Source organism: Streptomyces paromomycinus (assembly GCF_003865155.1).
Taxonomy (GTDB): Bacteria; Actinomycetota; Actinomycetes; order Streptomycetales; family Streptomycetaceae; genus Streptomyces; species Streptomyces chrestomyceticus.
In genome coordinates this window covers 9,076,632-9,188,080 of the sequence record NZ_BHZD01000001.1, presented here as the reverse complement: position 1 = coordinate 9,188,080, position 111,449 = coordinate 9,076,632, and the positions used below count along the sequence as shown (strand labels likewise).

Here is a 111,449-nt window from a genome sequence, read left to right as displayed (position 1 = left end):
TCGGCGGCTACCTCGTACGCCGTCCGCGGGGCGGGGCCCTCGCCAGTGGCAGCGGTCATCGTCCCGTCCCCTTTCGAGGTGTGCCGGCCAGTATGGCAGCGCTCTGCGGGGCGCGCTCCGGGTCCGGCTCCCCCGGCCCGGCGGGTACGGAAGTCAGGCCGTCCGACGGCTCACGCGCTCGCCGCGGCCAGCGACGTGACGAGGTCGGAGGCGGCCAGCAGGGTGGCCGTACCCGCGTCCAGGCCCGCCAGGTGCAGTGCGTACACCTCCGCCTGAGCGGGCAGCGGAACGTCCCCGCGCAGCAGGTACGCCAGCCGCGCCCGGCGGAGGTCCGGGGCCGGGCCGGAACCGTCGTCGGTCGCCGGGGTGCCGATCCGGCCGGCGAACGCCGTGGTGTCCTCGCCGCCGCGGCGCCGGTAGGTGCTCCGCGAACCGTCGTGGTGGCGTACGACGACGGTGCTCGCGCGGGCGGCGGCCTGCCAGGTGGCCAGCTCGCCCAGGCCGACCCGCGCACCGGAGGTGAACAGGCCGGTCAGTCCCCGGCCGAGGGCGGCCAGGGCGTCCGCGTGGCGGTGTACGGCGTGGTGGGTCCCGGTGACGCCCTGGGCGATGTCGAGCCAGCGCATCGTACGGCCCGCCACGTCGATCACCATCGGCACCGCCACCCGGGCGCCGCCCGTCAGGTCGAAGCGCTGCTCGACCTGACGCGGGTCGAACACCGGGCCCGCCGTGCCGGGCCGGTCACGGTCCATCAGTCCGGCGAACGCCTCGGCGAGGTCCTCGAAGGGCACGTTGTTGAAGGCGAAGACCACGGCGACGACGTAGCGGACACCCGCCGCGTCCAGCTGCTCCAGGTCGAGGTCGACGAACTCGGCCGCGCCTCGGGGCGCCGGGGCGCTGGTCAGGTCGCCGGAGTGCACGGCGGCGGTCTCGGCGTAGCGCAGGCTGGTGTAGTCGCAGGTGCCGGTGTGCTGCCAGTCCGCGGTGTACATCGCGGCGGACAGGTCCAGGTCGGTACGGCCGGAGGCGGCGCTCTCCATCCAGTGCAGGAAGAGGCGGAGCGTGCGCCCTTCGGGCAGGGGCAGTTCGCTGCCGCGCGGCAGCGTCACGAGGGCGCGCGAAGCGGTCCGCTCCGCGAACGGCGCCATGACACCGTTCAGGTCGGCGTCGACCACCGCCAGCTCGACCGCCGGCCGGGCGGCCGCGCGGCGCAGGACCTCGCCGGTCAGCACGGCCACCGTACGGTCGACGGCGTCCGCGGGCAGCGGGGCGCGTTCGTCCTCGATGATGTGCGCCTCGGCGTTGCCGCCCTTGGGGAAGAACACCCGGTCGTGCCCCGGGGTCGCCCGGGTCCGGATCTCGCCGAGGGCCGAGAGCAGCACGGCCGGGGACACCCGCCGTACGGCCTTCTCCAGCGCGGTGAGGACGGCGTCGGTGGCGTTGTCCGGCTGGTCGGCGCCGGTCACGGCGTCGCCGACCGGGCCGCCGGCCGAAGGGCTGCCGCCGGTCAGGTCGTCGTCCGACGGGCCGTCACCCGGCAGACGGTCGCCCGGCAGTCCGTCGACCGACAGGCGCAACAGGTGGTCCAGGCGGCGCAGCAGTTCGCCAGGGCGCTGGGCGAGCAGGGTGACGGCGGTCGCGACGTCCCGTTCGGCCAGGGCGGCTTCGACCCGGCCGGGCCAGTGCGGGAGGCGGATCCGGTCGCCGGTGGCGTCGGCGTCCGGCAGGTGCCGGGCCGCTTCCCGCAGCCGCCGGGACAGGGCGTCGTCGGTGAGCCGGACCTCGCGCAGGACGGCGGCGGCGAGCGCGGCCCGCGGGTAGCGCCCGGCGTACTCGAAGGGGTGCAGGCGCTCGGCGGCGTGCTTCCACGCGGCCGGGTGGCGGCGCATGTCCTCGACGGCGAGGGCCGGTTCGAGCCGGTCGAGCACGGACAGCAGGGCGCGGCGCAGCGGGCGCGGCACCTGGGTGAAGCGCGGTACGTCGACCAGCCCGGCGTCGCCGCCGGAGCGCACGACGAGCAGCCGCAGCACATCGGTCGCGGTGTCGATCAGGCCGGCCGCCGCCGGGAGCGTCACGGGGTACACGGCCGGGTCGGCGAGCAGCCAGGCCAGGACGCGCGCCTTGGTCTCGCGGCCGGGGACGGTGCGGGGCAGCCAGGACAGGTCGGTGCGGTCGCGGGTTCCGAGGAGTTGGTGGAGGTCGTCGGTGTCCTGAGGGCTCGGCGCACCGGTGCGGGCGAGCAGGGTGCTCAGCTCGCGGACGACGTCGGCCGTACGGGCGGTGAAGTCGCCGCCGTGGGCGAGGACGCGCAGCCGGTCCGGCAGCGCCCGGCGGGCGTCGGCGGCCGGGCGCGGCGCCCGTGGGCGCAGGAACGGCTCCTCGGTGTCGAGGCGCCGGTTGCACACGGGGCAGGCGGAGTAGTCCGTACCGTCGAAGCACACCCGGCACACCAGGTGCGCGCACGGCGAGAGCGCGTGCACCGAGCCCTCGGTGCCGCACAGGACACACGGCTGCCGAGGCGCCTGAAGGAGCACCGACAGGACGCGGTCGACGTAGAGGGCGGACGTGTCGGCGGGCGTGGTCTGCGGGAAACCTCGGAAGAGCGGGGTGTGGTCGCGGTCGGCGCCGAGTGCCTCATCGAGGTCCGCCAGCAGGGCGCGGCCCGCGGCGGTCAGCGCCCCGGCGCTCAGCGTGGCCAGCGCGTGCCGCAGTCCGGCCGACAGCAGGTAACCGCGTTCCAGCAGATCGGCCTCCAGCAGCGCGACCCCGGCGAGGCTGCCGACCACCGGCCGGGCGGTCTCCCCGCCCGAGGCGGCGGGCAGGTAGACCGCGCCGCGACGGGTCAGCAGCACGGCGGCGAGGCTGCGACGGCTGTCGGTACGGGTCGAACTGGTGGTGCTGGTCAAGGCCGTTCCTCCCCCACCCGGCGGATCTGCCGGTGGCCGACGTGACACCGGTCCGTAAAACCGGTGCCACGCGCGTTCTTCGATGACGCGGGCGCGACGGGACCGACCGGTTCTTCCGTCGTCAAGCCCGCACGGCCCCTCGCCTCCGCACGGTGCTGCGGACCACGAGCAGGCGGCGCCGAAAGACATTGCCGCGGGGCGGAAAGGGAGCGCGCTCGATTCGTTTCAGGAAGGAGAAGGAAGCACGCTGCGGAGCCGCCCCGCGTCGCACACGCTATCAAGCGGCGGGACGGCGTCCTAACGGTTTACCGGGGCCCCGAGGGGGCGACCGGCGCAGGTGGCGGCCGGTGCGGACGGCGTCTCCGGTGCTCGTGCTCCCTCCCAGGGCCGCCGCCTAACACAGACACCCACTTGCCTAAAAGCTTTAGGCGTATGCATACTCGGTTAGGCAGGTACTTGCTGGCATTAGCTCATCGCCGGACAGAAGGAAGACCATGGCGCCACGCGTAGGGCTCACCCCGGACCGGCTGACCCGGGCGGGGGCGGAGCTGGCCGACGAGGCCGGGTTCGAGGAGGTGACCGTCTCGGCGCTGGCCAGGAGGTTCGGCGTCAAGGTCGCGAGTCTGTACTCCCACGTGAAGAACTCGCACGACCTCAAGACCCGGATCGCCCTCCTCGCCCTGGAAGAACTCGCCGACCGGGGCGACGCCGCACTGGCCGGACGGGCGGGCAAGGACGCCCTGGCCGCACTGGCCAACGTCTACCGCGACTACGCGCGGGAGCACCCCGGCCGGTACGCGGCGGCGCAGCTACGACTCGACCCGGCGACGGCCGCCGCCAGCGCCGGTGTCCGGCACGCCCGGATGACACGGGCGATCCTGCGCGGATACGACCTGACGGAGCCGGACCAGACGCACGCGGTCCGGCTGCTGGGCAGCGTCTTCCACGGCTACGTCAGCCTGGAGCTGGGAGGCGGGTTCAGCCACAGCGCCCCCGACTCGGACGAGACCTGGTCCCGGGTCCTGGACGCCCTCGACGCCCTGCTGCGGAACTGGCCGGCACCACAGCTGCCCTGAGGCAGCACCAGGGCCGTACGGACCGCCCACCGCACCCGCACCACACGCACCCCTCGCACCACCCGAACACTTCGATCAACAGGTTGAGGCCATGCACACCGACAACAACTGGACCAGCACTCCCGTCACCGCCGGCCTCCTCCGCGGCGCCCTGGACGTGGAGCACACCGAGCAGGGCGTTCTGCCGCACCGGCTGCCCGCCTGGGCCCGCGCCCAGAACACCGACGGACAGCTGGCCATGGCCGAGTCCCAGCCCTCCGGCGTACGGCTGGCCTTCCGCACCCGGGCCACCGCCCTCGAACTGGACACCCGGCCCACCAAGCGGGTCTACACCGGTGTCCCGCCCCGTCCGGACGGCGTGTACGAGCTGGTCGTCGACGGCCGTCCGGCCGGGCGGGCGAGTGTCGCGGGCGGCAACACGCTGACCATCGACATGACCGCCGGAACCGCCGAACACCGGCCCGGCCCGGCCGGCACCCTGCGCTTCGACGGCCTGTCCGGCGAGCTCAAGGACATCGAGATCTGGCTGCCGCACAACGAGACGACCGAACTCCTCGCCCTGCGCACGGACGCCCCCGTCGAGCCCGCGCCGGACCGGGGCCGCAAGGTGTGGCTGCACCACGGCAGTTCGATCAGCCATGGTTCCGACGCCGCCGGCCCGACCACGACCTGGCCCGCGCTGGCCGCCTCCCTGGGCGGCGTGGACCTCGTCAACCTGGGGCTGGCCGGCAGTGCGCTGCTCGACCCGTTCACCGCCCGGACGATGCGGGACACCGCCGCCGACCTGATCAGCGTCAAGATCGGCATCAACGTGGTCAACGCCGACCTGATGCGGCTGCGCGCCTTCGGGCCCGCCGTCCACGGGTTCCTCGACACCGTCCGGGAGGGGCACCCCACCACCCCGCTGCTGGTCGTCTCCCCCATTCTGTGCCCGATCCACGAGGACACCCCGGGGCCCAGCGCCCCGGACTTCTCCGGGATCAGCACCGGGCAGCTGCGCTTCCGGGCCACGGGCGACCCGGCGGAGCGCGCGGCCGGGAAGCTGACCCTGAACGTCATCCGGGAGGAACTGGCCCGGATCGTGGCCCAGCGGGCGGCCGAGGACCCGCATCTGCACCACCTCGACGGCCGTGAGCTGTACGGCGAGACGGACTTCGCCGAGCTGCCGCTGCCCGACGGCCTGCACCCGGACGCCGCCGCCCACCGCCGGATCGGCGAACGCTTCGCCAAGCTGGCCTTCGCCGACGGCGGCGCCTTCGCGGACCGGAACGGCGGCGCCTGACGCCCGGACCTACTGCTGCCCGTGGGCGGCGAACACGCCGAGCAGGCGCTCCAGGCCCCGGTCGCCGAACATCAGGTCCAGGCTGCCGGCGGACTCCGCGGCCGATGCCTCGCTGCGGGGGAACAGGGCCGTCTCGTACGCGGTGAGGGCGGCCTCGGTGTCGCCGGGGTGGGCGGCGATCGCCCGGCCGAGTTCGGCACCGTCGAGCATGGCCAGGTTGGCGCCCTCGCCGGCGAACGGGGACATGAGGTGGGCGGCGTCGCCGAGCAGGGTGACGCCGGGGACCCGGTCCCAGCGGTGGCCGACGGGCAGGGCGTGGATGTGCCGCGGGACGAGGGCGCCGTCGGCGTCGGCGATCAGCGCCCGCAGGCTGTCGGCCCAGCCGTCGAAGGGGGCGAGCACGGCCTTCTTGGCGGTGTCGGTGTCGGTGAAGTCGATGGTGCCGAGCCAGTCCGGTCCGGTCTTGAGCGCCGTGTAGATGTGCAGGCTGCCGTCGGATTCGCGGTGGGCGAGGATGCCTTTCCCGTCCCCGAGGCAGAAGAAGGAGCCGCCGCCGATGAGCGCGGCGCTCTCCGGGTGGCGGGTATCGGCGTCCAGCAGGTCGGATTCGATGAAGGAGATGCCGGTGTAGGCGGGGGTGGCCGGCGAGACCAGTGGCCGGATCCTCGACCAGGCGCCGTCGCCGCCGACGAGCAGGTCGGTGGTGAAGGCGGTGCCGTCCGCGAGGGTCACCTCGTGGCGGCCGCCGCCCAGCGTCCGGGCGCCGGTGACCTTGCTCCCCCAGCGGACGGTGCCCTCGGGCAGAGAGTCCAGCAGCAGGTCGCGCAGCTGTCCGCGCTCCACCTCGGGGCGGGTGCCGTCGCCCGCGTCCGCTTCCCGCAGGCGCACGGTGCCCTGGGGGTCGACGACGCGCGTGGCCTCACCGCCCGGGTGGACGAGGGCACGAAAACGATCGTGCAGGCCCGCGGCGTGCAGGGCCTCCTGGCCGCTGTCCTCGTGGATGTCGAGCATGCCGCCCTGGGTACGGGCGTTGCGGTTGGCTTCGAGCTCGTAGATCACCGCCTCGATGCCGTGTACGTGCAGGACGCGGGCGAGCGTCAGGCCGCCGAGGCCCGCTCCGACGATCGCGACGGCGTGGTGGGTGGGAGTACTGGTCATGGCGGTCTCTCCGTTCCGTGGGGGACGCGGCCGGTGCGGCGGCGTGCGTGAGGCGGCTCAGTGCGTGCGGGCAGTGGTCTCCGTGCCGTTGATGACGACGCGGAAGATCCAGGCCAGCCGCTGTTCGGGGCTGCCGGAGAACAGGTCGTCGCCGAGGGCGGCGATCCGCGGGTGGCCGGTGGACGTGGCCTGCCGCAGTGCTCGTACGAGCGCCTCGTGCTCGTCCTCGGCGGCGGCGTCGCGGTCGCGGGTGGACTGTTCGGCGGCGGTGGCCGTGGCCACCTGGAGCAGGACGTCCACGCCCCAGGCGGCTTGCGCGTCGGGGACCCCACCCTCGTGCAGCAGGGCGAGGACCGACTCGACCAGGGCCAGGTAGTTCGGCCCGGAAGGGCGGGCCACCAGCGCGGAGTGCGCCAGGCCGGGGTACTGGAAGAGGGTGCGCGTACAGGAGCCGAGGAGGGTCACCAGCCGTTCCCGCCAGTCGCCGGGCGCACGGACCGGCGAGAGGTCGACCTCGCCGAGGAGGTCCTCCAGGATCGCGGCGTGCAGTTCGGCCGTGTTGGCCACGTACACGTACAGCGAGGCGGGGCCGGTGTCGAGCTGCTGGGCCAGGCGGCGCATCGTCACCCGCTGCAGCCCTTCGGACCGCATCAGGGCGACGGCGGTCCCGACTATGCCGTCGTAGGTGAGGGCGGGCTTCGCGGGCCGCTCCCGGCGGCTGCGGGAGGCGGGGGTGGCTGCCGGGGGCTGCTCAGGGGGTCGCGGGGTCACCCCGCCACCGTAACGAACATGTTCGTTACGAACAAGTTCGTCACGGTGGCGCGCGTCACGACAGGAGCAGCGGAAGCGGCGGGGTCGGTACGGCACGGCGCGGCCGGCGCCCTCCGACCGCGCCGAACGCTCAGAGAGTCTTCAGGAAGCCGCCGACGGCCTCGTTGAACTCGTCCGGGCGCTCCATGTTGGGATAGTGGGCCGCCCCGTCGACGGAGACCGCACGGCCGCGCTTGACGGTACCGACGAGGCGCTCGGCCATGCCGATGTTGTCGGGTGAGTCGATGCCGCCGTTGACGGCGAGCACGGGGACCTCGATACCGGCGGCCCGCTCCCAGGTGTCACGGACCGGGACGATCGGATCGGCTTCGTCGCTGGTGTGCTTGGACAGGGTGCCGCGCTTCATGTCGCGGAGTTCCTTCACGACCTCGGCGTCGACGTCGCCGAGACCGCGGTGCGGACCCACGGCCAAGAGCATGAACGCCTCCGTGCACGCGTCCAGGTCACCCGACGCCATCGCCGCGTGCCAGGCACCCATGGTGCGGACGGTCCAGGGGTCGGAGTAGTACGGCTCGCTGGTGCCCGCGCCACTGACCACCAGACCGCTGACCAGTTCCGGATACTCCAGCGCGGTGTCGACTGCGGTGGCCGCCCCCATGGAGAGGCCCACCAGGATCGCCGGACCGGCGCCAAGGTGACGCAGCAGCCCGGCGACGTCGTCGGCAGGCCGGAACGGTCCGGTCGCGTTCGCGGAGCGGCCGTGACCGCGGGCGTCCGGTGCGATGACGCGGTACCGCGTGGCGAAGGCGGGGACCTGACGGTCCCACATGCGGTGATCGAGGAAGCCGCCGTGCAGGAGGACGAGCGGGCGGCCACTGCCGGTGTCGAGCCAGAACAGGTCATCCATGACAACCAAGCTGTCACAACCTTGACCCCATGACAACCAAGTTGTCACATTCCGATCCAGGGTGTGCAGCCGGTCAGCCGGGCGGCCGCCTCAGTTCACGTCCACGTCGTCGAGGGAGCGCAGAAGGCGGGAGAGGACCCGGACACAGGCGTCGATCTCGTCGTCCGTGAGATCGGCGCCGGCTTGGCGCAGCGCCGCCCGTTCCCGGTCGAGCACGGCGGTGACGGCGGCCCGGCCCTTACCGGTGAGGGCGATGAGCGAGGACTTCTTGTGCGCCGGGTTGGGGTGGAACTCGACCAGTCCGAGTCCCGCCGCGTCATTGGTCATCCGCTGTACGAACTGACGGCTCAACGCCTGGGCCCGGCCCATCTGCGGCACGGTCATCGGCCCGTCCTCGCGGAGCATGTTGAGGACCGCCCGCACCCCCACCGACAGCCCTTCGAGGGGCGCGTCCTGCTCGACCTTGCGCTGGGCACGCCGGTACAGCGGCCCCACCAGGTTGAAGATTTCCACGAACCGGTCGCCCGTATCCCCGGACGCCCGGGTTCCGTTCTCCTCGCTCACTCCCCCATCATGACACCGTGGTTGCCATGTCGGGAATTGCGGTGCGGCCGACCGGTCCCGCCGGTTAGGTTGACCGATGTGAGCGACGCGTCATCCGCATTCCGTACGCTGCTGCCCTCCGACGGTGGCGGGTGGGAACCCGTCACGGACGGGGAATCCGCGGCCACCGTCTTCCGTTCCGCCGACGGCAAGCGGTACGCCAAGTGCGTCCCCGCCGGTCACACGGCCGCGTTGGAGACGGAACGGGACCGCGCCGACTGGCTCGGCACGCAGGACGTGCCCGGCCCGCGCGTCCTCGACTGGCGCGAGAACGCCACCGGCGCCGCCCTGGTGACCAGCGCCGTCGAAGGCGTTCCCGCCGACCGGGTGACTGCCGCGGCGCTCCGGACGGCATGGGAGCCGATCGCCGACGCCGTACGCCAACTGCACGGCCTGTCCGCACCGCAGTGCCCGTACACGCGCGATCTCACCCTGATGTTCGCGACGGCCCGCGATGTCGTGGCCCGGGGAGCGGTCAACCCGGAGTTCCTCCCCGTCGCACAGCAGCGGACGGCTCCCGGCGAACTGCTCGCGCGCCTCACTCCGCAGCTCACGCAGCGCCTGGCGCAGGAGGCCGCGGAGGCCGTCGTCTGCCACGGGGACCTGTGCCTGCCCAACATCGTGCTCGATCCGGACACCCTGACCGTGTCGGGCTTCATCGACCTCGGCCGCCTCGGCCGGGCCGATCCGTACGCCGATCTCGCGCTGCTCTTCGCCACCGCCCGGGAGACGTGGGACGACGAGGCGCTGGCGGCCGCGGCGGAGGACGCGTTCGCCGTGCGGTACGGGATCGCGCTCGACCGCGCCCGGGAGCGCTTCTACCTGCATCTCGATCCCCTCACCTGGGGATGACGGGCACACCACTGTGATGCACACCCGTAACTGACGGCACGGCACAACCATTTGCCTCACCAGGAGTCACCTAGGCGTACGTGCCTGACACCAACCTCAGGTGACATCTCAGGAAGGTCTCGTTGATGAAGTTCCGCCAGACCCTGACGGCTGCCGCGGCAGCGGCCGTGCTCGCACCCGCCGCCGTACTGGCCACGCCCGCCGCCGCGTTCGCGACCGCCGCGGAGGTTCCGGACCGGCCGGCAGACACCGACACGTCGCAGCAGACAGGAAACCCGGAGGACGGCGGCAAGCCCGGACAGCCGGGCGGGACGACGGAATCGGGCGGGTCGTCCGGGGCCGGGAAGCCGGCCACCGGAAACGACGGAAACCAGAAGCCCGGTACGGGGAACGGCACCGGTGCCGAGACCGGCACCGGTAAGGACACCACGACCCAGCCCGGCAAGGGAACCGGAACGCAGCCGGGTCAGGACCCGAAGACCGAGCCGGGCACCACGACCGGCGGTTCGAAGTCCGAGGACGACGAGCCGAGCGGGGAATGCGACGTCGAGGCGGGGCGCCTGCAGATGTCCATCGAGGGGTGGCAGGGCGACTTCGTCGCCGGCGCCGGCTGGAGCCGTTCCTCCATCAAGGTCTCCAACACCACCGGCAAGGCGATGGAGAAGATCAGGCTGGAGCCGCTCGCCTACTCCTTCGAGCCCGTCGACTACCCGTACTGGGAAGTGCAGGGGGAGATCCAGGATCCCCGTACGGGCAGGTGGGTGAGTTTCGACGACGCCATCAACGACAGTGAGTTCGTCGGGCTCTCCGTCGCTCCGCACAGCTCGGTCAGCCTGCCGCTGCGCCTCCGCGCCATTCCCACGGCCACCCCCGGCCGCGGTTGGGTGATCATGGAGGGAATGTTCTTCGACAAGGACGGTTCCTGTGGCGCCTCCAACCACGGGGAGTACTACTTCAACATCCGCGCGGCGCACGACAAGCCCGGGAAGCCGGGTACGCCCGGGAAGCCGAGCAAGCCGGGCAAACCCGACGAGAGCGCCCAGCCCGGCGCCGGCAGCACGGGCGGCAACACGCCGCAGGTCGGCCTGAAGACCCAGGGCGGCGCCCAGGAGACCGCCGGCACCGGCGAACTGGCCGCCACGGGCTCGTCCTCGGCGCTGCCGACGATCGCCTTGGTGGGCGGCGTGGCCATGGCCGTGGGAGCGGGCGCGGTCATCACCGTACGCCGCCGCAAGGCCGGCGCCGGCTCCGGCGGTGGAGCCGCGGTGTAAGTGCCGGAGGCCGGGCCCGGCATCGGTCCGGGCCCGGCTCACCAACCCCGCCGGGCGGCCGGCGCCATCGGCCGCCCGGTACCGTCAAGCGCCCCGCCCCGTCGGCCCCGTCAGGCGTCCGACGCCCGCACGGCCCGGCGCAGCGCCAGTTCTGCCAGGGCCTCCGGGGCTCCGGCCTGTCCCCTGATGCCGGGAAAGGCGTTGATGTCCACGATGAGCGGCGCGCCGTCGCCCGCGTCGATGACGTCCACGCCGTAGACGTCCAGCGCGAAGACCTCTCCGACCCGGCGCAGCAGGCCCGGCCAGCCGGCCGGCAGGGCGTCGGGGGCGAGCGGCCGGTCGGGACCCCGCCCTTCGGGTGAGAGTTCGGAGCGGCGCAGGGCGGCGAAGAGGCGGCCGTCGACCGCCCAGAGTTTGTGGTCCCACCCGCTGTTCGGGACGAACTTCTGGACCACGACCGGCTCCTGCGGCCGAGTGGCGGCGAGTTCGCGCAGCTGCGTGTCGTCGTCCAGGCGGGCCACCAGGTCCCGCTTACGGCTGTGCCGGCTCTTGACCACGACCGGGCCGGGCAGTCCCGGCCCGTCGGCCAGCTCCGCGAGGGTGGTGAAGGTACGGGTGGGTACGAATGGAAGACCGGCTCGCCGGGCGTGTTCCGCCATCGCCGTACGGTCCTGGCACAGCGTGGTCGCCGCGGCACTGTTGACCACGGGGACACCGCGCCCCTCCAGGGCCCGGGCGAGGGCGAGGGCCCGTGGCGTACGGGACTTCAGCAGGTAGACGTCAGCGGGCCGCTCGGGAGCTGCGTCCACCGCGTCCGGGTCCAGCGTCTCCACCCGGTGCTCGGCGGTGAGCAGGGCGGTGGTGGCGGCCAGCACGGGATGGCCTGGATCGCCCGAAACGAGGCCGATTCTCATGCGCTCTCCCCGGCCGTCGCGGGCACGTGCACCGGGGCCGGGACCGGCGCCCGGCCACCACCGGCCAGCCCGAGTACGGCACGCGCCACCCGCGCCACCGCGTCCGGCACCTGCCGGAAGCTGGGGAAGTCGTTCACGTCGACCACCACCGGGCCGTCGGGCCCCAGCAGGACGTCCACGCCGTACAGGTCGAGACCGTAGACCGCACCGACCTGCCCGGCGATCGCGGCCACCTCCGCGGGCAGCGGCACGCGGCGCTCGCGTACGCCGAGTTCCGGGTGCAGCGGGGAGCAGCGCTCGGTGGCGTAGAACTCGCCGTCGACGCAGTACACCTTCAGGTCGATGCCGGAGTTGGCGACGTACGGCTGGGCGATGAGCAGTCCCTCCCGCGCCAGTTCGGGGGCCATGGCGGCCATCCGGTCCGGGGACGCCACCAGGTGCACGGCCCGCCCCGAGCTGCCGTCGGCGGGCTTGACCACCAGCGGGTACTCCGACGCCGGCAGCTCCGCCAGCAGTTCGGGGCGGGCCGCGGCGTAGGTCGGCGGTACGGGGAGCCCACGGCTGCGGCCGATCGCCGCGGCCAGCGCCTTGTCCCGTACGCGCCGTATCGACCGGGCGTCGTTGACCGTCGTCAGCCCGGCCGAGGCCGCCGCTTCGAGCAGGGTGAGCCCCGGACCGCCGGAGACCGTCTTGAGCACCCAGGCGTCGTGCGAACCCGCCCGTACCGCCTCGGTCATGCGCAGCAAGGAGCCGCCGGGCCGCAGTACGTCCACCTGGTGCCCCCAGGATTGCAGCTGACGGATCACCTCGTTCGGCATTCCGTCGTGCCGGTAGTGTTCCTCCACCAGGAAGCAGAGCTTCATCGATCTTCCTTGTAATCCGCCGCGCCGGCCCGGCGCGCGTAGCGAGATCACAGGATGTCATGGCCGGTCGGCGGCGCTGTCCCCGGCGCCGGACCGGTCCGCTCCGCGGGCTTCGCGGTGGTGGGTGCCCGTAGGGGCCGCGTCACGGGAAGGGACGACGCCTGCGGCCGACCCTGGCAAGTCGGGGGCTGTGGGGGCTACGGGGAGGAAGCCGGGGCGCTGGGTCAGTGCCCGGCGGCGGCGCCTCGCCCGTGCTCCGCGTCGGCGTACTCGGAGCACAGGCAGCTCACCCCTTTCCCGATCCATTCCCGCCCGGACCACTGCGGATACCGCCGGATCATCAGCTCCGCGACCTCGTCGGCGATCGCCTGCCCGCCGACCGCCGCGTCGCGGCGTGTCCACGTCTCGTGCCGGAGCAGTTCGAGGTAGTCGCGCACGTCGGTGAGCAACTGCGGGCCGCCGACCGCGCCGTGGCCGGGCACCACGATCCGCGGGGCGCGGTCCGCCAGCCGCCGCACGACGGCGAGCCAGCGGGTGCCGGAGACGTCGGTGTCGTGCGGCGGAAACCACGGGAAAATGGCGAACTGTCCCGCTTCCACCAGGTCTCCGGTGAACAGCACGCCCGCATCGGGCACCTCGATCACCTGGTCGCCGCGGCTGTGCGCCCGGCCGGTGGCCCGGAGGCGCACCACCCGGCCGCCCAGGTCGAGGTCGTGGGCGTGGCCGTAGACACGGTCGGGCCGTGCCGGGACGACGCCCGCGAGCCGGCGCGCGACCGGCTCGCCCAGCTGCCGGAACATCTCCAGGTAGCCGGGCCCCCGCTCCCGCAGGTCCTCGGCCTGGTCCCGGTTGACCAGGTAGGTCGCCGCGCCGACGAAGACCTGCGCGCCGAAGGCGTGCTCGGGGTGGAAGTGCGTCGTCGTCAGGTACAGCCTGCGCCCCCGCGCGTAGTCGGTCGCGAACTCCCGTACCGCTTCGGCGTTCCGCAGACCCATCCCGGTGTCGACGACCAGGACCGCGTCCCGGCCGCCGATGACCCCGATGTTCGGCACGAGCGGCACCCCCTGGTCGGGGACGACCACCACGTCCCGGGCGATCTCCTGGGCCGCCGCGACGCGCACGGCGGGGTCCGGGAGCGTCTGCCCGGCCATGTCGGCCACCTTGGGCATCTCGGTCATCTCAGCTATTTCGGCCATTTCATCCATGTCAACTCCTCGACACGTGCGGCATATACGTCAAAAAGGGTCGCGTGAAGGCGCAGTACACCCGTACGTACGGCAGTACGCCTGCGCGGCTCCGCCACGACGTCGAGTTCACCGCCCGGCGCCCCACGGCGTCCAACACCGATCCCGTCCTCCCGATACCGCACGGGTATCGTTGCCGGATGGAGCTACGCGTGCTGCGCTACTTCGTCGCCGTCGCCGAAGAACTCCACTTCGGCAGGGCCGCCGTACGGTTGCAGATGACCCAGCCGCCACTGAGCCGGGCGATCCGGCAGTTGGAGGCCGACCTGGGCTGCGTCCTGCTGGACCGCTCCCCCGCCGGAGTCGCCCTGACGCCCGCCGGAGCCGTACTCCTCGACGAAGCCCGTACGCTGCTGGAGCGGGCCGATCAGGCACGCGTCAGAGTGGCCGCCGCGGCGGGGACGGCCACCCTCACCGTCGGCACCCTGGCCGACAGCGCCGGACAGGCCGGAACCCGGCTCGCCGCCGCCTACCGGGCCCGGCACCCCCACGTGGAGGTCCGCATCCGCGAGGCCGGTCTGACCGACCCGACCACCGGGCTGCGCGCCGGCCTGGTCGATGTGGCCCTGACCCGCGCGCCGTTCGACACCACCGGTCTCACCACCCACGTACTGCGGTCGGACCCGGTCGGCGCCGTCCTGCGCACCGACGACCCGCTCGCCGGGCGCGGCAGTCTGCGGCTCGCCGACCTCGCCGGCCGGCCGTGGTTCCGCTTCCCGGACGGCACCGATCCCGTGTGGGCCGCCTTCTGGGGCGGCCGGCACACCGCCCGCCGGAGCGGGCCCGTCGTACGGACCGCCCAGGAATGCCTCCAGTCCGTCCTGTGGAGCGGGACGGTGGGACTGATACCGCTGGGCCACCCCCTTCCCGAAGGGCTCACCGCCGACCCGCTGGCCGACATGCCGCCCAGTCACCTGGTCATCGCCTGGAACGGCGCCGACCCCGGGCCGCTCGTCCGCTCCTTCGTGCGCATCGCGACGGCGGCGTGGAACCACGGTGGCGCCGCCGCGGCCTGACGCCCGGGGCCGTCTGTCCAGGCCCGTCTGTCCAGGTCCGCTGCGCAGGCCCGCCGCCGGGTCCGCCACGCCCCATGGTCCATTTCCGGCCCCGGTGCCCCTTCTGGTACGCCCTCGACTCTTTGACCTCGTAAGATTCCCGCCGTAACGACTCGGTCAAGGGGAGAAGACGCTGATGGACTTCCGGCTGCTCGGGCCGGTGTCGGCCTTCTCGGGGGACGTGCCGGTGCCGATCGGACCTCCCAAGCGCCGGGCCGTACTGGCACTGCTGGTGCTGGCCGAGGGCGCGCCCGTGGGGGCCGAGCACATCATCGAGGCGTTGTGGGACACCCGCCCGCCGACCCACGCGCGGACCATCGTCTACGGCCATGTGTCGGCCCTGCGGGGGCTTCTGCACGCGGATCCCACGGCCTGTGTCGCCACCGAGAACGGCGGCTACGCGCTCCAAGCCGCGCCGGAGGCGGTGGACGTGTGGCGCTTCCGCGAACTGGTGCGCCGGGCCACGGACGGTTCCCCCGGCGAGGAGGCGGCCGCCCTGCTGCGGGAGGCTCTCGGGCTGTGGCGGGGCCGGGTGCTCGGCGGAACCGGCGACACGCGGCTGATGACCGCGGCGGCCGACCGGCTGGTGGAGGAACGGCTCGCCGCGCTGGAGCACTTCGCCGGGGCCCTGCACGCGTGCGGCCGAGGCCCGGAGGCCCTCGTACCGCTCCGGACAGCCCTCGAACGCCACCCGCTGCGCGAGTCGTTGGTCGCGGTCACCGTCCGCGCCCTGCACGACGCGGACCGCCAGGCCGACGCCATCGACCTCTACCACCGTACGCAACGCCTGCTCGCCCAGGAGCTGGGCGTCGACCCGGGGGCCGCGCTGTCCGAGGCGTACCTCGCCATCCTGCGCTCCCGGCCGGCCGTCGACCGGCAGCCGAAGACGCAGCGGGACGTGCCGGCGCCCGCACCCTCGGCGCCTCAGGCTCCACCCCACCAGCCCGCCGCCCCTGCCCCACTCACCGCCCCCGCTCCCTCCCCCGCCCCCGCAGACACTCCCCCGCCCCCTTTCCTGCTCCCCCGCGCCCCGGCCGGCTTCGTGGGCCGTACCGAGGAGTTGGCACGGCTCTCCGAAGCCGCGCAATCGGGCACCCCGGCCCTGTGCGTGGTCACCGGCCCGGCCGGAGTCGGCAAGACCTCGCTGGCGGTCCACTGGGCGTACACGTACGCCGGTGACTTCCCCGGCGGCATCCTCTACGCCGACCTGCACGCCACGGAACCGGACGGCACCGGCCCGCAGCCGGCCGGTGTCCTGCACGACTTCCTCCAGGCGCTGGGCATCCCGGAGGAACGGCTGCCCGCCGACGCCCGTGCCGCGGAGCAGCTGTACCGCTCGCTGCTCACCGGCCGCCACGTCCTCGTCCTGCTCGACAACGCGCGCGACTCGGCGCAGGTACGTCCCCTGCTGCCCGGTACGCCGGGGTCCACCGCTCTGGTCACCAGCCGCAACCGGCTGGAAGGACTGGCCGCCACCGACTGCGCCCGGCTGCTTCCCCTGGAGCGGCTGGCGCCGCCGGACGGTGTACGGGTCCTGCGCACCGTGATCGGCGAGGTCCGGGTGGCCGCCGAGCCGGTCGCCGCGGCGGAACTGTCCGCCCTGTGCGACGGCCTGCCGCTGGCGCTGCGGCTGGCCGCGGCCCGGCTCGCCGCACGGCCCCGCCTGTCCCTGCGCGCGATGGCGGACGATCTGGTCGACGAGCACCGGCGACTGTCGCTGCTGTCCAACGAGGATCTCGGGGTCGAGGCGACGCTGCGCCTGAGCGTGCAGCAACTGCCGCCGGCCGGCGCGCTGCTCTTCCGTCAGCTCGCCCTGCACGTCGGGTCCGAACTCGACAGCGGCGCCGCGGCGGCGCTCAGCGGCCTGCCGCCCGCCGAGGCACGCGCCGCCCTGGACGAGCTGGCCGCCGCCCACCTCGTCGAGGAGTGGACCGGCGACCGGTACCTGATGCACGACCTGACCAGGCTGTACGCGCGTTCCGCCGTGGCGCGGGCCGACACGGCCGGGCTGCACCGGCTGCTGGTGCACTACCTGGCCGCCGCCCAGGCCGCGGCCGCCGCGGCCGAACCCGGCAGCCAGCCCTGCTGCACGCTGCCCCCGGGTGTGACGCCACCCGCCGCAATACCGGTCTTCGCCGGCCGCGCCGACGCGATGGCGTGGTACGTCACCGAGCGCGCCAACCTCACCTCGGCGGTGGCCGCCGCGGCCGACGCCGGGCACCCCGAACTGGCCTGGCGGATCGCCGTCCAACTGTGGCCGCTGGTCGTGCGCCAGGTGCACGACGGCTGGGAACCGGCCCTCGAACGTGCCCTGGCCGCCGCCACCGCGCTCGACGACCCGGACGCCGAGTCACGGCTGTGTTCACTGCTCGGCTGGGTCCTCACCGAGAACGGGCAGCACACCGCGGCGCTGGAACACCTGTGCCGCGCACCGGACCTGGCCGTACGGGCCGGGGACCCGCGCGGTCAGGTGATCGCGCTGATCAACTGGGCGGCCGCGCTGGAGCACGTCGGCGATCTGTCCGGCGCCGGAACCCGGCGGGAGATGGCGGCCCGGATGGCGCACGCCCTCGACCACCCGCACACCGAGTCCCTGTCCCTCTACCACCTGGCGGCCCACTGCCTCGCCGTCGGCCGGCCCGACGAGGCGATCACCCACTGCCGTCAGGCCCTCGCGCTGGCCCCTGAAGAACAGTCGGACGAGCGCCGGGCACTGCTCCTCGACACCTGCGGCAAGGCGCTGCAGGCCCTCGGGCGCGACAGCGAGGCCCGGCGCTGCTTCAGCGAGGCCGCGGCCCTCGCCGGTCCACCGCTGCCGGTGGACGGGGCGGCCGCCGGACAGGGCGGCGTCGCCCTGGGCGGCGGGGGCGCCCCCGGCGGGAACCTCCGCGTCGTCGCGAGCTGACCACCCGGTTCCGGCAGGACCGGTCCCGGCAGGGCCCAGGGAGCACCGGCCACCTCTCCGCACTCACCTGTCCAACCGTCAAAACGGAACCTTGGATTACCACAGGGCGCACCGTAGGTTTCTTGTGCCTTCCGATGCGCGGCGGCTGCTGAAATCACCTGCGGCTTCCGCTTCAGGCCGATGCTTCCGACGGTTCCGTGCCACGGCACGGCAGGGGGAATGCTCATGTCTTCCGGATCGAGACGTCCGGACGTCTGTGTCGTGGGAGCGGGACCGGTCGGTCTCACCACCGCTCTGGGACTGGCGGCCGCGGGGGTCGGCGTCACCGTCCTGGAAAGCGCTCCGGACATCGCCGCGTCCTCCCGCGCTCTGGTCCACCAGAGCCACACGCTGGAGGGTTTTGCGCGCCTCCAGGTGCTCGACGCCGTCCTGCGTGCGGGAACGCCGCTGCGTGCCCGGGATTTCGTGGTACGCCGCACGGGCGAGCGCATCCGTCATCCCACGCCGGATCTCCGTACGGGCTCCGCTCCGGCGTACAACCTGATCCTGCGCCAGGACGGGCTCAGCCGCATCCTCCTCCGGCAGCTGCTCCGCTTTCCGGACGCCGAGGTGAAGTTCGGCTGCGCGGTGGACACGGTGCGCCAGAACGGCGCATCGGTACGCGTCGGCTACACGCACGAAGAGGGCCGCGGACAGCTCGAAGCGCGCTGGGCCGTCGGCGCGGACGGCGCCCGCAGCACCGTACGGAAAGCCCTCGGTGTGGAATTCGAGGGGTTCACCTGGCCGGAACGCTTCGTCGCCACGGACATACGCTATGACTTCGCGGCGCACGATTACGCCGACGCCAATTTCGTCATCGATCCGGACGACGGGGCGATCATCGTCCGTATCGATTCCGGAAATCTGTGGCGGGTGGCCTGGACGGAGTCCGCGGCCCTCCCGGAAAAAACCCTCCCGCGACGGCTGGCGGACTTCTTCGCGCGCAGCCTTCCCGGGCCCCGGCCACGGAATTACGACCTGGTCGCGCACGCCCCGTACCGCGCCCACCAGCGGACCGCCGAACGGTTCCGCGTGGGCCGGGTCCTGCTGGCGGGCGACGCCGCGCACGTCACCAACCCGACCGGCGGCATGGGCCTGACGGCCGGGCTGCACGACGCCTTCCCGCTGGGCGAGGCGCTGGCCGCCGTCCTTCTCGGGCAGTGCGGTGAGGACGTGCTGGACCGTTACGCCGAGGCCGGCCGGGCCGCGTTCCTGACCCGGTTCTCGCCACTGGCGACCGACCTGAAGCGCCTCGTCTTCGACACCCGTGACCCCGCGCGGCTCGCCGAGGCCCTCGCCCCGCTCCGCCGGCTGGCGGCCGACGAGGAGCTACGGCGCTCCCGGGCCACCGCGCTCCGCTCGGTCCTGCCGCTCTCGCTGCTGGACGACGGGCGGGCCGCGGGCCGGCTCCGCCCGGACCTCGGCGCAACAGCCGCAAGCCCCCTTGAGCCGCAGGGACACGCGGGCCACCACTCAGGACCACAGGAGAGGCAGACAGCAGAATGACACCGACGCAACCGGCGTTGTCCCGGAGGTGGAGCGGCTTCGAGGAGCTCCACGCGCTCCAGCGGGAACGTATCGGCACGGCTCTGTGCCAGGCCGCGCACTCCCCCTTCTACCGGGACAGGTTCCGCCTGCGCCAGGGCGGGACGATGCCCGGCAGCCTCGCCGACGTCCCGGTGACCACCAAGGACGACCTGCGCGCCGCCTACCCGTTCGGCATGCTGGCGGTGCCGCGGGAGCGGGTCGCCACCTACCACGAGTCCAGCGGGAGTTCGGGCCGGGCGACCTCCTCGTTCTGCACCGAGGACGACTGGGTGGACATCGGTGAGCGCTTCAACCGGATGCCGGCCGGCATCGGCCCCGCCGACACCCTGCTGGTGCGCATTCCGTACGCGATGGTGCTGGCCGGGCACATCGGGCACTTCGGCGCCCGGGCGAAGGGCGCGACCGTGGTGCCCGCCGACAGCCGCAGCTTCGCCACCCCGTACGGACGCGTCGTCCGGCTGCTGCACGACCTCGGTACCACCCTGACCTGGTCCAATCCGACCGAGCCGCTCATCTGGGCCGCGGCGGCCCGCGCCGCCGGGCTGGACCCCCGCACCGACTTTCCGCACCTGCGCGCGCTCCTGGTCTGCGGCGAGCCGCTGAGCGAGGCGCGCCGCGAGCGGCTGGCCGAGCTGTGGGACGCGGCCGTGATCGAGGACTACGGCGCCACCGAGGTCGGACCGCTCGCCTCCGCCTGCCGCCACGGGCGGCGGCACTTCTACGCCGACCGCGTGGTGCCCGAGGTCCTCGACCCCGCCACCGGCGAGATCACCCCGGACGGTACCGGCGACCTCGTCATCACCCCGCTGTACCGCGAGGCCATGCCGCTGCTCCGGTACAACCTGGAGGACACCGTCCGGCTGAGTCACGAGCCGTGCCCCTGCGGCAGCTGGCTGCCCGTCATCCGGCTGGCCGGCCGCGCGACGCAGGCCTTCGACGTCGCGGGGCGGCAGGTCTCCCAGTTGCAGCTGGAAGAGCTGGTGTTCCGCCTGCCTGCCGCGTACGGCGTGCTGTTCTGGCGGGCGCGGGCCGAGGCGCGACGGCTCGTCGCCGAGGTGGAGGTGGCGGACGCGTACGCCGCTGACGCCTGCGCCGAGCTGGCCGCTGCCGTACGGGCCCGGCTGGGCGTGGACTGCGCGGTGGCGCCCGTGCCGCCGGGCACCTTGATGCCCGACGAGGTGCTGTCCGCGCCCGGCGACGTGCTCAAGTCCCGCAGCCTGTTCGGCCCCGACGAGGACTGGTCCCGTGGTCTCCTCTACTACTGATTCCGCCCCGGCCCCGGCGTACGGCCTGGCCGCGCTCCCCTCGTCCACCCGCATCCTCCTCACCGGGGACGGCGCGACGACGGTCATGCTGGAAGCGCTGCTCGAAGTGCCGCTGCGGGTGCGGGTCGTCGCCCAGCGGGTGGTGGACACGGCGGCGGTGCCGCCCGCGGTCCGCCGGGCCCTCGCGGCCGAGCGGATGCCTTGGCTCCTGGAGCGGCTGTCCGAACTGGTCGACCCCGCCGGACGGCCGGTCAGCCGCAACCGTGTCGTCTCCGCGGTGGCCGCGACCGGCCAGCTGCCGCCGCCGACGGATCCCACACCCCTCGGTGTGCGGCTGCGCGAGGAACGCCGCGCACAGCACCGCGAATTGCTGCGGTGCGGTGTCGGGCACGCGCCCGAGGCGCCGCAATTCGGCCGGTGCGCCTTCAAGGAATACGTGATCAGAAGCCCGGACCGGTATCCGGTCTATGTCGCGGAACGGTTCAATCCGGCCGTGGTGGGCGTGGCCTGACCGGCGGTCGCCTCGGGACGGGGTGTCTCGGCGCGCGTTCCCGGAGCGCCGCGGTGGTGGGCGCGGCAATACGCGTCGCGCACGGCGCGGTATCCGGGTACGTGCACGGTGTTCAGCAGCAGCGCCCAGCGGGCCGCGTTCGCCTCGATCCGCCGTTCGACGGCGCGCCGGGCGGCGGGCGTGGTGGCCGCGGCGAGCTGCTGCGCGTAAATCCACGCCTGCTCCCGCCAGATGCGGAAGAGCCGGCCGGCGGTGTATCCGGCGATGGGATTCCACCGGGCGTCGGCCAGGGCCAGCACCGGGTCGTAACGGCGGGCGATCTCCTGGACCGCGGGCGCGTACGCGCGGTCCAGGACCGTCTGGAAACGCCGGTAGTCGGCCTTGTGTGACGCGCCGCCGGGACGGGTGAGCCCGACAGCGGCCAGCACGTAGGGCATGTCCCGCTGGATGTGCGCGTTGGCGCCGAGCAGGACGTCCTGGCCCGCGTTCACATCACCGGTGCGCGCGGCCTCGAAGGCCGTCTTCCACGCCTGCGGAACCGGTCGTCCCTGCCGGTCCGCGTGGTAGGCGTCCAGATACAGGCTGACGAAGCCGGTGTTGAGGTCTCCGGCCAGCCAGTCCGGGTCGTCGAAGGAGCCCGGCTTCGCCGCGGCCGCTTCCAGGGCGCGTTCGAGCTGGACGTAGATCACGGGGAAGGGCGCCCGGTGGTCGCATCCCAGTCGGTCGCGGAGCCGGGTCAGGGTCCGGCGTGCTTCCTGGACGCATCCGACCACCGGCCCCTCGCAGGAAAGGCGCCGGACGTCGTCGCGCGGTGGTGGTGCGGCGAGGGCCGGGCCGCCGGCCAGGAGCGCGGCCCCCGTCACTGCCGCGGTGGACAGCTTGAAGAATGCGCCACGCTCAGCGGCCATGCTCCCCCGCCTCCTTGTCGCCCGCCCGATACGTCTCTCCCCTCTACCGAACGACCCGGTGCGACAAAGGTCACGGCGAGGGGCTGCCGGGGAGAAGGCCGGCCTGGCGGCCGGAAAGGTGCGGGCGGAACGGTCAGGAGCCGGGGCGGTTCACGAGGCGCCGGCTTCGCCTCCGCGGCGGCGCGCGGCGAGGGCCGCGGCAGCGGTGGGATAGGCCGGCAACAGGGTGTCGAGACCGGTGATGTTCAGCAGGCGGGCGAGCCGGCCGGAGACGGCGGCCAGGCTGAGGGTGCCGTCCGCCTCCTGCGCGCAGCGCCAGATCGCCACCAGGGCGTTGAAGCCGGAGGAGTCGCAGAAGGAGACGGCCTCCAGGTCCAGGACCAGGTGCCGGTGTCCGCGTCCGATCAGGTCCAGGGCCTCGGCGCGCAGGGCGGGCGCGGTGGTCAGGTCGAGATCGCCGGCGAGGGCGGCCAGCGCGAGGTCGCCTTCGGCGCGCCGGGTGGTCAGGCGGAAGATGTCGTTCACGGTCGGTTCTCCGGCTTCCGCCCGGAGGGGCGAGGCGGGGCGGGTCAGGGACGCCGTCCATGGTGACACCGGCCGCGGGAGCGGGCCGGCCGGTGCGGGCGGCGAGGAAGCCGAGCAGCCCCTCGCCGCCGAGCATAACGCCGCCTCCGGTGCCGGCCGTGGCGGGCCGGTCCGCCCGAAGACGCGGTCAGCGGCTCATTTTGGTCATCTCGAATGGCCGGTTCTGCACGAGTTGACCAAAAGTGGCGTGCTGTCGGTGGCGTGAACCGGGGGTCGCAACTCGGCCGCCCCGCCGGTGTCCAGTGGGTGAGACGGCGCCGCCCGGCACCCCTGCGGACGCCCTCACCGCAGTTCCGGCGCCGTCACAGGATCATCACACGTCCTCTACAACCTCTGCATCGAACGAACCCGGCGTACCGCCCCAACCATGTCATGCACGGGCAAATGAGGTCGACCGGCGCCGGCGCGGCGGCTTTTCTTGATGACCGGAACCTTTCGTTGACAGTCCGGAAATGCGGTCTCTACTGTTACGTGCAAATTCCGGCTCTACCCCTCCTTTCAGCTCATAGTGAGCGGACACAATCCGTTCACCGTTTGCACGTGCGCATGTTTTCTGTCGTTTGCCGATCAGGTTCGCGCCTTTTCGCGGCCTGAAGAGACAGCTCGAACGCAGCAATCAAGTACAAGGAGAAACGGTGACCACCGCACTCGCCGAACAGCAGACCTACCGCCTGTCCGAGGCCGAAACACACAAGCTCTGGCGGCTCTCCCAGCTCGCCGCCGGCGCCTCGGAGGCATCTGCGCTGGCGCTTTCCGGTCTACTTCTCGATCTGCCGAAATCCGTGCGCACCGCCCTGCTCGAATTCGCGGAGGCCGGTGCCGACTCGGGATTCCTCCTGCTGCGCGGCGTCACCGTCGGGGACCTTCCCGACACCCCCACCGTCCACCACTCCGGCGCCCTCCAGGGACACCCCACCGACGGCACCCTGACCCTCGTGGCGGACCTGCTCGGCTCGCTCGTCGGCTACCTGGACGAGAAGGACGGCGCGCTCATCCACGACGTGCACGCCGTGCCCGGGGAGGAGACGCGCATCGAGAACAGCGGCTCGGTGGCCTTCGACTTCCACACCGAGAACGTCCACCACCCGCTGCGCCCCGACTACTTGGGCCTGCTGTGCCTGCGCCAGGACCACGAGGGCGTCGCCGCCACCCGCGTCGCCTCGGTGCGCGAGGCCGTCCGGCTCCTGACCGAGGAGCAGGTGGCGATCCTGCGCACGCCGCAGTTCTACAGCTCCTACCCGGCGTCCTTCACCCGGGGCAGGACCGGCCCGGTGCCGCGCTCCGGCCCGCACCCCGCCGTCTTCGGGCCGTACGACCGGCCGTTCATGCGCTTCAACTCGCACACCACGCACGCCGCCGGCGCGGAGGCGACCGCGGCGCTGAAGGCGCTGGCCGAGGCCCTGGAAGCGGTCTGCCACAACGTCGTGCTGGAGCCCGGCGACCTCGTCGTGGTCGACAACCACGTGGCGGCGCACGGCCGCAGCGCGTTCGTCCCGCGGTACGACGGCCGGGACCGCTGGCTGCGCCGCTTCTACTCCGTACGCTCTCTCCCCGGCTGGACGCAGCACATGATGCCCCGTCAGCGCGTCGTCCCGACGCTGGAGGACATCCAGGGCGTGCTCTGAGCCGCGCCCCGGGATGCGTGTGATTCGCCCTGCCCGCGCAGTCGTCGCCCAGGACTGCGCACCCTTGCACTGAGGACCGGAATACCTTGGATTTCATAGACGTCATAGGGCTGCTCACCGCCGCGGTGGCCGCCGGGTGGGTGGACGCGGTGGTCGGCGGGGGCGGGGTACTGCTCATCCCCGTTCTGCTGCTCAGTTTTCCGCACCTGCCGCCGGCCACCGCCCTGGGCACCAACAAGATCGCCGCGATCACCGGCACGGCGACCGCCGCCTACATGTACGCGCGGCGTACGGCCCTGGACCGGAAGATCCTGGTCCCGGCCGCCGCCTGCGCGGTACCGGCCGGCGCGCTCGGCGCGCTGTCGGCGGCCACCGTCCCCACGACGTACTTCCGCCCGGTCATCATGGTCCTGCTGATCTCGGTCGCCCTGTTCGTGGCGTTCAAGCCGAGCTTCGGCACCCAGCCGCTGGCCCGTGAGGTGACCCGGCGGCGGCGCGTCGTCGCGGTGCTCCTCGGCGGCTGTGTGGTCGGTTTCTACGACGGGCTTTTCGGGCCCGGCGTGGGCACCTTCCTCATCATCTCCTTCACCACGCTGCTCGCCACCCAGTTCCTGGAGAGCGCGGCGATGTCGAAGGTCATCAACGCCTCGTCCAACCTCGGTGCCCTGCTGGTCTTCGCGCTCCAGGGCAACGTGCTCTGGGCGCTGGGGCTCGGGATGGCCGTGGGCAATGTGACCGGCGCGCTGATCGGTTCGCGCATGGCCCTGAAGAAGGGGTCCGGATTCGTCCGTACCGTGCTGGTGCTCGTGGTGGTCGGCATGGTGACGAAGATGGCGTTCGACCAGTTCGCCTGAGGCGACGGCGGACCGGCCCGGCTCCGGACGGACCGGCCGGGCCCGGCCGGTCCGTCCGGTTCCGCCAGTACATCCAATTCAGTCAGTACATCCAGTACGGCCAGTACGGCCAGTACGGCCTGCACGTCAGCACGTGAGCACGTCAGCACCGCCTGCACGTCAGCACTTGATGGGAACCACACGAGAACGCATTCATCGACCACGCTACGAGAGCCCGGAGGCCACCATGGACCCCGTACGGAATCTCGCCGAACTACTGACCCTGCCGGACTTCGAGGCCGCCAGTGACGCGGTGCTCGACCAGGGCTGCCGGGCCTACGTCGCCGGCGGCGCCGGTACCGACCGCACCGTACGCGCGAACATCGCGGCGTTCGACGACATCTGGCTGAGACCACGGGTCCTGGCCAGTACGACGACCGAACCCCGCACGGACGTCACGGTCCTCGGCCATCACATGTCCATGCCCGTCCTGCTCGCGCCGACGAGCCCGCAGCGGCTGCTGCACGAGGACGCGGAGATCGCCACCTCGCTCGCCGCCGAGGCGGCCGGCGTCGTCCCCGTCGTCAGCACGGACAGCCACGTCCCGTTCCCGGAGATCGCCAAGGCGTCGGGCCGGGCCGGCTGGTTCCAGCTGTACGCCTACCGGTCGCGCGACGACATCGCCGCGACGATCGACATGGCCGAGACCGCCGGCGCGTCGGCCCTGGTGGTCACCGTGGACGCCAGTCACGCCGCACTGCGGGTGCACGCCCAGCGCGCCGGGTTCTCCACACCCGGGCACGTGGACTTCGGTACGCTGCGCGCGCTCGGCATCCTGGAGGGTGAGGTGCCGGCCGGCGCCCGCATCGACCGGTTGTCGCTGAGCTGGGAGGACCTGCTGTGGATCCGGGCCAGGACCCGGCTCCCCCTCCTGGTCAAGGGCGTTCTGCGGGCCGACGACGCCCGCCGCTGCCTGGACAGCGGCGCGGACGGCGTCATCGTCTCCAACCACGGCGGACGGCAGCTGGACGGGGCGGTGCCCGGTGTGGTCGCGCTGAGCGAGGTCGCGGCCGAGGTCGACGGCCGGTGCGCCGTCCTGATGGACAGCGGCATCCGCTCCGGCGTACACGTCGTCAAGGCCCTCGCGCTCGGCGCCGACGCGGTCTGCCTGGGACGCCCCTACCTGTGGGGCCTGAGCGTCGCCGGGCGCGAAGGGGTCGAAGCGGTGCTGCGGCTGCTGCGCCGGGAGATCGAGGACACCCTCCGGCAGCTCGGCGCGGCCGATGTCAACGAGCTGGGGCCGCACTTCGTGGCCAAGGCCGGCGCCGGGGCGGCAGCCGGGACGGCCTGACGGCCCCGCAGCACCGCTTCCGTACCCGCGCCCAGAGCTCCACCCGTACGAAGAGCTCCACCCGTACCGCACGCCGTACCCGTACGACGTGCCCGCACCACGACTTTCCGAGAACGGAGACCCACGCATGTTCCACTTCTCGCGCGGCATCCCCCCGCAGGAAGCGATCCCCTCGCGGCAGCTCGCCGAGCACACCGCCGCCGTCCTGCGGGACAGCGAGGACCGGGTGTTCCAGTACGCGCCGATCGGCAACCACACGGGGGACGCGGCCCTGCGCGAGCAGCTCGCGGCCTTCCACTCGGTCGGCGCCGAGCAGATCTTCGTGACCAACGGTTCCCTCCAGGCGCTGGACCTGCTCGCCGCGCACCTCCTGGCGGGCGACCGCAAGGACGTGTACGTGGAGGCGCCCACCTACGACCGCGCGGTGCAGATCTTCGAGCGGCACGGCGGCCGGGTCTCCGGCATCACCCTCCAGCACGACGGCCTCGACCTGGACGCCCTCGAAGCCCGGCTGGCGACGCGCGTCCCGGCGCTCGTCTACGTCATCCCGGACTTCCAGAACCCGAGCGGCGTGACGATGAGCGAGGACAAGCGCCGCCGACTGGTGCAGCTCGCCGAGACCCACGACTTCCTCATCCTGGAGGACATCCCCTACCGGGAGCTGCGGTACGGCGGCCAGGCTCCGGCCGGCTTCTTCGAGCTCGCGCCGGCCGGGCGGGTGCTCACGACGGGATCGCTGAGCAAGATCCTCAGCCCCGGTCTGCGCGTCGGGTACGTCATCGGCGCACCCGAGACGCTCGGCGCCCTGGCCGCGCTCGCCGAGGGCACGTACCTCTCCCCCGCCCCGCTGCTCCAGGCGGTCGCCGCGCAGGCCCTGGCAGCGGGCCTGGCCCAGGAGAACGTGGCGGGCATCCGGGAACTGCTCGGGCCCCGGCACGACGGTGCGGTCAAGGCCGTACGCGAACTGCTGGGCGAGGACGCGCTGCTCGCCGTACCGCACGGCGGCTACTACGTGAGCGTGCACCTGCCCGTCGCCACGGACGAGGCCACCTTCCTCAAGGCCGCGGCCGCCGACGGCCTGAAGCTGACCCGGGGTTCGGGCTTCTACCCGGGCGACGCCGCGCCGCCGGAGGGCAAGGTCTTCCTGCGGCTGCCGTTCCAGTCCTTCGAGCCGGACGAGTTCGCCGCCGGCATCGAGCGGCTGGCCGCCGTGGCGTCCAAGGGCTGACCTGCGGACACCGGCCCAGGGCCGTGGACGGGACGATCCCGCCCGCGGCCCTGGCCGGTTCCGGGTCCGGACGCGGCGCCGCGCCTCAAGGCGGAGGACGCCGTCACGGCCACCGAGTACGTGCCCCACCGGCCCGGCGCACGCACTCCATGGCTCCGGTGATCTCCGAGCGCGCACGGCGTTCCGTCGTCTCCGTCCCCTCCGAAGGGGAGCAGCCGGCCGCCCGACTCGTCCTCGCATGCCCCTCCCCCCGCTTTCCTCCCCCCAGAGAGCGCTCTCTCCCCTCCGAGCGTTCGCACCTTGAAGCCCGGACGGGCCGACCGGCCGGCCGGCCGAGATCGAGCGGGCGGGCACCGTGGTCCTCGGCCCCGGGTACGCCACGATCGTCCAGGACCGCCGGCGCTCCCACCTCCGGCACGGACACCGTCCCGTGGAAGGTGGCCCCGTACCCTTGAGCCCGAGTGAGCCGACTGCCGCCGGCTGATTCCGGCCGATCCCGGCCGAAGCCGACTGCCCCTGGTCCGGGAGGTGACGAGAGCTGACGGTGCCCGGTACCGGCGCCGCGCCGGATCCGTACCCGCCGCCGCCCTGGCGCATGAGAGGCCACCTGTGGGGCGGCCTCTTCGCCACGGACGCGGCCCCGCCCGTCCCCCCGGACCTCGCTCCCCTGACGGCCCGTTCGCTGGCCGTGTTCGTGATCCGGTACCGCGAGGGGACCCTCCGCTACGACGAGCTGATCGTGGGGTCGCCCGCTCGCCGCGGCCGACGGGCCGGTCTGTACGTGCACCGGATCTGGGTCGACGACGAGCGGTCGCTGCGGGGCGGACGCCGTATCTGGGGAGTGCCCAAGGAGCTGGCGGAGTTCCGCTGGGAGGGGCCGCGGGTCCGGGTGACCGACGGTCAGGGTCTCGTCGCCGCTCTGCGCCTGTCGGCCAAGGGCCCGTCACTCCCCCGGCTTCCCCTGCCGATGACCGGCTTCGGCACCCTGGACGGGGCGCGGACGGTCCTCACCGCACGGTTCACCGCTCGCCCGGGGGCCGCTTCGGTACGCGTGGAGGAGTGGCCGGCGAGGCTGCCCGCACTCCACCACGCCGGTGCTCGCCCCGGTTTCAGTGCGGCATCTTTCACCATGCTCCTGCCCGTCCCCACATTCCACCCGCTCCGCCCCGCCCCGCCGACCGGCTGAACACCGAATTCACCCGGCGGCCCGGCGGCGGGGGGACGGATCCGGGCAGGACCCGGTAAGGGCTTACAGCTATCGGCAATCAACCTCGGACGGCCGTTCGAAGAATGGGGGAAATCGGCTGCCCGAGGAGAGAAATGGCGGCTCGGCATGCACCGCCCTTTACATAGCCGCACGGGCTATAACGGCGGCATGATGCGTACGACTCCACCGGCCGGGCGCACCCGGAGCGGCCGGGGACCAGCGCCCACAACCGGCCCCCGCGCACCCTTCATCCCTTTTTCGAACACGAGAACGTGTCATTCAGGTATCCCCGCGGCAACCACGGCAAAGCACGGGGAAAATAACTTCCAGACCTGGCCAACTGGCGAAAAAGTGTCCCTGTTTCCGCCGGACGCGGGAGGAATCTGGGGACGTTTCGTGGAGTGGCGTGCCCAGCGAGTCCGCCACACGGCCCCAGGAGGAGCCTTCGTATGTGGCGTGGCAGGGCAAAGGCGGAACGTGCTGCGGCGGACGCGGCCGAACGGCTCATGGCGGCCGGCCGGCTGCTGAGCCGGGCGCCGGTTTCGGAGGACGGGCGGGCGGTTTTCCGTACGGATCAGGGCGTGAATGACGCGCCTTACCGGGAACGGTGGGCCCACGACAAGGTGGTGCGTTCCACCCACGGGGTGAATTGCACGGGCTCCTGTTCCTGGCAGGTGTACGTGAAGGACGGGCTCATCACCTGGGAGACGCAGGCGACGGACTATCCGACGACGGGTCCGGACCGGCCGGAGTACGAGCCCCGGGGCTGCCCGCGCGGCGCGTCCTTCTCCTGGTACACGTACTCCCCCACCCGGGTGCGTCACCCGTACGCGCGCGGCGTGCTGGTGGAGATGTACCGGGAGGCGCGGGACCGGCTCGGCGACCCGGTGGCGGCCTGGGCGGAGATCACCGGCGACCCGGAGCGGCGTCGGCGCTACCAGCGGGCGCGCGGCAAGGGCGGCCTGGTGCGGATCGGCTGGGACGAGGCGCTGGAGATCGCGGCCGCCGCCCATGTGCACACCTTGCGGGAGCACGGGCCCGACCGGATCGCGGGGTTCTCCCCGATCCCGGCGATGTCGATGGCCTCGCACGCGGTCGGCGCCCGGTTCATGGCGCTGATCGGCGCGCCGATGCTCTCGTTCTACGACTGGTACGCGGACCTGCCGATCGCCTCGCCGCAGGTCTTCGGCGACCAGACCGACGTTCCGGAGTCGGGCGACTGGTGGGACGCGGCGTACCTGATGCTGTGGGGTTCCAACGTGCCGGTGACCCGCACGCCGGACGCCCACTGGATGGCCGAGGCCCGCTACCGCGGCCAGAAGGTCGTGGTGGTCTCCCCCGACTACGCGGACGCGACGAAGTTCGCCGACGAGTGGCTGCATCCGCATCCGGGCACGGACGGGGCGCTGGCGATGGCGATGGGCCAGGTGATCCTGCGCGAGTGTTTCGTGGACCGGCAGGTGCCGTACTTCACCGACTATGTGAAGCGGTTCACGGACCTGCCGTTCCTCGTCGCACTGGAGGAACACGGGACGGGCGGGGCGGGTACGGAAGGAGCGACGGGAGAAGCGGGTGCGGCAGGTGAGACGGACGAGTCCGGTTCGGACGGAGCGGCGGACGGCGCCGTCCGGGTGGTTCCGGGCCCGTTCCTGACGGCCCAGGACGCGGGACTGGCCACGGACGCCGGTGCGGAGGCCCGGCGCTGGATGCCCGTCCTCGTCGACGCGGCCACCGGCGGCCCCGTGGTACCGGCCGGAACGCTGGGCGACCGCTGGCGCGCGGGCGGCGAAGGGCGCTGGAACCTGGACCTGGGCGAGGTCGATCCGCAGCTGAGTCTGTACGGGCGGCCGGACGCGACCGTGGCGCGGGTGCTGCTGCCGCGCTTCGACCAGGAGCGGGGCACACTGGAACGGGAGGTTCCGGCCCTGCGGGTCGGCGGGCGGCTGGTGACCACGGTCTTCGATCTGCTGCTGGCGCAGTACGGAGTGGGGCGCCCCGGTCTGGACGGGCAGTGGCCCGCTTCGTACGAGGACGCGGACGTGCCGTGCACTCCGGCGTGGCAGGAGACCCTCACGTCGGTGCCGGCGCGGGCCGCCGTGCGGGCGGCGCGGGAGTTCGCGCGTACGGCGGAGCAGACCCGGGGCCGCTGCATGATCGTGATGGGCGCGGGCACCAACCACTGGTTCCACTCGGACACCATCTACCGGTCGTTCCTGTCCCTGCTGCTGCTCACGGGGTGCCAGGGCGTCAACGGCGGCGGCTGGGCCCACTACGTCGGCCAGGAGAAGGTGCGCCCCTACGCGGGCTGGCAGCAGCTGTCCACGGCCGCCGACTGGGTGCGCCCGTCCCGGCAGATGGCCGGCACGCCGTACTGGTATCTGCACACGGGCCAGTGGCGGCACGACCGGGCCCCGGCCGACGCGCTCACGTCCCCGGCCGGCCGGGGTCTGTTCGCCGGGCAGCACACCGCCGACCTGGTGGCCCGCTCGGCCCGCCGGGGGTGGATGCCGTCGTACCCCACCTTCGACGCCAATCCGCTGGACCTCGGGCGGCGGGTCCGCGAGTCCGGCGCCGATCCCGGCCGGTGGGTCGCGGACGAACTGGACGCCGGCCGGCTCTCCTTCGCCTGCGAGGCCCCGGACGCACCGGCCAACTGGCCGCGCGTGCTGACGGTGTGGCGGGCCAACCTGATCGGTTCCTCGGCGAAGGGCAACGAGTACTTCCTGGGCCATCTGCTGGGCGCCGACGACGACGCGAGCGCGCAGGAGGTGCCGCCGGAGGTCCGCCCCAGGGATGTCACCTGGCGCGAGGAGGCACCGCGCGGCAAGCTCGACCTGCTGCTGGCGCTGGACTTCCGTATGACGTCCACGACCCTGTTCGCCGATCTGGTGCTGCCGGCCGCGACCTGGTACGAGAAGCACGACCTGTCGAGCACGGACATGCACCCGTACGTGCACGCCTTCTCGCCCGCGATCAGCCCGCCCTGGCAGGCCCGTACCGACTTCGAGATCTTCCACGGCCTCGCCCGGGAGGTGAGCCGGCTGGCCGCCGGGCACCTGGACACGGCCTGCGACCTGGTGGCCACGGCGCTCCAGCACGACACGGCGGCCGGTGAGGCGCCGCCCCCGGGGCCGACGGCACCGCGCTACACGCTCGTGGAGCGGGACTACACCGCGCTGGCCGACCAGTTGGCGGCCCTCGGCCCGCTGCCGCGGGAACAGGGCATGACCGTCAAGGGCGTCACCGTGCAGGCCGGTCCGGAGACGGACTGGCTCGCCAAGCGCTGCGGTACGGCGGCCGACGGCACGGCGCGCGGCCGGCCGCTGCTCGACACCGACGTGAAGCTGTGCGAGGCGATCCTCGCCCTGTCCGGCACCACCAACGGCCGGCTGGCCGCCGAGGGCTTCCGCGCGCTGGCCGGGCGCTGCGGCACCGGCCGCGGCCTGGAGGAGCTGGCCGCCTCGGTCGCCGAGCGGCGCGTCGTCTTCGCCGACACCCAGGCCCGTCCGGTGCAGGTGTCGGCGAGCTTCGAGTGGTCGGGCAAGGAGGGCCCGGAGCGCCGGTACGCGCCGTTCACGGTCAACACCGAGCACCGCAAGCCCTGGCACACCCTCACCGGCCGTCAGCACTTCTACCTCGACCACGAGTGGATCGCCGAGTTCGGCGAACAACTGCCCGTCTACCGGCCGCCGCTGGACCTGGCCGCGCTCGGCGAACAGCCGCGCGCCGGCGCGTCCGCCGAGCGGTCGGTGACGGTGCGCTACGTGACGCCGCACTCCAAGTGGTCCATCCACTCCGAGTACCAGGAGAACCTGCTCATGCAGACCCTGGCGCGCGGCGGCCCGGTGATCTGGATGAGCGTGGCGGACGCCGAGGCCGTCGGGGTGGCGGACAACGACTGGATCGAGGCGGTCAACGCCAACGGCGTGGTCGTCGCCCGCGCGGTCGTCTCGCACCGGATGCCGCCCGGCACGGTGTTCATGTACCACGTGCAGGAGCGCCTGGTGAACGTGCCGCTGTCGCAGACCACCGGGCGGCGCGGCGGTGTCCACAACGCGCTGACCCGGCTGCTGATCAAGCCCACCCACCTCATCGGCGGCCACGCCCAACTGGCCTTCGCCCCCAATTACTACGGTCCCACCGGCAACCAGCGCGACGCGGTCACCACCATCCGCCGCCGCTCCCAGGAGGTCAGCTACTGATGCGCGTCATGGCGCAGATCGCGATGGTCATGAACCTCGACAAGTGCATCGGCTGCCACACCTGCTCGGTCACCTGCAAACAGACCTGGACGAACCGTTCCGGCACCGAGTACGTCTGGTTCAACAACGTCGAGACCCGGCCCGGCCAGGGCTATCCGCGCACCTACGAGGACCAGGACGTCTGGCAGGGCGGCTGGCAGCGCAAGCACGGCCGGCTGGTGCCGCGCAGCGGCGGCCGGGCCCGCCGCCTGGCCCGGCTGTTCGCCAACCCCCGGCTGCCCACGCTGGACGCCTACTACCAGCCGTGGACCTACGACTACGGCATCCTGACCGACGCGCCGCTCGGCGACGACGTGCCCACCGCGCCGCCCCGCTCCCTGACCGACGGGCGGCCCACCGCCGTCACCGGCGGCCCCAACTGGGACGACGACCTCGGGGGCGGGCCGGAGCACCTCGCCGGCGACCCCGTGCTGAAGAAGATGAGCGAGCGGGTGCGCCTGGAGTACGAGCAGGCGTTCATGTTCTACCTGCCCCGGATCTGCGAGCACTGCCTCAACCCGTCGTGCGTGGCCGTGTGCCCGTCCGGCGCCCTCTACAAGCGCATCGAGGACGGCATCGTCCTGGTGGACCAGGACCGCTGCCGGGGCTGGCGGATGTGTGTGACCGGCTGCCCGTACAAGAAGGTCTACTTCAACCACCGCACCGGCAAGGCCGAGAAGTGCACCCTGTGCTACCCGCGGCTGGAGGCGGGCGAGCCCACGGTGTGCTCCGAGACGTGTGTGGGGCGGCTGCGCTACCTCGGCGTGGTCCTCTACGACGCCGACCGGGTCGGCGAGGCCGCCGCCACCCCCGACGAACGGGACCTGTACGAGGCCCAGCTCTCCTGCTTCCTCGACCCGTCCGACCCCGAGGTCGCCCGCGCCGCCGAAGCCTCCGGCATCCCGCACGACTGGGTCACCGCGGCCCGCAACTCGCCGGTGTACGCGCTGATCAGCACCTATCGGGTGGCGTTGCCGCTGCACCCGGAGTACCGCACCATGCCCATGGTCTGGTACGTGCCGCCGCTGTCCCCGGTGGTGGAGTCGCTGACCGCCACCGGGCACGACGGTGAGGATCCGGCCAAACTGTTCGCCGCCATCGACGCGCTGCGGATTCCGCAGGAGTACCTGGCCCACCTGTTCACGGCCGGCGACACGGCGCCGGTGGAGGCGGCCCTGTGCCGGCTGGCCGCGATGCGGGCGCACATGCGGCGCGCCAACCTCGGCGAGGAGCAGGACCCGGCGATCGCCGCCTCGGCGGGCCTGACCGCCGCGTCGCTGGAGGCCATGTACCGGCTGCTGGCCGTGGCCAAGTACGAGGAGCGCTACGTGATCCCCACCAGCTACGCCGTCACCGGTCCCGACGCCGCGGACTCCGGGTGCAGCCTGGAGGGCGCGGGGGCGCCGGGCATGTACGACCCGGAAGGCTTCCACGCCCCGCCCGCCACGCCGCCCCGGGCGGAACACGCGGGCACCTCGCTGCGGGACCGGGTGAACCTCCTTAACTGGAACGGCCGCGGACGCCCTGCCGGTCTCTTTCCCCGCCGGCGAGGAGAGTCGTGAACGTCCCACTGGTCCACCAGGCCGCGTCCCTGCTCCTGTCCTACCCCGGGTCCGACTGGCCCGCCCGGCACCAGAGCGTCCGCGCCGCCCTGCGGCCGGAGACGGGCGGACCGGCCGCCCTCCTGCTGCGGTTCTGCGCCCGCGTCCAGGACGTGCCCACGCTGGCCCTCGCCGCGCAGTACGTCGCCGCCTTCGACCGCAGTCCCCGCCGGACCCTGCACCTGACGTACTACACCGACGGCGACACCCGGCGGCGCGGCGCCACCCTCGCCCGGATCAAGGCGCGCTACCGCGCCGAGGGCTGGCAGCCGGCTCCGGACGAACTGCCCGACCACCTTCCCCTGATGCTGGAGTTCGCCGCCCGCGTCCCGGCGGCCGGCCGCGCCCTGCTGCACGAGCACCGGGCCGCACTGGAGCTGCTGCGGCTCGCTCTGGAGGACCACCGCAGCCCTTACGGCCACGTCCTCGACGCCGTCTGCCGCACGCTGCCCGGGCCGCGACCCGCCGACCGGGCCGCCGCCCGCCGCCTGGCCCGTACCGGGCCCCCACCCGTGGAGACCGTGGGCCTGGATCCGTTCCCCGGCTCCGAACCCCGAGGAGCCCGCCGGTGAACCCCTTGCACACCGCGCTGTGGGGCGTGCTGCCCTACGTCGTCACGACCCTGCTCGTCGCGGGCACCGCCTGGCGCTACCGCTACGACCGTTTCGGCTTCACCAGCCGCTCCAGCCAGCTGCACGAGAGCACGCTGCTGCGCATCGGCTCGCCGCTGTTCCACTACGGGCTGCTGTTCGTCGTCGCGGGCCACGTCACCGGCCTGCTCGTCCCCGAGACGTTCACCGAGCGCGTCCACGTCCACGAGTGGCTCTACCACGCCAACGCCCTCGCGGTCGGCGGCGTGGCCGGGCTGGTCACGACGGCCGGCCTGGCCGTGCTGATCTACCGGCGGCTCCGCGTCCCCGCGGTGCGGGCCGCCAGTCTGCGCACCGACCGCGTGGTGCACCCGCTGCTCGTCGCGACCCTGGTCGCCGGGCTGGCCGCCACCGCCACGACCACGAGCGACCATCCGTACGACTACCGGCAGGGCGTCTCCGTATGGTTCCGGTCACTGTTCACCTTCAGCCCCGACGTGCCGGTCATGGCGCACGCGCCGCTGGTCTACCAGCTCCACGCCCTGCTGGGCATGGCGCTGTTCGCGCTGTGGCCGTTCAGCCGCCTCGTGCACGCCTTCACCGCGCCCGTCGGCCATCTGTTCCGCCCGTACGTCGTCTACCGGTCGCGCGGGACACGGGGGCAGGGCGTCGGACGCGTCCGTCGGTGAGGGGGCGGACAGCTGTCCGAAGCGCACCGGGACGAAAACACCGGTTCGGTGCGGACGAAGTGGGTACACCGTTCACAATGAGGCTTTTCACCCCCATTGCGGCGCGACCCACCTGCCGGTACCGCGCTCCGGACGCAGGACGCCGGGCGGCGCCACCGGCCCGCCGGCGTACGGCTACTACTGGTCCAGCATCCCCTTCCGCAGCTGGTCCAGGGTCCGGGAGAGCAGCCGCGAGACGTGCATCTGCGAGATGCCCAGCTCGGCGCCGATCTGAGCCTGCGTCATCTCCTGGACGAAGCGCATCTCGATGATGCGGCGCCGCCGGTCGTCCAACTCGTGCAGGAGCGGGGCGAGCGCGTTCAGGTTCTCGACCAGCTCCATCGCCGGGTCGTCGTCGCCCATGACGTCGGCGATGGCGCGGCTCTCACCGGCCGCGCCGGAGCCGTCGCCGGTGCCGTCCAGCGAGCCCGCCGTGTAGCCGTTGCTGGCGGCGATCGCGTCGACGACCTCGTCCTCACCGATCTTCAGGTGGGCGGCCAGTTCGGCGGCGGTGGGTTCGCGGCCCAGGTCGGCGGCGAGTTTCTCGCCCGCCCTGGACAGCTCGACCCGCAGTTCCTGGACCCGGCGGGGGACGTGCACGGCCCAGGTGGAGTCACGGAAGAAGCGCTTGATCTCACCCACGATGTACGGAACGGCGAAGGTGGAGAACTCGACCTCGCGCGAGAGGTCGAACCGGTCGATCGCCTTGATCAGGCCGATGGTCCCGACCTGGATGATGTCCTCCGCGTGCCCGAGGTCCTGGCGGCCGCGGAAGCGGGCGGCGGCGAAGCGCACCAGTGAGAGATTCATCTCGATGAGGGTGTTGCGCGCGTACTGGTACTCGGCCGTCCCCTCCTCCAGCTCGGCCAGCCGGGTGAGGAAGAGCTTCGACAGGGCCCGGGCGTCCCGGGGCGCGACCTTGGTCGCGTCCGTGACGCGGGGCAGCTCGGGCGCCTGCGGCGGCACACCCGCCGGCTGCACCCGCGTCGGCTGCGCTGCACTGTCCTGCACGGCAAGCATGGTCACGTCTTCACCCTTCACAGTACGTACGGTCAGGTGCACCTGCCCTAGTCTTAGGTGTTCAACCCTTGCCGATGGGAAACAGTTGCTCATGAGGGCGGCGGACGACCCGCCGGGGCGGGGCAGGGGGTGCGGGAGCGGTGGTCCGGCCTTCAGGCCCCGGCCCGCCCTCGGTAACATTTGCCGGACGGCAATCGAAGATCGCGTGCGGTTGAATACGCACCGCACGGGCAGCACACGATGCGCGCTTGTGCTCCCGCCAACCACCGAGAAAGGACCATGGGTTGAGTTTCACCGAGGCCGCGGCACGCGAGCGTGTCATCGGCGCGCTGCGCGCAGAGTCCGACACCGTCTCCGACCGCTGGGTACAGCTGCAGCTGGCGCAGGAAGAGATGCGCGACATCGTCAGCGAGAGCGAACTGCGGGAGGAAGCGGACGCCTTGCTGGGCGCCCTCCTGCAGAGTCTGGAGAGCGACATCCCGGCCAACCGGGTGGTGGCCACCGACCGGCCGCTGCGCCAGGCCGTGATCGATCTCTCCATGCGCAGGGCCCGCAACGGCGCCATGCCGACCGTCACCTCGCTGGCCGTCCTCTCCCTCAAGGAAGCGCTCCTGGAGGCGGTGCAGCGGCAGACCCGGGACACCGAGGAGCTGTTCACCACCGCCGTCCTGATAAACCGGCTGCTGGACAGCGCCGGCGCGCTCTCCTTCGAGACGTACGTGGAAGGCCGCGAAGAGATCATCCGACGGCAGAGCCGCCAGCTCCTGGAGGTGTCCACGCCGGTCGTCCGGCTGTGGCGCCAGGTCCTGGCCGTACCGCTGATCGGCACGCTCGACACGACCCGCACCCAGGTGGTGATGGAGAACCTCCTGGAGGCCATCCAGGAGCACGAGGCGCTGGTCGCCATCATCGACATCACCGGTGTGCCGACCGTGGACACCGCGGTCGCCCAGCACCTGATGCAGACCGTCAACGCGGTACGGCTGATGGGCGCGGACTGTGTGATCAGCGGCATCCGGCCGTCCATCGCGCAGACCATCGCGCAGCTCGGCATCGACCTGTCGACCATCCTGACCCGCACCACCCTCGCCGACGCGCTGGCCGCCGCCGTCAAGCTCACCGACGAGGCGTCCGCCCATACGGCCGCGGGCGTGCGGGAGAACCGGTGAACGCGCGGCCCTCGGCCGGCGTGCCCATCCTCAGACTGGGCGACGTCCTGGTCACCGGGCTGCTCAACGAGCTGGACGACGCCACGGTGGTCGCCTTCACCGAGGAGCTGACCACCCGTATCACGGCCGACCGGGCCCGCGGTGTGCTCATCGACATCTCCCGGCTGGAGATCATCGACTCGTTCGTGGCGCGGACGCTGATGGAACTCACCACCATGGCGCGGCTGCTGGGTGCCCGGGTGATCGTCGCGGGTATGCGTCCCCCGGTGGCCATGACCCTGGCCGAACTGGGACTGCGGCTGACCGGCGTGGAGACCGCCCTGAACACGGAACACGGCATGGCGGCCCTGGGCTGGCATCAGAGTCCCCGTCCCTCAGGAGAGGTTCTGCATGACGGGACCCGGTGAATTCGCCCGTACCGGCGCCGCCGGTACCACGACGCTGACCGGTGACAGTGCCGGGCAGGCCGGTCTTCCGGCCGAGCCCACGGTGCTGCACGTGCGCAGCGAACAGGACCTGCTCGCGATCCGGCACGCGGTGCGCGACGCCACCCTCACGGTGGGCTTCAGCATCGTCGACCAGACGCGGGTGGTCACCGCCGCCAGCGAGCTGGCCCGCAACGCCTACATCCACGGAGGTGGCGGCACGATACGGATCGAGTACCCGACCCGGCCCGGCGCGGTGGGTCTGCGGCTGACCGTCGACGACACCGGACCCGGGATCGCCGACATCGACGCGGCGCTCACCGACGGCTACACCACCGGCGCGGGTCTCGGGCACGGGCTGGGCGGCGCGCAGCGCCTGATGGACGAGTTCGAGATCCGTACCCGGGAGGGTGGCGGTACGACCGTGACCGCGACGCGGTGGGCCGACCGTTGACCCTCTCCCCTGCTGTACACCCGACCGCGTACATCCCGGTCGATCACTACAGCGCCGTGCACCTGGCCGCCCAGGCCGCACGGTCGGTGGCGCAGCGCTGCGGACTCCAGGGGGCGCTGCCCGACCAGGCCGCGGTGATCGCGTCCGAGTTGGGCAGCAACCTCGCCAAGCACGCGGTGGACGGGGCGCTGTACATCCAGGCGCTGCCGCTGGGCAACGGCGTGGAGATCCTCGCCGCCGACCGGGGGCCGGGCATGCGGGAGTTCCAGCGCTGTCTGGCCGACGGGTACACGACGACCGAGACGCTCGGCGCCGGCATAGGCGGCGTCAACCGCATAGCGACCAGTTTCACCGTCCGTACCCACGAGCCCGGCGGCACCGTGGCCTGTGCCCGGCTGACGCCGCCCGAGGACGCGGACGCCGGCCGCCGGGCGGTCGGCGCCGTCTGCCTGCCCGCCGAGCGCGAGGAGGTCAGCGGCGACGCGTGCACGGTCGCCGAGACCGAGCAGGGGCTGACCGCGATCGTGGTCGACGGCCTCGGGCACGGCCCGGAGGCGGCCGAGGCGGCGCAGCTCGCGCTGCGCACCTTCGCCAGGGCGCCGGACCAGCCGCTGCCCGGCCTGATGACCACCGTCCACCGCGCGCTGCGGCGCAGCCGGGGCGCGGCCGTCGGGCTGCTGCGGCTGCACGCCGGGCGCGCCCAGTACTGCGGCGTCGGCAACGTACGGTGCCTGACGCTCTCGCAGCAGGACATCCGCAACCGCCACACCGGGCAGCCCGGCGTCGCGGGGCTGGAGATGCCGCAGCCGCTGGTCCGCGAGATCCCGTGGGAGCCGCGGCTGACCGCCCTGCTGCACACCGACGGCATCGACCACCGCTGGGCGTACAGCCCGGACCCCTTCGTCCTCCGGCTGCCCGCGCCGCTGCTGGCCACGGCCCTCGTGCACGGGCACCGCCGCAGCCGGGACGACGCGACCGTATTCACCGCCAACCTCCACCAGAGACTCTCGTGAGACGCCACACCTTCCATGCGCTGCCGCCGCTGCGCCACGCCGTACGCCGGCTGGGCGCGGCCAACGCCCTGCCCGTCGAGACCCGGGCGCGCCTCGTCCTGTCCGTGAGCGCGCTGGCGGACACGGTGATACAGGCCGGGTACGGGGTCACGCTGGAGTCGTCCCGTACGTGTGCGATGGATCGTTCCTCCTCGGGCGGTTCCCAGGACTCGGGCTCCCGCGGTCCCGGCGGGGCGCCGTCGCCGGGGAGCGCCGCCGGTTCCCAGGACGCCGAGGGGCCGGGGGACGGTTCCCGCTGCGGCGCTTCCCGTCGCCGCGCCTCCGGTGACGGGGCGTCCCGGGACGGACACGGTCCCGTGACCGGGAACGAGGCCGGCTCCGGGGCCGGAGGCGGCACCGGGGCCGAGACCGGACAGCAGGACGGCCCCGAGGCCGCCGCCGGGGTCCCGCAGGCCCGCTCGGGCGACGGGGACACCGCGCCCGCCGCTGCCCGGAGTGCCGCGGACCCCTCGGGCGCCGCCGGGACGGCCGCCGTCCCACCGGCCGCGAACGCCCCGGCCGGCTCCGCCGCCGCAGCCGGGTCCGGTTTCCTCGCCGTCACCCTGCGCACCCCCGCCCCCGTGCTCGCCCCGCCCGCCGGAACCGCCCTGCTGCTCCCCGCCGAGGTGTCACCCGACGCGGCCACCTGGCACGTACCGCTCCCCGCCGGGACACCGGAGGTCCGTATTCCCGCAGGACGCGGGCCGGGCGACGCGACGACGGGCGGCAGCGGCCGGCCGCGCGGCAGCGGTCCCGCTCCGCTGTCCCCCCTTCCGACGAGTGCCCCGGACGGCAACGGGGACGGTGCGGCGACCGATCCGGCCACCGAGAACCGCCTCCTGGAGGAGGAGCTGCGGGTCGCGCTGGCCCGGGTGGACTCCCTCGCCGCCGACCAGCGCCGTCTGACGCACGAGCTGGCCGAGACGAACAGCGGGGTACTGGCCCTCTATGTGCAGCTGGAGGAGCGCGACGAACAGCTGCGCTCGGCCCATGGCCACATCCTGCGCGAGCTGGAGGACGCGCTGCGCCCGCCGCCGATCGCGGTGGACGGGCTGGACCTCGCCGTCCACTACGCGCCGGCCGGTACCGACGCGCCCACCGGCGGGGACTTCTACGACTGGTTCACGCTACCGGACGGGACGGTGCACATCACCGTCGTCGACGCGCTCGGGCACGGCGTACGCAGTACGCGCAGTGCGCTGAACGTCACGCACGCGGTGCGGACGCTCGCGCTGGAGGGGCACCCGCTGAAGTCCGTCGTGGCCCGGACGGACGAGATCCTCGCGCCGCTCGACCCGGAGCTGATGGCCACGGTGCTGCTGGCCCGGATCGACCCGGCCAGCGGGGACCTGCTGCTCGCCAACGGCAGCCATCCGCCGGCGCTGGTCGTGCGGGCCGCCGGCGGGGAGGAGTATCTGGAGGTGCGGGGGCGCGGGGTGGGCTACCCGTTCCCCGGCAGTGAGCGGCTGCTGCACGCGAAGCTGGACGAGGGGGACCTGCTCGTCCTGTACACCGACGGGCTGACCGAGAGCCGCCGGGACCCCAGGGAGGGCGAACAGCGGCTGGCCGAGAGCGCGCGGCGGCACCGCGACCGGCCGGTCCGGGAGATTCCCGGCGCCATCGCCGAGGACATGCACACCGTCATCCTGCACTCCGACGACACGCTCGCCCTGGCCGTCCGGCTGACGCCGCGCTCACGCTGAGCGCCGGCCCTCCCGGGCGACGACGGCGCTGACCGTCTTGCCCTGGGCGGAGATCTCCACCGAGGTGGAGGCGGCGAGGCGGCGGACCATCGGCCATCCGAAGCCGCCGCCCTCGCCGCGTACGTCCGGGTTGCGCTCGCACGGCGGCCGGGGGCTGGCGTCGGCCACGGCCACCGTGACGGTGCCGGGGTCGGCCGTCAGACTCAGCGTGCAGGTGCGGGCGAGGGTGTGCCGGACGGCATTGGTGACCAGCTCGGAGACGATCAGCACGACGGCGTCGGAGGCGTCCCGGCCCGGCGGCGGGCCCAGGCCTTTCAGGAAGTCGCCGGCCACGTCCCGTGCGACGGCTGCCGCCTCGGGGGTGTTCTCCAGCGTCACCATCAGTGAAGGCGCAGCGGAAACCCTGTGCGGGGCCGTGGCGCTGCTCATCGGGCTCACCTCGTTTCGCGTTGGACCGTAAGGCGTACAAGTAGGCAGCTTTCCCGCCGGAGAACGACACAATCCACCCCGATGCACAGGGAACCGTACGTTCCCCTCGGGTGATTCACCGCCCCCGGCGGGCCACTCGTAAGCGCTGCCCCACAGACCGGGTACCCCGTCCGTCCCGGGGTACAAGGGCAACCTCCGGCCGGTTCACGACAGGACCGGCCGGGAGAACCGGACACCCGCGGACACGGCCGTGCGCGGCCCTGCGGCCGGGTGTCCGCCCCTGACCGCTCATGAGATCAAGGAGGAATTCGCCATGTCGTCCTCGCTGCTGGAGAGTGTGGACATCGAGGCTCCCGTCGCGGTGAGCTGGGCGCTGTGGTCGGACGTCACGCACTGGCCGAAGTTCCTGAGCCATGTGCGGACGGTCGAGCGTCTGGACGACACGCATTTCGTCTGGCAGCTCGCGCTGCCGGGCGCGGACAAGAATTTCGTGGCGGAACTCACAGAAGTGAAACCACAGGACCGTATCGCCTGGAAAACGACGGAGGGCGTCCATCACGCGGGCGTCGTCACCTTCCACCGGCTCAGTGACACATCCAGCCGTGTCACGCTGCAAATAGAGTACTCACCGGAAGGTTTTGTGGAGCATCTGGGGGCCCTGACCAACCTGGATTCCGCCCTCGCCAACTACGACCTCGGGGAATTCCGGAAACTCGCGGAGACCGCCGCGGCGGGCTGAGCCGGGCGGGCCCGGCAGCCGCCCGGCGGTGCGTACGGCTACGCCCCCGGGCGGGCCACGCCGTCGGCGGCCGCCGCCTCCCGCACCGTCTCGTACAGCGGCAGCACCCCGTCGAGACCGGTCATCTCGAAGAGGCGGCGCAGCCCGGGCGACGGGGCGGCCAGGCGCAGCCGGGTGCCGAGGGCCGCGTGCTGCTGCAACAGCACGTTGACGGTCGTGGAGTCCGCGAAGTCCACCTGGGACAGATCGACGACGACCGGCCGCGGATCACCTCCGGCCGGCCCGGCCCCGTCCGCGTCGCCACCCGTCGCGCGAAGGGCGTCCTCCAGTGGTGCGACGGTGTCGATGTCGAGCGGTCCGGTGACGGCGACGACCACCGCGTCCTCGGCACGGTGGCCCTCCCGCACCACGACCTGTGTCGGCCGGTCTGGGCTGGACTGTGACTGCACGGTCATCCTCGGCGGTTACGGGATCGGTGGCCGGATCCGGACTGCTGTCCGGCCGGATCGGATGATCAACAATAGAAGCGATTGTTGCCGTTTGACAATATTCCAGAAAGGCAACAATCTTGTCCCCGTCACTGAGCAACACGGCTCTGCCCGGAGTGACTTCGGATCGAGAAGCGGGGCCTGAATGACTTCACGCGGTGTCCGCGCTGTCTGCGCTGTCCGCACCGAACGTGCGGCGCCCGGCGACCGGGCGGCCGTCCTTGGCGTCCTTCGCCTCCTTGGCCGAACGGTGCAAGGCCGCCGCCCTGCGGAACGCGGCCAGCCCCGACGCCAGATCGGCGACCTGCGCCGGATCCATCCGCGCCACGATGGCCGCGACCTCGCCGGTACGCGCCGCCCGGTACTCCTCCAGGAAGGCCCGCCCGCGCAGGCTCAGCCGCAGCTCCACCTCCCGCCGGCTCGTCGCGCTCTGACATCGTTCGGCCAGCCCCATGGCTTCCAGACGGTCGCAGAGACGACTCACCGCGGGCGGTCGCGAGCCAAGTTCGTCGGCGAGCGCCCGCAGGTTAGTACCCTCGTGTTCCTCGATCACCAGAAGAGCCCGCAACTGGGACGGCGAGACCTGCGCCGAGCGTGCCGTCTCCTGACCGCGGCCCCACAAGACCTCCAGCAACTCGGAGGCGGCAAGGGCGGCCTCGGTCACCTGCTCGCGTGGGTACGACTGACCGGGAAAACGGGACACACGACCACTCTGTCACCCTCCGGCCGCCCGCGTCAGCCCGGCCATGTCGAAATCCACCGAAATAAGAATGTTTGAGAGACCGTGACCCTGAGCTGTGATGTCGAAAGAGCGGTTCGCGCGGCGGCGCCGCACGCCTTGGTGGACGCGCTGCGCGCAGCGCTCGCCGCGGCCTACGGAGCCACCGCCGTGCATCTGTTCCTCGCGGACTACGGCGGTACGGTGCTCAGGCCGTTCTCCTCGCTCGGCGAGGACCCCGCGGCCGCGCTGTCCATCTCCAACACACCGGAGGGACGCGCCTTCGGCAGCCAGGAACGGCACGAACGGCAGGCCGGACAGGACGGCGCCGTCGACCACCACCTGCCGGTGACGGTCCGCGGCGAACGCCTCGGCATCCTGACCGTCCGGCTGCCCGCCGACCGCAACCTGCCCGGCGTCGCCGACGACCTGGCGCACGCGGCGGACCTGCTCGGCCACGAGATCTTCGTCGCCGAGCGCGACACCGACGTCTACCAGCGGGCCCGCCGTACGACCCGGCTCACCCTGGCCGCCGAGATGCAGTGGCAGCTGCTGCCCGCACGCGCCTGCGTGGCCGAGGAGTACGCCATCGGCGCCCAGCTGGAGCCGGCCTACGCGATCCACGGCGACAACTACGACTGGGCCGCCGACGCGGACGAGCTGACGCTCGCCGTCACCAACGGCATGGGCACCGGCATCGAGGCGTCCCTGCTCTCCCACCTCGCGGTGAACGCGCTGCGCAACGCCCGCCGCGCGGGCATCGGCATCGCGGACCAGGCGGCCCTCGCCGACCAGGCCCTCTACGCGCAGTACCGCGGCTCCGCCTACGTCTCGACGCTGCTGCTCCGCTTCCGGCTCGCGACCGGCCGGGTGGAGGTCGTGGACGCCGGTTCGCCGCAGCTGTGGCGGCGCCGGGGCCGGACCATCGACCGCGTCCCCCTCGAACCGCAACTGCCGCTCGGCATGTTCGAAGAGACGCAGTACGTGGCACAGGAGTTCGAGGTGCTCCCCGGCGACCGGCTCCTCTTCGTCAGCGACGGCGTGTACGCGGCGGTCTCACCGCCCGGCGAGGAGTACGGCGAGCACGCCCTCGCCCGCGCGATCCACGCCACCAGCCTGCTCCCCGCGGCCGGCGTCCCCCGGGCCGTCCTGCGCGACCTGGCCGAACACCGCGACGCCGAGTCGATGGACGACGCGCTGGTGCTCTGCCTCGACTGGTTCGGCAAGGCGGGGCACCGGGGACGGTGAGACGGGGCCGGCCGTAGGGGCCGACCGCAGGGGCGACGGCCCGCGCCCCTGCCGCCCCGGCCCGGCCCTACTTCTTGATCCAGCCCTTCTTCACCAGGGCGTCACACGTGGCCACCGGGTCCTTCTTCCCCTTGTACTGCCTCTTCACTTCCTTGAGACAGTCGGCGTACGGGAACGGAGGACCGCTCTTCGCCGCCTGCGGGGGAACCGTCGCGGCCGCCTCGACGGCCGTCCCGGCGAACAGCACACCGCTCGTCGCAACCGCCGCGGCCAGGGCGAAGCTCATCCGTCGCATGGTCGTCATCTCTTCTGGTCTCCTCGGGTCTCCTCGCGCCGGAACCCAGCGCTCCGCACGCGCGTGAGCCTTCCGGCAGCTCGGCGGTGACCGGCGGCGCGAAAGGACTCGACCCCACCCAACGAGCCGGCCCGCCACGGGAAACGCCGTCCGGCCCGTGGTCGCACCGTTGCCACGGACACGGAATCCGTACGGGTGCACTTGCGGACGCTGCGGGCTCGGACGCACCGCAGACGCACCGCAGAACGCGGCGGCCCCTGCGCGGCGGGCCGGTTCCGGCCGTTCACGCCCCGGAGGGGTGACGGACACGTTACCCATTGGTAAATGGTCACCCACGGACGCCAGACTCCCCGTGCTTCCCCCGCCCCTTCGACACCGAGGAGTTTCCACGTGGCCACCTCCCGCAGCGCCCGTACGGCAAGACGCTTGCTCGCCACGGCACTTGCGGCGCTCGCCGTCACGGCCGTGCCCTCCCCCGCCGGAGCCGCCCCGTCCGCCGCGCTGCCCGCCGTCACCCCACGGGCCGAGACCGCGGCCCTGCACGACGACGCGGCCGGCGGCGACGCCGACGCGGACGACCCGGCGATCTGGCGCGACTCCGCCGACCCGGGCCGCAGTCTGGTGATCGCCACCGCGAAACAGGGCGGCCTGCGGGTCTACGACCTCGACGCGCGCGAGGTGCAGTCCCTGCCCGCGCCCGCCGCGCCCGGCCCGGGCCACGCGCCGGGCCGCTACAACAACGTCGACCTGATATCCGGCCTGCGGCTGTCCACGGGCCGCGCCGACCTCGCGGTGACCAGCGACCGCGGCAACGACCGGCTGCGCTTCTACCGGATCGACCGTGACCGGGCCGGCGGCCCGCTCACCGACGTGACGGACCCCGCGGCGCCGCCCGTCTTCTCCACCTCGCAGCAGGAGATCGACGGGCAGCGGACCGCCTACGGCCTCGCCACCTGGACCGACAAGGCCAGCGGCCACTCGTACGCGCTGGTCAGCCGCCGCGAGCGGACGACCGTCGCGCTCTTGGAGCTCACTCCCGGTTCCGGCGGCACCGTCGGCTACCGCAAGGTCCGCACCCTGGACCTGCCCGCCGCCTTCCGCCTCCCGAACGGCAAGTCGTGGTCCCCCTGCGCCGAGCCCGGTGAACTGCCGCAGGTCGAGGGCATGGTGGTCGATCCGGACAACGGCACGCTGTACGCGGGCCAGGAGGACGTCGGCATCTGGCGGCTGCGCGCCGACCTGACCGGCACGCCGAAGCTCGTCGACAAGGTCCGCGAGTACGGCGTCCCGGCCACGTACGACGAGGCGAGCGAGGAGTGCGTCGCGGGCGCCGACCCGGGCTACGGCGGCAAGCGGCTGACGGCCGACGTGGAGGGCCTGACGCTGGTCACCGAGCCCGGCGGCGACGGCTACCTGCTGGCGTCCAGCCAGGGTGACAACACCTTCGTGGCCTACGACCGCGAGCTGTCCGACCACAACGAGTACGAGGGCGGCTTCCGCGTCACCGCGGCCTCGGCGGCCCTCGACGGCTCGGAGGAGTGCGACGGCGCCGCCGCGCTGGCGGCGCCGCTGGGCGCCAAGTACCCGAAGGGCCTGCTCGTCGTGCAGGACGGCCACGACACTCCCGAGGACGCCGAACGCCCCTCGACCGGCTTCAAGTTCGTCGACCTCGGTGACGTGCTGAAGGCCGTGGACGACTGATCCGCAACGCAGCCGGGCGACGGCCTTCGGGGCGGCTCCGGCGGTAGGGGTCACCCGCGGCGGATGAAGCGGAGCCCGTCGTACGGCGTTGCCATGCGGCCATGGGTGCACACCACGGCGCCGGCAGCGCGCCGGGAGCTGTCCTGTTGCTCGGCCCACGGCTGGCCCTGGGGGCGGTGGTCGCCGTGGGTACGGCGGTGGGCACGGCGGCCGTCCGGATCGGTGACGGGATCGACCGCGCCCGGCGGGCCGCGCTGCGGCGGGCCGTCGCCGCGGTCGTCGCCCAGCTCGACCTGGACGCCCTGGTGGCGCGGGTGGACGTGAACAAGGTGGCCGACCGGGTGAAGGTGAACCGCGTCGCCGACCGGGTCGACGTCGACCGGATCGCGCGCCGGGTCGACATCGACGCCCTGCTGGTGCGGGCCGATCCGGTCGGTCTGACCCGGCAGGTGCTCGAAGAGATCGACATCGGCCGGATCGTCCGGGAGACGGGCGGCAGCATGACCGGCGACGCGCTGGACGCCGTACGGCTGCGGAGTGCGCGGGCCGACCGGTTGGTGGATGCCTTCACCGACCGGCTGCTGCGACGGAACGGTAGCGTTCCGTCGTCGTCACCGCATCCGTCGTCGTCACCGCACCCGTCGTCGCATCCGTCGTCGCCCCCCTCACCGCCGTCGCCCCGGAACGGCGGAACTGTCGAGGGGCCCGAGGGCTCCGCGGACTCCGCGTCCGGCGCGCCGGCCCGCCGGACCGCCCCGTGACGCCTTTCTCGCCCGCCATCAGCCCCTCCCACCTGCAAGGCCGCACCGCGGGGCCGGTCTCCCGCACCCTGGCGGCGCTCGCGGACGCCCTGGTCGTGCTGGGCATCGCCGTGCTGACGGGACTGGTCCTCGGAGCCGTCCGGTTCCTCGTGTCCGGGCCGCCGTTCGCGGTACCGAGGCCGTCGGACCAGGTCACCGGCATCTTCGGGTGCTGTTTGGCCGTCGGGTACCTGGCCGCGGGCTGGTCGGTGACGGGCCGGACCGTGGGCGGCCGGGTGATGGGGCTGCGGGTGGTGCACCACTCGGGCCGGCGGCTCCGGCCGGGCCGCGCCCTGCTCCGGGCCGTCCTGTGTGTCGCACTGCCGCTGGGGCTGCTCTGGGCGTTGCCGAGCAGGCGGAACGCGTCCGTGGCCGATCTCGTCGTACGCAGCGCGGTCGTGCACGACTGGCACGGCCGGTACGGCGGGCGGGCCGTCCGGGGCACGGGCCGCGCCGCGTCAGCGCGGCGCCCGCTGTCGCGGGAGCAGCGTGGCGGCGACGAATCCGGCGCAGCCGACGGCGGCCAGCACGATCAGCGCGGCGGCGTAGGAGCCGAAAGCCAGGTCGGCGACGAGGACGGTGCCGGCGACCGCGGTGCCGAGTGAGGAGCCGAGGTTGGACACGCTGCGGGACAGGCCGGAGATCTCGCCCTGCTGGTCCTCGGGGAAGCTGGACTGCACGACGTTCACCGACGGGGTCAGCATCACCCCGAGTCCCAGGCCGATCATGAGCAGTCCGGGGGTGGTGGCCCAGGCGCTCGGGGAGCCGCCCGCCATGGCGAGGAGCGTGCCGATGCCGGCGACCGTCACGGCGAAGCCGGTCATGACCAGGGTCCGCGGCGTGCGCCGCTTCGCGAAGCGCTCGGCGGCCAGCGAGGCCGCGAGGAGGCCCGCGGTGGCCGCCGTGAAGATCACTCCGGTGCGGACGGCGTCGTAGCCGCGGACGACCTGGAGGTAGGCGGCCACCACGAACGACACGCCCATGAGGATCAGCCATTGGAGGTTCTGCGTGAGCAGGCCGAGGTTGGACGTGCGGTCGCGGAACAGGCCGGTGGACAGCAGCGGTTCGCGGCCCGCACGCTCCCGCGCCCGGATCCACCGGAAGAACCCGGCCAGTACGAGGGCGCCGAGCAGGAGCAGCCCCGCCATCAGCCAGCCGTTGTCGTCTGCGGCGAGGATGCCGGTGACGACGAGGACCAGGCCGACGGCCGACAGGACCGCCCCGCCGGTGTCGAAGGGCCGGGTGGGCTCCGGGGGCAGCGGGTCCGCGATCCGGCGGCTCAGTACGACGATCACCGCGACCACCAGCGCCTGGAAGACGAAGGCCGCCCGCCAGCTCAGCCCCGTGGTGATGAGCCCGCCGATCAGCGGCCCGGCGGCGGCGCCGACACCGCCCATCGCCATGATCACACCGAACGCGCGGGCGCGGGCGGTGATGTCCGTGAAGAAGAGCGTGGTGAGGATGTAGACCGGCGGGATGAGCAGGGCCGTACCGACGCCTTCGAGGATCGAGTTGCCGAGGATCAGCACGCCGAGGCCGGGCGCAGCCGCGCTGAGCAGGGCGCCGACACCGTAGACGGCCAGTCCGGTCACCAGGCAGCGCTTGCGGCCGATGCGGTCGGTCAGCTTGCCGCCGGGGATCATCAGCGCCGCCATGACCAGCAGGAAGATGGTGATGGCGAGTTGTACTCCCTGCACGGTGGTGTCGAGGTCCGCGCTGATGTCGTTGATCATCACGTTCATGTTGGAGCCGGCGAAGCTGCAGATGAACTGGGCGAGCGCGAGCGGTACCAGCACCTGGCGCGGTGGGCTCGGCGCGGGCCCGCGGGTCCCCGTGCCGGGTCCGGTGGGGCCGGTCGGTGCGGTCATCGTCTGGCCTCCGATCGCTGCTGCCCGGCGGACGGCACGGGCCCGTCCGCCGGGCGCCGTTCATCGTCCCGGCCGGGTGATCGCGCGTCGTCACCCGCCGGGGGTGACGACGTGCCCCCGGCGCCCGGGGCACCCTCGGCGCCGACGCGGGGCAATCCGCACCCGCCTCGGAGACGGAGGGCCTGTCATGGCCACCACGACCAGCCCGCACCACCGCTCGGCAGGAGTCACGGCCGCCGCGAGCGGTCTGACCATCTTCGCCGCCGTGATGCTGTTCATCTCCGGTGTGCTCGACCTCTTCCGGGGCATCATGGGCATCGCCGAGAACGAGGTCTTCCTCAACACCCCCAACTACGTGTTCAAGTTCGACCTGACCAGCTGGGGCTGGATCCACCTGGCCTTCGGGGCGGTCGCCGTCGTCGTGAGCCTCGGTCTGTTCACGGCGGCCACCTGGGCCCGGGTCCTCGCGATCGGCATCGCGGCCCTGCTGATCATCGTCAACTTCCTCACCATTCCCTACTATCCGGTCTGGTCGATCACTCTGATCGCGCTGTACGGGGCCACCATCTGGGCCCTGTGCGTGGTCCGCCGGGACACGCTCAACGCGTAGCCGGAGCGGTTCCGTGCCGGGCCGGGCGGTGCGCACGGCGGACGAGTGGGCCGGGCGGATCGCGCGATTCATCGCGCCCCTGCGGGTGGAGCCGGGGTCGGAGGTCGATCTGGGCAAGGACTTCGACCCCGGTCACAAGGCGGGTATCAGGCGCAAGAGCGACGGTGAGGAACTGCTGCGGACCGGTGTCGCCCTGCTGGCCGACCAGCAGCGGCGACTGGCCGCGCAGGGCACCCACGGGGTGCTGGTGTGCCTCCAGGCGCTGGACGCGGGCGGCAAGGACGGCACGATCCGGCACGTGATGACGGGAGTGAACCCGCAGGGCGTGCACGTGGTCGGCTTCAAACAGCCGTCCGCCGAGGAACTCGACCACGACTACCTGTGGCGCTACGCCTGCCATCTGCCCCGGCGCGGGGAGATCGGCATCTTCAACCGGTCGCACTACGAGGAGGTCCTGGTGGTGCGGGTGCACCCGGAACTCCTCGACCGGCAGCGGCTGCCGGGCCGGGGCCGGCGGCAGGACCTCTGGCGCCGGCGCTACCGGGAGATCAACGACTGGGAGCGCTACCTGACCGACAACGGCTTCCGGCTCGTGAAGCTGTTCCTGAACCTGTCCAAGGAGGAACAGCGGCGCCGGTTCCTGAAGCGGATCGACGTCCCCGAGCGCAACTGGAAGTTCTCGGCGGCCGACACCCGCGAACGCGCCCGGTGGGACGACTACCAGCGGGCGTTCTCCGCCATGCTGTCCGCCACCAGCACCCGCTGGGCGCCGTGGTACGTCGTTCCCGCCGACCACAAGTGGTTCGCGCGCATCTGCGCGGCCGCGGTGCTCTCCCACGTCCTGGCCGGCATCGATCCGCGGTACCCGGACGTCGGCGAGCAGGCACGGCGCGAACTGGCCGAGGCCCGCAAGGCATTGGAGGCGGAACGCGGGCGGCCGCGATGACCGGTGCCGACGGCGGAGGGGGCCGCCGGCCGCCGGCGGGCCGGGGTTCCCGGGCCCTGGCGAAGGCCCGCGGAGCGGCGCCCGGCCTCCGGACGCTCTCGGGCTACCGGCGGCAGTGGCTCGTCAAGGACGTCGTCGCCGGTGTCGTGCTGACCACGCTGCTGGTGCCGCAGGGCATGGCGTACGCGGAACTGGCGGGGCTGCCCGCGATCAACGGCCTGTACACGTCCGTCCTGTGCCTGCTGGCGTACGCGCTCTTCGGCCCGTCACGGATCCTGGTGCTGGGCCCGGACTCCTCCCTCGGCCCGATGATCGCGGCGACGGTGCTGCCGCTGGCCGCCGCCGGGGGTGACAGCGGACGGGCGGTGGCACTCGCCTCGGTGCTGGCGCTGCTGGTCGGTGCGGTCATGGTCCTGGCGAGCGTGGCGAAGCTGGGCTTCATCGCCGACCTGATCTCCAAGCCCACCATGATCGGCTACATGAACGGTCTGGCGCTGACCATTCTGATCGGACAGCTGCCGAAGCTGTGCGGCTTCTCCACGGACGCCGACGGGCTGCTCGGCGAGACGTCGGGGTTCGTCCGTGGCCTGGCCGACGGGAAGGCGGTGCCCGCCGCCGTGGCGGTGGGCGTGGGCGGGGTCGTACTGATCCTGGTGCTGCAGCGGTGGCTGCCGAAGGTGCCCGCGGTGCTCGTCATGGTGCTGCTGGCCATGGCCGCGACGCCGCTGTTCGGCCTGGCCGCGCGCGGCGTCGGCCTGGTGGGCACGCTGCCCACGGGCTTCCCGCCCCTGACCGTCCCGCACCTGGCATGGGACGACCTCGCTCCCCTGTGCGCGGGGGCGGTGGGTATCGCCCTGGTGTCCCTCGCCGACACCATCTCCAACGCGTCGGCGTTCGCGGCCCGCACCGGACAGGAGGTCCAGGGCAACCAGGAGATGCGTGCGATCGGGGCCGCGAACCTGGCCGCCGGGCTGTTCCAGGGCTTCCCCGTCAGTACGAGCGGCTCGCGGACGGCCGTGGCCGAGCGGGCGGGCGCCCGGACCCAGCTCACCGGAGTCGTCGGAGCGGTACTGATCGTCGTGATGCTGGTGCTGTTCCCCGGCCTGTTCCGGAGCCTGCCCCAGCCCGCGCTGGCCGCGGTGGTCATCACCGCGGCGCTGTCCCTGGCCGACCTCACCGGGACGGCGCGGCTGTGGCAACGGCGCAAGACGGAGTTCCTGCTGTCCGTCGCGGCCTTCCTCGGGGTAGCGCTGCTCGGTGTGCTGCCCGGCATCGCGGTCGCGGTCGGCCTGTCGATCCTCAACGTCTTCCGGCGCGCGTGGTGGCCGTACAACACCGTGCTGGGGCGGGTGCCGGGACTGGAGGGCTACCACGACGTCCGCTCCTACCCGGAGGCCGAACGCCTGCCCGGCCTGGTGATCCACCGCTTCGACGCGCCGTTGTTCTTCGCCAACGCCAAGGCCTTCCGTGACGAGGTGCTGCGCCTGACCCACGGCGAGCCGCCGCCCCGGTGGGTCCTGGTCGCCGCCGAGCCGGTCACCGACGTGGACACCACCGCGGCCGACGTGCTGGAGGAACTCTGCAAGGGGCTCGAAGCGCGGCACATCCGCCTGGTGTTCGCCGAGCTGAAGGACCCGGTGCTGGCCCAGCTCAGACGTTACGGGCTGGCCCACTCCTTCGGCGGCGACCGCTTCTTCCCCACCGTCGAATCCGCCGTCGCCGCGTTCCGTGCCGGGACCGACGCGGTGTGGACGGCGGCCGGGCCGCCTTGCGGTCCCGGCACGGACGGCGGCCCGCCGCGGGCGGACTGAGCCCGCGGCGGGCCGGTGTCAGGCGTTCGGTGCGGCGGCCCCGTTCAGTCCCGGTCCCGGCCGACGGCCAGGAGGTGCGTGCCCCAGGCGTCCAGACCGACGAACAGGCCGGGGCCGGTCAGCTCGGTCCCGGAGCGGGTGTACCGCTCGCCGTCCAGCAGCCCGGTCAGCACCCACGCGCCGGGGTCCAGCTCCGGCCACGGCAGCCGGACGCGTCCCTGGGCCGGCCGGTCCGAGAGGTTCAGCACCGTCAGGAAGCGTCCGGCGGGGCCTTCCCAGCACCAGGCGAGCAGGTTTCCGGCGGAGGCGTTGTCGGGCCAGCCCGCGCACTCCAGCAGCCGCCACTGGCCGGTTCGCATCCCGCTGCGGTGCACGCCGGCCAGCAGCCTCTCGTGGAAGGCCCGCAGCGCGGTGTCAGCGGGCTCGTCCGGGCGCCGGTCCAGGAAGACCGGCAGCCGGGTGCGGCGCCCGGTGAACTGGCCCTCGTGCCACAGCGTCGCGCCCGGCAGCGTGGCGATCAGGACCGCCGCCGCGCGCTCCTTGGCCGGGTGCAGGGTCTCCGCGGCCCGGGGCTCGTCATGGTTCTCCAGGAACCGTACGAGCTTGCGCTGGTAGGTCTCGTCGGCCGTCAGGTGCTGCCGCACCGACTCGGGGCTCTCGTTCAGCACCCGGTCGTAGAGACGCTTGTCGTAGCAGAAGTCGAACCCCTGCTGTTGCAGGTCCCATTCGAGGTCCCAGTACGCCTCGGCGACGAACGTCATGCCGGGGTGCCGCTGCCGTACGCCGTCGATGACCGTGGGCCAGAAGTCGTCCTGCGGCGGGCTTCCCGCGCGCTGGCCCCAGGTGCGGGCGAAGATGTCGTTCATCAGCAGCATCGCCATGTCGCAGCGCACCCCGTCGCAGGCCTGCCCGATGTGACCGAGCACGTCCGTCGTCGCCCGGCGCAGGGCGGGTTCGAACGCGTTCAGCTGCACCACGTCCGGCCAGGGCGGGAAGAAGGGGTCACGACCGCGGGCCAGGACGGCGGAGCCGGTGTCGAGGTAGGCGGCCGGATCGCGCCGTACGTCGTCGGCGGTGCCCCGTACGAAGTACTCGGGGTGCTCGGTCACCCAGGGGCTGTCCGGGGCGACGTGGTTGGGGACGTAGTCGAGCAGCAGCCCGATGCCGCGGCTGCCGAGTTCGGCGCGCGCGGCGGCCAGCCCTTCGGCACCGCCGAGCGTCGCGTCGACCTCGTAGCGCCGGATGCAGTACGGCGAACCGGCGATCTCGCCCTCCTCGACGCCCGGTACGGCCCGGTCGAACGCGGTACGCAGGGACGGGTCCCACAGGGCGATGCCGCGGCCCCGCGGGCTGCGCTCCCACACCCCCATGAGCCAGACGGCGTCGATGCCGTGCGGGGTGATCTCGTCCCACGCGTCCTTGGGCACGTCGCCGAGCCCGGCCGGAGCGCCGGTGCGGCGCCCGGCCTCGCGCAGCCACACCCGGGTGTTGACCTCGTACACGACGGGCTGTGCCGGCAGCTCGGTCATGGCCTCTCCTTCCGGGCCGGCTCCGCCAGGAAGTCGCCGGGCGTGAGCGTGCCGAAGATCTTCATCAGGGTGACGAGCAGGCCCGTCCAGCCGGTCTGGTGGGCCGCGCCGATCCCGGCGCCGTTGTCGCCGTGGAAGTACTCGTGGAAGAGGATCAGGTCGCGCCAGTGCGGGTCGTCGCGGAACTTCTCCTGACCACCGTAGAACGGCCGCCGGCCGTCCTCGCCGCGCAGGAAGATGCGGGTGAGCCGGCGGGAGATCTCCTCGGCGGCCTCGAACAGGGTCATCCGCACGCCGGAGCCGGTCGGGCACTCGACGGTGAACCCGTCGCCGTAGAAGCCGTACAGATTGAGCAGCCCGCGGATGACCAGGACGTTCATCGGGAACCACACCGGACCGCGCCAGTTGGAGTTGCCGCCGAACATCCCGGTGTCGGACTCGGCGGGCAGGTAGGACACACGGTATTCCTCCCCGTGCACCCAGAAGGTGTACGGGTGCTCGGCGTGGTGGCGGGAGAGGGACCGGATGCCGTACGGGCCGAGGAACTCGTCCTCGGACAGGAGGTGGCCGAGGACCCTCAGCAGCTTCTTCTCGTCCACGACGGACAGCAGCCGGGCGCCGCCGGTCTCGCCCGCCTGGGCCGAGGCCAGGGTGACGGACAGGGAGGGGTGGCGGTCCGCGAAGCGGCGCAGGCGCTCCCTCAGGCCCGGTATCCGCTCCAGCTGCCGCGGGCGGAAGACGGTCGACGCGCACAGCGGCAGCAGTCCCACCATCGAACGGACCTTGAGCCGTACGGCCTGTCCGTCGGGCAGGCGCAGCACGTCGTAGTAGAACCCGTCCTCCTCGTCCCACAGGCCGTCCCCGAGGTCGCCGACGCGGTCCATGGAGCCGGCGATCCACAGGTAGTGCTCGACGAATTTCAGCACCAGTTCCTGGTAGGAGGGGTTGTACTCGACCAGTTCCAGCGCGATCTGGAGCATGGACTGGCAGTACAGGGCCATCCAGGCGGTGCCGTCGGCCTGTTCGAGCCGGCCGCCGGTGGGCAGTGGGGCGCTGCGGTCGAAGACGCCGATGTTGTCCAGGCCGAGGAAGCCGCCCTGGAAGAGGTTGCGGCCCTCGGGGTCCTTGCGGTTGACCCACCAGGTGAAGTTCGTCAGGAGCTTGTGGAAGGTGCGCTCCAGGAACGCGGGGTCGGCGTGGCCGGTGGTGCGTTCCTCCACCAGGTGGACGAAGTACGCGGCCCAGGCGTGCACCGGCGGGTTGACGTCGCCGAAGTTCCACTCGTAGGCGGGGACCTGCCCGTTGGGGTGCAGGTAGGCGTCCTGGAGCAGCAGTTCGAGCTGCTGCTTCGCGAAGCGGGTGTCCACGGCCGACAGGGCCACGGCGTGGAACGCCAGGTCCCAGGCGGCGAACCACGGGTACTCCCACTTGTCGGGCATCGAGATGATGTCGTCGCTGACCATGTGGAACCACTCGCGGTTGCGGATGCCGGGCCGCGGCAGGCTCCACGGGTCCAGGCCGTGCTCGGACAGCCAGGTCTCCAGGTCGAAGCCGTAGTACTGCTTGGTCCACAGCATTCCGGCGACGGCCTGGCGCAGCACCCGGGCCTCGTCCTCACTCGCGTCGGGCGGGGCCAGTTCGCGGTGGAAGGTGTCGGCTTCGGTGATCCGCTCCCGGAACACGGTGTCGAAGCCGCCGGTCAGTGACAGGGAGGAGCCGGTGGGCGCGAGGCGCAGCCGCAGGATCTCCTCGCCGCCGGCGGGGACGGTCAGGGTGTAGTGCGCGGCCGCCTTGGTGCCCTCCGCGGCCGGGTTGACGGCCTCCTTCTCCCCCTCGACGACCGCGCGGCCGATGCCGTCCTTGACGTACGGCGAGGCGTTGGGCGTGCCGAAGAGCCGCTCGTTGTTGCTCTCGTTCTCGGTGAACAGCAACGGGACCGCTTCGGCGCAGCGCAGGTCGTAGCTGCCCAGCTCGGGGTGGACGGCCCGGACGGTCGCCGTGCGGCGCGGCCCGGCGGCCGCGGCCAGCCGGGGCGCGGCGACGGCGCCTGCGTACCAGGACCAGGTGTTGCGGAACCACAGGGTGGGCAGGACGTGCGCGGTCGCCTCGTCGGGGCCGCGGTTGGCGACGGTGATGCGGATCAGGATGTCGTCGTGGTCGGCCTTGGCGTACTCGACGGTGACGTCGAAGTACCGGTCCTCGTCGAAGACGCCGGTGTCGAGCAGCTCGTACTCGAACTCCTGGCGGCTGCGGGCCTGGTTGGTGGCCACCAGGTCGCGGTAGGGGAACTCGGCCTGCGGGTACTTGTACAGGTAGCGCATGTAGGAGTGGGTGGGCGTGCTGTCGAGGTAGAAGTAGTACTCCTTCACGTCCTCGCCGTGGTTGCCCTCGCCGTTGGTCAGGCCGAAGGCGCGCTCCTTGAGGATGGGGTCGCGCCCGTTCCACAGCGCGAGCGCGAAGCACAGGCGCTGCTTCGCGTCGCAGATGCCGCCGAGGCCGTCCTCGCCCCAGCGGTAGGCCCGGGAGCGGGCGTGCTCGTGCGGGAAGTACGACCAGGCGTCACCGCCCGCGCTGTAGTCCTCGCGGACCGTGCCCCACTGGCGTTCGCTCAGGTAGGGACCCCACAGCTGCCGGCGGTCGCCGTCGCCGGCCGGTCCGGATGGTCCGGATGGTTCCTCGTTGGTCTGCGTGTTCATGCCTGCCTCCCTGCCTCGCGGGCTCCCCCGGCACCAGGCTCGGCGTCCGCTCCGGGGGCCGCCTCACCTGACCGGGGTGAGGGACTGTCGCGCAGCGCGAGCGTGACCGCGGCCTCGTACGCCGCCAGCAGCATCGCGATGACGAGGAGGCCGGCCCAGGACGACAGCAGCAGGGCGACCAGGGCGGCGACGACCACGCCGGCGACCCGGAGCACGTCGGCGTGGTCGCGTACCCACGCGTGCGCTCCGCTCCCCGTGGACACCTTCCGGCCGGCGCGCGCGGCGAACCGGCCGGTGGCCCGGGCGCCCCGGGACGTCCGGTGGCGCAAGCCGGCGGGCAGCCGCCCGGGGCCCACCAGGTACATCACGACGGCCAGCGCGACACCGAGCCACAGCAGCAGGTCGCCCCGGTCGCGCAGCGTCGTGAAGACCGTCCACAGCGCGTTCCGTACGCCGTCCCGGTAGACGCCGGACGGCACCTGGGCGAGGAGCTGGTCCCGTACCGCCCGCAGGACGGCGGAGAGCGCGGTGACGCTGACCACCAGCCACAGGCCGAGCTGGAGCAGGGTGCGCCGGCGGTTCGGGGAGACCCACAGGGCGAGGCCGAGCAGGAGCGGCACGGCGAGCACCAGGCCCACCAGCCCGCGTTTGAACAGCACCACGGCCTGCTGCACCTGCCCCAGCGTCTCGCGGTCGTAGAGCTTGATCTGCGCGAAGTCGGCGGGCAGTGACACACCGAGCGCCTTCTCGATCCGTTCGCGCAGCCCGGGCGGTACCTCTCCGGACGACAGGGTGGGCAGGTCGAGCCGCTTGCCGAACAGGGCGGGGAGCCGGTCCTCCAGGGCGTTGAGGAGGTTGTTGACCAGCGGCAGCAGATTGAGGGTGACCGTGTCACCCTGCACCCGCACGCCCTCGCTGCGCCCCTCCAGCACGGCGGTGATCCGGGCGTGCGCGAAGCGGTTGGCGGAGCGCCACAGGTCCTGGAACTGTTCCGTACCGAGGAGCTTGGTGACCGTGTCGCGCACATAGCCGTGCACCGCACCGGTGACCGGTCCCGCGACGAACGACGCCCGGGGCGGCAGTGCCTCGGACAGCCGCCGCTCGACGTCGAGCTGGTCGAAGATCTCGTCCGTCAGATAGGCGGAGACGGCCTTGTTCACGGCCGGGTCCTCGGGCAGCCGTCCCACCGTGGCCACCCAGCGGTCCGTGTCGAGCGCGGTGCGCGCGCCCCACACCCCGACGACCGAGGTGACCGTGAGGACGGCCACCAGCGCGATCACCACGGCCGCGACGAGGCGCCGCAGGGCCAGCAGCCTGGCCCGCCGCCGCTCCTGCGTTCCGGCGCGGGCCCGCAGCTCCCGGACCTCCGCGCGCAGCCGCTCCAGTTCGCCGGCGGGCGCGGAGCCCGCGCCGGCCGGGCCGTCGTGCGCCGTTCCCTCGTGGGTCATGGCACCGCACCTCCGCCGCCCACCGTCCCGGAGCGCGCGCCGCCGGGCCCTCACCTGTCGTGGGTGACGCGGCCGGCGGCGGGATCCGGCTGGATGGTGGCGGCCCCGGCGCACGGACCGGCCGGCGGCTGTCCTGTCCCACATCAGGCCGGACGACCGGCCGTTCCACCAGGAGGCAACGATGGCCGATCTCGTCGTACTCGGGTTCTCGGACCGGGAGAAGGCGGACGCGGTGCTGCGGCTCGCCAAGGACCTGTCCCACCAGGAACTGCTCGACCTGGAGGACGCGGCCCTGGCCTGGCGCACCATGGACGGCAAGATCCATGTCCGGCAGTCCTACAACCCCACCGCGAGCGGTGCGGCCGGCGGCGCCCTGTGGGGCACCCTGCTCGGGATGCTGTTCCTGATGCCGGTGTTCGGCGCCGCGGTGGGCGCGGCCACCGGCGCGGTCGCCGGCAAGCTCAGCGACGTGGGCATCAACGACGCCTTCGTCAAGGAGATCGCGGGCACCCTGGAACCGGGCAGCGCCGCGGTGTTCGCCCTGGTGCGCCGCTCCACACCGGACCGGGTGCGTGAGGCGCTGCGCCCCTTCTCCCCGCACGTGCTCCGTACGTCGCTGACCAAGGACCGCGAGGAAGAACTGATCGCGGCGCTGCACTCCGTGTGAGTGTTGCGCCCGGGCGCAAACCTCACCCGGGTGAAACGGCGCCCGTCGCGCTGCCCGTACCGCCGTGCCCGTCCCACACTTGCCTGAGCAGCACCCTCCCGCTCCGAGAGCGAGGTGCCGCCCATGGACACGGGTCCGAGGGAACGGCGCGACGGGTCCCCGGCCACCGTGCCCGCGCTGCCACGGTGGCTGGTCCCCAGACCCCGGCTGACGGACCGGCTCTCCTGGGGCACCTGCGGGCCGCTGACCGTGATCGTCGGCCCGGTGGGCGCCGGGAAGACGGCGCTCGCCGTGGAGTGGGCGCACACCGGCCGGTCGCCGGGCCCGGTGGCCTGGGTGACCTGTGACGGCCGGGACGAGCAGCCGGACATGTTCTGGTCACGGGTGGCCGGCGCGCTGCGCGCGGCCGGCGCGGACGTACCCCCGTTCGTGGCGGCTTCCGGCGGCCCGCCGTCCGTGGCCGGCCCGGTGTCCGGGCCGGCCGCACGGCGTGCCCCGGTGGTCCTCGTCCTGGACGACTTCCGTACGGAGCCCGGCTCGCCGACCGCCGAGGGCGTACTGGGGCTGCTTAAGCAGTCGGCTCCCGCGCTGCGCCTGGTGGTGCTCGCACGCCGGGACCCGCCGCTGCATCTGCACCGGTTCCGGCTGTCCGGCGAACTCACCGAGCTGCGCACCCGCGATCTCGCCTTCGACGACCGGGAGACGGCCGCGCTGCTCGCCCAGCACGGCGTCGAGCTGGCCAAACCGGTGGTGGGCGCCCTGCGGGAGCGTGCGGACGGGTGGGCGGCCGGCCTGCGCCTGGCCGCCATGTCCATGGAGAAGCAGCCCTCCCCGGAGAAGTTCGTGGCGCAGTTCGCCGGGGACGACGAGGCGGTGGTCAGCTACCTCGTGGAGGAGGTCCTGGACGTACAGCCCGTGGGGATGCGGCGGCTGCTGCTGACGACGAGCGTCCTGGAGCAGATGAACGCCGAACTGGCCACCGAGCTCGCCGGTGAGGAGGCGGGCAGCCACTTCGCGGCACTGGTACGGGAGAACTCCTTCCTCCAGCCCACCGGCCACGGCTGGTACCGCTGCCACCGGATGTTCGCCGACGTGCTGCGGATGCGCCTGCGGCACGAGACGCCGGCGCTGGTGCCCGAACTGCACCGCCGGGCCGCCGCCTGGCTGGGCGACCACGGGCTGCTCGCCGACGCGGTACGGCACTGGTCGGCGGCCGGCGACCACCGGCGCGCCGACCGGCTGATCGTCCACCGGCTGGCGATCGGCCAGGTCCTGGGACTGACCGGGGACCGCCTGCCGGACGGCCTGGTCCGCCGGCCCGAGGCCGGGGCGGCGGACGGGCCCGAGTCCACGCTCGTCAGCGCCGCCGCGGCCCTGGCCCAGGGCGACGACCGGGTCTGCGCCGACTCCCTGGCCGGCGCCGGACGGCTCGTCGGTGAACTGCCCGCGGACGAGGAAGACCGCAGCACCCGCTGCCGCCTGACGCACGCCGTGATCCGCATGGCCCGGGACCGCTCCCGGGCTCCGGAGGCCGCCCGGTCCGCGGCGGCCGAGGCGGAGTCGTTGTGCCCGCGGCTGACGCGGGCGACGCTGGCCGCGCATCCGGAGATCCCGGCGCTCGCCCTGGCGATCCGCGGTCACGGCCAGTTGCGCGACGGCAGCCTGCGGGCCGCCTCGGTCTCCCTGACGGCCGGCCTCAAAGCCGCGTGCGCCGCCGGGAACGGCGTACTGCGCCGGGACTGTCTCGTCGATCTCGCCCTGCTGGAGACGTTGCGCGGCCGCTTCCGCGCCGCCGGCGAATTCGTCACCCACGCCTGTCAGCCGCCCCTGCCGGCCTGGACCCCGACGGACCGCTCCCGGTCCTCGCTGCACGTCGTACGCGCCTGGACCGGGCTCGCGCGCGGCGAACCCGCGCAGGCCCGCCGGGAAATCGGGCACGCGCGTGCCGTACTGCGCCACGCGCCCGACCCGTTCGTCGCGGAGATCTGCACCCTGGTGGCGGGGCTCACCGAGGCGGCGGAGCAGGGCGGGCCGTCCGCCGCCTGCATCGGCGACGTCCTGGCCGGCTGCCGGCTGCCGGCGGAGCTGCTGCGGACGATGGAGCCGGGGTGCACCGCCGTGCTCGGCCCGTCCGGCGGCCCGCGTACCCGCGTCCTGGCACGGCCCGAGCCGCCCCTCGTGGCTCCGCACCCGGTCGAGCGGCTCAGCACACGGGAGCGGGAGGTGCTCGGCCGCCTCGCGCAGATGATGACCACCGAGGAGATCGCCGCGGACCTGTACCTGTCGGTCAACACCGTCAAGACGCATCTGAAGAGCGTCTACCGCAAGCTCGCCGTGACCCGGCGGTCGGCGGCGGTCCGGCGGGCCCGCGAACTGGACTTGCTGTGACGCCTCGGGATCTGCGGGCCACCGATTACGGGACGAGCCCTCGCTCCCGGGCCCGGTGCAACGCCTCGGTCCGGGAGTGCGCGCCGAGTTTGCGGTACACCGCGCGCGCATGACTCTTGACGGTGTTGTGCGACACGAAGAGATCCTCGGCGATGCAGCGCAGCGAGACCTTCTTCCGCAGCGCTCGCAGCACGGTCAGTTCACGTTCCGTCAGCGGCTCGGGCAGCGCTGCCGGGGGCCGGGCGCCCCGGTCCCGCCGGGGCGCCGAGGCCAGCACGGCCGCCGCCTCGTCCACCAGCGCCGCCGCGCTCCGCTGATCGTCCAGTCCTTCCCCGATCTCCACGAGGAGGTCGGCCAGCCACGCCAGACAGGCCGTCACGGCCCGGTCCGCCGTCCCGGCGTCCTGGCCCAGGTCCCGTAACCGTCCACGCAGGGCAGCCGCCCGGCCGCCGTCTCCCGGCCCGGCGGGCCTTCGGACTCTTCGCGCGGTACGGAGCGTGGCGGGCATGCCCTCACCTCCCGGCGGCAGGCGATACCCACCCAGCCTCGCGTGGAACCGGGCGGTGCCGGAAGAGGCCTTACGGCCCTTCGGCGCGCGCGTCCGGCCCGCCGGCCCCGGCCGTTCCGGGCAGCCGGCGTACCTCCAGCAACTCCAGTCCCAGTGCCTGGATACGGTCGAGGATGCCGTAGAGCGCGGCCTGGTCGAGCTCCGCCCCGTACAGCACCGTCTCGGCCGGGCGCAGCCGGACCGTCAGCTCGCCGAAGGCCGAGGTGAGGGCAGCACCGACCCTGCCCCGGACCCGGATCTCGAAAGCGCCGCCGCCGGGCGGCACGCCCGCTCGCTCGGGCCCCGCACCCGCCTGTGCGCCCATGGAGTCACCTCCGCTGCGGCGGCTTGGCCTCCCTGCCATTCTCGCCGGTCCGCGCGGGACGGCCTCACCTCGGGAGGGTGACGGCGCGCCGGTGTCCGCCCGGTCTCATCCTCCGTGGGTGAACCGGGCACGGGGCCGCTCGGGCATGCTCCGGCCCACCGAGGAGGAGGTCCGCATGGCTGAGCAGACTTCGGCAGAGCAGAGCCGGCCGGGCACCCCGGCCCAGGAACCCCGCATCCGTCCGGTCGCGTTGGGCGGCGTGGTGTTCGCCGTCTGCATCCTGACCGTCATCGGGGCCTACCACGCGATCGCGGGACTCGCCGCGATCATCGACCACAACTTCTACCGGTCCCAGGAGAACTACGCGTACGACTTCAGCATCAACGGGTGGGGGTGGCTCCAGCTGCTCTCCGGCATCATCGTCTTCGCGGCCGCGTTCAACCTCTTCAAGGGCCGCACCTGGGCGCGTGCCGTCGGCATCGGGGTCGCGATCTTCAGCGCGCTGGAGAACTTCTTCTTCACGCCGTACTACCCCGTGTGGTCGGCGATCATCATCGCGCTCGACGTCCTGGTCATCTGGTCGCTGGCCACGTACGGCCACCAGGAGGCGCACAAGGTCTACAACGCGCCGCTGTAGTCCTGTTCAGCCGGGTCCGTACGTCCGGCCCCGTACATCCGGCCCGACCGGCCGTCCCGTAGGAGGCAGCTCCACCGTCAACTCCGCGCCGGCCCCAGCCCCAGCCTGGCGAGCAGGCGCCAGTCCAGCGGCGGCCGGGCCAGGCGCACGCCCGGCCGCCGCCGGGGCACGACCACCCGCAGGGCCAGCGGCCGGATGTCGCAGTGCACCGGTACGCGCAGCCGCAGCGCCTCTCCGTCGACGCCGACCGGAATCCGCTCCTGATCGGCGTCGACGACGACGTGCGTGGCCGTCACCCGCGTCAGACCGGCGGCCCGCCTCCCCCGTACCAGACCGGCGGCGTGTGCGGCGCCGCTCACCTCGATGCCGACGCAGCCCAGCACTCCGCCGTCCAGTCGCGCCCGGCGCCCCAACCCCGCGATGTCGCCCGTGCCGTACGGGTTGTTGCTCACCAGCAGAGCCTGCGGCCCGCGGAAGGTGTGCTCCCCGGCCCGTGCGGTGAGCTGCCCGCCCCGGTGGCCCACGAGCAGGTCGGGCAGCAGGTCCAGGGTGGTCCGGGTCTTGCCGTCGCGGTACGAGGGGCTCTGCACCACCTCGGCGTAGGCGCCGAACGACACGTTGTTGACGAAGGGCCGGCCGGCGGCCCGGCCGAGGTCGACGCGGAGTTCCACGCCGTCGTGCAGGGCGTCCAGGGCCTTCGACGGGTCGTCCCGGTCCAGGCCCAGGTCCAGGGCGAAGTGGTTGCGCGTACCGGCCGGAATCACCAGGAAGGGCAGGCCGAGAGCGGCCGCGACCTCGGCGACCAGGGCCTGCGTGCCGTCCCCGCCCGCGACGCCGAGCAGGTCGGCGCCCCCGGCCGCCGCCTTGCGGGCGAGCTCGGCCACATCGGTCTCCCCCGGCCCCTCCAGGAGCAGCACCTCCGCTCCCAGGGCCGCGGCCTTCTCGCTCAGCCCGAACCGGCCCACCTTGCCGCCGCCCGAGCGCGGATTCATGATCAGTACGGGGTGGCGGGTCTCCGGCGCCGGCCGTTCGGGCATCGGGACCGGCCTGGTGTGCAGGACGAGGGCGGCCCGGCCCGCGCCGACGGCGGCCAGCCACAGCCCCACGGACAGAGCGGCGACCCAGGCCAGGTGGGCGCCGGTGTACTCCAGGAGGACCCAGGCCGGAGCGGCCAGGGCCAGCAGGAAGGCGAGGACGCGCAGGACGCCTCGCCGGCTCAGGGTCCACCAGATTGCGGCGGCGGTGACCGCCAGTCCGGCGAGTCCGACTCCCACCAGGGCGAAGGTGCGCACCCCCGCGAACACGCCCAGTACCAGCACCGCCGCCACGGCGGCCGCCAGTGACGCGCGCGCCAGCCACCGCTGTTTCCGCATGGTCGCTTCCATGCCGTCACCGTGCGCCGGCCCGGCCGTACGGGCATCACCCGGGCCAGGCGACCCGCACCGGCCGGGCCGGGCACCCCGGGGACCGACGCCGGGCCGGCACCGGTCCGACGCCGGACCAACCGTCACAAACCTCCCCCTCCCCCACTCTCTCCCCGCCCCCGCTCCTCCCGCCTCACACCGCCGGGGTGATGACGAACCGGCCGCACGGGCCGACATTCGTGCCTCGTGTCCGGCAGGAAGGAGGCGCCATGCCCGGCGCCGAGCGCACCCACGCCACCGCACAGGAACGGGCCGCCCGCGGCCGGGCGGCCCGCGCCCTCGTACCGCGGTCCGGCCACGCGGAGTTCACTCCCGCGCCGGACCGGCCGGACCCGGTCGCCGTGATCGAGCGGCAGTCGGCGAGCAGGCTCCCGGAACTGGTGCCGATCCGGTACGGGCGGATGCTGGAATCCCCGTTCCGCTTCTTCCGCGGAGCCGCCGCCGTCATGGCGGGCGACCTGGCCGGCACCCCGTCCACCGGGCTGCGGGCCCAGCTGTGCGGGGACGCCCACATGCTGAACTTCCGGCTGCTCGCCTCCCCGGAGCGGCATCTGATGTTCGACGTCAACGACTTCGACGAGACGCTGCCGGGCCCCTGGGAGTGGGACGTCAAACGGCTGTCGGCCAGCCTCGTCATCGCCGGCCGCGCCAACGGTTTCAGCGAGCCGGAGCGGTCCCGCGTGGTCCGGGAGGCGGTGCGCGCGTACCGCGAGGCGATGGGCGCGTACGCCGCGATGCGCCACCTCGACGTGTGGTACACGCGTATCGACGCGGACGAGCTGTACGGCGCGCTGGGCGGGGAGCTGGACCAGCAGGCCCAGCGGCGGATCTCCCGGGCCCTCACCAAGGCCCGTACCCGCGACCACCTCCAGGCCCTGGAGCGGCTCGCCCACGTCGTCGACGGCGAGCTGCGGATCACTGCCGACCCGCCCCTCGTCGTACCGCTCGGCGACCTCCTCCCCGACGTCGAACGCGCCCGCCTGGAGGAGCAGTTACGGGACCTGGTCGACCGCTACGCGAGGACCCTGCAAGCCGACCGCCAGGCACTCCTCGCGCAGTACCGCGTGGTCGACATGGCCCGCAAGGTGGTCGGTGTCGGCAGCGTGGGAACCCGCTGCTGGGTCCTGCTGCTGCTCGGACGGGACGACGCGGACCCCCTCTTCCTCCAGGCCAAGGAGGCGCAGGAATCGGTACTCGCGCCGTTCGCGGGCCCGCCCCCCGGCGGAAACCAAGGAGAACGGGTCGTCACCGGGCAGCGGCTGATGCAGGCGGCCGGCGACATGTTCCTGGGCTGGGAACGCGTCGAGGGACTGGACGGGCGGCAGCGCGACTTCTACCTGCGGCAGCTGCGCGACTGGAAGGCCGTCCCCCGAGCCGACACGATGACGCCCGGCATCATGCGGCTGTTCGGCCGGCTGTGCGGTACGACCCTGGCCCGCGCCCACGCCCGGTCCGGTGACCGCATCGCCATCGCCGCCTACCTGGGCCGCTCCGACACCTTCGACCGCGCACTGGCACGGTTCGCCGAGCGCTACGCCGATCAGAACGAACGCGACCACCGGGCGTTGGCCGATGCGGCGCGCGACGGCCGGGTGACGGCGGCGCAGTCAGTCCGACGGGACGTACGGCAGCCTCAGCCGGCGCCGGACGGCCTCGGTACGGGCGAGCACCTGCCCGACGGCGATGCCGAGCACGACGGTGGCGAAGAAAAGGATCAGCCAGGACAGCAGCGTGAAGACGGTGCCGAGCGGCCCGTACCGCTCGACGCTCCGGGTCAGCGCCCGCGGCAGCCAGAGCCCCGAGAGCAGGGAGAACGCCACCACTCCCGTACCGGTCAGCAACGCCCCCGGCAGTAACGGCATCCAGGGCAGCCGCCCGGCGAGCAGCAGGTGCTGGGTCCACCACCACATCAGCACGGAGCACGCGAGTTGCAAGGACACCCCGGGAACGGTCCCGGCGCCGAAGGCGCGATGGATCATCCCCTGATACACCAGCGTCACCACCCAGACCACGAGCCACAACGCCCAGCGCCACGCCACGATCCGCGCCCCTGAATGCGGCAGGTGCCAGGAACGTTCACACACCCGCTGGAGCACCCGTGTGAAGGCCGTGGCGGACACCAGGGCGACCAGCACACCGACCGCGCCCCAACTGTGCGACACCTGCTCCCGGTACCCGTAAGCCGCCTCCACCTGACCGCGCAGGGGGTTGTCCGCCCCGAACACGGAACGCAGCGAACTCAGCAGCTCCTGCCGTACCGCATGCGGGCAGAAGGACGAGACGGCGATGAGCATCGGCAACGCGGCCAGAAACGCCTGTGCCGCCAGCCGGGTGGCGAGATCCAGCACATTGACCCGCACCACCTGCCGCACGACCCGCCCCACCAGCGGCCGGACCGGACAGAGTTTCGCCATGCCACCGCCCCCTCCCGCGACAGTCCCTCCCCGGCCCGCCCAGCCTCACAGCCACCCGCCCGCGGTGAGTCGCCCGCGGCGGGTGGTGCGGCGGCCCTAACTCCTGCCGTCCGCCGCGTCCTCGTCCGGCACCCACCGCGGTGCGGGCGTGATGCCGACGGCGTCGGCGAACACGCCGACGGACAGGTTGCGCCGGGTGAGCAGGACGTCGAGCTCGACGACGATCGCCATCAGACCACTCCGGCCCTCTCACTCCGCAGGTCGGCCGCTTGCGCAGCAGGCTCCGCTTGACAGGGCCCTGTCTGAGATCAATCGATGCCGCCGTCGTCCAGCAGGACGGCCGGCGGGCGCTTCCCGTCCCGGGCCGTGGCCCGCAGTGTCTCGGCGATACGGGAGTAGAGAACGCTCGCCAGCGCCCATGTGCCGTCCAGATGGCTGGCGTCGCGGGTACGGCGCAAGGCGATCAGTGCGCCGATGACGGAGCGGCCGGACAGCATGGCCCGCACCCGGCCGCCGCCCTCGTCCGTCAGCTCGTACGCGAAGCAGAAATGCTCTTCGCCGGCGGCGCGGGCGGCGAGGAACTCCCACACCTCCCGGTGACAGATCAGGGCGACCGGCCCGGTCTGAGCCGCCTTCAGGAGCAGCACGCCGTGGTCGACGTCCTCCTGCGTCTCATGGCGGCCGGGGGTCGCGTCGATCTTCTCGCTGAAGACGCCCTCCCTGTCCGCGTCCGTGCCCAGGTCCGCTCCCACGTCCGCCTCCTCGTCGTCATCTTGGTCGTCCAGGAGAGGGGGGAAGGGCGGCTCCTGGCCGGTGTCGGCCAGGTCCGGGTCGGCCCACTCGGGCTGCGTCGCCTCGGCGGGGTCCGCACTGGTCGCCTCGGCGGGGGCCGCGCTGTCAGCGAGTTCCGTACCCTCGGGCGGCTCCGTACTCCCAGGCGGCTCCGCGCCGCCGGCCATCAACTGCCGTACGTCGGCGACCTCCTGCCGCAGCAGCGCCACCTCGCCCCGCACGTCGTCCAGACGCCGGCTCAGCCCCGCGACCCCCTTCGAGAGCGCCTTGCGGGCCATGAGCAGAGCCGTCATGAAGTCCTTGTTGCGCCCCACCGGTACCCCCGTACTGCACGTGTTCGGACGGTGTAGGCGGGGAGCCTGCCCGGCCCGACCGTGCGTCGACGCATCCGGGGCGCGGCCGGTACGCGACCGCTGTGCACCCGGCCGAAAAGGCGCGGTCGGAGCATCAACTACGCGCCATTCGGCTGAGCTTGCGAGCGAACGGCGCACACGCGGACGAGATCGCGGGACGTCCGGGACGGCTGACCCCCGAGCGGGAAGGGGACCCGACGGGGGTCAGCCGGACGGCGGCACTCAGGCGTCGTCGCGCAGAGCAATCCTCGAAATCGCCGCCCACAGCGCCTTAACGGCGACTGCGACGGCGAATCGTGAGGCCAGCTCCTTGATCCACGACCTCTTCTCCTTCGCGGCCATCTTGCACCTTCCTTCACTCCAGACGTCGCAGTGAAGCGGACGTGCCTTCACTGCCAGGGCGAGAAAGGGAGCTCGCCCTGCCCGGCGAAGGGACGCCGGGCCCCGCAACGCCCCCTTGTGTCGCGGGGCCCGGCTTCCCTTTATGCGCCTGGAGTGACTAGGTGCATGGCTTCATATTAGCCGCGCGGGGCGCCAAAGAGGCTTGCCGGTGGCCGAGTTCGCGCCGGGCCCGGCGGTCGGCGGCACGTCAGGGCACGGGTGGCCGGTCCGGCGCCGGGCCGACGGGACCGTTCAGCGGCCGAGGACCATCCACTGGGCCGGCAGGTCGATCCGTACGCCGTCCGCGCGGTGTTCGGTCATCACCAGGTCGATCTCACCGTGGTCCAGCACCGGCACGCCCAGGTCGCGGAAGAAGCCGGGGACGGCGGCGTCCTCCGTGGCTGCGGGTGTCAGGCCGTGCGCGAAGATGCCGGCCAGCTTGGGGGGCGGGCCGTCGGCACCCTGGGCCGCCTGGGACAGCACGTCCTTGGCTCCGGCCAGCAGTTCGACGACGAAGGCGCGTCCGCGGTCGCCGATCAGGGTGGCGATCGCGGGGCGGGCGTCGGGTTCGCTCTGGTGGATCACCGCGCGCAGGTAGACGTTGGCGTCGCCGAGACGCTGGTGCAGCCGCCGGACGGCGTCCTGGTCGGTGGCGTCCAACTGCTCGAACCGGGCAGCACCCTCGGTGTCGGCCCGCCGCGCGTGGGCGACGGCGGCTTCGGCGAGGTCCACACCGACGGCCAGCGGGAAGTGCCGGGCCAGGTGGCGGGTCTGGGTGCCGGTGCCGCAGCCCAGGTCGACGACGGGCAGTGTGACGTCGGCGAAGGGAGCCAGCAGCGGCAGGTGGTGCCCTGCGGCCAGTTCGGCGGCACAGTCGAAGATGGCCGCGCCCGGCGCGTCCGAGGTGTCGCGCCAGTAGCTCTCCCACGCTGCGCGGTACCGCTCCGACACGTCCATGCGCCCTCCCGGGGCCGGGGATACGTTCTTGTCTCCGGATGTCTCCGGATGTCTCCGGATGTCTCCGGCGCTCCGGTACGACGCGCACCGCACGTCCGTTGCTGATCAGGATTCACCGTACGCCGCGCCGAGGGTGGGTGCGGTGCACCCGGGCACGGTCCGTCCTGGTGGCGGTGTACGCCGTGGGCCAGCCTCTGAAGGCAGACGAACGAGCCGCAGGCAGTCGAGCCTCAAGCAGTCGAGCCTCGGAACAGCACCTTCGAAAGGCAGTACACAGCATGAACGCGAAGACCCCCGTGCCCACGAGTCCCGCTCCGGCTCCCGGCACCGGCGGCCCGGAGGACGCGGACGGCAAGGTCGTCCTGATCACCGGCGCGAGCAGCGGCATCGGCGAGGCCACCGCGCGGCGGCTGGCCGCCGACGGGCATCACATCTTCCTCGGCGCCCGCCGCACCGACCGGCTGGCAGAGCTGACCGGGCGGCTCGGCGACGGGGGCGGCTCGGCGGCGTACCGGCGCCTGGACGTCACCGACGCCGCCGACGTGCGGTCCTTCGTCGGCGCGGCACAGGCCACGTTCGGACGGGTGGACGTCCTGGTCAACAACGCGGGGGTGATGCCGCTGTCGCCCCTGGAGGCGCTGCGGACCGAGGAATGGGACCGGATGCTCGACGTGAACGTCCGCGGTGTGCTGCACGGGATCGCCGCCGCGCTGCCCGTGATGCGGGCGCAGGGCGGCGGGCACTTCGTGAACATCGCCTCGGTCGGCGCGTACGAGGTGTCGCCGACCGCCGCGGTCTACTGCGCCACGAAGTTCGCGGTGCGCGCCCTGTCCGAGGGGCTGCGCCAGGAGTCCGGGGGAGACATCCGGGTCACCGTGGTCTCCCCCGGCGTCACCGAGTCCGAACTCGCGGACGGCATCGGCGATCCGTCGGCCCGGGAGGCGATGCGCGCCTACCGCGCGGTGGCCCTGCCGGCCTCCGCGGTCGCGGACGCCATCGCCTTCGCGGTCGGCCTGCCCGCGGACGTCGACGTGAACGAACTGGTCGTACGGCCGACGGCGAGCGCCCAGTAGCGTTCCGGCGGTGCGGTCGCCGCCGGGCCGTCAGGCGCGGTACGGGGGCGCCGCGCCGGGTGTGCGGCGCCCCCGTACCGTACGGTCAGCGGCCGGATGCGGCCGTCTCGGACTCCGCGGCAGCCTCCGCCAGGGACCGCAGTGCCGTCGGCAGCGTCCCGGTGTGCACCACGCCCAGCCGCTGGGTCGCCCGGGTGAGGGCGACGTACAGGTCGCTGGTCCCGAACCCGGCCGGTTCGACCACGAGCACGGTGTCGAACTCCAGACCCTTGGCCTGCCGGGGGCCGAGCAGGACGACCGGGCGGGTCAGGTCGAGGTCCGCGCCGGTGGACACGTCCGGCAGGGCGGCGGAGAGCGCGGCGGCCAGGGCCGGGTGGTGGGCCTTCGGGGCGATGACCGCGAGCCGGCCCTCCCCCGGACCACCGTCGCCGCCCTCCCCCGCCTCCGCCGGGCGGGACCGGGAGCCGTCGGCCGTCTCCCGTACGACCGCTTCGGCGACCGCCCGCGGCAGGTCGTCCGCGGCGGCGCCGAGGGCCCAGGGCCGTACGCCGGTGGACCGGATGGAACGCGGCGGCTCGAAGGAGGCGTCCGCGGCGCGGGGCACCTCGGCCGCCACGTCCATGATCTCGCTGGGGGTGCGGTAGTTGACGCCCAGCCGGACCAGTTCCCAGCGGTCGTCCACGTACGGGGCGAGGATCGCCTCCCAGGCGCCGCAGCCGCCCGGTTCCGCGGTCTGCGCCGGGTCGCCGACCAGCGTCATGGAGCGGGTCGGGCAGCGGCGCATCAGCAGCCGCCACATCATCGCGGACAGCTCCTGCGCCTCGTCCACGATGATGTGGCCGAAGGCCCAGGTGCGGTCGGCCGCGGCCCGTTCGGCGGCGCTGCGGTGGTCGGCCTCCTCCTGGCGGTCGGCGAGCCGGTCCGCGTCGATGAGGTCGTGCGCGGCCAGCACCTCGGAGTCCTCGTCGTCCTTGTCCTCGAACTCCTGGGTACGGGAGCCGTAGGAGAGGTCGAGCACGCCCTGGGCGTACTTGATCCGCTCCTGGCGTTCCGCCTCCTGGGCGGCGCGGGCCGCCGAGTCGTCCTCGCCGAGGAGTTCGGCGGCCTCGTCCAGCAGCGGGATGTCCGCGGGCGTCCAGGCGTCCTCCTCCGGCCAGGGGCCGTGGTGGCCGTTGGCCCGGCGGATGGCGTCCGCGTCGGCGTCCGGGAGGTGGACGGGGTCGGCGAGGAAGTCGGCGACCAGTTGCTGCGGGGTGAGTTCGGGCCACAGCTCCTGGATGGCGGCGTGCACGTCGGGGCTGGCGGCGACCGCCTTGCCGAGCTGGGCGACGTCGTCCGGGCCGAGGAGGTTGGGCCCGCCGTACGGGTCGGCGCCGATCCGGTCGGCCAGCTGCGCGGTGAGCGCGTCGATGACGTGGAAGGCGAAGTACGGGCGGGCGAGGTTGTGCGGCAGCCGGGTGGTGCGCGCGTGTTCCCGGGCGGCGGCCGCGATGTCCGCGTCCAGCAGCAGTTCGCCGTCCTCGTGGTCGATGACGAGGGCCGGTTCGGGCAGGGCCTGCCGGTCGCGTACGAACCGGGCCAGCGCGTCCGCCATCGCCGCACTGCCCTTGACCTCGGCGGCACGTGCGGTGTCGGTGCCGGTCGCGGTCACGCCGGGGAACAGTTCGGCGGGTGTGGCGAGCAGGACACCCGTCTCTCCGAGCGAGGGCAGCACCTCCTCGATGTAGCCGAGGAAGGCCGGGTTGGGGCCGACGATCAGCACGGCGCGGCGGGCGAGCTGCTCGCGGTGCGCGTACAGCAGGTACGCGGCGCGGTGCAGGGCGACGGCGGTCTTGCCGGTGCCGGGGCCGCCTTCCACGACCATGACGCCGTGGTGCGGGGCGCGGATGATCCGGTCCTGTTCGGCCTGGATGGTCTGCACGATGTCGTGCATCCGGCCGGTGCGGGCGGCGTCGAGGGCGGCCAGCAGCACCGCGTCCGCGTCGGAGCCCTCGTGGCCGGTGCGTTCGGCGTCGGTGAGGTCCAGGATCTCGTCGTGCAGGGCGGTGACCCGCCGGCCCTGGGTGGTGATGTGGCGCCGGCGGCGCAGGCCCATGGGGGTGTGGCCGGTGGCGAGGTAGAAGGAACGGGCGACGTCGGCCCGCCAGTCGATGACCATCGGCGTACGGTCGGCGTCGTCGCGGCGGATGCCGATCCGGCCGATGTGGTGGTCGGCGCCGTCACGGAACGCGAGGCGGCCGAAGCACAGGCCGTTCTCCCCCGCGTCGAGGGCGGCCAGCAGCCCGGACTGTTCGGCGACCGTCACATCGCGTTCCAGCCGTGCCTGGAAGTTGTTCCCCTCCAGCGGCAGCGCGCGCTGGACGGCGGACTCGGCCCCGGCCCGCAGTTCGGCGAGGCGTCCGTAGAGCAGATCGGTGAATTCCTGCTCCTGCCGCAATTCCTCGTTTGACAATTCAGCTCCGCTCCGATACCGTGTTCTCTAGTGGCAAGTCATGTATTGAAGAAATACCCAGACATGCAAACGCCTAATATACGCAGAGATTCACCCCGGCCGTCAATACGGACCGGGGTTTTTGTATGGGCGCGCAGGCCCCGCACGCCCCGTACGGCGCGCGGCCCGCACCCCCTGAAGGCCCAGCCCGAAACATGCAGAGAGTTCTCTGTAACCACTGTGCAGAGAATCCTCTGCAACCTATGCTGCTGCCATGTCCGCCCAGCCCGAACCCGCCCCGGAGCACAGCGCCGCCACCGGCCCCGCGCACTCCCGCCCCGCCCGCCGCCTGGACGCCCGCAGTCTGCGCGGGCTGGCCCACCCGCTGCGGATGCGTATCTTCGAACTGCTCACCCTCGACGGCCCGGCCACCTCCGCCCGGCTCTCCGAACGCCTCGGGGAGAACACCGGCACCGTCAGCTGGCACCTGCGCCACCTCGCCGAACACGGCTTCATCGAGGAGGAGACCGGGCGCGGCACCAAACGCGAACGCTGGTGGAAACGGGTCGATGTCACCAACGATCTGCATACCGCCGACTTCCACGACGACCCCGATTCCCGGGGCGCCCTCTCCGTCTATCTGCATGAACTCGTGCAGCAGTACTTCAACCGGGTCACGGACTACGTCGCCGAGGACTGGGACCAGACCTGGCGGCAGGCGGGCACCGTCGCGGACTGGCACGATCTGCGGCTGTCCCCCGCGCAGCTCAAGGCACTGAACGCCGAACTGTTCGAGGTCGTCGCGCGCCACACCCCCGCCCCGGACGCCGACGCCGCGCCGGACGCGCTCCCCGTCGTCGTACAGCTCCAGTCCTTCCCGCGCAGAGAGCGGGGCGACGCGTGAAGCGGAACACCGCAAGGCGCGGCAGTCTGCTGCGGCGCCACCGCGACTTCCGGCTGCTGTGGTGCGGCGAGACCGCCGGCAAGTTCGGCGCCTCGGTGACCGGGGTGGCGATGCCGCTGGTCGCCGTGTCCACCCTGCACGCCGGGGCCTTCGAGGTGGGGATGCTGAGCGCCGCCGCCTGGCTGCCGTGGCTGGTCATCGGTCTGCCGGTGGGCGCGTGGGTGGACCGGCTGCGGCGCCGGCCGGTCATGATGACCGCCGCCGCGGTCGCGTGCGCGTTGTTCGCCAGTGTGCCGGTGGCCGCGTGGTGCGGCTTGCTGAGTACGGGCCTGCTGCTGGCCGTCGCCCTCCTGACGGGTACGGCGACGGTGTTCTTCCAGACCGCCTACACCGCCTACCTGCCCAGCATCCTGGCCCCCGACGACCAGGCCGAGGGCAACGCCAAGCTGCACGGCAGCGCGTCCGCCGCGCAGGTCGCCGGGCAGGGCTCCGGCGGCCTGATCACGCAGGCGGCGGGGGCGGTGAACGGGATGTTCGCCCAGGCCGCGACCTTCCTCGTGGCGCTGCTGTGCCTGTCGGGCATCCGGCACCGCGAGCCCCGCGCCGAACGGACGGAGCGGCGCCCGGGAGCGCTCGTCGCAGAGGTCGGCGAAGGACTGCGGCTGATCGCCGGTGATCCCTGGCTCCGTACGCTGACCCTGTTCGGCGCCGCCTCCAACCTGGCCCTGATGGGGTACCAGGCCGTCTTGGTGATCTTCCTCGTGCAGACCGTCGGCCTGTCCCCCGCGGCGGTCGGCGGTCTGGTCGCGGCGACCGGCGCCGGGGGCGTGGTGGGCGCCTTCCTCGCCCGCCGGGCCGCCGTGCGGGTGGGGACGGCCCGCGCGACGCTGCTGTTCGAGTTCGGCCTGGCGCTGTTCGCGCTGCTGATCCCGCTGACCACGGACGGCGCCGGAGTCGTGTTCTTCGTCGCGGGCGGCTGCTGCGTCTCGGCCGGAGTGGTGGCCGGGAACGTGATCAAGGCGGGGTTCCAGCAGCGGTACTGCCCGCCGCAGCTGCTCGGCCGGGTCACCGCCGGTTCGACCTTCCTCGGTTACGGCACGATTCCGCTCGGCGCGCTGCTCGGCGGTGCGCTCGGCTCCGCGCTCGGCCTGCGTGCGGCCATCTGGATCACCACCGCGGGGATTCCGCTGGCCGCCGTGTTCCTGCTCTGCTCGCCGCTGCGGCGGGTCCGTGACCTGCCGACGTCCCTTCAGGAGCCGCGGGAGGGGGACGGTGGGGGCGGCGGGGACGGCGGGGACGGCGGATTGTCGGCCGCGGGTGAGGGGGAGCCGGCGCTGCCCCGGTCGTGACGCACGGGCGGCGCGCCCGCCCCGTACCGCCCGTACCGGCCCCGAACCGAGTTGGTCCAGACCTATTGACGGTCTCCATGGGTGACCCTACGGTTCGGGCAACGCACCGTGCAGTGCACCATTCACCCCCCGCGCACCACCAGCACCACGCGTCCCCGCCCCGCGCTCCACCAGCACCACGCGTCCCCGCCCCGCGCTCCACCGTTCCCCCTCCTCCGTCCCCCCGGCCACGCCACGGCCGGAAAGGAGCACACCATGTTCGGTCGGGCGTCCCGCCTGCTCGGCATCGGCCTGGCGTCGGCCTGTGCCGTCTCACTGCTGACCGCCGCGGCGCCGGGCGCCGCACCACGGGAGACCACCTGTCCGGTCAAGTCCAAGCCCGCGGGCAAGGTGCTCCAGGGCTACTGGGAGAACTGGGACGGCGCCGCCAACGGCGTCCACCCCCCGTTCGGCTGGACCCCGATCACCGACTCCCGGATCGGCGCGCACGGCTACAACGTGCTCAACGCCGCCTTCCCCGTCATCCGCTCGGACGGCACGGTCCTGTGGGAGGACGGCATGGACGCGACCGTGAAGGTCGCGACGCCCGCCGAGATGTGCGAGGCCAAGGCGGCGGGCCAGACGATCCTGATGTCCATCGGCGGCGCCGCGGCCGGCATCGACCTCAGCTCCAGCAAGGTCGCCGACCGGTTCGTGGAGACGGTGGTGCCGATCCTGAAGAAGTACAACTTCGACGGCATCGACATCGACATCGAGACCGGTCTCACCGGCAGCGGCAACATCAACACGCTCTCGGCCTCGCAGGCCAACCTGATCCGCATCATCGACGGCGTGCTCGCCCGGATGCCGTCGAACTTCGGCCTGACGATGGCCCCGGAGACCGCCTACGTCACCGGCGGCAGCGTGACGTACGGCTCGATCTGGGGCGCGTACCTGCCCATCGTGAAGAAGTACGCGGACAACGGCCGCCTCTGGTGGCTCAACATGCAGTACTACAACGGCAGCATGTACGGCTGCTCCGGCGACGCGTACTCCGCCGGTACCGTCCAGGGCTTCACGAAGCAGACGGACTGCCTGAACAAGGGGCTGGTCATCCAGGGCACCACCGTCAAGGTCCCGTACGACAAGCAGGTACCCGGCCTGCCGGCGCAGCCGGGAGCGGGCGGCGGCTACATGTCGCCGGGGCTGGTGAGCCAGGCGTGGAACACCTACCGGGGCGGGCTGAAGGGCCTGATGACCTGGTCGCTGAACTGGGACGGCTCGAAGGCGTGGTCGTTCGGCAACAACGTCAAGGCGCTGCAAGGACGCTGATCCCCGCGTCGCGAGGGGCGCTGATCCCCGCACCGCGCCGAGCGGACGGCACGCGGGCGGGTCCGGTCACCAGGCCGGGCCCGCCCGCGCACCCGTTCAGCTCTCGCCCTCCTGGGAGGGGTGCAGGCCCAGCATCTCCAAGAGCATCTTCAGCTCGTCGGCGTCACGGGCCTGGCCCGCCAGGGTCAGCCGGGCCTGCCGCCGTACGGTGTCCGCCTCGGCTTCCTCGGAGGCGGCCGGGTCGGTCTGGTTCTCGCTGCGGTGGTCTTCCTTAATCATCACCGCCATTGTCCCATCACCCGGAGGGTCGCCGGTGCCCCGGGGGCCGGTCCGGGTCAGCCGCGGCCCCGGACCGGTCCCGGCTCGGCCTCCGTGCGGCGGAGCGGGCCCCGCGCGGGTGAATTCTGAACGCGTCTTCAGAACTTCCCGAGCCCCCCGCCAGGTGAATCCTGAACGCCTCCTCAGGAATTACGGATTCTTTTCACCGGACTCTTCCCGAAGCTGCCGTACGCCGATTTCCTGAAGAGGCTTTCAGCTTTACGGAAATCCCACGCGAGTTTTTGACCAGGCCGCGCATTGCGTGCCATCATTCTTTTCGGCGCCGGCCGTCCGAGGCCGTGCCGCCCCGTGCCGAAGAATTCGAGGAGGTGGTCGTTGTGCAGTACGGCGATCCTCCCAGTCCCGCTGGCCGCCCTCCCCGCTGACCGGGCCGTACGGCCCGCGGCATCCGCCTGCCGGGCAGCGTGCCCGCCCCGCGGCGACCGTTTCGCCGCCGCACCGGCCTGCCCGCACGAATTCTCTCGGGTACCTCCATGACGAAACTCCGCCAGTTCCCGTCCGGCGGCGCGATACGCGCTGCCCGAATGCGCCCCGTCGATCTCTTCGTCATCTGCGGCGTCGTCGCGCTCTTTTACCTCGTGGTCCGCGTCGGGGCCACCACCGACCAGCCTTTCCGTCCCGGAAACCCGCCGGCCGTCTCCACCGATCCCGGAAATCTGCCGTACTACGCGGCGCGTTCCATCCTGCGGATGTTCGCCGGACTGGTGCCCGCGGTCGTCTTCACCTTCGTGTTCGGCACCTGGGCCGCCCGCTCCCGGCGGGCCGCCAAGGTGATCGTCCCGGCGATCGACATCCTGCAGTCCGTACCGGTCCTGACCTTCCTCAGCATCACCGTCACCGGCTTCGTCGCCCTGTTCCCGCACTCCACGCTGGGCCTGGAGTGCGCCTCGGTCTTCGCCGTCTTCACCGCGCTGGTGTGGAACATGGCGCTGGCCTTCTACCAGTCGCTCGCCACCCAGCCACGGGAGCTGGACGAGGCGGCCCGGCTGATGGGGCTCACCCGGTGGCAGCGGTTCTGGAAGCTGGACGTGCCCAGCGGCATGATCTCCCAGGTCTGGAACGGCATGATCAGCTTCGGTGCCGCCTGGTTCGCGCTCAGCGCCTCCGAGACGATCAGTGTCAACCACCGCGACAACGCCCTGCCGGGCATCGGCTCGTACGTGGCCCAGGCCCTGGACGACGGCGAAGGCGCCCGGGTCGCACTGGCCGTCGGCGTGATGATCGTGACGGTGGTGTCGGTCAACTTCTTCTTCTGGCGGCCGCTGACGGCCTGGGCCGAGCGGTTCCGCACCGAGGAGTGCGAGATCGCGGAGCAGCCGCGTAGCTGGTTCCTGCAGCTGCTGCGCCGCTCCACCCTGCCCGGTCGTCTGGCGCGCGCTCTGCGCCCGGCCGGTGAGCGGCTGGACCGGGCCATGCGGGTGCTGGGCACCGCCCGCGGGCGGCTGCGGCACGACGCCGCGCGCCGCAGGGCGGCGGACATCGCCTTCACCGTGCTCTGCACCGCGGCCGTCGCGGCCATCGTGTGGAAAGCGTTCTCCTACGTCCTGGCCCATGTGCCGCTGCCGGAGATCGGCCACGACGCACTGCTGGCGCTGGTCACCTACGGCCGGGTGCTGCTGCTGGTCGCCTTCTCGACCGTCGTGTGGGTGCCCATCGGCGCGTGGATCGGCATGAACCCGAAGGTCAACCGGATCGCCCAGCCGGTCGTGCAGGTCCTGGCCTCCTTCCCCACCAACTTCGTCTTCCCGCTCGCGGTGGTGGTGCTGGGCGCCTCCGGCATCTCGCTGAACTGGGGCTGCATCGTCCTGATGGCGCTGGGCGCCCAGTGGTACGTGCTGTTCAACGTCATCGCGGGGGCCGGGGCCATCCCCGGCGACCTGCGCGAGGCCGCCGCCGACCTGGGGCTGCGCGGGTGGCTGCGCTGGCGGAAGCTGATCCTGCCGGCGGTCTTTCCGTCCTACGTCACCGGGGCGCTGACCGCGTCGGGCGGCGCCTGGAACGCCTCGATCCAGGCGGAGACCGTCAGTTACGGCACCACCACGCTCACCGCGTTCGGCATCGGCGCGTACATCCAGCAAGCCACCACCGACGGCGACTTCGCCCGCAACTTCCTCGGCGCCGTCCTGATGAGCGTCTACGTCGTCGTCATCAACCGGCTGTTCTGGCGGCGGCTGTACCGCTTCGCGATGAAGCGCTGCGCGCTGTAGCGGCGCCCACGGCCCTGCTGCCCGCTGCCCCGCCGCACCCGGCCACCGGCCCGCCCCGGCCGCCGCCGCCGCCGACCACCTCACCACTTCACACCACCTCGGAGCATCACCGTGAACACCTCCGTCATCAGCGTCCGCAACCTCCGCAAGACCTTCCCCGCCCCCTCCGGCGGCGTCCTGCCGGTCCTCGACGACGTGACCTTCGACCTGTACGAGGGCGAGGTCATCGCCCTGCTCGGTAAGTCCGGCTCGGGCAAGTCGACGCTGCTGCGCCACGTCGCCGGGCTGCTCACGCCCTCCGGCGGCACCGTCCACTACCGCGGGAAGCCGGTCACCGGCCCGAACCCCGGTACGGCGATGCTGTTCCAGTCCTTCGCCCTGATGCCGTGGCTGACGGTGCAGCAGAACGTCGAACTCGGCCTCCAGGCCCGGGGCGTGCACGCCGTCGAACGGCGGGGCCGGGCGCTGCGCGCCATCGACATGGTCGGCCTGGACGGCTTCGAGAACGCCTACCCCAAGGAGCTGTCCGGCGGGATGCGGCAGCGGGTCGGCTTCGCCCGCGCCCTGGTCGTCGAGCCGGACGTGCTGCTGATGGACGAGCCGTTCTCGGCCCTGGACGTCCTGACCGCGCAGACCCTCCGCAACGAGCTGCTGGACCTGCTCGCCCACCCCGACTCCCCCACCCGCACCGCCCTGCTGGTCACCCACTCCATCGAGGAGGCCGTCCAGCTCGCCGACCGGATTCTCGTGCTCGACACCGACCCGGGCCGGGTCAAGGCCGAGCTGCGCGTCGCCCTGCCGCACCCCCGCGACCGCCGCGACCCCGGCTTCGAGGCGCTGGTCGAGGACGCGTACGAGGCGCTGACCGGCCGGCGCACCGGGGCAGCGTCCGACGCCGCGGCCGCCCAGGACCCGCTGCGGGCCGCCGGTCCGCTGCCGGACGTCTCCGTGGAAGCCCTGACCGGGCTGCTGGAGTTCCTGGACACCCGCGGCGGTTCGACGGACCTGGCGGCGCTGGCCGACGCGCTGTCGTACGCGGTCGACGACCTGATGCCGCTGGTCGAGGCGGCGCAGTTGCTCGGTTACGCCAAGCTCACCGCCAACCGGCTGCACCTGACGGTGACCGGCCGCGGCTTCGCGCGCGCCGACATCCTCCCCCGCAAGCACCTGTTCGCGGCCGCCGCCCTCGCCAACGTCCCGCTCATCGCCACCATCCGCACGCTTCTGCTGGCCTCGGCGGGCGGGCGGCTGCGCGAGCCGTACCTGGTCGGCCGGCTCTGCGGCCACGTCCCCGAGCACGCCGCGCGCCGGCAGCTGGCCACGGCGGTCACCTGGGGCCGCTACGCGGAGCTGTACGAGTACGACGCCGACGACCGCGTCCTGCTGCTGCCCGCCGAGCACCGCCCTGCGAACGCCGCCTAGACGCCTGGCCCCCGGACGCCCGGGACACCACCCGGAGGCGTCCCGGGCGTCCGGGAGCCGTCACCCGAGAACGGCTCCGGCCCGTACCCGAGGAGAAGCACCATGCATCAGTCCCAGCGCAAGACCGCAACCGGCTCGTCCGGACACCCCACCGGCGTGGCGGAGGGCCTCCGCGCCCTGCTCGCCGTGGCCGTCCTCCCGACGGTGGTGGTGACCGCGGTCGCCCTGTCGCCGCCGGCCGCCACCGGGCTGATCTGCGCGGGGCTCCTGGGGGCCGGCTGCACCGCGGTCGGGTTCGCTGTCGCGGGCTGGCGCTGCCTCTCGCACCGTACGGACGGACGGCGTCGGTGAACCGACGGCGAGGCCGGGCCCGGGGCGCCCCCGGGGCCCGGCGGCCCGGCCTCCTGACGGCCGTACCGGCCCTGCTCCTCGCCGCCCTGCTGGCCTTCCCCGGCCAGCTGCCCGACACGCCGGGCCACCTGGGCAGCCTGGTCGAGACCGCGCTGCCCTGGTTCGGCGCCGCGGTCCCGGTCCTGCTCGGGTGGGCGGCGCTGCGGCGCTCCGTGGTGGGGGTGGCCGCGGCGCTGGTGCCCGCGGTGGTGTGGGCCTGTCAGTTCCTGCCGGGATACCTTCCGGGCGGGGACGGGGCGCGGGCCGACTTCCACGTCCTGACATACAACGTCGGCGGCGACCGTACCTCCCCCGCCGACATCGCCCGGCAGGTGACCGGCACGGACGCCGACGTGGTGGCGCTGGAGAAGGTCCCGGCCTCCGCCCTGCCCGCGTACGAGAAGGCGCTCGGCGCGGCCTACCCCCACCACACCACGGCGAACACCCTGGGCCTGTGGTCGCGTTACCCGGTGAGCGAGGTGGCGCCCCTGGATCTGGGCGGCGCCTGGCCGCACGCGATACGGGCCCTGATCCGCACCCCCGGAGGCGACACCGTCTTCTACGCCGTGCGCCTGCCGTCGGTGCGGGTCCGTGCCGACGCGGGCTTCACCGTAGAGGCGCGGGACCGCAGCGCGGCCGAGCTGGCGTCCCGGATCGGCGCGGACCGGGCCGCGCGCGTGGTGCTGCTGGGCGACCTCAACGGCAGCCTGCGCGACCGGGGCCTGGCGCCACTGGCCCGGCAGCTCGTCTCCGCCCAGCACGACGCCGGGCGGGGCCCCGGTTTCACCTGGCCCGCGGCGTTCCCGCTGGTCCGCATCGACCACGTGCTGGTCCGCGGGCTGCGCGCCACGGGGGCCACCGTGCTCCCGGACCGCCTCGGCAGCGACCACCGGCCGGTGCTGGTGGGGCTGCGCGGGTGAGGGCCGGGTTTGTGCGGGCGGGCCACCGGACACCCAGTGTGCGTACGTTCGAAACGATCTCCAGGAGGCGTCCATGACAGCGCAGATCGACGACGGGCTGTGGGACGAGTTCCACAAGGCCGTCAACATGACCTCGCGTGAGCTGCGGGAATGGCTGAGCGTCGAGGCCGCAGGCGAGAACAGCGAGGAGGTCCCCGACCGGGCCGGGCGGCCCTTGGGACGGCAGGTGCTGGAGATCCTGGGCAAGCGCCGCACCGACCTCACCGGGAGCGACGCCGAGGCGATGCGCCGCGTCGTGGAGATCGTCGGCAGCCAGCACCCGGAGGGCACGGACCCGAAGGCCGGCGGCGCGGACTGGCGCCACGGCCTGATGGACATCGGCCACGACCCGCTGAAGGAGTGAGCTCCGGGCCGTCCCGTCCGCACGGCGGCCCGCACGGCCCGGAGCCGGTGTCAGCCCCGTAGCGCCCGGGTACGCAGCGCCAGCAGCGCCTCGAAGCGGAATCCGGGGTCGGCGAGCCGGCCGTCGAAGAGCACGTCCAGGTGCCGCAGGCGCTTGCGTGCCGTCTGCGGGTGGATGCCGAGGGACCGGGCGACCTCGGGGGCGGTACGGCCCCAGGACATCAGGAGCGCTTCGAGCGTCTCCGCCAGCCGTGCCGCCCGGCCCGCGGGCAGCCCGTCGAGGACGCCCAGCGCCCGGTCCCCCAGCAGGCGTCCGATGGGCGCGCCGCCGAGCAGGTGGACGTCGGCCAGCCGGTCGCCGACGATCAGGAACTCGCCGTCCGGCGCGCCCGTGTCCCGGTGGTGGTTCAGCGCGAGCCGTACGCAGACGAGGGACACCCAGGCGTCGTGCGGCGCGACGGCCGGTCCGAGCGCCGCGGTGCGGCCGCGGGCCGCGGCGCGTACGTCCGCGGTTCCGGCGGGGCCGCCGCCGGCCGGCTCCGGGAGGACCGCCACGAGGTCGGCGCCGCGCGGCAGCACCAGCGCGTCCGGCCACGGCACGGTGCGGCGGCTGCCCGCCGCACCGCGGACGACGAGGCAGGCGACCTGGGCGGGCAGCGGCCAGCGGGCCCGCGCCGCGAGGGGTTCGAGCGGTTCGCGGGCCGCGCCGTGCGGCTGTTCCAGCAACGCCTGCGCCAGGGCCCGCCGGCTGCGCTGCACCTCGTCCTCCGCGTGGGCCTGGGCGGCGACGAAGCCCTTGACCGCCTCGTTGGACAGGGCGTTGATGTGGGTCAGTACGGCTTCGTGCAGCGGCAGGACGATCTCGGCGGGCAGCGAGGCCGTACGGGCGATCTCGGCGTACCGGCGGCCGCCCACCCGCGCGCCGACCCGGAAGGCGGCCTGGAGCCCGTCCGTGGTGCGCCCGTTGAGGAACTCCACGCGCCCCAGGTGGCGGAAGTGCCGTGCGTGGTGGTCCTGTGCGCTCTCCGGGGCCTCGGTCAGCTCCGCGAACTGACGCATCGCGCGGCACACCGAAGCGACCAGGTCCCGGCCCACGGAGGAGTCGAGCGGGCGCCGGTACGCGGGCACCTCCTGGCGGATGGCCTCGACCATCCCGGAGGCGATGGCGTCGATCCGGGGCCGCAGCAACGCGCCGAACGCCGCGGGCAGTTCGTGCCAGGGGCCGCGCGCGAACGTGTCACCCGGCGGACTGTGCATCGCGGGCCTCCTCCGGACCGTGGGCGGGACAGGTACGTCCCCGGGCCGGGATCGTGCCCTCTCCCGGCCCCGCCGGTCCAGCCTTGTGCGGACGGTCGCGCATGCCCTACCGCCGCCGGACCGCTGCACGGACGCTGCGGCGGCTGACCCGGCGAGGTACGGAAGTGTCACGCGGGTGACACCTTTCCCCTCTCCTCACCTTTTTCCCTGGTGCCACGGGCCGTACGGCGCGAACGTGGTCCCGACGTTACGCGCCGGTAGCTTCCCGGGGCCGCCCGCACGCACCATGTGGCCCCGGTACGCAGGTCCGACGCCGTGGCGTCCGCCCTTGTGGCGCCCGTACCGAACCACGGCATGAGGAGAACAACTGATGCGCAGCAACGGGACCATGCGCGCAAGACACCGGCGGCGGCCGGCCGCCGCGCTGACCGGGCTCGCGGTGGCGGCCGGCCTGGTACTGGCCGGAGCGACCGCGGCACCCGCGACGGCACGGACGGCGACCGAGACGCCGGGCGGCCGGGCCGCGCCGACCGCGCAGGCCACACCGACCGCTCAAGCACCGGCAGGCCGAGCCGCGCCCGCCGCGTCCGGGACCGCCGTCCCGACCGCCCCGGGCGCCTCCACGACCGCCGATCCTGTCGGCCCGCCGCAGGGCAACTTCCTGTCCGCCTTCCTCTACTCCACGACCCGGCCGACCGCCCTCCCCACCGGCGCCGACGACTGGACGTGCAAGCCGGGCCGGGCGCACCCCCGGCCGGTCGTCCTCGTCCACGGCACCTTCGAGAACCGGTACGCCAACTGGGCCGCCCTCTCCCCCGAGCTCAAGGACGACGGGTACTGCGTCTTCGCCCTCAACTACGGCGGGTCCAAGGGCCCGGTCCTGGGCACCGGCGACATCGCCGCCTCGGCGGGTCAGCTCGCCGCGTTCGTCGACCGGGTGCGGACGGCGACCGGCGCGGACAAGGTCGACATCGTCGGGCACTCGCAGGGCGGCATGATGCCGCGGCACTACATCAAGAACCTGGGCGGGGCGGCGAAGGTCGGCCGCCTGGTGGCCCTCGTCCCGTCCAACCACGGCACCTCGCTGCTCGGCCTCGGCCTGCTGGCCCGCCTGGTCCCCGGCGCGGACGCCGTCGTCGGCGCGGCCTGTCCCGCCTGCGAGCAGCAGATCGTCGGCTCGCGCTTCCTGAAGGAGCTGAACGCGGGCGGCGAGACCGATCCGGGCGTCGACTACACCGTGATCGCCACCTGGTACGACGAGGTCGTGACCCCGTACACCTCGGCGTTCCTGGCCCCGGCCCGCAACGTCAGCAACCAGACGATCCAGGGTTACTGTCTCGTCAACACCACCGCCCACATCAACATCACCTACGACCGGACGGCGACCCGCCTCGTCCGGAACACCCTCGACCCGGCCCACGCGCAGCGCCCCACCTGCTGAGCCGGTGCGGCCCCGGTGGGCGGGCGGGCAGCCGGCCGCCTGCCCGCCGGGGCTCCGGGTGCCGGACGGGCCGGTGGTCAGCACGGGCCGTGAAGACTGGCAGTATCGAGGGATGGCAGAACAGATCACAGCCGCGTGCGACGGGGCGTCGAAAGGGAACCCCGGGCCCGCGGCCTGGGCATGGGTCGTCGGGGACGGCGCGGGAACCGTGGAGCGCTGGGAGGCCGGCCCGCTGGGGACCGCGACCAACAACGTGGCGGAACTGACCGCGCTGCGGGAGCTGTTGGCGGCCACCGACCCCGCCGTGCCGCTCCAGGTGCGGATGGACTCGCAGTACGCGATGAAGGCGGTCACCACCTGGCTGCCGGGCTGGCGGAAGAAGGGCTGGAAGACCGCGGCGGGCAAGCCGGTGGCCAACCGTGACCTGATCGTCGGCATCGACGAGCTGCTCACCGGGCGGTCGGTGGAGTTCGTCTACGTACCGGCCCACCAGGTCGACGGCGACCCGCTGAACGCGGCGGCGGACGGCGCCGCCAGCGAGACCGCGCGCACCCAGCAGGCCATCAGCAGCGCCCTCGGCTCCGCGCTCCCCGCGCCGGAACCGGCCGGTGCGGCCTCCGGCGGGCGGTCCCGGCAGCCGTCGGCCGCCCGCGTCCCGTCCGCGCGAACGGGCAAGAGCCCGCGGCCGCGGGGCGGTTCCGTCAAGGCGCGGTTCCCCGGTCAGTGCCGGTGCGGACAGTCGTACGGCAAGGGCGAGACGATCGCGAAGAATCCGGACGGGTGGGGTCACCCCGCGTGCGCCGGAGCGGCCGGATAGCACCGTACGCGCCGCCCCGCGGAATGCCCGCGGGGCGGCGGCGCTTTCCCGGCGCGTACCCGGCCGGAAATGCGCGGGCACTGGAGCGTGCCGGAGAATTCGCGCACCCCATTATTCCTTCAAAAGCTCATCCTATTTTCCGACGAAAACGTTTCAGCACCATCGTCGCCCTCGCCACGCATACCTCGTACGGGTGAAGTACGCGCCTGTTGACGCCGACGTACTCCACCAAGGCGGCCCATCAGTGGAATCCTTTCTGCGTGATCAGGGAGCTGCCATTCGGGGAGCCCCATGACGCTGCAACCACCTCCCCCCGCCCCGCATCCGCACCGCGCCGCGCCTTCGCGCCGCCGTGCGCGCGGTCCGGGGACGGAATTGCGGAAAGAGTGGCTGGTAGAATTGAAGTTTTCTCGGTGTACAGCCCTGGTGGCCGCCGTAGGGTCCTTGGCGGCCGCCCTCACGGTCGGCGCCCCGGCGGCGACGTCCCAGGAGCCGCCGCCGGCCGCCGCGGACTCGTCGCGCTTCTCCCACGAGGGCGAGCAGCGGGCCTTCCACCACGAGCAGCTCCCGCAGCGGGCCATGCCCGGCGGCAGGTCCAGGGGCGTCATCACCCCCATCGGCCACCAGGGCTTCCAGCTCCGGTACGACGGCTCGGACCGCGGGCGCGTGCTGGCGCTCGAACGGCGCCACCGCCAGCTGCGCCCGGCTTCCCTCACGTCCTGGCTGAACTCCCGTTCCCAGGCGGCGGTGCACCTGTCGCGCTGTCCCACCCGGGTGCCGCTGTCCGGCGCCGACGGCTTCTGCTGGCAGCGCGGGTCGGGGGACGACCTGGGCTGGGCGTACGTCCCGCAGGGGCTCACCGGGTCCGGTGAGGCCGAGCCGCGCTCGGGCCGCTGGCAGGGGCGCAGCATCGTCGCCGCGAGCTGGGCGTCCAGCTACGACCACCCCAGTGCCCCGCGCAACCCCGCGAACCGGCCCTGGCGCGGCGCCAAGCAGGTCGACCACTTCATGAAGGTGTCCTTCACGGACGTCACCGACCGGGGCCGGCCCCGGTACCGCAGTGCCCTGCTCGTCGCCCCGCACGGCCAAGGCGGATTCACCGCCCTGAAGGGGCACGGCGACACCCTCTCCTGGTACGGCCCCTACCTCTTCCTCTACAGCAGCGAGCGGCTGCGCGTCTTCGACGTACGCCACCTGTGGGCCACCACCACGTCCTCCGGGCGCGTGGGGGTGCGCCGCGGTGCGGTGAGCGCCAACTGGCAGGCGGCGGCGCTGCCGCAGGTCGGGCAGTACTCCTTCGTCGGCCGCAGCGGGTGCGGGAGCAGGCCGAGTGAGACGCCGTGCTTCAGCGGCGCCTCCATCGACCACGGTTCGTCGTTCGCGCCGTCGCTGGTGACCGTCGAGACCAGCTCGCCGACCTCCCGTGTGGTGCGCTGGCCGCTGAGTCCGTCGTCCCACCTCCTGCGCTCCGACGAGCGCGGCCTGGTGCGGGCCAGTGCCGGCTACCGTGTCCCGCTGGCCGGTCCGCAGGGCGTCGTCCAGCAGGACGAACGGTTCTACTTCACCGCGATGTGCCCGGATGCCCGCCGGGTGTTCGGAGAGCCCTACTGCCTGTACCGGGGCGACTCCGGCGGTGCCGTGCGCGTGTGGAGCCGTACCCCGGCGGCTGCCGAGAACCTCTCGTACTGGCCCGCCACCGAACAGCTCTGGGTCTCCAACGAATCCCCGTACCGCAAGTACGTACGCCCCCGCCCCGAGCTGAACGGCCGCGTCGTCTACAACGTCCCGCTGTCGGACGACTGATCCCGTACGCCTGACCCGTACCGGTCGGCAAGCACGACGGCCGGTACGGTTCCGCTGCCCTCCGCGCACTCAGTTCTCCGCGCGGGGGGCTCTCTCCTGCTCGTCGCCCCGGCCCCGGCGGGGCGGGCGCAGTTCGCCCGGTGTCCGGCCGAAGTGCTCGCGGAAGACCCGGGTGAAGTGCGGCTGGCTGGCGAAGCCCCAGCGGTGGGCGATGTCCGCGACCGTCAGCCGGGCCGACGCCGGGTCGCGGAGCTGCTGCCGGGCCCGTTCCAGGCGGCGTTCGAGAATGTGGCGGGACGGGCTCAGGCCGGCCTGCCGGAAGTCCCGGCTCAGCTGGCGCGTGGAGATGCCGAGCGCGGCCGCCACGTGCGCGGCGCACAGCCGGGGGTCGGCGAGGTGCCGGTCGATGTGGTCCCGGGCGAGCAGCAGCCGGGCGCCCCGGTCCGCGCCGTCCGGGCCGCCGCGTACGGCCAGGCAGTGCACCAGCTCCAGCACGCGGCGCTCGGCCGCCGCCGGGTCGCCGGGGTCCGGGCGGCCGAAGCGGGCGGCCAGTACGGTTTCGAGGCGGCGCAGGAGCGGCGCCTCGGCCGCCGTACCGCTGCTGAAGACCAGCGGCACGGGCACTCCGCCGGGCAGGCACCGCTCGGTGAACACCTCGCGGGGGACGTCCACCAGCAGTTGGCGCATCGCGGTGGGGAATCCGAGCAGGTACGAGCGGCGGGTGTCGTAGAGGACCAGGTCGCCCGCGCCGAGGGTGAAGCAGCCGCCGCTGTGCAGGAAGACCGCCTGGCCGGAGACGAGCAGTGAGGCGAAGACCGAGTCCTTGGGGGACGTCCGGCAGGTCTGCGGGCTGCGTTCGACGACGTGCTCGTTGCCGGCGATGTCGGCGAGCCGCAGGCTGCCGAGCCCGGTGTTGGTCTGGGTGGCCAGCAGGCCGTCCTCGGAGTGCGGGGAGCAGCGCAGGCCGACCAGGGCCTGCCGGTTGTAGTCCTCCCACAGGTCCACCCGGTCCGCCGGGGCGACGGACCGGGTCGACATACGGGTGTAGCGGGCGGCGGGATGTCCGGGCAACTCCGCCTCCTTGCGTGAGCGAGTGTCCGACGGCGCGGCCCCGGCCGGACGGGGACATGCCGGGAGGCGCAGCCTACCTCCGGGAGCCGTGCCCGGACACGGCTCGGGAAGGGCGGCGCCCGCTCAGCGGAACAGACCGTCGACGTAGTCGGCGCCGAGGCCCACCCGCTCGTAGTGGGCGCGGCACATCGCGATGTAGTCGTGCACGTCGAAGTAGCCGGTGGGCTCGCCGGCCTCGTCGAGCCAGATGATCGGCCCCTTGACGATGAACAGCGTCTTCATGGGCTCCTCGCTCTCGTACGCGACCAGGGTGTGGCCCTCCCCCGGCGCCTCGTACACGAAGTCCCCGGCCGTCGCGGTCCAGGGCCGCTCCAGATAGCCCCACGTGCCGGAGATCGTGTAGGCGAACACCTCGTGCGGGTGGTAGTGCCGGTTGACCAGCCCCGCCTCCCTGGCGCACAGGATGTCGGACCAGGTGTTGTCCTTGACGTTGATCCACAGCGGGCGGGAGCCCACGGTCTCGGTGAAGGGGGCGTAGTAGCGGTCGTCGTCGGTGGCCGCGTCCGGGACGTACACCTCGGGCAGGGCGTCCGGCTTGAAGGAGTCCTTGATCGGCTGGAGGTTCTTCCAGAACTCGTCGCCTGGCTGCTCGGGCATGGTGTGCTCCGCGTTCCGTCCGGTCGGGTGGGGTCGGTGGCCGGAAGTCAACCCGTCCGGGGCCGCCCTGTCTTTCCCGGGACGGACACCGCGCTTGCCTGTTGCCGCCGTGTCCGCCGCCCCGCGCCGCGGCCGGTGGCGGTGAGGCTGAAGGACGGACCCGTTCACAGCGAACGGGTGGTTGTGGGGCCTTCACCCGCCTTCTGCGGGCAGACGCTTACGGAGGGGGCACGGAAGGCCGGCGACGACGATGGGTTTGGCATGAGCGAATACGAGCGTTCCCGTACGATGCCCGCACTGCCTGAGCATGTGTTCGACCAGGCCAGTGTCGTGGGACAACTCGACAGCTGGCTGCCGCAGGGACTGCACGTGGAGGCGGCGGACCTGCCGGCCGTGACGGTGCACGAGGACCGTACGGGCGAGGACGAGGCCGGCCTCTTCCGCGCCGAGCGGGACCAGATGCGGCTGGAGTGGGGCACCAGGGACAGCGGCAACTACGCCGGCTGGCTCCAGGTCGCCGGCATCGGGAGCGGCGCCAGCGAGGTGACGGTCCACCTGTCCTTCTTCGACGAGCAGCACGACCCCGGGGCCGACGCGGTCACCGACGAGCTGGACCGCAGTCTGGAGCGTCTGGACGAGCTGGTACGGCTGCGCATGGACGGCGGCGGCGCCGGCTGAGAGCCGGGGTCACCGAACAGGCTCCGAGGCGCGTACGCAGGCGTGCGGGCACCGTGCCGTGCCCGCACGCCGCCGCCCGTCAGCGCTTGCGCTGGAAGGTCTCTCCCCGGTGCGCGCCGGTGGAGCAGGACGCCTTCTCGGACGCGGTCATCTTGCGGGTCTTGACCACCACCGCGTTGCTGACGCCGTCCGTACCGTTGGCGGCCGGGCCGGTGACGGTGTCCGGGACGAACCAGTAGTAGTGCCCCCACTTGGGGCTGTCGTAATGGGTCTGCCAGGTGCCCGAGACGGTCTGCATCACCTGGGCGCGCGAGATCCAGCCGACCTCGCCGGGCTGCACCGTCATGTTCAGCGAGCTGTTCTCGGTGTGCGAGCTGGACCAGGTGTGGCTGTACGTGGCGGTGACGCTGAGGTCGATGATGCCCGCGAGCTTGCCGCCCGCGGTGACGGAGACCCCGGCCGAGTCGCTGGAGCCCACCGTGTCCGACCAGCCCATCGACTGGGTGGCGGGGGACGTGGTGCAGTTGTGGAGCGAGTTGGAGACCTGCCGGAAGCCGCCCAGGTACGCCTTGCCGAGCACCGGTTCGTTAAAGGTGCACTTGCCTGCGCCGGATGCGCAGTCGGCTATCAGCTGCTTGCGGTCCGGGCCGTCGGCCGCCGCTGCGGGCGCGGTCATCGCCGCGGTCAGGCCCGCGGCCGTCGCCGCGAGCACCAGCGCACGCCCTCCGTACCGCACGGTGCGGTTCTTCGCCATGTCTCTGTTCCTGCCTCTCGCCTTGCCTCGTGCACGCGGCGGCCGTTGACCCGGCAACAGGTCTACGGCCGCCGCCTGTTGCCTGAGAGGCTGGTGTAAACAGAGCCTCAACAACACCAAGTGACGGTAAAGTTGTAGTTGATTCAGAAACGTCCCGATTGGTCTGGATCAATGGCGTCACCGGCCGGTCCGCCACCGGCTACGACCACCAGCGCAACCGACCGGGACTCCGGACGCGGACCCAACGGCCGATCACACGGCCGGACGCGCCCGCTATCGTCCACCACGGCCCGCCGACCAGCGGCGGACCGCTCCGCACGAGCCCCTTCACCCTCCAGGAGACGGACGAACCCCATGCGCGTCATCGCCTTCGACCACCTCGTCCTCAACGTCGCGGACGCCGAGCGCGCCCTCGGCTTCTACTGCGGCCCGCTCGGCCTCGAACCGGTACGCGTCGAGGAATGGCGCGCGGGCAAGGCCCCCTTCCCCTCCGCCCGCGTCAGCCCGACGACCATCATCGACCTCGTCGAAGGGGACCGCGGCGAGTCCAACGTCGACCACATCTGCCTGGTCGTCGAGCCGCTGGACTGGCAGCAGGTCATCGACTCGGGCGTCTTCACGGTCGTGGACGGCCCCGGCCGGCGGTACGGCGCCCGGGGCGACGCGCAGTCCCTGTACGTCCTGGACCCGGACGGGAACACGGTCGAACTGCGCTGGTATCCGCAAGACGCCGGGGCGTAGCGGCGATGGGGGTCAAGACGGGCCCGGCCGTCCGCGATGCGGCGTTGTGGGCCGTGCTGTCGGCGGCCGCCGTACTGGACTACCGGGACCACCCGCGGTCCTCGGTCGCCTTGGGACTGGTGCTGCCGCTGCTCGTCCTGGCCGCGGCGGTGGCGGGCGGCCGCAGGTGGCCAGGGGCAGCCGTGGTCGTGGCCAACGGGCTGTGCGCGCTGGGCCTGACCGGTTCCGTCACCCCGGGGAACGGCTACCTGCCGGCGCTGGCCGTGTCGGCGTACCTGCTCGGAGCCCGGTCGGACCGCACGGGCCGGGCCCTGCTGGTGTTCGGCGGATGCCTGGCGGCCGACCTCCTGCTGTGTGCCGCGCTGCGGGCCGACCCTGTGTGGTGGTTCTACACGCTGGCCATGCTTCCCACGGCGATGGTGCTGCCATGGCTGGCCGGCCGGTACTGGCATGCCCGGCAGGCTCTGGTGCGCGGCGGGTGGGACCGGGCCCGCGTCCTGGAGCAGCAGCAGCGGCTGGTCGCCGACCGGGCCAAGTTCCGGGAACGGACACGGATCGCGGCCGACATGCACGACTCCCTCGGGCACGTCCTCAGCCTCGTGGCGCTGCGCGCGGGCGCCCTGGAACTGTCCCCGACGCTGAGCGGCCAGGACCGTGCAGACCTCGCCGAGCTGCGCGCGGCGGTGTCTGACGCGGTCGAGGAGCTGCGGGAGACCATCGGCGTACTGCGGGGTGATGCGGACGGCGATCCGGCGGTGGCGCCGAGGGAGTCGGTGGACGACCTCGTCGCCCGGGTGCGGACCTCCGGTGTGGCGGTGGACATGCACCGGGAGGACGCGCCACCTCGGCTTCCGCCACTGGTCGACCGGGCGGTGTACCGGGTGGTGCAGGAAGCGCTGACCAACGCCGTCAAGCACGCGCCCGGCAGTGCGGTGCGCATAGCGTTCGGCCGCGCGAGGCGCGGTACGGAGGTGACGGTACGGGTGACCAACTCCGCGCCGCCCGAGGGCGGTCCGGCGAAGGCGGTGACGGGCAACCGGGGTCTGGCCGGTCTGCGGGAACGCGTCTCGCTCGTCGGGGGAACGCTGCGGGCCGAGCCTTGCGGAGACGGCGGGTTCGAGGTGGTCGCCGTCCTGCCGGTCCGGGTGAGTACGGGCCGTCCGCCGACCGCCGGGGAGACCGTAGCTGCGGCCGCCGGGACACAACCGGCGTCGCACGGTGGGGACGCGCCGGAGTCGGCGCGGGGGCTCGCGGCCGCCCGGCGCCGTGCCCGCCTGCGGTTCGCCTCGGCGTTCGCGGTCCCGGCCGGAGCCGGACTGGTCCTGCTCGGGTCCGCCGCGCTCCTCGCCCATCAGCTGGCCTCCTGCGTACTGCGGCCGGCCGACTACGCGGCCCTGCGGACGGGAGAGGAGCGGGCCCGCTTCGCGGACGTCCTGCCGGAGCGGCCGTACCCCTACCCGTCCGACGCCATGCGGGCGTGGCCCGCCCCGCCCGGAGCCGCCTGCGACTTCTACCGGTCGAACGGCAGCCTGCTGGGCGAGGCCGACGTCTACCGGCTCTGCTACTCCGGTTCGCGGCTGGTGGCGAAAGACGTGCTGCCCGCCGAGCCGGAGCGCGGCTGACCGGACGGCACAGCGCGACTCCGGCCCGTGCGCGTCACTCAGGCATCGCGCCGGCCGAGTACCGCCCGGCCCACCAGGTGCGCGGCGGCCGTCCACACCAGCACGATCAGCAGCCCGACCGGCGCGGCGTAGGGGGCGCCGCCCCGCATGAAGTAACCGCCCGCGGTCTGCGGCAGGTAGTCGTTGACCGTCAGCAGTACGGGGCCTCCCAGGCCGGTGAGCATGTTCGGCAAGGCGGCGAGGAGGATGGCGAGCACCGACAGCACCGCGGCGGCATGCCGCAGGGCGAAGGCGGTGCCCACGGTCAGTACGGCGGTCAGGGCGCAGTACAGGCCCATCGCGAGCAGGTGGGAGAGCACCTCGGTGACCGTGAACGTGGCGTGGCCGCCGAAGGGCACCCAGGCCACCGCCACGCCGAGCACACCCCACAGCACACCGGCGGCGAAGGACACCGCGCCGGTCACCAGCGACTTGGCCAGCTGGACGCGGTGCCGTACGGGCACCCACAGCAGCGAGGTGCGCACACTGCCCGTCGCGTACTCGCTCGTCACGGCGGTCATCGCCAGGACGACGACCGCGAACTGCACGAGTGCCACGGAGGAGACCGGCGCGTTGCCCACCGGCTGGAGCGGCTCGCCGTTGATCCGCGCTATCGAGCCGTAGTAGAAGGTGAAGACCGCCGTCACCGCGGTCCCCGCCAGGAGGCATGCGTACGGGGCGCGGAGGGACCACAGCTTGGTCCACTCGGCGGCGACCGCGCCGCTGAAACCCCCGCCGCCGGGGCGGGAGGGAGCGCGTCCGGGTGCCCGGGGCGGCACGTCTGCCGACATCACACACCCCCTGCCGTACGCGCCGGAGCCGGGGCGGAACGGGTGGCGGCGCGTTCAGTGCTTTCAGTGTTTCCCGTGTTTTCCGTGTTTTCCGTGCCGTACTCCACGCTCTGCGCGGTCAATTCCATGTAGGTCTCCTCCAGCGAGGCGCCGACGCCGCGCAGTCCGTGCAGCCGTACCCCGAGCCGGTGGGCGAGATCACCGACCTCCCGGGCGGTACGGCCCCGGACGACGAGGTCCTCCGCACCGTCCGCCGTCACCCGTACGCCGTCCTGCCCCGTGAGGTGATCCGCCAGTCTGCGCCGGTCCTCCGGATCGGGCACGCACGCCTGGACCGAGCCCACCGAGCCGCCCGACAGCAGGTCCCGCAGCGGCGCGTCGGCGAGCAGTCTGCCCTTGCCGATGACGACCAGGTGATCGGCCGTCAGCTGCATCTCGCTCATCAGATGGCTGGAGAGGAACACCGTCCGGCCCTGGGCGGCCTGGTCCCGCACCAGCTCCCGTATCCAGCGCACTCCGTCGGGATCGAGGCCGTTGACCGGTTCGTCGAGGACCAGCACCTTCGGGTCGCCGAGCAGGGCGCCCGCGACGCCGAGGCGCTGGTACATACCGAGGGAGAACGCCCCGGCGCGCCGCCGCGCCACCGTGGCCAGTCCCACCGTCTCCAGCACCTCGTCCACGCGGCGCACCGGAATGCCGTTGCTGCGGGCCTGCGCGACGAGGTGGCCGCGCGCCGAGCGGGCCGGGTGCAGTGCCTTCGCGTCGAGGAGCGTGCCCACCTCGCGGACCGGGTGGCGCAGCGAGGCGTACGGCCTGCCGTCGATGAGCGCGGTGCCCGAGAACGGCCGGTCGAGACCGAGGATCATCCGCATCGTGGTCGACTTCCCGGCACCGTTGGGGCCGAGGAAGCCGGTCACCCGGCCCACGGTGACGTCCAGTGTCAGATCGTCGACGGCGACGGTGCCGCCATAGCGTTTGGTGAGCCCTCTGAGGGTGATCACGTGCGTCCTTCCGGGGTGCGGAGTCGTCTGCGGTGCTCCGACCGTAGGGAGCTGCGGCCGCGGTCCGCGTCGCCCGTGCGGCGGTGATCCGGCCCCTTACTTCCGTCAGGGGTCCCTGACGGAAGTGACGGGCCCTCGCCGATCGTCGTACCGGGGCTCCGGCTTCCGCACCGAGGCCCTCCGGCCCGTCGTTAGACTGCGCCGATGGTCCGGGTACTGCTGGCTGACGACGAGGCGATGGTCCGTGCCGGGGTGCGCGCCATCCTGGACCGGGACGGGGCGATCGAGGTCGTCGCTGAGGCGGCCGACGGGCAGGAGGCGATCGACGCCGCGCGCGGGGTGCGGCCGGACGTGGCCCTGCTGGACATCCAGATGCCGGGGCCGGACGGGATCGCGGTGGCCGGCCGGATCTACCGGGACCTGCCCGGCACGGCCGTGGTCATGCTCACCACGTTCGGCGAGGACGAGTTCATCACCCGGGCGCTGCGGGCGGGAGCCGACGGGTTCCTGCTCAAGGCGGACGACCCGCGGGAGTTGCTGGCCGGGGTGCACGCGGTGGCCGCCGGCGGGGCCTATCTGTCGCCGAAGGTCGCCGCCCGGGTCGTGGCGGGGCTGCGCGGCCTACGGCCGGCCGGTGCCGGGCGGGCCGTCGCGCCGCTGCCCGAGGGGCGGCTGACGGAACGTGAGCTGGACGTGCTGTCCCTGCTCGGCGCGGGTCTGTCCAATGCCGAGATCGGCCGCCGTCTGGGGCTGGTGGAGGGCACGGTGAAGGCCCATGTCAGCGCGATTCTCGGGAAACTCGGCGTACGGAACCGGGTGGAGGCGGCCATCTCCGCGTACGAAGCGGGGCTGGTCGTCCGCGCTCATTGAGTTCCGCGGGAAGGCCCCGGATCCGGTCCCGGGAGAAATGGGCCGGGCGGTGGTCCGGCGGGAATTCCGCCGAGCCACCGCCCGGAACTCTGAGGTGTACGCACAGCACCGCGTACGTGTTTCAGAGGGTCGCGCAGAAGACTGCGCAGGGGGCACAAAGGGTCACGTCAGGACGCTGCGCCTGGAAGGGGCAGTCACACCGGCAACGTCACCGCTTGAAGGCGTCCTTGGCCTTCTCGCCCGCCTCGCGTATGTCGCCCTTGGCGCGTTCCGCGCGGCCCTCCGCCGTCATGCGTTCATTGCCGACGGCACGGCCGACGTTCTCCTTCACCGCGCCCTTGGCGCGCTCGGCCTTCGTGGAAGTCTTCTTCTCGGCGGTCATGGTCGCGCTCCTTTTCGGTCGAGCCGTTTCCCTTGACAGTCAGTCGCGTGCCCGTAGGTCCGGCCGGTAAACAGACCGATTTCGAACGGCCGGAAACTCCGCGTCGACCAGGGCGCCACGGGATTCCGGTACAGGATTCCGGTACGGGATTCGGCCGGTCCGCGCAGGGCACCCGCCCCAGGGCGCGCCAGTGGTCGGCGTAATGAATCCGGACGCGCGGAAAGCAGGGGTGTACTCGAACGATGAACTGGTATCCGATGCGGCTGACCACACCGGTCAAGCAGCACGTCTTCGGCGGCCGGGCCGTTCCCGAACGGCTCGGCCGGACCGGGCTGCCCGCCGGGCCGGTGGCGGAGACGTGGGAGGTCAGTGATGTCGAGGGGGAACACTCCCACGTCCTGAACGGCGCGCTGGCCGGTCACACCTTGCGGGAGCTGGCCCTGAGCCACCCCGACGAGCTGGTCGGGCGCGGCTGGCGCGGCCCCCGCTTCCCGCTGCTGACGAAGTTCATCGACGCGCACCGGCCCCTGCCGGTCCACCTGCACCCGGACGACGCGGCGGCCCGTGAGCGGGAGGGCGAGCCGAACGGCAAGACGGAAGCCTGGCACATCCTGTACGCGCCGCCCGGCAGCACGGCGCTGGCCGGCGTACGGCCGGGCGTGGACCACGAGCGGCTGCGGCAGGCACTGCTCGACCAGGACTTCGACGCGGTCCTGCGGCGCCTGCCCGTGCGCGCGGGCCAGACCCTGTACGTCCCGGGCGGCACCCCGCACAGTTTTGGCCCCGACACCCTCGTCTACGAGATCGAGCAGACCTCCGACCTGCAACAGCACGCGATGCGCCACCGGATGGAGGACGGCGCGCCGATCGACGACGCGCAGTGGCGGGCCAACGTCGAGGCGCTGCTGTGCGAGTGGAAGCCGGAGCACCGTCCGGACTTCCACGGCGGGCTGCGGCTGCCGGCGGAGGGCGGGGTGGAGCGCCGGATGCTGTGTGCCGGGCCGTACTTCGCGCTGGAGAACTGGCGGGTGCGGGCGCCGGGGGACGCCGTGCCGGCGTTCGACACGTGCGTGGTGCTCAGCAACATCGGCGCCGCGACGGAGGTGACGTGCGGGGCGGTGCGGGAGACCCTCGGCCCGGCCGAGACGCTCCTGCTGCCCGCCGCGGCGGTCTCCGGCGTGCGTATCCACGGTCCGGCCGACGTGCTCCTCGGCTACCTCCCCGACCTGGAACGCGACGTCCGGGCCCCGCTCCGCGCCGCGGGCCACGCACCCGAAGTGATCGCCGCGCTGGGCGAGGGTCTCGGCACGGCGGCGTGAACCCTGCCTCCGCCCAGCGTTTACTGCAAATAGGGAAAAACACGCCTGTACAGGCATGTTTTCCTCGGATTTCGGTGTACATCAACTAGGCCCGCTCTTCGTTCGGAAGCACGGGCAGAAGTTGACCGAAGGATTGGATGAATGAACAAAACGCGCGTTCGGCCGGCCCAGACCTCGCCGGCATTGGCCCAGTCGGGCCGTGCTCACCGCGGCTTTGCGGTGCCGGGGGCCCGGCGGCCCTGCGGCCCGTCCGGCAGCGGTCCGCACCTCGTCGGGCACACGCCCGAGTCGGCCCTCGGAGCGGGGACACGCCCTTCCGATGCGCACTGAGACGCTTCCGGTCGAGTCCGAGTTCTTCGCCCCCCGCGCCGCCATCGACGACCTGTTGTCCTCGTTCCTGACGGAGAGGGCGCAGACCTCCGAGGTGCCCGGTCAGTCGGCGCTCGTCCTCCTGCTGCGCGACTTCATCGACGGGGGCAAGCGGGTCCGCCCGCTGCTGTGCGTGGCCGGATGGCGCGCCGCGGGCGGCGAGGGAGACCCCGCGCAGGCCGTCAGGCTGGCCGCCTCCATCGAATTGGCGCACGCCTGCGCCCTCGTGCACGACGACATCATGGACGCGGCCGACAGCCGTCGCGGACGGCCCTCGGTGCACCGGCAACTGGCCGACCGGCATCCCCTGCCGGAGATGGCGGACCGTTTCGGCACCAGTGGCGCCATTCTGGTGGGCGACCTCGCCCTCGTCTGGTCCGACGAGCTGCTGCACACCACGCTCATGCCGGACGCCCACCGCGTCGCCGTACTGCGCGTCGTCGACCTCGCACGCGCCGAACTGATCGCCGGCCAGCACCTGGACCTGCTGACCACCGGCGATCTCGACGTGAGCATGGAGACGGCGCTGACCGTCGTCCGCTACAAGACGGCCAAGTACACCATCGAACGGCCCTTGCAGGTCGGTGCCGCCCTCGCGGGCGCCGACCAGCGGGTTCTGGACGCCTGCAGCGCCTACGGTGTGCCCCTCGGCGAGGCGTTCCAGCTCCGGGACGACGTGCTCGGGGTGTTCGGCGACCCGGACCGGATGGGCAAGTCACACCTGGACGACCTGCGTGAGGGCAAGTGCACCAGCCTCGTCGTCCGCGCGCTGCGGGCCGCCGCTCCGGCGCAGGCCGACCGGCTGCGCGCGCTGATCGGCGACCCCGGGCTGGACGACCCGGGCGCCGCGGAGGTCCGCGACATCCTCACGAGCACCGGGGCCCGGGCCGACGTCGAGCGGATGATCGAGGAGCGGTACCGGCAGGCGCTGGACGTCCTGGACGGGGCGCCCTTCACGCACAGCGCGGTGCGCACGCTCAGGGCCGTCGCGGAGGCGGCCGTCCACCGCACGGCATGAGCGCGGCGGCCGCGTCCGCCGACGGCACCGCGAGCCGAGCGGACCGGGACCCGCTGCCCGACCAGTACGGAGCCGCCCCATGACGACCCCGACGACGAGCGCCTCCACGACGGTGGCACAGACCGTCTGGCGGGAGATCCGCCTGAGCTGGCTGTTCATCCGCGTCGACCGCTGGACCACGGTCTTCCCCGCCACCTGCTTCGTCGTGGCGGCCACCGTCCACGCGCGGCTGCCGCTGGGCGAGGCCGCGGTCGCCGCGGCCCTGGGGGCGGTGTACTTCTGGCTGTTCATCTACGAGCACACCCTGGCCAACCAGCTCGTCGGCGTCGAGGAGGACCGCCTCAACAAACCCTTCCGGCCGCTGGTCACCGGGGAGAGCACCGTCCGGGGCGCCCGGCTGCGGCTGATCGCCGTCCGGATCACCTTTCCCGTGTACGGCTACTGCCTGGGCGTGCTGAAGTGGGCGCTGATGTGGCAGATCCTCTCCCTGCTCCAGCACGAGTACGGTTGGGGCCGCCACTGGCTGGGCAGGAACCTGTACGCCGGGATCGGGGTCATCGCCCAGCTGATGGCCGCGTGGGAGATCGTCACCGCGCTCACACCGGACGCCTGGCGCTGGATCGTGACGCTGACGATCACGGTGACCTTCCTGATGTCCGTCCAGGACCTGCGGGACCTGCACGGCGACCGCGCGGTCCGCCGCTCCACCATGCCGCTGGTCTTCGGCGAACTGCCCACCCGGATCTTCCTGTGCGCCGGTTTCGCCGTCGGCCCCGTGTTCATCCACCACTTCCTGATGGCGCCCGCCGGGCCGCACTGGTGGGCCGTCGCCACCGACGTCTTCCTGTGCGGCCTGAGCCTGCTGCTGGCGGTCCGGGTGCTGCTCCTGCGCGGGCCGGAGCACGATCAGCGCAGTTACCGCCTGGTGGAGCAGTGGTACACCTTCGCCCTCGCCGCCTCCATCTACACACTTCGCTGACGAAAGGGCCCATGTGCCGTCAGAGGTCACGCAACGGCAGTCACGGCTGCGCATCGAGGGCGTCTGGAAGGCGTACGGTCGCAGGCAGGTCCTGCGCGGCGCCGACCTCGACGTACCGCCCGGGGCGCTGGTCGGTGTGGTCGGCGAGAACGGCGCGGGCAAGAGCACGCTGCTGCGCATCGCGGTGGGACAGCTGACACCCGACCGGGGCACGGTGGTACGCGCCGGGGCGGTGGGGTACTGCCCGCAGCAGGCCGTGCTGAACGATTCGTTCACCGTCCTGCAGCATCTGCGGTTGTTCCAGGTGGCCTACCGGCTGCCGTCCCTGGCGCGGGCCTACGAGCTGATGGACGTCCTGGGCTTCGCCGGCTGCGGGCGCCGGCGGACCGGGGAGCTCAGCGGAGGGACACGGCAGAAGCTGAACCTGCTGATCGCCCTGATGCACGACCCGCAGCTGCTGGTGCTGGACGAGCCCTACCAGGGCTTCGACTGGGACACCCACCAGCGCTTCTGGGCGCTGGCGGCCCGTTTGCGCGACGCGGGCCGCTCGATCGTCGTGGTCTCGCACCTGCTGCACGACCTGCACCACTTCGACGCGGTCCGCCAGCTGCGCGAGGGCCGCCTGGAGACCGAGGAGACCGCCCGATGAGGCCGTACCCGGCGGCGTTCGCCGAGATGCTGCACTGCACGCTCCTCGGCCAGCTGCGCAACCGCATGGCCCTGCTCCTGGCGGTCGCCTTCATTCCCGCGTGGATCGCCGTGGCCCGCCTGTGCGCTTCGGACCGGGAAGTACGTTTTTCCCTGGACTCCCTCGGCACCCGAGCCGTCTCGCAGGCGAGCCACGTCAGCCAGGTCGTCAACGCGCTCGCCGCCGTCACCCTGGTCACCGGCTTCGTGACGTTCATGGAGACGTTCAAGGCCGGGGAGATGGACCGCCGGCTGCTGCTGGCCGGCTACCCCCGCGTCCCCATGCTGCTGGCGAAGGTCACCGCCGTCGCCATCATCGCCGCTCTCCTGGCCCTGTACACCGTGACCGTGCTGGGCGCCTCCGTGCCCGTACGGCAGTGGGGCCCGGTGGCCCTCGGTCTCCTCGGCGCCGGCCTCGCGTACGGCGGCATCGGCCTGCTGCTGGGGTCGCTGGTCCGGGGCGAGCTGGAGGGCTTCTTCCTCGTCATCATGCTCAGCCTGGTCGACACCGGCCTGCAGAACCCGGTCTTCACCGTGGTCGACCTGTCCGGTCTCGAAGTGCTGCCCCTGTACGGCGCGAACCAGCTGACGCTGGCCGCCGCGTTCACCTCCGGCACCCCCTGGTCGCACAGCCTGCTCTCGCTCGCCTGGGCCGCCGCGACCAGCGCCGCGGCCCTGCTCGTCTTCCACGTCCGCACGCGCTCCCACTGCGCGGTGGGCGCCGCGGCCACCGGGGTTCCCGCACCGGTGACCGCGGCCGGTCCGCCGGAGGCGGCCGTGCGGGCCTCCCTGCGGCGGTCCCGTTAGGGGGTGTCCTCCGGGCCAGGCCGGTGGGCGTAACGGGCCAGGGCCATGAGGGGGAAGACATGCCGGTAGCACCCGTAGCGGCAGGCCACGGCCCGGGGGACGAGTACACCGGTGAACTGCGGTTCCTCCCAGGTCCCGGCGTCCGTCTGCCGGTCGGTCAGGTGGCGCACCCCGGCGCGCGCCGCGTCGCTGTCGTGTTCCCCCGCGGCGAGCAGTCCGAGCAGCGCCCAGGCGGTCTGCGACGGGGTCGAGGAGCCATGGCCTAGACGCTCCGGATCGGCGTACGACTCCCAGTCCTCGCCCCACCCGCCGTCCTCGTTCTGCACCGACGTCAGCCAGGCGACCGCACGCCGGACGGCGGGATGGTCCCCGGGCGTCCCGGCGGCGGCGAGGGCCTGCAGGACGCTGCCGGTGCCGAAGACGTGGTTGACGCCCCAGCGCCCGGACCACGCGCCGCTGGCCTCCTGCTGCCCGAGCAGCCGGCGCACCGCGCGCCGGGTGGCGGGGTCCCGCTCCATGCCGAGGGCCGCCAGCATCTCCACCACGTGGGCCGTGACATCGGCGGTCGGCTGGTCGGCGCAGTACTCGCCGAAGTCGAAGAAGGGAAGCTTGCTGGGCAGGGAACTGGTGTTGTCGGCGTCGAAGGCCCCCCACCCCCCGTTCGCGCTCTGCATGCCCAGGCACCACCGCACCGCCCTGCGCACGGCGCCGTCGACGCGTGCCGGTTCGGGGTGATCGACGCGGAGCAGCGCGAGGACCACCTCGGAGGTGTCGTCGAGGTCGGGATAGTTCTGGTTGTGGAACTGGAAGGACCACCCCCCGGGAGCCAGGTGAGGCCGCCGTACGGCCCAGTCGCCGGGCCGGTCGGTCTGCCGGAGGAGCAGCCAGTCCGCGGCCTCGACGAGCGCGGGGTGACCGGCGGGCAGGCCGGCGTCGCGCAGTGCCGTGATCGACAGGCAGGTGTCCCAGACCGGACCGTGCACGGTCTGCAGTTGCCGCACGCCGTCCGCGGGCCAGGACGCGCAGTCGTCCAGGAAGCCGAAGGCGGCCTTGAGCACCGGGTGATCCGTGGAGTACCCCTGCAGGTGCAGGGCGATGACCACCCAGGTGGTGATGGGGGTGCACGCCCCGAAGCTGCCGTCCGCCTCCTGTCGTTCGACAAGCCAGCGGGCCCCCGCGTTCGCCGCGGTCCTGCGCACCGGGCGGGGCGTGACTCTGCGGTACGCGCGCAACGCGGTGTTCGCGCGCCGGAAGACGCCCTCCCAACTGATGACCGGGGCCGCCGTACGGCGCGCGGGGTCGGTGCCGTCGGACGTGGCGAAGAGCTCGTCGATGCCGAAGGGGACCGGTCGTACGAACCGGTGCGCGCTGATGATGCTGAGGGAGACGAGCGCCTGGCGCATCACGAAACCGAAGGAATAGATGTTCAACGGCGCCCACTTGGGCACGGCGATGATCTCCGGCGGGACCTCGGGCAGGTCCTCCCAGCTCCACAGGCCCAGCATGGCGAGCCACATACGGGCCTCCAGCGGGGCGGCCGCGACGCCGCCCCGCTCGCGTACCCGTGCCGCGCTCCGGAGCATGTGCTCCTCGTCCGGACGGTGCCCGGCGAGCCGGAGCGCCACGTACGCCTGCACGGTGGTCCCGAGGTGGCCGGCGCCGTCGAAGACGAGCGGCCAGGAGCCGTCCGCGCTCTGCTGCGACCGGATCCACCGGCCGCTCGCGGCGGCCACCCGCTCGTCCAGGACGCCCAGCAGGTGCCGGAGGAACAGGTCGTGGGCGTCATAGCTCACGTCCGTGCTGAAGTTCTCCTCCCACCAGCCCCCGGTGTGCTGCCGGGCCAGCAGGTGATCCGTGGCCCGCAGCACCGCGCGCCGGGCCGCTTCCTCCGTCCCGTCGGACGGGGGGCGCGCGAAACTGATGCCCGCCTCCCCCACCGGAAGCGGGCTCTTCTCTCTCGCCGCGTCGTCGGCCGTCGTCGTCATGGAACTCCTGCACCTCGCTGGTGGTCCGGACACCACGAAGCTGCCCGCATCTCCCGAGTGGTCTCACCAGGCGCGCGGGATATCACCTGTCTGCCGCTGTCTGCCCCACGAAGGGGTACCCCCGCTCCCCGGGCAGCCCGCGCGGGTCATACGCAGTTGCGCAGCACGCCCCAGAGGAGCAGGACGGCCACGGCGGTCACGCCCGCCCACACCGACGTCAGCACGGGCGGCCGGCCCCGGACCGCGCGCAGCCAGGAGAACAGGGCCAGGGGCAAGGCGGTGACGAAGAGCGCGTTGTGGGCCAGGGCGGCGGCCACGTCCCCCTGGGTGAGGTCGCGCAGCGCCCGTAAGGTGCCGCAGCCGGGGCAGAGGAGGCCGGTCGCGGAGCGGAACGGACAGCTGGGGTAGTGACCCGGTGCCTCGGGGTCGCGGAACGCCACGAGCGCCGTCAGGGCGGCGAACAGCACGGCGCCGGACCAGGCTTCGAGCGTCCGGCGCCGGGCGCGGTGCGGCGCGGGCCCGTTCAGTAGCCGCCGCCCGCGGCGTTGGCGAGGATGACGAGGAGGCCGCCGACGAGGCCGATTCCGAGGCTGATGAACGTCCACAGCTTCGCCTTCTTCGACGCCGCCTCGGCACCGGCCCAGTCACCGGTGCCGGCCTTGGCGTTGACCTGGGTGGCGAAGACGATGGCGGCGATGCCGGTGGGCAGGAAGCAGAAGAGCGTCACCAGGATCGCCGGGATCAGGTAGTTCTGGGGCGGCCTGGCGTACTGCTGGTACCCGGGGCCGTACTGCGGTGGCTGGTACTGCGACTGCTGGTACTGGGGCGGCTGGTACTGGGGCGGCTGGTACTGGGGCGGCTGGTACTGGGGCGGCTGGTACTGGGGCGGCTGCTGGGACGGTTGCGGGGGTCCGGTGGGCGGTGGCTGGGACTGTTTGGTCCAGGGGGTGTTGTCACCCCAGTCCTCACCGGGCGGGCCTTGCGGATAGGCCATGACGGCCTCCTTGTCCAGTGGTACCAATGGTTCCGGTCGTTGAAGCCTCCGGTCTCGGTCATGGGGTTTTTCCGGTGTCCGGCCCCGAGGGGGCGACGGTGTGCGGATGCAGCTGTACGAGGCCGTCGTCGGCCGCGGTCAGTACTGTGCCGTCCTCGCCGGTGAAGGCGACGCCGACCGGGTGCCCGATCTGCTCGGTTCGGTCCAGCGGAGCGCCGTCGCGGTCCCAGCGGACCAGGACGCCGTCGTCACTCACCGCGGCGAGCACCGTGCCGTCCGCCGCGAACGCCAACTGCCGTACGGCGCCGCCCTGGTGGACGCGGTGCAGCAGCCGCCCGTTCCAGGACCACGCGCGGACCCGGCCGTCGGGGCTGCCGGTGACGAGCCGGTCGGCGCACCCGGCGAAGGCGCAGACCGGCTGCGGGTGCGGCCACTGCGCGGTGGTCCGCCCGTGCACGTCGAGCCGGCGCACGACGCCGTCGCCGGTGCCCGCCAGCAGGCTCCGGTCGCCGGGCGCGAAGGCCAGGCAGGGCACCAGGGGCCCCGGAGCGGCCACCAGACTGCGCACCGTACGGCCGTCGGCGTCGTACACCTGGATCCGGTCGCCGCCGCCCGTGGCCAGCCAGCGGCCGTCGCCGCTGAAGGCCAGCGCGGTGGTCTGCCCGGCGTGCCCCGGCAGGGTCCGTACGGGCACCTCCGTCTCGATGTCCCAGACGACGGTGGTACCGCTTTCGTGCAGTGTCGCCAGGGCGCGCGGCCAGGGGCTCCACGCCAGGCGCAGGGCGGGCCCGTGCCGGCCGAAGGCGCACTCCGCCAGCAGTTCCGGCGGCTCCAGCCGGAAGACCCGCAGCGAGCCGTCGGCACAGGCGGCGGCGAGCAGGCCGCGCGGGCCCAGGGCGACGTGCGAGCAGGGACCGAGGCCGGGCAGCAGTCCGGGGGCTCGGGGCGGGCCGGCGGGGCCCGGGGGGAAGACGGGGGGCGTGCGTGCGGGCGTGGGGGTGGGCGTGACGGGTGCGGCAGGGGTGGCGTGCGGCGGCGTGGCCGGGTCGGCGCGGAGATACCGCGCGAACTTCTCCCGGACGCCCGCCGTCCAGGGCTGTGTCCGGGTGGGCAGGGCGGCCGGGGCCGGCTGGTACGGCGGGTACGCGGGCGGGGGCGGGGGCGGGGGCGGGGCCGGCGCCGAGGGCTGCGCGGCCGGTCCGGGATCCGGGACCGTACCCCCACTCCCCTCCCCCGCCTCCCCCGCCTCCCCCGCCTCCCCCGCCTCCCCCGCCTCCCCCGTCTCCATCCCTTCCGCGTCCGCGTCCACCTCCGTACCCGCCCCTGCCCCTTCCCCTGCCCCCGTGTCCGCCTCCGGCACCACGAACAGTCGCGCCTCGTCGGAGTGCAGGAACAGCACCGGCGTGGCCCACTCCAGGCTGCCGGGCAGCGTCATCTTCACGCTCTCGCGTGCCAGCGTCATCGCCCGGTCGACCGGCAGTCCGCGGGCCGTGCCCGTGTAGAAGGAGGACGCGAAGGCGACCGCGGCCGGGTCGGTGATCTCGTACTGCATCGCCACCACCGCGGGCACCCCCTCCCGCATGATCTTCGCGGCGGTGCTGCTGAAGACGCCCTCGGCGCCGCCGGCCGCCGACTCGCAGGCGTTCAGGACGACCAGCCGCAGCTGCGGGCTGTCGTGCACCAGGCGGCCCAGGTCCGTACCGGAGACGTGCATCGCGGTGCCGTCCTCGGCGGACAGCTCCAGGTACCCGGACCCGGCCTCGGGGTCGAAGCCGCCGTGGCCGACGAAGTGCAGGACGTGCGGGGCGCGGGTGCGGACCGCTTCGGCCAGTTCGTGCCAGCTGTCGCCGTGCAGCCAGTCGACGGCGACGTCGGGGCTCAGCCGCCGCAGCGCCTGGGTGATCTCGTCGCGTTCCCGCTCGCTCTGGAGGGTGGGCAGGTCCGTGGGCCGGGAGAGCACCCCGAGGACGCGCAGCGGTGGCGTCATGCGCAGCGGCGCCGGGGCCCCCATGAGCTGCGGGGAGCGGACGACCGGCATCCGCAGGGCCAGGTAGCTGTCCCGCGCGTACGGGTCGACCGCGAACTCCCAGGGGATGGCGCAGACCTGCGGGCCCTCCAGGCCCAGTACGACGCGCAGCGGTTCGCCCTGCTGCCGGGCCTGTTCGCGGCAGCGGTCGAAGAGCAGCCGGATGTCACCGGACAGCACGGTGTCGGAGAGCCGTTCACCGAAGTCCCGGACGCTCTGCTCCACCAGGGAGGCGCGGCGGGTGACGACCGTACCGGCCGACCGGAACAGGGCCATTCTGATCTCGGAGAGCAGCAGCGGCAGGGCGTCGGGCGCGTACGGCGCGCGCACCTTGGCGCCGGCCCGGCCGAGCGGTGACGTACACATGATCACCCACTCGTCCCGGACCTCGAACACGTCCAGGTGGAACGGCAGTCCCTCCATGCTGCCCCCTCCCCCGCGTGCCGTCACGCGTCTCTGGTCAGCGCCTCCAGGACGCGCCGGGTCTTGCTCTCCTGTTCGAGGTCCGGCTCCAGCCCCAGCTGCCGGAGCAGGGCCAGCAGCGACGCCCGGACGACCTCGGAGCCCTCGGGCTCCACCCGCTCGGAGACTTCCAGCCAGTCCAGCGGCGGTCCGGTGCGCGGGGCCACCGACCAGCGTTCGACGGTCAGTTCGTGGTGCCGGCGGCGGACGTCGCGCCAGCGCTGGGCGCGCACCGGCCCGTACACGGTCAGCTCTTGGAAGTCGACGGCGAGGTCGGCGCAGTCGGCGAGGAAGCGTTCCTGGGCGGCGGAGAAGGCGGTGTGCAGCGGGCGGTGCCCGGAGGTCACCGCGTCGACGTCCTGGCGGTCCCGGGTCCGGGTGAGGGAGGCCGCGAGGACCTGGCGCTCGCCCGCCCAGTCGCTCTCCAGGCGGAGTTCGTCGTCGCCGTGCCGGTGGAAGTCCAGCCAGTGGGCGGGGACACGGGCCCGGCGGCAGGGCCGGAGTTTGGCCGTGGTGTCGCCCTTCTTCCCCTGGCGGGAGCGCAGGCGCAGGATCACGCCGGCCTCCAGCAGCGGCAGTTCGCCCGGATGGCGGTGGCGGGGACCTTCGCAGAAGAAGACCTGGCACCAGACGCCCCCGTCGTCCGGTGCCAGAGCCTTGGCGGCCACCTCCGCCCGCGCGCCGGAGAACGTGGCCTTGATCTCGACCGCGTCCAGCCGAGGAACGGGCCCTGCGGAGCCTGTCATGACGCGCCCCCCGTGTTCTCCGTGTCCGCGCGTGCTGCCACTCAACTCCTCGTGCGGCGCGCGCGCTTCGGGGAGGTCCCCACATGTGTCCGCAGAATGTGCGAGGCCCTTCAGGGGCGCTTCCCGGGAAGGCATGATGGTCCCGGCGCCGGAGTACGGGCCGCACAGGGCACCTGCGAGCGCCCGGGGGGCGACATGGACGGCAGGCGACGGACTTCCGGCTGGTCCCGGCTCTCCCGCCCGGCGGGGCCGGGCCTGGTGGGCCGCGGGCGCGAACGCCGTCTGATCGACGATCTCCTGGCCGCCGGGGCGGACGGGGGTGCGGCGCTGCTGCTGTGGGGTGAGCCCGGGGTGGGCAAGACGGCGCTGCTGGAGTACGCCGCCGAGCAGGCCGGGGAAGCCGCCCTGTGGGCGCGGGGCATCGAGTCGGAGACGGTCCTGCCGTTCGCGGCGCTGGCCGACCTGTTGCTCCCGTTTGGTGCAGAATTCAGGGAACTCCCCGGGGTGCAGCGCGCGGCGCTGGAATCGTGCCTCGCCCTGTCGGGGGAGCCGCTGGCCAATCCGTACGCGGCCTGCATGGGCGCGCTGAACGTGCTGGCCGCGCTCGGCGAGAAGAAGCCGGTGGCGGTGCTCGTGGACGATCTGCAGTGGGTCGACCCGTCCTCCCAGCGGGTGCTGCTGTTCGTCGCGCGGCGGGTGGCGGGCGAGCGGGTGGCGCTCGCGTTCACCTCGCGCGAGGAGCCCGGCGAGCCGGGCGCGCCGCACAGCCTGCCGTCCGTCGAGGTCACCGGGCTGTCGCGGAGCGAGTGCGGGCAACTGCTGCGGCGGTCGGGCGTGGTGACGGCGCCGGCGGTGGAGGCGGACCTGGTGAAGATCAGTGGCGGCAATCCGCTGGCCCTGCTGGAGGCCGCCCGCTCCCTCACCCCGGAACAGGCGCGCGGCGAGGAGCCGATGCACAACCCGCCGTCGCTGGGGCGGCACCTGGAGCGTGCCTGGTCGGCCCGGATCAACGCGCTTCCCGAGGCCACCCGGCAGGCCCTCACCGTACTGGCCGCGCACCGGTCGACCGAGCTGGCCGGGCTGTGCGAGGCGCTCGGGGTGCTCGGCCTGTCGCTGTCGGCCCTGTGCCCGGCCGAGGAGGACGGCCTGGTGACGGCGGCCGGAGACGGGCTGGACTTCCGGCATCCCGTCCTGCGCCCGCTGGTGCTCGGGCGGGCGCCGCTGGCCCACCGGCTCGCCGCGTTCGGCGCCCTGGCCCAGGTCACCCGCGGCCCGCTGCACGCGTGGTACCGGGCGGCGGCCGCCACCGGTCCCGACGCACCGGCCGCCGCCGCCCTGGCGGAGGCGGCGGAAGAGGCCCGCAGACGCAGCGCGTTCGAGGAGTCCGCGCTGGCCTGGCGGCGGGCCGCAGAGCTGACCGAGGACCGGGTGGCACGCGCGGACCTGCTGCACCGCGCCGCGTCCGACGCCTTTCTGGGCGGCTCGGCGTCCAGTTCCCAGTGGTGCGAGGAAGCGCTGCGTACGACGACGGAGCCCTTCGTGCGCGCCGACATCGAGCTGCTGCTGGGGCGTATCCACACGTGGAACGGCGAGCCCGCGCGCGCCTACGAACTCCTCGCCGAAGCCGCGCGCACCATCCGCCGCACCGATGCCGTACGGGCGTGCGTCCTGCTCGCCGAGGCGGTGGTGCCCGCCAGCATGGACGGCCGGGTGGCCGCCGCCGTGCGGACCGCCGAGGATTCGTTCCGCCTGGCCTCCGAGTCGGGTCCGGACCGCTGGCTGAGCATGGCCCTGCTCGGATCGGCGCTGGCGGTCTCCGGGCAGATCGGCCGGGGCGTCGCCATGCTGGGCGCCGCCGACGGGCACTGCACCGGCGACCCCGTACGCAACCAGCAGCTGTACGCGCTGGCCGGGCAGGCGTGGAACTGGGTCGAGGACCGGGACCGCAGCCGTCGGCTGCTCAACTCCGCCGTGGAGTCGGCCCGCCGGCACAGCGCGCCCGGCGTGCTGCCGTTCACCCTGGCCGTACGCAGCGATCTGGAGGCCCGGGTCGGCCACTGGAACGCCGGGTACGGCGACGCCACCGAGGCCCTGCACTGGTCGGAGGAGCTGGGCCAGATCTCCTGCGTCGGCTACAGCCTGGCCTGTCTGGCCCGGCTGGACGCGCTGCGCGGCGACCGGGTGCGGTGCGAGGAGCAGGTCGGCCGGGCCCGGCGGGAGGTCGGCGGGTACGGCATCGGCTGCCTGGAGAGGCATCTGACCGCCGCGCTGGGGCTGGCCGCGCTCGCCCAGGGTGACCACTGCGCCGCCGCCGACCAGCTGGAGCAGAGCTTCGCGCTGGTCACCGCGCAGGGGGTGGGCAATCCGCTGGTCGTGCCGTGCGCGGCCGATCTCGTCGAGGCGCAGCTGCGGACGGGCGACACCGCCCGCGCCGGGGAGGTCGCGGACTGGCTGGAGGAGCGGGCACGGGCCACCGGGCTCGCGGCCGCGGAGGCCGCAGCCGCCCGCTGCCGGGGCCTGCTGGCCGCGTCGTACGAGGCCGCGCGGGCCGCGTTCGCCGCCGCGCTCGCGGCGCACGAGCGTACCCGGGAGCCGTTCGAGCAGGCCCGTACGCTGCTGTGCGAGGCGGAACTGCTGCGCCGCTACCGCCACCCCGCCGCCGCCCGGGCCCCGCTCGCCTCGGCGCTGGCGCGCTTCGAGAGCCTGGGCGCGGTGCCGTGGGCGCGCCGGGCCGCCGGTGAACTGGCGGCCACCGGCGCTCCGCCGACGGCGCCGGCCGCGCCGGACGGCGTGTGGGAGCTGCTCACGCCGCAGGAGTTCCAGGTGGCCCGCGCGGTGGCCCGCGGCCTGAACAACACCGAGGCGGCGGTCTCGCTCTTCGTCTCCCGCAAAACGGTCGAGGCGCACCTCACGCGCGTTTACCGGAAACTGGGCGTCCGTTCCCGGACCGAGCTGACGCGGCTGATGGCGTCCGGCGAACTGGTCGACTGACGCCCGTCGCACACTGAGTGACCCTTGCCACAAGCCGCCCGAAATGTCTACTTCCTTCGGGGCGTTCCTGGTGGATGGGTTAGGTTCGCAGAGGTCGAGGTGCCGCCCGAGCAGCCGACCGCTGACTGCTCGCGGCGCCCTGGGAACGGCCCTATCAGGGAGAGTATCGACATGCACGAGCCAGTGGACCCACCCTCAGCGGCGCACGGCCCCGACCCGGCCGCCGTACCGGCGGACGCCGACGGGACGCGGATGCCCGAGTCGTCGGAGATCGACCGGCTCCGCCGGGAAGT

97 protein-coding genes and 2 pseudogenes (2 of these 99 cut by a window edge) are annotated in these 111,449 nt (G+C 73.1%); 58 read left to right on the top strand and 41 right to left on the bottom strand.

What is annotated here, in order from left to right:
• Nucleotides 1–59: the 5' end (the start) of an amidase family protein gene (locus OEIGOIKO_RS39045; protein ID WP_125058015.1), read on the bottom strand. 1,423 nt of this gene lie to the left of the window's left edge; the window shows 59 of its 1,482 coding nt (coding positions 1–59); its start codon is at nucleotides 57–59; its stop codon lies beyond the left edge, outside the window.
• Nucleotides 60–170: 111 nt separating this feature from the next.
• A complete protein-coding gene (locus OEIGOIKO_RS39040; protein WP_170251978.1) occupies nucleotides 171–2,906 on the bottom strand; it encodes an RING finger family 4 domain-containing protein in 2,736 nt (911 codons plus the stop codon).
• Between the two features lie 494 nt (nucleotides 2,907–3,400).
• On the opposite strand from OEIGOIKO_RS39040, the gene OEIGOIKO_RS39035 reads away from it, so the two are divergent.
• Both OEIGOIKO_RS39035 and OEIGOIKO_RS39030 read left to right on the top strand, forming a co-directional pair.
• Nucleotides 3,401–3,982 (top strand): TetR/AcrR family transcriptional regulator, encoded by a 582-nt coding sequence (locus tag OEIGOIKO_RS39035; protein ID WP_125058013.1) that lies wholly within the window; start codon nucleotides 3,401–3,403, stop codon nucleotides 3,980–3,982.
• Nucleotides 3,983–4,073: 91 nt separating this feature from the next.
• Nucleotides 4,074–5,264, top strand: coding sequence for a GDSL-type esterase/lipase family protein (locus OEIGOIKO_RS39030; protein WP_125058012.1), 1,191 nt, complete (start codon nucleotides 4,074–4,076; stop codon nucleotides 5,262–5,264).
• Nucleotides 5,265–5,273: 9 nt separating this feature from the next.
• Here OEIGOIKO_RS39030 and OEIGOIKO_RS39025 read toward each other — a convergent pair whose 3' ends face one another.
• From OEIGOIKO_RS39025 to OEIGOIKO_RS39010, 4 genes are all read right to left on the bottom strand, one after another.
• Nucleotides 5,274–6,422 carry an FAD-dependent oxidoreductase gene (locus OEIGOIKO_RS39025; protein WP_125058011.1) on the bottom strand — a complete coding sequence of 383 codons (1,149 nt, stop codon included), beginning with the start codon at nucleotides 6,420–6,422 and terminating at the stop codon, nucleotides 5,274–5,276.
• 57 nt (nucleotides 6,423–6,479) lie between these two features.
• The gene (locus OEIGOIKO_RS39020; RefSeq protein ID WP_125058010.1) at nucleotides 6,480–7,193 is read right to left on the bottom strand and encodes a TetR/AcrR family transcriptional regulator; all 714 of its coding nucleotides are present in this window, start codon (nucleotides 7,191–7,193) and stop codon (nucleotides 6,480–6,482) included.
• 130 nt (nucleotides 7,194–7,323) lie between these two features.
• A complete protein-coding gene (locus OEIGOIKO_RS39015; RefSeq protein WP_125058009.1) occupies nucleotides 7,324–8,100 on the bottom strand; it encodes an alpha/beta fold hydrolase in 777 nt (258 codons plus the stop codon).
• A 90-nt stretch (nucleotides 8,101–8,190) separates the two neighbouring features.
• Nucleotides 8,191–8,664: a MarR family winged helix-turn-helix transcriptional regulator gene (locus OEIGOIKO_RS39010; protein ID WP_125058008.1), complete on the bottom strand. Its 474-nt coding sequence runs from the start codon at nucleotides 8,662–8,664 to the stop codon at nucleotides 8,191–8,193.
• Nucleotides 8,665–8,742: 78 nt separating this feature from the next.
• Here OEIGOIKO_RS39010 and OEIGOIKO_RS39005 point away from each other — a divergent pair, with 78 nt between their 5' ends.
• A complete protein-coding gene (locus OEIGOIKO_RS39005; RefSeq protein WP_246177855.1) occupies nucleotides 8,743–9,555 on the top strand; it encodes an APH(3'') family aminoglycoside O-phosphotransferase in 813 nt (270 codons plus the stop codon).
• Nucleotides 9,556–9,680: 125 nt separating this feature from the next.
• Complete coding sequence (locus OEIGOIKO_RS39000; protein WP_125058006.1) at nucleotides 9,681–10,826, top strand: LPXTG cell wall anchor domain-containing protein; 1,146 nt, start codon at nucleotides 9,681–9,683, stop codon at nucleotides 10,824–10,826.
• A gap of 110 nt (nucleotides 10,827–10,936) precedes the next feature.
• Here OEIGOIKO_RS39000 and OEIGOIKO_RS38995 read toward each other — a convergent pair whose 3' ends face one another.
• From OEIGOIKO_RS38995 to OEIGOIKO_RS38985, 3 genes are all read right to left on the bottom strand, one after another.
• A complete protein-coding gene (locus OEIGOIKO_RS38995) occupies nucleotides 10,937–11,740 on the bottom strand; it encodes an ATP-grasp domain-containing protein (protein WP_125058005.1) in 804 nt (267 codons plus the stop codon).
• Nucleotides 11,737–12,603: an ATP-grasp domain-containing protein gene (locus OEIGOIKO_RS38990; RefSeq protein ID WP_125058004.1), complete on the bottom strand. Its 867-nt coding sequence runs from the start codon at nucleotides 12,601–12,603 to the stop codon at nucleotides 11,737–11,739. The genes OEIGOIKO_RS38995 and OEIGOIKO_RS38990 overlap by 4 nt, the downstream gene beginning before the upstream one ends.
• A gap of 224 nt (nucleotides 12,604–12,827) precedes the next feature.
• Nucleotides 12,828–13,808, bottom strand: coding sequence for an MBL fold metallo-hydrolase (locus tag OEIGOIKO_RS38985; RefSeq protein ID WP_246177852.1), 981 nt, complete (start codon nucleotides 13,806–13,808; stop codon nucleotides 12,828–12,830).
• A gap of 179 nt (nucleotides 13,809–13,987) precedes the next feature.
• Here OEIGOIKO_RS38985 and OEIGOIKO_RS38980 point away from each other — a divergent pair, with 179 nt between their 5' ends.
• The 5 genes from OEIGOIKO_RS38980 to OEIGOIKO_RS38960 all read left to right on the top strand — a co-directional run bounded on the left by OEIGOIKO_RS38980 (nucleotide 13,988) and on the right by OEIGOIKO_RS38960 (nucleotide 21,170).
• Nucleotides 13,988–14,863 (top strand): LysR family transcriptional regulator, encoded by an 876-nt coding sequence (locus tag OEIGOIKO_RS38980; RefSeq protein ID WP_125059538.1) that lies wholly within the window; start codon nucleotides 13,988–13,990, stop codon nucleotides 14,861–14,863.
• A 175-nt stretch (nucleotides 14,864–15,038) separates the two neighbouring features.
• The gene (locus OEIGOIKO_RS38975) at nucleotides 15,039–17,807 is read left to right on the top strand and encodes an AfsR/SARP family transcriptional regulator (protein ID WP_125058003.1); all 2,769 of its coding nucleotides are present in this window, start codon (nucleotides 15,039–15,041) and stop codon (nucleotides 17,805–17,807) included.
• A gap of 225 nt (nucleotides 17,808–18,032) precedes the next feature.
• The gene (locus OEIGOIKO_RS38970; protein ID WP_170251977.1) at nucleotides 18,033–19,352 is read left to right on the top strand and encodes an FAD-dependent oxidoreductase; all 1,320 of its coding nucleotides are present in this window, start codon (nucleotides 18,033–18,035) and stop codon (nucleotides 19,350–19,352) included.
• On the top strand, nucleotides 19,349–20,659 hold the full coding sequence (locus OEIGOIKO_RS38965) for a phenylacetate--CoA ligase family protein (RefSeq protein ID WP_125058001.1): 1,311 nt from the start codon (nucleotides 19,349–19,351) through the stop codon (nucleotides 20,657–20,659). The genes OEIGOIKO_RS38970 and OEIGOIKO_RS38965 overlap by 4 nt, the downstream gene beginning before the upstream one ends.
• Complete coding sequence (locus OEIGOIKO_RS38960; protein WP_125058000.1) at nucleotides 20,640–21,170, top strand: hypothetical protein; 531 nt, start codon at nucleotides 20,640–20,642, stop codon at nucleotides 21,168–21,170. Before OEIGOIKO_RS38965 ends, OEIGOIKO_RS38960 begins: the two co-directional genes overlap by 20 nt.
• Here OEIGOIKO_RS38960 and OEIGOIKO_RS38955 read toward each other — a convergent pair.
• Both OEIGOIKO_RS38955 and OEIGOIKO_RS38950 read right to left on the bottom strand, forming a co-directional pair.
• On the bottom strand, nucleotides 21,125–22,078 hold the full coding sequence (locus OEIGOIKO_RS38955; RefSeq protein ID WP_125057999.1) for a DUF5995 family protein: 954 nt from the start codon (nucleotides 22,076–22,078) through the stop codon (nucleotides 21,125–21,127). The two genes, OEIGOIKO_RS38960 and OEIGOIKO_RS38955, sit on opposite strands and share 46 nt — an antisense overlap.
• 150 nt (nucleotides 22,079–22,228) lie before the next feature.
• A complete protein-coding gene (locus tag OEIGOIKO_RS38950; protein WP_125057998.1) occupies nucleotides 22,229–22,603 on the bottom strand; it encodes an STAS domain-containing protein in 375 nt (124 codons plus the stop codon).
• Nucleotides 22,604–23,298: 695 nt separating this feature from the next.
• Here OEIGOIKO_RS38950 and OEIGOIKO_RS38945 point away from each other — a divergent pair.
• The 9 genes from OEIGOIKO_RS38945 to narI all read left to right on the top strand — a co-directional run bounded on the left by OEIGOIKO_RS38945 (nucleotide 23,299) and on the right by narI (nucleotide 36,028).
• Nucleotides 23,299–24,288, top strand: coding sequence for a TauD/TfdA family dioxygenase (locus tag OEIGOIKO_RS38945; protein ID WP_125057997.1), 990 nt, complete (start codon nucleotides 23,299–23,301; stop codon nucleotides 24,286–24,288).
• Between the two features lie 86 nt (nucleotides 24,289–24,374).
• Complete coding sequence (locus tag OEIGOIKO_RS38940) at nucleotides 24,375–25,142, top strand: TSUP family transporter (protein WP_125048827.1); 768 nt, start codon at nucleotides 24,375–24,377, stop codon at nucleotides 25,140–25,142.
• A gap of 226 nt (nucleotides 25,143–25,368) precedes the next feature.
• Nucleotides 25,369–26,472: an alpha-hydroxy acid oxidase gene (locus OEIGOIKO_RS38935; protein WP_125057996.1), complete on the top strand. Its 1,104-nt coding sequence runs from the start codon at nucleotides 25,369–25,371 to the stop codon at nucleotides 26,470–26,472.
• A gap of 127 nt (nucleotides 26,473–26,599) precedes the next feature.
• The gene (locus OEIGOIKO_RS38930; protein WP_125057995.1) at nucleotides 26,600–27,700 is read left to right on the top strand and encodes an aminotransferase-like domain-containing protein; all 1,101 of its coding nucleotides are present in this window, start codon (nucleotides 26,600–26,602) and stop codon (nucleotides 27,698–27,700) included.
• A gap of 595 nt (nucleotides 27,701–28,295) precedes the next feature.
• Nucleotides 28,296–28,886, top strand: coding sequence for an acetoacetate decarboxylase family protein (locus OEIGOIKO_RS38925; RefSeq protein WP_125057994.1), 591 nt, complete (start codon nucleotides 28,296–28,298; stop codon nucleotides 28,884–28,886).
• Between the two features lie 470 nt (nucleotides 28,887–29,356).
• Nucleotides 29,357–33,109 (top strand): nitrate reductase subunit alpha, encoded by a 3,753-nt coding sequence (locus OEIGOIKO_RS38920; protein WP_125057993.1) that lies wholly within the window; start codon nucleotides 29,357–29,359, stop codon nucleotides 33,107–33,109.
• Nucleotides 33,109–34,710, top strand: coding sequence for a nitrate reductase subunit beta (narH, locus tag OEIGOIKO_RS38915; RefSeq protein WP_170251976.1), 1,602 nt, complete (start codon nucleotides 33,109–33,111; stop codon nucleotides 34,708–34,710). Before OEIGOIKO_RS38920 ends, narH begins: the two co-directional genes overlap by 1 nt.
• Nucleotides 34,707–35,321, top strand: coding sequence for a nitrate reductase molybdenum cofactor assembly chaperone (gene narJ / locus OEIGOIKO_RS38910; RefSeq protein ID WP_125057992.1), 615 nt, complete (start codon nucleotides 34,707–34,709; stop codon nucleotides 35,319–35,321). Before narH ends, narJ begins: the two co-directional genes overlap by 4 nt.
• Nucleotides 35,318–36,028 carry a respiratory nitrate reductase subunit gamma gene (gene narI, locus OEIGOIKO_RS38905; RefSeq protein WP_125057991.1) on the top strand — a complete coding sequence of 237 codons (711 nt, stop codon included), beginning with the start codon at nucleotides 35,318–35,320 and terminating at the stop codon, nucleotides 36,026–36,028. Before narJ ends, narI begins: the two co-directional genes overlap by 4 nt.
• A 177-nt stretch (nucleotides 36,029–36,205) precedes the next feature.
• On the opposite strand, the gene OEIGOIKO_RS38900 is transcribed toward narI, so the two are convergent.
• Nucleotides 36,206–37,087, bottom strand: coding sequence for an RNA polymerase sigma factor SigF (locus OEIGOIKO_RS38900; protein ID WP_125059535.1), 882 nt, complete (start codon nucleotides 37,085–37,087; stop codon nucleotides 36,206–36,208).
• 284 nt (nucleotides 37,088–37,371) lie between these two features.
• Here OEIGOIKO_RS38900 and OEIGOIKO_RS38895 point away from each other — a divergent pair, with 284 nt between their 5' ends.
• The 5 genes from OEIGOIKO_RS38895 (at nucleotide 37,372) to OEIGOIKO_RS38870 (ending at nucleotide 41,890) form a co-directional block, all read left to right on the top strand.
• Complete coding sequence (locus OEIGOIKO_RS38895; RefSeq protein ID WP_125057990.1) at nucleotides 37,372–38,256, top strand: STAS domain-containing protein; 885 nt, start codon at nucleotides 37,372–37,374, stop codon at nucleotides 38,254–38,256.
• Complete coding sequence (locus tag OEIGOIKO_RS38890; RefSeq protein WP_031000262.1) at nucleotides 38,253–38,663, top strand: STAS domain-containing protein; 411 nt, start codon at nucleotides 38,253–38,255, stop codon at nucleotides 38,661–38,663. Before OEIGOIKO_RS38895 ends, OEIGOIKO_RS38890 begins: the two co-directional genes overlap by 4 nt.
• Nucleotides 38,647–39,135, top strand: coding sequence for an ATP-binding protein (locus tag OEIGOIKO_RS38885; RefSeq protein WP_125057989.1), 489 nt, complete (start codon nucleotides 38,647–38,649; stop codon nucleotides 39,133–39,135). The genes OEIGOIKO_RS38890 and OEIGOIKO_RS38885 overlap by 17 nt, the downstream gene beginning before the upstream one ends.
• Complete coding sequence (locus OEIGOIKO_RS38880; RefSeq protein WP_125057988.1) at nucleotides 39,120–40,148, top strand: SpoIIE family protein phosphatase; 1,029 nt, start codon at nucleotides 39,120–39,122, stop codon at nucleotides 40,146–40,148. Before OEIGOIKO_RS38885 ends, OEIGOIKO_RS38880 begins: the two co-directional genes overlap by 16 nt.
• A 602-nt stretch (nucleotides 40,149–40,750) precedes the next feature.
• Nucleotides 40,751–41,890, top strand: coding sequence for a PP2C family protein-serine/threonine phosphatase (locus OEIGOIKO_RS38870; protein WP_413790157.1), 1,140 nt, complete (start codon nucleotides 40,751–40,753; stop codon nucleotides 41,888–41,890).
• Here the strand turns inward: OEIGOIKO_RS38870 and OEIGOIKO_RS38865 are convergent.
• Complete coding sequence (locus OEIGOIKO_RS38865; RefSeq protein WP_125057987.1) at nucleotides 41,882–42,319, bottom strand: ATP-binding protein; 438 nt, start codon at nucleotides 42,317–42,319, stop codon at nucleotides 41,882–41,884. The two genes, OEIGOIKO_RS38870 and OEIGOIKO_RS38865, sit on opposite strands and share 9 nt — an antisense overlap.
• A gap of 313 nt (nucleotides 42,320–42,632) precedes the next feature.
• On the opposite strand from OEIGOIKO_RS38865, the gene OEIGOIKO_RS38860 reads away from it, so the two are divergent.
• Nucleotides 42,633–43,058 (top strand): SRPBCC family protein, encoded by a 426-nt coding sequence (locus tag OEIGOIKO_RS38860; RefSeq protein ID WP_125057986.1) that lies wholly within the window; start codon nucleotides 42,633–42,635, stop codon nucleotides 43,056–43,058.
• Between the two features lie 38 nt (nucleotides 43,059–43,096).
• Here the strand turns inward: OEIGOIKO_RS38860 and OEIGOIKO_RS38855 are convergent, their stop codons facing one another.
• Together OEIGOIKO_RS38855 and OEIGOIKO_RS38850 are read right to left on the bottom strand one after the other, a co-directional pair.
• Nucleotides 43,097–43,435, bottom strand: a complete 339-nt coding sequence (locus OEIGOIKO_RS38855; RefSeq protein ID WP_125059532.1) for an STAS domain-containing protein — start codon at nucleotides 43,433–43,435, stop codon at nucleotides 43,097–43,099.
• Nucleotides 43,436–43,697: 262 nt separating this feature from the next.
• Nucleotides 43,698–44,249 (bottom strand): MarR family winged helix-turn-helix transcriptional regulator, encoded by a 552-nt coding sequence (locus OEIGOIKO_RS38850; protein ID WP_246177851.1) that lies wholly within the window; start codon nucleotides 44,247–44,249, stop codon nucleotides 43,698–43,700.
• An 81-nt stretch (nucleotides 44,250–44,330) separates the two neighbouring features.
• On the opposite strand from OEIGOIKO_RS38850, the gene OEIGOIKO_RS38845 reads away from it, so the two are divergent.
• Complete coding sequence (locus OEIGOIKO_RS38845; RefSeq protein ID WP_031000247.1) at nucleotides 44,331–45,512, top strand: PP2C family protein-serine/threonine phosphatase; 1,182 nt, start codon at nucleotides 44,331–44,333, stop codon at nucleotides 45,510–45,512.
• Between the two features lie 67 nt (nucleotides 45,513–45,579).
• Here the strand turns inward: OEIGOIKO_RS38845 and OEIGOIKO_RS38840 are convergent, their stop codons facing one another.
• Nucleotides 45,580–45,816, bottom strand: coding sequence for a hypothetical protein (locus OEIGOIKO_RS38840; RefSeq protein WP_246177850.1), 237 nt, complete (start codon nucleotides 45,814–45,816; stop codon nucleotides 45,580–45,582).
• Nucleotides 45,817–46,197: 381 nt separating this feature from the next.
• Between OEIGOIKO_RS38840 and OEIGOIKO_RS38835 the strand changes: the two genes are divergently transcribed.
• From OEIGOIKO_RS38835 to OEIGOIKO_RS43690, 3 genes and pseudogenes are all read left to right on the top strand, one after another.
• Nucleotides 46,198–47,508, top strand: coding sequence for a phytase (locus OEIGOIKO_RS38835; RefSeq protein WP_246177849.1), 1,311 nt, complete (start codon nucleotides 46,198–46,200; stop codon nucleotides 47,506–47,508).
• Between the two features lie 101 nt (nucleotides 47,509–47,609).
• A complete protein-coding gene (locus OEIGOIKO_RS38830) occupies nucleotides 47,610–48,269 on the top strand; it encodes a hypothetical protein (protein WP_125057984.1) in 660 nt (219 codons plus the stop codon).
• Nucleotides 48,266–48,670: pseudogene (locus OEIGOIKO_RS43690) on the top strand (RDD family protein); the annotation flags it as partial. The gene OEIGOIKO_RS38830 and the pseudogene OEIGOIKO_RS43690, both read left to right, overlap by 4 nt.
• A gap of 96 nt (nucleotides 48,671–48,766) precedes the next feature.
• Here OEIGOIKO_RS43690 and OEIGOIKO_RS38820 read toward each other — a convergent pair.
• Nucleotides 48,767–50,176, bottom strand: coding sequence for an MFS transporter (locus OEIGOIKO_RS38820; protein ID WP_125057983.1), 1,410 nt, complete (start codon nucleotides 50,174–50,176; stop codon nucleotides 48,767–48,769).
• Between the two features lie 187 nt (nucleotides 50,177–50,363).
• On the opposite strand from OEIGOIKO_RS38820, the gene OEIGOIKO_RS38815 reads away from it, so the two are divergent.
• Genes OEIGOIKO_RS38815 through OEIGOIKO_RS38805 form a run of 3 tightly spaced genes read left to right on the top strand, consistent with a single transcriptional unit; the run spans nucleotide 50,364 to nucleotide 53,543 of the window.
• Complete coding sequence (locus tag OEIGOIKO_RS38815; protein WP_125057982.1) at nucleotides 50,364–50,786, top strand: DUF7144 family membrane protein; 423 nt, start codon at nucleotides 50,364–50,366, stop codon at nucleotides 50,784–50,786.
• 13 nt (nucleotides 50,787–50,799) lie between these two features.
• Nucleotides 50,800–51,732, top strand: a complete 933-nt coding sequence (locus OEIGOIKO_RS38810; protein ID WP_246177848.1) for a polyphosphate kinase 2 family protein — start codon at nucleotides 50,800–50,802, stop codon at nucleotides 51,730–51,732.
• The gene (locus tag OEIGOIKO_RS38805) at nucleotides 51,729–53,543 is read left to right on the top strand and encodes a SulP family inorganic anion transporter (protein ID WP_125057981.1); all 1,815 of its coding nucleotides are present in this window, start codon (nucleotides 51,729–51,731) and stop codon (nucleotides 53,541–53,543) included. The genes OEIGOIKO_RS38810 and OEIGOIKO_RS38805 overlap by 4 nt, the downstream gene beginning before the upstream one ends.
• A gap of 44 nt (nucleotides 53,544–53,587) precedes the next feature.
• On the opposite strand, the gene OEIGOIKO_RS38800 is transcribed toward OEIGOIKO_RS38805, so the two are convergent.
• From OEIGOIKO_RS38800 to OEIGOIKO_RS38790, 3 genes are read right to left on the bottom strand one after another with little or no spacing between them, the layout of a single operon-like run.
• Entirely contained in the window at nucleotides 53,588–55,072 is a 1,485-nt protein-coding gene (locus OEIGOIKO_RS38800; RefSeq protein WP_125057980.1) for an alpha-amylase family glycosyl hydrolase, read from the bottom strand.
• Nucleotides 55,069–57,768, bottom strand: coding sequence for an MGH1-like glycoside hydrolase domain-containing protein (locus OEIGOIKO_RS38795; protein ID WP_125057979.1), 2,700 nt, complete (start codon nucleotides 57,766–57,768; stop codon nucleotides 55,069–55,071). The genes OEIGOIKO_RS38800 and OEIGOIKO_RS38795 overlap by 4 nt, the downstream gene beginning before the upstream one ends.
• Nucleotides 57,765–59,216, bottom strand: coding sequence for a hypothetical protein (locus OEIGOIKO_RS38790; RefSeq protein WP_125057978.1), 1,452 nt, complete (start codon nucleotides 59,214–59,216; stop codon nucleotides 57,765–57,767). The genes OEIGOIKO_RS38795 and OEIGOIKO_RS38790 overlap by 4 nt, the downstream gene beginning before the upstream one ends.
• Nucleotides 59,217–59,397: 181 nt before the next feature.
• On the opposite strand from OEIGOIKO_RS38790, the gene OEIGOIKO_RS38785 reads away from it, so the two are divergent.
• Complete coding sequence (locus OEIGOIKO_RS38785; RefSeq protein WP_031000224.1) at nucleotides 59,398–59,883, top strand: DUF1269 domain-containing protein; 486 nt, start codon at nucleotides 59,398–59,400, stop codon at nucleotides 59,881–59,883.
• A gap of 123 nt (nucleotides 59,884–60,006) precedes the next feature.
• Nucleotides 60,007–62,271: a helix-turn-helix transcriptional regulator gene (locus OEIGOIKO_RS38780; RefSeq protein WP_125057977.1), complete on the top strand. Its 2,265-nt coding sequence runs from the start codon at nucleotides 60,007–60,009 to the stop codon at nucleotides 62,269–62,271.
• A gap of 25 nt (nucleotides 62,272–62,296) precedes the next feature.
• On the opposite strand, the gene OEIGOIKO_RS38775 is transcribed toward OEIGOIKO_RS38780, so the two are convergent.
• Complete coding sequence (locus OEIGOIKO_RS38775) at nucleotides 62,297–62,779, bottom strand: helix-turn-helix transcriptional regulator (RefSeq protein WP_125057976.1); 483 nt, start codon at nucleotides 62,777–62,779, stop codon at nucleotides 62,297–62,299.
• Between the two features lie 70 nt (nucleotides 62,780–62,849).
• Nucleotides 62,850–63,143: a hypothetical protein gene (locus tag OEIGOIKO_RS38770; RefSeq protein ID WP_125057975.1), complete on the bottom strand. Its 294-nt coding sequence runs from the start codon at nucleotides 63,141–63,143 to the stop codon at nucleotides 62,850–62,852.
• Between the two features lie 175 nt (nucleotides 63,144–63,318).
• On the opposite strand from OEIGOIKO_RS38770, the gene OEIGOIKO_RS38765 reads away from it, so the two are divergent.
• Nucleotides 63,319–63,780, top strand: a complete 462-nt coding sequence (locus OEIGOIKO_RS38765; protein WP_125057974.1) for a DUF7144 family membrane protein — start codon at nucleotides 63,319–63,321, stop codon at nucleotides 63,778–63,780.
• A 77-nt stretch (nucleotides 63,781–63,857) separates the two neighbouring features.
• Here the strand turns inward: OEIGOIKO_RS38765 and OEIGOIKO_RS38760 are convergent, their stop codons facing one another.
• A complete protein-coding gene (locus tag OEIGOIKO_RS38760) occupies nucleotides 63,858–65,165 on the bottom strand; it encodes a diacylglycerol/lipid kinase family protein (RefSeq protein WP_125057973.1) in 1,308 nt (435 codons plus the stop codon).
• Between the two features lie 248 nt (nucleotides 65,166–65,413).
• On the opposite strand from OEIGOIKO_RS38760, the pseudogene OEIGOIKO_RS38755 reads away from it, so the two are divergent.
• A pseudogene (locus tag OEIGOIKO_RS38755) lies at nucleotides 65,414–66,814 on the top strand (DUF2252 domain-containing protein); the annotation flags it as partial.
• Here the strand turns inward: OEIGOIKO_RS38755 and OEIGOIKO_RS38750 are convergent.
• The 4 genes from OEIGOIKO_RS38750 to OEIGOIKO_RS38735 all read right to left on the bottom strand — a co-directional run bounded on the left by OEIGOIKO_RS38750 (nucleotide 66,812) and on the right by OEIGOIKO_RS38735 (nucleotide 70,101).
• A complete protein-coding gene (locus tag OEIGOIKO_RS38750; protein ID WP_125057972.1) occupies nucleotides 66,812–67,618 on the bottom strand; it encodes a YhjD/YihY/BrkB family envelope integrity protein in 807 nt (268 codons plus the stop codon). The pseudogene OEIGOIKO_RS38755 and the gene OEIGOIKO_RS38750 overlap by 3 nt on opposite strands.
• A 96-nt stretch (nucleotides 67,619–67,714) precedes the next feature.
• Nucleotides 67,715–67,849, bottom strand: coding sequence for a hypothetical protein (locus OEIGOIKO_RS38745; protein WP_371859006.1), 135 nt, complete (start codon nucleotides 67,847–67,849; stop codon nucleotides 67,715–67,717).
• Between the two features lie 77 nt (nucleotides 67,850–67,926).
• The gene (locus OEIGOIKO_RS38740; RefSeq protein WP_125057971.1) at nucleotides 67,927–68,703 is read right to left on the bottom strand and encodes a hypothetical protein; all 777 of its coding nucleotides are present in this window, start codon (nucleotides 68,701–68,703) and stop codon (nucleotides 67,927–67,929) included.
• 693 nt (nucleotides 68,704–69,396) lie between these two features.
• Nucleotides 69,397–70,101: a methyltransferase domain-containing protein gene (locus tag OEIGOIKO_RS38735; RefSeq protein ID WP_125057970.1), complete on the bottom strand. Its 705-nt coding sequence runs from the start codon at nucleotides 70,099–70,101 to the stop codon at nucleotides 69,397–69,399.
• A gap of 278 nt (nucleotides 70,102–70,379) precedes the next feature.
• Here OEIGOIKO_RS38735 and OEIGOIKO_RS38730 point away from each other — a divergent pair, with 278 nt between their 5' ends.
• On the top strand, nucleotides 70,380–71,174 hold the full coding sequence (locus OEIGOIKO_RS38730; RefSeq protein ID WP_125057969.1) for an SDR family oxidoreductase: 795 nt from the start codon (nucleotides 70,380–70,382) through the stop codon (nucleotides 71,172–71,174).
• 85 nt (nucleotides 71,175–71,259) lie between these two features.
• Here OEIGOIKO_RS38730 and OEIGOIKO_RS38725 read toward each other — a convergent pair whose 3' ends face one another.
• A complete protein-coding gene (locus tag OEIGOIKO_RS38725) occupies nucleotides 71,260–73,611 on the bottom strand; it encodes a HelD family protein (protein ID WP_125059524.1) in 2,352 nt (783 codons plus the stop codon).
• Nucleotides 73,612–73,879: 268 nt separating this feature from the next.
• Between OEIGOIKO_RS38725 and OEIGOIKO_RS38720 the strand changes: the two genes are divergently transcribed.
• The 3 genes from OEIGOIKO_RS38720 to OEIGOIKO_RS38710 all read left to right on the top strand — a co-directional run bounded on the left by OEIGOIKO_RS38720 (nucleotide 73,880) and on the right by OEIGOIKO_RS38710 (nucleotide 77,169).
• Nucleotides 73,880–74,509, top strand: a complete 630-nt coding sequence (locus OEIGOIKO_RS38720; protein ID WP_125057968.1) for an ArsR/SmtB family transcription factor — start codon at nucleotides 73,880–73,882, stop codon at nucleotides 74,507–74,509.
• Nucleotides 74,506–75,858, top strand: a complete 1,353-nt coding sequence (locus OEIGOIKO_RS38715; RefSeq protein WP_125057967.1) for an MFS transporter — start codon at nucleotides 74,506–74,508, stop codon at nucleotides 75,856–75,858. The genes OEIGOIKO_RS38720 and OEIGOIKO_RS38715 overlap by 4 nt, the downstream gene beginning before the upstream one ends.
• 255 nt (nucleotides 75,859–76,113) lie before the next feature.
• Complete coding sequence (locus OEIGOIKO_RS38710; protein WP_125057966.1) at nucleotides 76,114–77,169, top strand: chitinase; 1,056 nt, start codon at nucleotides 76,114–76,116, stop codon at nucleotides 77,167–77,169.
• Between the two features lie 96 nt (nucleotides 77,170–77,265).
• Here OEIGOIKO_RS38710 and OEIGOIKO_RS38705 read toward each other — a convergent pair whose 3' ends face one another.
• Complete coding sequence (locus tag OEIGOIKO_RS38705; protein WP_125057965.1) at nucleotides 77,266–77,448, bottom strand: hypothetical protein; 183 nt, start codon at nucleotides 77,446–77,448, stop codon at nucleotides 77,266–77,268.
• Between the two features lie 533 nt (nucleotides 77,449–77,981).
• Between OEIGOIKO_RS38705 and OEIGOIKO_RS38700 the strand changes: the two genes are divergently transcribed.
• The 5 genes from OEIGOIKO_RS38700 (at nucleotide 77,982) to OEIGOIKO_RS38680 (ending at nucleotide 82,850) form a co-directional block, all read left to right on the top strand.
• Nucleotides 77,982–79,715, top strand: a complete 1,734-nt coding sequence (locus OEIGOIKO_RS38700) for an ABC transporter permease (protein WP_125057964.1) — start codon at nucleotides 77,982–77,984, stop codon at nucleotides 79,713–79,715.
• A gap of 111 nt (nucleotides 79,716–79,826) precedes the next feature.
• Entirely contained in the window at nucleotides 79,827–81,137 is a 1,311-nt protein-coding gene (locus OEIGOIKO_RS38695; RefSeq protein WP_246177847.1) for an ABC transporter ATP-binding protein, read from the top strand.
• A gap of 102 nt (nucleotides 81,138–81,239) precedes the next feature.
• Nucleotides 81,240–81,488: a hypothetical protein gene (locus OEIGOIKO_RS38690; RefSeq protein WP_125057962.1), complete on the top strand. Its 249-nt coding sequence runs from the start codon at nucleotides 81,240–81,242 to the stop codon at nucleotides 81,486–81,488.
• Nucleotides 81,485–82,447 (top strand): endonuclease/exonuclease/phosphatase family protein, encoded by a 963-nt coding sequence (locus OEIGOIKO_RS38685; RefSeq protein ID WP_125057961.1) that lies wholly within the window; start codon nucleotides 81,485–81,487, stop codon nucleotides 82,445–82,447. The genes OEIGOIKO_RS38690 and OEIGOIKO_RS38685 overlap by 4 nt, the downstream gene beginning before the upstream one ends.
• Nucleotides 82,448–82,520: 73 nt before the next feature.
• The gene (locus OEIGOIKO_RS38680; protein ID WP_125057960.1) at nucleotides 82,521–82,850 is read left to right on the top strand and encodes a DUF3140 domain-containing protein; all 330 of its coding nucleotides are present in this window, start codon (nucleotides 82,521–82,523) and stop codon (nucleotides 82,848–82,850) included.
• 50 nt (nucleotides 82,851–82,900) lie between these two features.
• Here OEIGOIKO_RS38680 and OEIGOIKO_RS38675 read toward each other — a convergent pair whose 3' ends face one another.
• The gene (locus OEIGOIKO_RS38675; RefSeq protein ID WP_125057959.1) at nucleotides 82,901–84,106 is read right to left on the bottom strand and encodes a helix-turn-helix domain-containing protein; all 1,206 of its coding nucleotides are present in this window, start codon (nucleotides 84,104–84,106) and stop codon (nucleotides 82,901–82,903) included.
• Nucleotides 84,107–84,476: 370 nt separating this feature from the next.
• On the opposite strand from OEIGOIKO_RS38675, the gene OEIGOIKO_RS38670 reads away from it, so the two are divergent.
• The 3 genes from OEIGOIKO_RS38670 to OEIGOIKO_RS38660 all read left to right on the top strand — a co-directional run bounded on the left by OEIGOIKO_RS38670 (nucleotide 84,477) and on the right by OEIGOIKO_RS38660 (nucleotide 88,167).
• Nucleotides 84,477–85,547, top strand: a complete 1,071-nt coding sequence (locus OEIGOIKO_RS38670) for an esterase/lipase family protein (RefSeq protein ID WP_125057958.1) — start codon at nucleotides 84,477–84,479, stop codon at nucleotides 85,545–85,547.
• Between the two features lie 112 nt (nucleotides 85,548–85,659).
• Entirely contained in the window at nucleotides 85,660–86,364 is a 705-nt protein-coding gene (locus tag OEIGOIKO_RS38665) for a ribonuclease H family protein (protein WP_125057957.1), read from the top strand.
• 426 nt (nucleotides 86,365–86,790) lie between these two features.
• Complete coding sequence (locus OEIGOIKO_RS38660; protein WP_125057956.1) at nucleotides 86,791–88,167, top strand: hypothetical protein; 1,377 nt, start codon at nucleotides 86,791–86,793, stop codon at nucleotides 88,165–88,167.
• A 69-nt stretch (nucleotides 88,168–88,236) separates the two neighbouring features.
• Here the strand turns inward: OEIGOIKO_RS38660 and OEIGOIKO_RS38655 are convergent, their stop codons facing one another.
• A complete protein-coding gene (locus OEIGOIKO_RS38655; protein ID WP_125057955.1) occupies nucleotides 88,237–89,238 on the bottom strand; it encodes a helix-turn-helix domain-containing protein in 1,002 nt (333 codons plus the stop codon).
• Nucleotides 89,239–89,361: 123 nt separating this feature from the next.
• Complete coding sequence (locus OEIGOIKO_RS38650) at nucleotides 89,362–89,895, bottom strand: 2,4'-dihydroxyacetophenone dioxygenase family protein (protein ID WP_125057954.1); 534 nt, start codon at nucleotides 89,893–89,895, stop codon at nucleotides 89,362–89,364.
• A gap of 261 nt (nucleotides 89,896–90,156) precedes the next feature.
• Here OEIGOIKO_RS38650 and OEIGOIKO_RS38645 point away from each other — a divergent pair, with 261 nt between their 5' ends.
• Nucleotides 90,157–90,573: an SRPBCC family protein gene (locus OEIGOIKO_RS38645; protein WP_125057953.1), complete on the top strand. Its 417-nt coding sequence runs from the start codon at nucleotides 90,157–90,159 to the stop codon at nucleotides 90,571–90,573.
• 79 nt (nucleotides 90,574–90,652) lie between these two features.
• Here the strand turns inward: OEIGOIKO_RS38645 and OEIGOIKO_RS38640 are convergent, their stop codons facing one another.
• Nucleotides 90,653–91,327, bottom strand: a complete 675-nt coding sequence (locus OEIGOIKO_RS38640; protein ID WP_125057952.1) for a hypothetical protein — start codon at nucleotides 91,325–91,327, stop codon at nucleotides 90,653–90,655.
• Nucleotides 91,328–91,681: 354 nt separating this feature from the next.
• Between OEIGOIKO_RS38640 and OEIGOIKO_RS38635 the strand changes: the two genes are divergently transcribed.
• Together OEIGOIKO_RS38635 and OEIGOIKO_RS38630 are read left to right on the top strand one after the other, a co-directional pair.
• Entirely contained in the window at nucleotides 91,682–92,068 is a 387-nt protein-coding gene (locus OEIGOIKO_RS38635) for a VOC family protein (RefSeq protein ID WP_125057951.1), read from the top strand.
• 5 nt (nucleotides 92,069–92,073) lie between these two features.
• Nucleotides 92,074–93,690, top strand: coding sequence for a sensor histidine kinase (locus OEIGOIKO_RS38630; protein WP_125057950.1), 1,617 nt, complete (start codon nucleotides 92,074–92,076; stop codon nucleotides 93,688–93,690).
• A 38-nt stretch (nucleotides 93,691–93,728) separates the two neighbouring features.
• Here the strand turns inward: OEIGOIKO_RS38630 and OEIGOIKO_RS38625 are convergent, their stop codons facing one another.
• Nucleotides 93,729–94,520: an ABC transporter permease gene (locus OEIGOIKO_RS38625; protein WP_125057949.1), complete on the bottom strand. Its 792-nt coding sequence runs from the start codon at nucleotides 94,518–94,520 to the stop codon at nucleotides 93,729–93,731.
• Nucleotides 94,520–95,521, bottom strand: a complete 1,002-nt coding sequence (locus OEIGOIKO_RS38620; RefSeq protein WP_125057948.1) for an ATP-binding cassette domain-containing protein — start codon at nucleotides 95,519–95,521, stop codon at nucleotides 94,520–94,522. Before OEIGOIKO_RS38620 ends, OEIGOIKO_RS38625 begins: the two co-directional genes overlap by 1 nt.
• Before the next feature lie 204 nt (nucleotides 95,522–95,725).
• On the opposite strand from OEIGOIKO_RS38620, the gene OEIGOIKO_RS38615 reads away from it, so the two are divergent.
• Nucleotides 95,726–96,391, top strand: a complete 666-nt coding sequence (locus tag OEIGOIKO_RS38615) for a response regulator (RefSeq protein WP_125057947.1) — start codon at nucleotides 95,726–95,728, stop codon at nucleotides 96,389–96,391.
• Between the two features lie 208 nt (nucleotides 96,392–96,599).
• Here the strand turns inward: OEIGOIKO_RS38615 and OEIGOIKO_RS38610 are convergent, their stop codons facing one another.
• Nucleotides 96,600–96,773, bottom strand: a complete 174-nt coding sequence (locus tag OEIGOIKO_RS38610) for a CsbD family protein (RefSeq protein WP_031000187.1) — start codon at nucleotides 96,771–96,773, stop codon at nucleotides 96,600–96,602.
• Between the two features lie 242 nt (nucleotides 96,774–97,015).
• Here OEIGOIKO_RS38610 and OEIGOIKO_RS38605 point away from each other — a divergent pair, with 242 nt between their 5' ends.
• From OEIGOIKO_RS38605 to OEIGOIKO_RS38585, 5 genes are all read left to right on the top strand, one after another.
• Complete coding sequence (locus OEIGOIKO_RS38605; protein WP_125057946.1) at nucleotides 97,016–98,092, top strand: type I phosphomannose isomerase catalytic subunit; 1,077 nt, start codon at nucleotides 97,016–97,018, stop codon at nucleotides 98,090–98,092.
• 319 nt (nucleotides 98,093–98,411) lie between these two features.
• Nucleotides 98,412–99,479 carry a polyprenyl synthetase family protein gene (locus OEIGOIKO_RS38600; RefSeq protein ID WP_125057945.1) on the top strand — a complete coding sequence of 356 codons (1,068 nt, stop codon included), beginning with the start codon at nucleotides 98,412–98,414 and terminating at the stop codon, nucleotides 99,477–99,479.
• Nucleotides 99,480–99,558: 79 nt separating this feature from the next.
• Entirely contained in the window at nucleotides 99,559–100,458 is a 900-nt protein-coding gene (locus OEIGOIKO_RS38595) for a UbiA family prenyltransferase (protein WP_125057944.1), read from the top strand.
• Nucleotides 100,459–100,471: 13 nt separating this feature from the next.
• The gene (locus OEIGOIKO_RS38590; RefSeq protein WP_125057943.1) at nucleotides 100,472–101,107 is read left to right on the top strand and encodes an ABC transporter ATP-binding protein; all 636 of its coding nucleotides are present in this window, start codon (nucleotides 100,472–100,474) and stop codon (nucleotides 101,105–101,107) included.
• Nucleotides 101,104–101,952: a hypothetical protein gene (locus tag OEIGOIKO_RS38585; protein ID WP_125057942.1), complete on the top strand. Its 849-nt coding sequence runs from the start codon at nucleotides 101,104–101,106 to the stop codon at nucleotides 101,950–101,952. The genes OEIGOIKO_RS38590 and OEIGOIKO_RS38585 overlap by 4 nt, the downstream gene beginning before the upstream one ends.
• Here OEIGOIKO_RS38585 and shc read toward each other — a convergent pair.
• From shc to OEIGOIKO_RS38560, 5 genes are all read right to left on the bottom strand, one after another.
• Nucleotides 101,949–103,937, bottom strand: coding sequence for a squalene--hopene cyclase (shc, locus tag OEIGOIKO_RS38580; protein ID WP_125057941.1), 1,989 nt, complete (start codon nucleotides 103,935–103,937; stop codon nucleotides 101,949–101,951). The two genes, OEIGOIKO_RS38585 and shc, sit on opposite strands and share 4 nt — an antisense overlap.
• Before the next feature lie 146 nt (nucleotides 103,938–104,083).
• Nucleotides 104,084–104,404, bottom strand: coding sequence for a DUF2752 domain-containing protein (locus tag OEIGOIKO_RS38575; protein WP_218040035.1), 321 nt, complete (start codon nucleotides 104,402–104,404; stop codon nucleotides 104,084–104,086).
• 56 nt (nucleotides 104,405–104,460) lie between these two features.
• Nucleotides 104,461–104,931 carry a CD225/dispanin family protein gene (locus tag OEIGOIKO_RS38570; protein ID WP_125057940.1) on the bottom strand — a complete coding sequence of 157 codons (471 nt, stop codon included), beginning with the start codon at nucleotides 104,929–104,931 and terminating at the stop codon, nucleotides 104,461–104,463.
• Nucleotides 104,932–104,989: 58 nt separating this feature from the next.
• Nucleotides 104,990–107,380, bottom strand: a complete 2,391-nt coding sequence (locus tag OEIGOIKO_RS43685) for a CHAT domain-containing protein (protein WP_125057939.1) — start codon at nucleotides 107,378–107,380, stop codon at nucleotides 104,990–104,992.
• Between the two features lie 23 nt (nucleotides 107,381–107,403).
• Complete coding sequence (locus tag OEIGOIKO_RS38560) at nucleotides 107,404–108,165, bottom strand: hypothetical protein (protein WP_125057938.1); 762 nt, start codon at nucleotides 108,163–108,165, stop codon at nucleotides 107,404–107,406.
• 195 nt (nucleotides 108,166–108,360) lie between these two features.
• On the opposite strand from OEIGOIKO_RS38560, the gene OEIGOIKO_RS43680 reads away from it, so the two are divergent.
• The gene (locus tag OEIGOIKO_RS43680) at nucleotides 108,361–111,156 is read left to right on the top strand and encodes a helix-turn-helix transcriptional regulator (protein WP_125057937.1); all 2,796 of its coding nucleotides are present in this window, start codon (nucleotides 108,361–108,363) and stop codon (nucleotides 111,154–111,156) included.
• Between the two features lie 171 nt (nucleotides 111,157–111,327).
• Nucleotides 111,328–111,449, top strand: the 5' portion of a protein-coding gene (locus tag OEIGOIKO_RS38550) for a GAF and ANTAR domain-containing protein (protein ID WP_246177843.1). It continues 790 nt past the right edge of the window; the window shows 122 of its 912 coding nt (coding positions 1–122); its start codon is at nucleotides 111,328–111,330; the stop codon falls past the right edge of the window.

What these genes read in the sequence shown, in the direction of transcription:
- OEIGOIKO_RS38570 (WP_125057940.1), bottom strand. Translation starts at nt 104,931, where the DNA reads ATGGCCTATCCGCAAGGCCCGCCCGGTGAGGACTGGGGTGACAACACC.
- OEIGOIKO_RS39015 (WP_125058009.1), bottom strand. Translation starts at nt 8,100, where the DNA reads ATGGATGACCTGTTCTGGCTCGACACCGGCAGTGGCCGCCCGCTCGTC.
- OEIGOIKO_RS38830 (WP_125057984.1), top strand. Translation starts at nt 47,610, where the DNA reads ATGGGTGCACACCACGGCGCCGGCAGCGCGCCGGGAGCTGTCCTGTTG.
- OEIGOIKO_RS38995 (WP_125058005.1), bottom strand. Translation starts at nt 11,740, where the DNA reads ATGAGAATCGGCCTCGTTTCGGGCGATCCAGGCCATCCCGTGCTGGCC.
- OEIGOIKO_RS38795 (WP_125057979.1), bottom strand. Translation starts at nt 57,768, where the DNA reads ATGAACACGCAGACCAACGAGGAACCATCCGGACCATCCGGACCGGCC.
- OEIGOIKO_RS38815 (WP_125057982.1), top strand. Translation starts at nt 50,364, where the DNA reads ATGGCCACCACGACCAGCCCGCACCACCGCTCGGCAGGAGTCACGGCC.
- OEIGOIKO_RS38640 (WP_125057952.1), bottom strand. Translation starts at nt 91,327, where the DNA reads ATGGCGAAGAACCGCACCGTGCGGTACGGAGGGCGTGCGCTGGTGCTC.
- OEIGOIKO_RS38760 (WP_125057973.1), bottom strand. Translation starts at nt 65,165, where the DNA reads ATGGAAGCGACCATGCGGAAACAGCGGTGGCTGGCGCGCGCGTCACTG.
- OEIGOIKO_RS38775 (WP_125057976.1), bottom strand. Translation starts at nt 62,779, where the DNA reads ATGCCCGCCACGCTCCGTACCGCGCGAAGAGTCCGAAGGCCCGCCGGG.
- OEIGOIKO_RS38780 (WP_125057977.1), top strand. Translation starts at nt 60,007, where the DNA reads ATGGACACGGGTCCGAGGGAACGGCGCGACGGGTCCCCGGCCACCGTG.
- OEIGOIKO_RS38745 (WP_371859006.1), bottom strand. Translation starts at nt 67,849, where the DNA reads ATGGCGATCGTCGTCGAGCTCGACGTCCTGCTCACCCGGCGCAACCTG.
- OEIGOIKO_RS38790 (WP_125057978.1), bottom strand. Translation starts at nt 59,216, where the DNA reads ATGACCCACGAGGGAACGGCGCACGACGGCCCGGCCGGCGCGGGCTCC.
- OEIGOIKO_RS38900 (WP_125059535.1), bottom strand. Translation starts at nt 37,087, where the DNA reads ATGCTTGCCGTGCAGGACAGTGCAGCGCAGCCGACGCGGGTGCAGCCG.
- OEIGOIKO_RS38730 (WP_125057969.1), top strand. Translation starts at nt 70,380, where the DNA reads ATGAACGCGAAGACCCCCGTGCCCACGAGTCCCGCTCCGGCTCCCGGC.
- OEIGOIKO_RS38720 (WP_125057968.1), top strand. Translation starts at nt 73,880, where the DNA reads ATGTCCGCCCAGCCCGAACCCGCCCCGGAGCACAGCGCCGCCACCGGC.
- OEIGOIKO_RS38630 (WP_125057950.1), top strand. Translation starts at nt 92,074, where the DNA reads ATGGGGGTCAAGACGGGCCCGGCCGTCCGCGATGCGGCGTTGTGGGCC.
- OEIGOIKO_RS38600 (WP_125057945.1), top strand. Translation starts at nt 98,412, where the DNA reads ATGCGCACTGAGACGCTTCCGGTCGAGTCCGAGTTCTTCGCCCCCCGC.
- OEIGOIKO_RS38635 (WP_125057951.1), top strand. Translation starts at nt 91,682, where the DNA reads ATGCGCGTCATCGCCTTCGACCACCTCGTCCTCAACGTCGCGGACGCC.
- OEIGOIKO_RS38970 (WP_170251977.1), top strand. Translation starts at nt 18,033, where the DNA reads ATGTCTTCCGGATCGAGACGTCCGGACGTCTGTGTCGTGGGAGCGGGA.
- narH (WP_170251976.1), top strand. Translation starts at nt 33,109, where the DNA reads ATGCGCGTCATGGCGCAGATCGCGATGGTCATGAACCTCGACAAGTGC.
- OEIGOIKO_RS38865 (WP_125057987.1), bottom strand. Translation starts at nt 42,319, where the DNA reads ATGAGCAGCGCCACGGCCCCGCACAGGGTTTCCGCTGCGCCTTCACTG.
- OEIGOIKO_RS39025 (WP_125058011.1), bottom strand. Translation starts at nt 6,422, where the DNA reads ATGACCAGTACTCCCACCCACCACGCCGTCGCGATCGTCGGAGCGGGC.
- OEIGOIKO_RS38920 (WP_125057993.1), top strand. Translation starts at nt 29,357, where the DNA reads ATGTGGCGTGGCAGGGCAAAGGCGGAACGTGCTGCGGCGGACGCGGCC.
- OEIGOIKO_RS38935 (WP_125057996.1), top strand. Translation starts at nt 25,369, where the DNA reads ATGGACCCCGTACGGAATCTCGCCGAACTACTGACCCTGCCGGACTTC.
- OEIGOIKO_RS38990 (WP_125058004.1), bottom strand. Translation starts at nt 12,603, where the DNA reads ATGAAGCTCTGCTTCCTGGTGGAGGAACACTACCGGCACGACGGAATG.
- OEIGOIKO_RS38860 (WP_125057986.1), top strand. Translation starts at nt 42,633, where the DNA reads ATGTCGTCCTCGCTGCTGGAGAGTGTGGACATCGAGGCTCCCGTCGCG.
- OEIGOIKO_RS38980 (WP_125059538.1), top strand. Translation starts at nt 13,988, where the DNA reads ATGGAGCTACGCGTGCTGCGCTACTTCGTCGCCGTCGCCGAAGAACTC.
- OEIGOIKO_RS38690 (WP_125057962.1), top strand. Translation starts at nt 81,240, where the DNA reads ATGCATCAGTCCCAGCGCAAGACCGCAACCGGCTCGTCCGGACACCCC.
- OEIGOIKO_RS38885 (WP_125057989.1), top strand. Translation starts at nt 38,647, where the DNA reads ATGACGGGACCCGGTGAATTCGCCCGTACCGGCGCCGCCGGTACCACG.
- OEIGOIKO_RS38665 (WP_125057957.1), top strand. Translation starts at nt 85,660, where the DNA reads ATGGCAGAACAGATCACAGCCGCGTGCGACGGGGCGTCGAAAGGGAAC.
- OEIGOIKO_RS43685 (WP_125057939.1), bottom strand. Translation starts at nt 107,380, where the DNA reads ATGGAGGGACTGCCGTTCCACCTGGACGTGTTCGAGGTCCGGGACGAG.
- OEIGOIKO_RS38645 (WP_125057953.1), top strand. Translation starts at nt 90,157, where the DNA reads ATGAGCGAATACGAGCGTTCCCGTACGATGCCCGCACTGCCTGAGCAT.
- OEIGOIKO_RS38820 (WP_125057983.1), bottom strand. Translation starts at nt 50,176, where the DNA reads ATGACCGCACCGACCGGCCCCACCGGACCCGGCACGGGGACCCGCGGG.
- OEIGOIKO_RS38930 (WP_125057995.1), top strand. Translation starts at nt 26,600, where the DNA reads ATGTTCCACTTCTCGCGCGGCATCCCCCCGCAGGAAGCGATCCCCTCG.
- OEIGOIKO_RS38955 (WP_125057999.1), bottom strand. Translation starts at nt 22,078, where the DNA reads ATGGCCGCTGAGCGTGGCGCATTCTTCAAGCTGTCCACCGCGGCAGTG.
- OEIGOIKO_RS38925 (WP_125057994.1), top strand. Translation starts at nt 28,296, where the DNA reads ATGAGAGGCCACCTGTGGGGCGGCCTCTTCGCCACGGACGCGGCCCCG.
- OEIGOIKO_RS38740 (WP_125057971.1), bottom strand. Translation starts at nt 68,703, where the DNA reads ATGACGGCTCTGCTCATGGCCCGCAAGGCGCTCTCGAAGGGGGTCGCG.
- OEIGOIKO_RS39030 (WP_125058012.1), top strand. Translation starts at nt 4,074, where the DNA reads ATGCACACCGACAACAACTGGACCAGCACTCCCGTCACCGCCGGCCTC.
- shc (WP_125057941.1), bottom strand. Translation starts at nt 103,937, where the DNA reads ATGACGACGACGGCCGACGACGCGGCGAGAGAGAAGAGCCCGCTTCCG.
- OEIGOIKO_RS38705 (WP_125057965.1), bottom strand. Translation starts at nt 77,448, where the DNA reads ATGATTAAGGAAGACCACCGCAGCGAGAACCAGACCGACCCGGCCGCC.
- OEIGOIKO_RS38975 (WP_125058003.1), top strand. Translation starts at nt 15,039, where the DNA reads ATGGACTTCCGGCTGCTCGGGCCGGTGTCGGCCTTCTCGGGGGACGTG.
- OEIGOIKO_RS38700 (WP_125057964.1), top strand. Translation starts at nt 77,982, where the DNA reads ATGACGAAACTCCGCCAGTTCCCGTCCGGCGGCGCGATACGCGCTGCC.
- OEIGOIKO_RS38710 (WP_125057966.1), top strand. Translation starts at nt 76,114, where the DNA reads ATGTTCGGTCGGGCGTCCCGCCTGCTCGGCATCGGCCTGGCGTCGGCC.
- OEIGOIKO_RS38650 (WP_125057954.1), bottom strand. Translation starts at nt 89,895, where the DNA reads ATGCCCGAGCAGCCAGGCGACGAGTTCTGGAAGAACCTCCAGCCGATC.
- OEIGOIKO_RS38965 (WP_125058001.1), top strand. Translation starts at nt 19,349, where the DNA reads ATGACACCGACGCAACCGGCGTTGTCCCGGAGGTGGAGCGGCTTCGAG.
- OEIGOIKO_RS39000 (WP_125058006.1), top strand. Translation starts at nt 9,681, where the DNA reads ATGAAGTTCCGCCAGACCCTGACGGCTGCCGCGGCAGCGGCCGTGCTC.
- OEIGOIKO_RS38770 (WP_125057975.1), bottom strand. Translation starts at nt 63,143, where the DNA reads ATGGGCGCACAGGCGGGTGCGGGGCCCGAGCGAGCGGGCGTGCCGCCC.
- OEIGOIKO_RS38985 (WP_246177852.1), bottom strand. Translation starts at nt 13,808, where the DNA reads ATGGATGAAATGGCCGAAATAGCTGAGATGACCGAGATGCCCAAGGTG.
- OEIGOIKO_RS38800 (WP_125057980.1), bottom strand. Translation starts at nt 55,072, where the DNA reads ATGACCGAGCTGCCGGCACAGCCCGTCGTGTACGAGGTCAACACCCGG.
- OEIGOIKO_RS38675 (WP_125057959.1), bottom strand. Translation starts at nt 84,106, where the DNA reads ATGCACAGTCCGCCGGGTGACACGTTCGCGCGCGGCCCCTGGCACGAA.
- OEIGOIKO_RS38560 (WP_125057938.1), bottom strand. Translation starts at nt 108,165, where the DNA reads ATGACAGGCTCCGCAGGGCCCGTTCCTCGGCTGGACGCGGTCGAGATC.
- OEIGOIKO_RS38615 (WP_125057947.1), top strand. Translation starts at nt 95,726, where the DNA reads ATGGTCCGGGTACTGCTGGCTGACGACGAGGCGATGGTCCGTGCCGGG.
- OEIGOIKO_RS38605 (WP_125057946.1), top strand. Translation starts at nt 97,016, where the DNA reads ATGAACTGGTATCCGATGCGGCTGACCACACCGGTCAAGCAGCACGTC.
- OEIGOIKO_RS43680 (WP_125057937.1), top strand. Translation starts at nt 108,361, where the DNA reads ATGGACGGCAGGCGACGGACTTCCGGCTGGTCCCGGCTCTCCCGCCCG.
- OEIGOIKO_RS38680 (WP_125057960.1), top strand. Translation starts at nt 82,521, where the DNA reads ATGACAGCGCAGATCGACGACGGGCTGTGGGACGAGTTCCACAAGGCC.
- OEIGOIKO_RS38750 (WP_125057972.1), bottom strand. Translation starts at nt 67,618, where the DNA reads ATGGCGAAACTCTGTCCGGTCCGGCCGCTGGTGGGGCGGGTCGTGCGG.
- OEIGOIKO_RS38765 (WP_125057974.1), top strand. Translation starts at nt 63,319, where the DNA reads ATGGCTGAGCAGACTTCGGCAGAGCAGAGCCGGCCGGGCACCCCGGCC.
- OEIGOIKO_RS38595 (WP_125057944.1), top strand. Translation starts at nt 99,559, where the DNA reads ATGACGACCCCGACGACGAGCGCCTCCACGACGGTGGCACAGACCGTC.
- OEIGOIKO_RS38735 (WP_125057970.1), bottom strand. Translation starts at nt 70,101, where the DNA reads ATGGACGTGTCGGAGCGGTACCGCGCAGCGTGGGAGAGCTACTGGCGC.
- OEIGOIKO_RS38670 (WP_125057958.1), top strand. Translation starts at nt 84,477, where the DNA reads ATGCGCAGCAACGGGACCATGCGCGCAAGACACCGGCGGCGGCCGGCC.
- OEIGOIKO_RS38840 (WP_246177850.1), bottom strand. Translation starts at nt 45,816, where the DNA reads ATGACGACCATGCGACGGATGAGCTTCGCCCTGGCCGCGGCGGTTGCG.
- OEIGOIKO_RS38625 (WP_125057949.1), bottom strand. Translation starts at nt 94,520, where the DNA reads ATGTCGGCAGACGTGCCGCCCCGGGCACCCGGACGCGCTCCCTCCCGC.
- OEIGOIKO_RS38785 (WP_031000224.1), top strand. Translation starts at nt 59,398, where the DNA reads ATGGCCGATCTCGTCGTACTCGGGTTCTCGGACCGGGAGAAGGCGGAC.
- OEIGOIKO_RS39035 (WP_125058013.1), top strand. Translation starts at nt 3,401, where the DNA reads ATGGCGCCACGCGTAGGGCTCACCCCGGACCGGCTGACCCGGGCGGGG.
- OEIGOIKO_RS38610 (WP_031000187.1), bottom strand. Translation starts at nt 96,773, where the DNA reads ATGACCGCCGAGAAGAAGACTTCCACGAAGGCCGAGCGCGCCAAGGGC.
- OEIGOIKO_RS38805 (WP_125057981.1), top strand. Translation starts at nt 51,729, where the DNA reads ATGACCGGTGCCGACGGCGGAGGGGGCCGCCGGCCGCCGGCGGGCCGG.
- OEIGOIKO_RS38585 (WP_125057942.1), top strand. Translation starts at nt 101,104, where the DNA reads ATGAGGCCGTACCCGGCGGCGTTCGCCGAGATGCTGCACTGCACGCTC.